Origin of the sequence: Leifsonia sp. NPDC058230 (assembly GCF_042882245.1) — a bacterium.
In the GTDB taxonomy this organism is placed as follows: domain Bacteria; phylum Actinomycetota; class Actinomycetes; order Actinomycetales; family Microbacteriaceae; genus Leifsonia.
The window spans coordinates 482,120-597,462 of record NZ_JBHVWM010000004.1 but is presented as its reverse complement, the minus strand read 5'-3'; the positions used below and the strand labels follow the sequence as shown (position 1 = coordinate 597,462).

General features: G+C 67.5%; 101 protein-coding genes and 1 other RNA gene (1 of these 102 cut by a window edge). 67 read left to right on the top strand and 35 right to left on the bottom strand.

Annotation, left to right across the window (positions count from 1 at the left end):
* Together ACFVV0_RS15885 and ACFVV0_RS15880 are read left to right on the top strand one after the other, a co-directional pair.
* Positions 1–89, top strand: partial view of a lysophospholipid acyltransferase family protein gene (locus tag ACFVV0_RS15885; RefSeq protein ID WP_387065078.1) — the 3' end only. It extends 601 nt beyond the left edge of the window; the window shows 89 of its 690 coding nt (coding positions 602–690); its start codon lies off the left edge, out of view; the stop codon is at positions 87–89.
* Positions 90–220: 131 nt separating this feature from the next.
* Positions 221–1,549, top strand: coding sequence for a class II 3-deoxy-7-phosphoheptulonate synthase (locus ACFVV0_RS15880; RefSeq protein WP_387065215.1), 1,329 nt, complete (start codon positions 221–223; stop codon positions 1,547–1,549).
* Positions 1,550–1,633: 84 nt separating this feature from the next.
* Here the strand turns inward: ACFVV0_RS15880 and pknB are convergent, their stop codons facing one another.
* Both pknB and ACFVV0_RS15870 read right to left on the bottom strand, forming a co-directional pair.
* On the bottom strand, positions 1,634–3,544 hold the full coding sequence (gene pknB / locus ACFVV0_RS15875; protein ID WP_387065075.1) for a Stk1 family PASTA domain-containing Ser/Thr kinase: 1,911 nt from the start codon (positions 3,542–3,544) through the stop codon (positions 1,634–1,636).
* 91 nt (positions 3,545–3,635) lie between these two features.
* Entirely contained in the window at positions 3,636–4,787 is a 1,152-nt protein-coding gene (locus ACFVV0_RS15870) for a LysM peptidoglycan-binding domain-containing protein (RefSeq protein WP_387065073.1), read from the bottom strand.
* A 157-nt stretch (positions 4,788–4,944) separates the two neighbouring features.
* Between ACFVV0_RS15870 and ACFVV0_RS15865 the strand changes: the two genes are divergently transcribed.
* Positions 4,945–5,286: an Rv2175c family DNA-binding protein gene (locus tag ACFVV0_RS15865; RefSeq protein ID WP_387065070.1), complete on the top strand. Its 342-nt coding sequence runs from the start codon at positions 4,945–4,947 to the stop codon at positions 5,284–5,286.
* 15 nt (positions 5,287–5,301) lie between these two features.
* On the opposite strand, the gene ACFVV0_RS15860 is transcribed toward ACFVV0_RS15865, so the two are convergent.
* Positions 5,302–6,420, bottom strand: coding sequence for a polyprenyl synthetase family protein (locus ACFVV0_RS15860; RefSeq protein WP_387065067.1), 1,119 nt, complete (start codon positions 6,418–6,420; stop codon positions 5,302–5,304).
* Between the two features lie 75 nt (positions 6,421–6,495).
* Here ACFVV0_RS15860 and ACFVV0_RS15855 point away from each other — a divergent pair, with 75 nt between their 5' ends.
* The 21 genes from ACFVV0_RS15855 to dnaE all read left to right on the top strand — a co-directional run bounded on the left by ACFVV0_RS15855 (position 6,496) and on the right by dnaE (position 30,584).
* Complete coding sequence (locus ACFVV0_RS15855; RefSeq protein WP_387065064.1) at positions 6,496–6,888, top strand: DUF3040 domain-containing protein; 393 nt, start codon at positions 6,496–6,498, stop codon at positions 6,886–6,888.
* Positions 6,889–7,130: 242 nt separating this feature from the next.
* Complete coding sequence (mraZ, locus tag ACFVV0_RS15850; RefSeq protein WP_387065061.1) at positions 7,131–7,562, top strand: division/cell wall cluster transcriptional repressor MraZ; 432 nt, start codon at positions 7,131–7,133, stop codon at positions 7,560–7,562.
* Between the two features lie 105 nt (positions 7,563–7,667).
* On the top strand, positions 7,668–8,621 hold the full coding sequence (gene rsmH / locus ACFVV0_RS15845) for a 16S rRNA (cytosine(1402)-N(4))-methyltransferase RsmH (protein WP_387065058.1): 954 nt from the start codon (positions 7,668–7,670) through the stop codon (positions 8,619–8,621).
* Positions 8,618–9,277 carry a hypothetical protein gene (locus ACFVV0_RS15840; protein ID WP_387065055.1) on the top strand — a complete coding sequence of 220 codons (660 nt, stop codon included), beginning with the start codon at positions 8,618–8,620 and terminating at the stop codon, positions 9,275–9,277. Before rsmH ends, ACFVV0_RS15840 begins: the two co-directional genes overlap by 4 nt.
* 23 nt (positions 9,278–9,300) lie before the next feature.
* On the top strand, positions 9,301–11,046 hold the full coding sequence (locus tag ACFVV0_RS15835; protein WP_387065052.1) for a peptidoglycan D,D-transpeptidase FtsI family protein: 1,746 nt from the start codon (positions 9,301–9,303) through the stop codon (positions 11,044–11,046).
* An 11-nt stretch (positions 11,047–11,057) separates the two neighbouring features.
* Positions 11,058–12,602 carry a Mur ligase family protein gene (locus tag ACFVV0_RS15830; RefSeq protein ID WP_387065049.1) on the top strand — a complete coding sequence of 515 codons (1,545 nt, stop codon included), beginning with the start codon at positions 11,058–11,060 and terminating at the stop codon, positions 12,600–12,602.
* The gene (gene murF / locus ACFVV0_RS15825; RefSeq protein WP_387065046.1) at positions 12,602–14,029 is read left to right on the top strand and encodes a UDP-N-acetylmuramoyl-tripeptide--D-alanyl-D-alanine ligase; all 1,428 of its coding nucleotides are present in this window, start codon (positions 12,602–12,604) and stop codon (positions 14,027–14,029) included. Before ACFVV0_RS15830 ends, murF begins: the two co-directional genes overlap by 1 nt.
* Entirely contained in the window at positions 14,026–15,138 is a 1,113-nt protein-coding gene (gene mraY, locus ACFVV0_RS15820) for a phospho-N-acetylmuramoyl-pentapeptide-transferase (RefSeq protein ID WP_387065044.1), read from the top strand. The genes murF and mraY overlap by 4 nt, the downstream gene beginning before the upstream one ends.
* Positions 15,135–16,664, top strand: coding sequence for a UDP-N-acetylmuramoyl-L-alanine--D-glutamate ligase (gene murD / locus ACFVV0_RS15815; protein WP_387065042.1), 1,530 nt, complete (start codon positions 15,135–15,137; stop codon positions 16,662–16,664). Before mraY ends, murD begins: the two co-directional genes overlap by 4 nt.
* A complete protein-coding gene (ftsW, locus tag ACFVV0_RS15810; RefSeq protein WP_387065039.1) occupies positions 16,630–17,859 on the top strand; it encodes a putative lipid II flippase FtsW in 1,230 nt (409 codons plus the stop codon). The genes murD and ftsW overlap by 35 nt, the downstream gene beginning before the upstream one ends.
* Positions 17,856–18,932 (top strand): glycosyltransferase, encoded by a 1,077-nt coding sequence (locus ACFVV0_RS15805; protein ID WP_387065036.1) that lies wholly within the window; start codon positions 17,856–17,858, stop codon positions 18,930–18,932. The genes ftsW and ACFVV0_RS15805 overlap by 4 nt, the downstream gene beginning before the upstream one ends.
* Positions 18,933–19,030: 98 nt before the next feature.
* Positions 19,031–20,446: a UDP-N-acetylmuramate--L-alanine ligase gene (gene murC, locus ACFVV0_RS15800; protein WP_387065033.1), complete on the top strand. Its 1,416-nt coding sequence runs from the start codon at positions 19,031–19,033 to the stop codon at positions 20,444–20,446.
* 134 nt (positions 20,447–20,580) lie between these two features.
* Positions 20,581–21,495 (top strand): FtsQ-type POTRA domain-containing protein, encoded by a 915-nt coding sequence (locus ACFVV0_RS15795; RefSeq protein WP_387065030.1) that lies wholly within the window; start codon positions 20,581–20,583, stop codon positions 21,493–21,495.
* A 168-nt stretch (positions 21,496–21,663) separates the two neighbouring features.
* Positions 21,664–22,848 (top strand): cell division protein FtsZ, encoded by a 1,185-nt coding sequence (gene ftsZ, locus ACFVV0_RS15790; RefSeq protein ID WP_387065027.1) that lies wholly within the window; start codon positions 21,664–21,666, stop codon positions 22,846–22,848.
* Positions 22,814–23,515 carry a YggS family pyridoxal phosphate-dependent enzyme gene (locus ACFVV0_RS15785; protein ID WP_387065024.1) on the top strand — a complete coding sequence of 234 codons (702 nt, stop codon included), beginning with the start codon at positions 22,814–22,816 and terminating at the stop codon, positions 23,513–23,515. Before ftsZ ends, ACFVV0_RS15785 begins: the two co-directional genes overlap by 35 nt.
* A gap of 65 nt (positions 23,516–23,580) precedes the next feature.
* Positions 23,581–24,093 (top strand): cell division protein SepF, encoded by a 513-nt coding sequence (locus ACFVV0_RS15780; protein WP_387065021.1) that lies wholly within the window; start codon positions 23,581–23,583, stop codon positions 24,091–24,093.
* Between the two features lie 70 nt (positions 24,094–24,163).
* Positions 24,164–24,469 (top strand): YggT family protein, encoded by a 306-nt coding sequence (locus ACFVV0_RS15775; protein ID WP_387065018.1) that lies wholly within the window; start codon positions 24,164–24,166, stop codon positions 24,467–24,469.
* A 151-nt stretch (positions 24,470–24,620) separates the two neighbouring features.
* A complete protein-coding gene (locus ACFVV0_RS15770; RefSeq protein ID WP_387065015.1) occupies positions 24,621–25,442 on the top strand; it encodes a DivIVA domain-containing protein in 822 nt (273 codons plus the stop codon).
* The gene (lspA, locus tag ACFVV0_RS15765) at positions 25,432–26,067 is read left to right on the top strand and encodes a signal peptidase II (RefSeq protein ID WP_387065012.1); all 636 of its coding nucleotides are present in this window, start codon (positions 25,432–25,434) and stop codon (positions 26,065–26,067) included. The genes ACFVV0_RS15770 and lspA overlap by 11 nt, the downstream gene beginning before the upstream one ends.
* A gap of 2 nt (positions 26,068–26,069) precedes the next feature.
* The gene (locus ACFVV0_RS15760; RefSeq protein WP_387065010.1) at positions 26,070–26,990 is read left to right on the top strand and encodes an RluA family pseudouridine synthase; all 921 of its coding nucleotides are present in this window, start codon (positions 26,070–26,072) and stop codon (positions 26,988–26,990) included.
* A 123-nt stretch (positions 26,991–27,113) separates the two neighbouring features.
* Positions 27,114–30,584: a DNA polymerase III subunit alpha gene (dnaE, locus tag ACFVV0_RS15755; RefSeq protein ID WP_387065212.1), complete on the top strand. Its 3,471-nt coding sequence runs from the start codon at positions 27,114–27,116 to the stop codon at positions 30,582–30,584.
* Positions 30,585–30,605: 21 nt separating this feature from the next.
* Here dnaE and ACFVV0_RS15750 read toward each other — a convergent pair whose 3' ends face one another.
* Positions 30,606–31,181: a flavin reductase family protein gene (locus ACFVV0_RS15750; protein ID WP_387065007.1), complete on the bottom strand. Its 576-nt coding sequence runs from the start codon at positions 31,179–31,181 to the stop codon at positions 30,606–30,608.
* A 61-nt stretch (positions 31,182–31,242) separates the two neighbouring features.
* Between ACFVV0_RS15750 and hisD the strand changes: the two genes are divergently transcribed.
* The 3 genes from hisD to ACFVV0_RS15735 all read left to right on the top strand — a co-directional run bounded on the left by hisD (position 31,243) and on the right by ACFVV0_RS15735 (position 34,172).
* On the top strand, positions 31,243–32,550 hold the full coding sequence (hisD, locus tag ACFVV0_RS15745) for a histidinol dehydrogenase (protein ID WP_387065004.1): 1,308 nt from the start codon (positions 31,243–31,245) through the stop codon (positions 32,548–32,550).
* A 54-nt stretch (positions 32,551–32,604) separates the two neighbouring features.
* Positions 32,605–33,078 carry a transcriptional regulator NrdR gene (nrdR, locus tag ACFVV0_RS15740; protein ID WP_387065001.1) on the top strand — a complete coding sequence of 158 codons (474 nt, stop codon included), beginning with the start codon at positions 32,605–32,607 and terminating at the stop codon, positions 33,076–33,078.
* 68 nt (positions 33,079–33,146) lie between these two features.
* On the top strand, positions 33,147–34,172 hold the full coding sequence (locus ACFVV0_RS15735; RefSeq protein ID WP_387064998.1) for a quinone-dependent dihydroorotate dehydrogenase: 1,026 nt from the start codon (positions 33,147–33,149) through the stop codon (positions 34,170–34,172).
* 18 nt (positions 34,173–34,190) lie between these two features.
* Here the strand turns inward: ACFVV0_RS15735 and ACFVV0_RS15730 are convergent, their stop codons facing one another.
* A complete protein-coding gene (locus ACFVV0_RS15730; protein WP_387064995.1) occupies positions 34,191–35,120 on the bottom strand; it encodes an RNase H family protein in 930 nt (309 codons plus the stop codon).
* Positions 35,121–35,122: 2 nt separating this feature from the next.
* Positions 35,123–35,722 (bottom strand): DUF3043 domain-containing protein, encoded by a 600-nt coding sequence (locus ACFVV0_RS15725; protein WP_387064992.1) that lies wholly within the window; start codon positions 35,720–35,722, stop codon positions 35,123–35,125.
* Positions 35,723–35,763: 41 nt separating this feature from the next.
* Here ACFVV0_RS15725 and ACFVV0_RS15720 point away from each other — a divergent pair, with 41 nt between their 5' ends.
* The 5 genes from ACFVV0_RS15720 (at position 35,764) to ACFVV0_RS15700 (ending at position 40,848) form a co-directional block, all read left to right on the top strand.
* Entirely contained in the window at positions 35,764–37,188 is a 1,425-nt protein-coding gene (locus ACFVV0_RS15720; RefSeq protein ID WP_387064990.1) for a dipeptidase, read from the top strand.
* 82 nt (positions 37,189–37,270) lie between these two features.
* Positions 37,271–37,627 (top strand): iron-sulfur cluster insertion protein ErpA, encoded by a 357-nt coding sequence (gene erpA / locus ACFVV0_RS15715; RefSeq protein WP_387064987.1) that lies wholly within the window; start codon positions 37,271–37,273, stop codon positions 37,625–37,627.
* A gap of 144 nt (positions 37,628–37,771) precedes the next feature.
* On the top strand, positions 37,772–38,659 hold the full coding sequence (coxB, locus tag ACFVV0_RS15710; protein WP_387064984.1) for a cytochrome c oxidase subunit II: 888 nt from the start codon (positions 37,772–37,774) through the stop codon (positions 38,657–38,659).
* An 11-nt stretch (positions 38,660–38,670) separates the two neighbouring features.
* On the top strand, positions 38,671–40,422 hold the full coding sequence (gene ctaD / locus ACFVV0_RS15705; protein ID WP_387064981.1) for a cytochrome c oxidase subunit I: 1,752 nt from the start codon (positions 38,671–38,673) through the stop codon (positions 40,420–40,422).
* A 3-nt stretch (positions 40,423–40,425) separates the two neighbouring features.
* Entirely contained in the window at positions 40,426–40,848 is a 423-nt protein-coding gene (locus ACFVV0_RS15700; protein ID WP_387064978.1) for a cytochrome c oxidase subunit 4, read from the top strand.
* Between the two features lie 58 nt (positions 40,849–40,906).
* On the opposite strand, the gene ACFVV0_RS15695 is transcribed toward ACFVV0_RS15700, so the two are convergent.
* From ACFVV0_RS15695 to ACFVV0_RS15675, 5 genes are all read right to left on the bottom strand, one after another.
* Positions 40,907–41,746, bottom strand: coding sequence for a putative RNA methyltransferase (locus ACFVV0_RS15695; RefSeq protein ID WP_387064976.1), 840 nt, complete (start codon positions 41,744–41,746; stop codon positions 40,907–40,909).
* A gap of 74 nt (positions 41,747–41,820) precedes the next feature.
* Positions 41,821–43,440, bottom strand: coding sequence for a cytochrome bc complex cytochrome b subunit (locus ACFVV0_RS15690; RefSeq protein ID WP_387064973.1), 1,620 nt, complete (start codon positions 43,438–43,440; stop codon positions 41,821–41,823).
* A complete protein-coding gene (locus tag ACFVV0_RS15685) occupies positions 43,437–44,510 on the bottom strand; it encodes a Rieske 2Fe-2S domain-containing protein (protein WP_387064970.1) in 1,074 nt (357 codons plus the stop codon). The genes ACFVV0_RS15690 and ACFVV0_RS15685 overlap by 4 nt, the downstream gene beginning before the upstream one ends.
* Positions 44,511–44,548: 38 nt before the next feature.
* A complete protein-coding gene (locus tag ACFVV0_RS15680; RefSeq protein WP_387064967.1) occupies positions 44,549–45,367 on the bottom strand; it encodes a c-type cytochrome in 819 nt (272 codons plus the stop codon).
* A gap of 24 nt (positions 45,368–45,391) precedes the next feature.
* Entirely contained in the window at positions 45,392–46,060 is a 669-nt protein-coding gene (locus tag ACFVV0_RS15675; protein ID WP_387064965.1) for a heme-copper oxidase subunit III, read from the bottom strand.
* A 102-nt stretch (positions 46,061–46,162) separates the two neighbouring features.
* Here ACFVV0_RS15675 and trpD point away from each other — a divergent pair, with 102 nt between their 5' ends.
* The 6 genes from trpD to ACFVV0_RS15645 all read left to right on the top strand — a co-directional run bounded on the left by trpD (position 46,163) and on the right by ACFVV0_RS15645 (position 53,043).
* On the top strand, positions 46,163–47,212 hold the full coding sequence (gene trpD, locus ACFVV0_RS15670; RefSeq protein WP_387064962.1) for an anthranilate phosphoribosyltransferase: 1,050 nt from the start codon (positions 46,163–46,165) through the stop codon (positions 47,210–47,212).
* Positions 47,213–47,235: 23 nt separating this feature from the next.
* Positions 47,236–48,237: a dihydroxyacetone kinase subunit DhaK gene (gene dhaK, locus ACFVV0_RS15665; RefSeq protein WP_387064960.1), complete on the top strand. Its 1,002-nt coding sequence runs from the start codon at positions 47,236–47,238 to the stop codon at positions 48,235–48,237.
* A gap of 48 nt (positions 48,238–48,285) precedes the next feature.
* Positions 48,286–48,924: a dihydroxyacetone kinase subunit DhaL gene (gene dhaL, locus ACFVV0_RS15660; RefSeq protein ID WP_387064957.1), complete on the top strand. Its 639-nt coding sequence runs from the start codon at positions 48,286–48,288 to the stop codon at positions 48,922–48,924.
* Positions 48,917–49,660: a dihydroxyacetone kinase phosphoryl donor subunit DhaM gene (gene dhaM, locus ACFVV0_RS15655; RefSeq protein ID WP_387064955.1), complete on the top strand. Its 744-nt coding sequence runs from the start codon at positions 48,917–48,919 to the stop codon at positions 49,658–49,660. The genes dhaL and dhaM overlap by 8 nt, the downstream gene beginning before the upstream one ends.
* A gap of 128 nt (positions 49,661–49,788) precedes the next feature.
* The gene (locus tag ACFVV0_RS15650) at positions 49,789–51,522 is read left to right on the top strand and encodes an MFS transporter (protein ID WP_387064953.1); all 1,734 of its coding nucleotides are present in this window, start codon (positions 49,789–49,791) and stop codon (positions 51,520–51,522) included.
* 3 nt (positions 51,523–51,525) lie between these two features.
* Positions 51,526–53,043, top strand: a complete 1,518-nt coding sequence (locus tag ACFVV0_RS15645) for a leucyl aminopeptidase (protein WP_387064950.1) — start codon at positions 51,526–51,528, stop codon at positions 53,041–53,043.
* Positions 53,044–53,062: 19 nt separating this feature from the next.
* Here the strand turns inward: ACFVV0_RS15645 and ACFVV0_RS15640 are convergent, their stop codons facing one another.
* Both ACFVV0_RS15640 and ACFVV0_RS15635 read right to left on the bottom strand, forming a co-directional pair.
* Positions 53,063–53,584, bottom strand: a complete 522-nt coding sequence (locus ACFVV0_RS15640) for a GNAT family N-acetyltransferase (RefSeq protein WP_387064947.1) — start codon at positions 53,582–53,584, stop codon at positions 53,063–53,065.
* A gap of 2 nt (positions 53,585–53,586) precedes the next feature.
* On the bottom strand, positions 53,587–54,888 hold the full coding sequence (locus ACFVV0_RS15635; RefSeq protein WP_387064944.1) for an aminotransferase class I/II-fold pyridoxal phosphate-dependent enzyme: 1,302 nt from the start codon (positions 54,886–54,888) through the stop codon (positions 53,587–53,589).
* Positions 54,889–54,956: 68 nt separating this feature from the next.
* Here ACFVV0_RS15635 and ACFVV0_RS15630 point away from each other — a divergent pair, with 68 nt between their 5' ends.
* The gene (locus tag ACFVV0_RS15630) at positions 54,957–55,604 is read left to right on the top strand and encodes a DUF1345 domain-containing protein (RefSeq protein ID WP_387064942.1); all 648 of its coding nucleotides are present in this window, start codon (positions 54,957–54,959) and stop codon (positions 55,602–55,604) included.
* A 9-nt stretch (positions 55,605–55,613) separates the two neighbouring features.
* Here the strand turns inward: ACFVV0_RS15630 and ACFVV0_RS15625 are convergent, their stop codons facing one another.
* Both ACFVV0_RS15625 and ACFVV0_RS15620 read right to left on the bottom strand, forming a co-directional pair.
* Positions 55,614–56,114, bottom strand: coding sequence for a dihydrofolate reductase (locus tag ACFVV0_RS15625; protein ID WP_387064939.1), 501 nt, complete (start codon positions 56,112–56,114; stop codon positions 55,614–55,616).
* Complete coding sequence (locus ACFVV0_RS15620; RefSeq protein WP_387064937.1) at positions 56,111–56,920, bottom strand: thymidylate synthase; 810 nt, start codon at positions 56,918–56,920, stop codon at positions 56,111–56,113. Before ACFVV0_RS15620 ends, ACFVV0_RS15625 begins: the two co-directional genes overlap by 4 nt.
* A gap of 114 nt (positions 56,921–57,034) precedes the next feature.
* Between ACFVV0_RS15620 and ACFVV0_RS15615 the strand changes: the two genes are divergently transcribed.
* From ACFVV0_RS15615 to rnpB, 4 genes are all read left to right on the top strand, one after another.
* Positions 57,035–59,446 carry a purine-cytosine permease family protein gene (locus tag ACFVV0_RS15615; protein WP_387064934.1) on the top strand — a complete coding sequence of 804 codons (2,412 nt, stop codon included), beginning with the start codon at positions 57,035–57,037 and terminating at the stop codon, positions 59,444–59,446.
* A gap of 50 nt (positions 59,447–59,496) precedes the next feature.
* Entirely contained in the window at positions 59,497–60,315 is an 819-nt protein-coding gene (locus tag ACFVV0_RS15610) for a Nif3-like dinuclear metal center hexameric protein (protein ID WP_387064931.1), read from the top strand.
* 64 nt (positions 60,316–60,379) lie between these two features.
* Positions 60,380–61,114, top strand: coding sequence for a zinc ribbon domain-containing protein (locus tag ACFVV0_RS15605; RefSeq protein WP_387064929.1), 735 nt, complete (start codon positions 60,380–60,382; stop codon positions 61,112–61,114).
* Between the two features lie 53 nt (positions 61,115–61,167).
* Positions 61,168–61,549, top strand: an RNA gene (rnpB, locus tag ACFVV0_RS15600) — RNase P RNA component class A.
* 22 nt (positions 61,550–61,571) lie between these two features.
* Here rnpB and ACFVV0_RS15595 read toward each other — a convergent pair.
* Genes ACFVV0_RS15595 through map form a run of 4 tightly spaced genes read right to left on the bottom strand, consistent with a single transcriptional unit; the run spans position 61,572 to position 66,470 of the window.
* Complete coding sequence (locus ACFVV0_RS15595) at positions 61,572–62,297, bottom strand: response regulator (RefSeq protein WP_387064926.1); 726 nt, start codon at positions 62,295–62,297, stop codon at positions 61,572–61,574.
* On the bottom strand, positions 62,294–64,792 hold the full coding sequence (locus ACFVV0_RS15590) for an ATP-binding protein (protein WP_387064924.1): 2,499 nt from the start codon (positions 64,790–64,792) through the stop codon (positions 62,294–62,296). The genes ACFVV0_RS15595 and ACFVV0_RS15590 overlap by 4 nt, the downstream gene beginning before the upstream one ends.
* 20 nt (positions 64,793–64,812) lie before the next feature.
* Entirely contained in the window at positions 64,813–65,574 is a 762-nt protein-coding gene (gene ppgK / locus ACFVV0_RS15585; RefSeq protein WP_387064921.1) for a polyphosphate--glucose phosphotransferase, read from the bottom strand.
* A gap of 29 nt (positions 65,575–65,603) precedes the next feature.
* Positions 65,604–66,470 (bottom strand): type I methionyl aminopeptidase, encoded by an 867-nt coding sequence (gene map / locus ACFVV0_RS15580; RefSeq protein WP_387064918.1) that lies wholly within the window; start codon positions 66,468–66,470, stop codon positions 65,604–65,606.
* 12 nt (positions 66,471–66,482) lie between these two features.
* Between map and ACFVV0_RS15575 the strand changes: the two genes are divergently transcribed.
* Positions 66,483–66,695, top strand: a complete 213-nt coding sequence (locus ACFVV0_RS15575; RefSeq protein ID WP_387064916.1) for an SPOR domain-containing protein — start codon at positions 66,483–66,485, stop codon at positions 66,693–66,695.
* 39 nt (positions 66,696–66,734) lie between these two features.
* Here the strand turns inward: ACFVV0_RS15575 and panB are convergent, their stop codons facing one another.
* The gene (panB, locus tag ACFVV0_RS15570; protein ID WP_387064913.1) at positions 66,735–67,580 is read right to left on the bottom strand and encodes a 3-methyl-2-oxobutanoate hydroxymethyltransferase; all 846 of its coding nucleotides are present in this window, start codon (positions 67,578–67,580) and stop codon (positions 66,735–66,737) included.
* A 103-nt stretch (positions 67,581–67,683) separates the two neighbouring features.
* Here panB and ACFVV0_RS15565 point away from each other — a divergent pair, with 103 nt between their 5' ends.
* From ACFVV0_RS15565 to ACFVV0_RS15540, 6 genes are all read left to right on the top strand, one after another.
* Positions 67,684–69,021 carry a glutamine synthetase family protein gene (locus ACFVV0_RS15565; RefSeq protein WP_387064911.1) on the top strand — a complete coding sequence of 446 codons (1,338 nt, stop codon included), beginning with the start codon at positions 67,684–67,686 and terminating at the stop codon, positions 69,019–69,021.
* Positions 69,022–69,045: 24 nt separating this feature from the next.
* Positions 69,046–72,072: a bifunctional [glutamine synthetase] adenylyltransferase/[glutamine synthetase]-adenylyl-L-tyrosine phosphorylase gene (locus ACFVV0_RS15560; protein WP_387064908.1), complete on the top strand. Its 3,027-nt coding sequence runs from the start codon at positions 69,046–69,048 to the stop codon at positions 72,070–72,072.
* 219 nt (positions 72,073–72,291) lie between these two features.
* Positions 72,292–73,821 (top strand): glycosyltransferase, encoded by a 1,530-nt coding sequence (locus ACFVV0_RS15555; protein ID WP_387065209.1) that lies wholly within the window; start codon positions 72,292–72,294, stop codon positions 73,819–73,821.
* The gene (locus ACFVV0_RS15550) at positions 73,814–75,268 is read left to right on the top strand and encodes a glycoside hydrolase family 26 protein (protein ID WP_387064906.1); all 1,455 of its coding nucleotides are present in this window, start codon (positions 73,814–73,816) and stop codon (positions 75,266–75,268) included. Before ACFVV0_RS15555 ends, ACFVV0_RS15550 begins: the two co-directional genes overlap by 8 nt.
* Before the next feature lie 38 nt (positions 75,269–75,306).
* Positions 75,307–75,801 (top strand): hypothetical protein, encoded by a 495-nt coding sequence (locus ACFVV0_RS15545; RefSeq protein ID WP_387064903.1) that lies wholly within the window; start codon positions 75,307–75,309, stop codon positions 75,799–75,801.
* Between the two features lie 32 nt (positions 75,802–75,833).
* Positions 75,834–76,019, top strand: a complete 186-nt coding sequence (locus tag ACFVV0_RS15540) for a hypothetical protein (protein WP_387064900.1) — start codon at positions 75,834–75,836, stop codon at positions 76,017–76,019.
* A gap of 140 nt (positions 76,020–76,159) precedes the next feature.
* Here ACFVV0_RS15540 and glnA read toward each other — a convergent pair whose 3' ends face one another.
* On the bottom strand, positions 76,160–77,584 hold the full coding sequence (glnA, locus tag ACFVV0_RS15535; protein WP_387064898.1) for a type I glutamate--ammonia ligase: 1,425 nt from the start codon (positions 77,582–77,584) through the stop codon (positions 76,160–76,162).
* 140 nt (positions 77,585–77,724) lie between these two features.
* Here glnA and ACFVV0_RS15530 point away from each other — a divergent pair, with 140 nt between their 5' ends.
* Positions 77,725–78,150, top strand: a complete 426-nt coding sequence (locus ACFVV0_RS15530) for an RDD family protein (RefSeq protein ID WP_387064896.1) — start codon at positions 77,725–77,727, stop codon at positions 78,148–78,150.
* A 32-nt stretch (positions 78,151–78,182) separates the two neighbouring features.
* Here ACFVV0_RS15530 and ACFVV0_RS15525 read toward each other — a convergent pair whose 3' ends face one another.
* From ACFVV0_RS15525 to lipB, 3 genes are read right to left on the bottom strand one after another with little or no spacing between them, the layout of a single operon-like run.
* Positions 78,183–78,881: a DUF4191 domain-containing protein gene (locus ACFVV0_RS15525; RefSeq protein ID WP_387064893.1), complete on the bottom strand. Its 699-nt coding sequence runs from the start codon at positions 78,879–78,881 to the stop codon at positions 78,183–78,185.
* Between the two features lie 49 nt (positions 78,882–78,930).
* A complete protein-coding gene (lipA, locus tag ACFVV0_RS15520; protein ID WP_387064890.1) occupies positions 78,931–79,920 on the bottom strand; it encodes a lipoyl synthase in 990 nt (329 codons plus the stop codon).
* A complete protein-coding gene (lipB, locus tag ACFVV0_RS15515) occupies positions 79,917–80,552 on the bottom strand; it encodes a lipoyl(octanoyl) transferase LipB (protein ID WP_387064887.1) in 636 nt (211 codons plus the stop codon). The genes lipA and lipB overlap by 4 nt, the downstream gene beginning before the upstream one ends.
* 111 nt (positions 80,553–80,663) lie before the next feature.
* On the opposite strand from lipB, the gene ACFVV0_RS15510 reads away from it, so the two are divergent.
* On the top strand, positions 80,664–82,082 hold the full coding sequence (locus ACFVV0_RS15510) for a protein kinase (protein ID WP_387064885.1): 1,419 nt from the start codon (positions 80,664–80,666) through the stop codon (positions 82,080–82,082).
* On the opposite strand, the gene sucB is transcribed toward ACFVV0_RS15510, so the two are convergent.
* The 3 genes from sucB to ACFVV0_RS15495 all read right to left on the bottom strand — a co-directional run bounded on the left by sucB (position 82,079) and on the right by ACFVV0_RS15495 (position 86,676).
* Positions 82,079–83,641 (bottom strand): 2-oxoglutarate dehydrogenase, E2 component, dihydrolipoamide succinyltransferase, encoded by a 1,563-nt coding sequence (gene sucB, locus ACFVV0_RS15505; RefSeq protein WP_387064882.1) that lies wholly within the window; start codon positions 83,639–83,641, stop codon positions 82,079–82,081. The genes ACFVV0_RS15510 and sucB overlap by 4 nt on opposite strands.
* A 65-nt stretch (positions 83,642–83,706) precedes the next feature.
* The gene (lpdA, locus tag ACFVV0_RS15500; RefSeq protein ID WP_387064880.1) at positions 83,707–85,080 is read right to left on the bottom strand and encodes a dihydrolipoyl dehydrogenase; all 1,374 of its coding nucleotides are present in this window, start codon (positions 85,078–85,080) and stop codon (positions 83,707–83,709) included.
* A gap of 105 nt (positions 85,081–85,185) precedes the next feature.
* Positions 85,186–86,676 (bottom strand): leucyl aminopeptidase, encoded by a 1,491-nt coding sequence (locus ACFVV0_RS15495; protein WP_387064877.1) that lies wholly within the window; start codon positions 86,674–86,676, stop codon positions 85,186–85,188.
* Positions 86,677–86,786: 110 nt separating this feature from the next.
* Between ACFVV0_RS15495 and ACFVV0_RS15490 the strand changes: the two genes are divergently transcribed.
* The 5 genes from ACFVV0_RS15490 to ACFVV0_RS15470 all read left to right on the top strand — a co-directional run bounded on the left by ACFVV0_RS15490 (position 86,787) and on the right by ACFVV0_RS15470 (position 92,633).
* On the top strand, positions 86,787–87,719 hold the full coding sequence (locus ACFVV0_RS15490) for a proteasome assembly chaperone family protein (protein WP_387064874.1): 933 nt from the start codon (positions 86,787–86,789) through the stop codon (positions 87,717–87,719).
* Positions 87,720–87,759: 40 nt separating this feature from the next.
* Positions 87,760–89,088, top strand: coding sequence for a nitrate/nitrite transporter (locus ACFVV0_RS15485; RefSeq protein WP_387064872.1), 1,329 nt, complete (start codon positions 87,760–87,762; stop codon positions 89,086–89,088).
* Between the two features lie 198 nt (positions 89,089–89,286).
* A complete protein-coding gene (locus ACFVV0_RS15480) occupies positions 89,287–90,618 on the top strand; it encodes an RNA polymerase sigma factor (protein ID WP_387064869.1) in 1,332 nt (443 codons plus the stop codon).
* A gap of 9 nt (positions 90,619–90,627) precedes the next feature.
* Entirely contained in the window at positions 90,628–91,899 is a 1,272-nt protein-coding gene (locus ACFVV0_RS15475; RefSeq protein ID WP_387064866.1) for a MurT ligase domain-containing protein, read from the top strand.
* Positions 91,899–92,633 (top strand): type 1 glutamine amidotransferase, encoded by a 735-nt coding sequence (locus ACFVV0_RS15470; protein WP_387064863.1) that lies wholly within the window; start codon positions 91,899–91,901, stop codon positions 92,631–92,633. The genes ACFVV0_RS15475 and ACFVV0_RS15470 overlap by 1 nt, the downstream gene beginning before the upstream one ends.
* A 30-nt stretch (positions 92,634–92,663) precedes the next feature.
* Here ACFVV0_RS15470 and alr read toward each other — a convergent pair whose 3' ends face one another.
* Genes alr through ACFVV0_RS15455 form a run of 3 tightly spaced genes read right to left on the bottom strand, consistent with a single transcriptional unit; the run spans position 92,664 to position 94,736 of the window.
* Positions 92,664–93,740 (bottom strand): alanine racemase, encoded by a 1,077-nt coding sequence (alr, locus tag ACFVV0_RS15465; protein ID WP_387064860.1) that lies wholly within the window; start codon positions 93,738–93,740, stop codon positions 92,664–92,666.
* A complete protein-coding gene (locus ACFVV0_RS15460) occupies positions 93,737–94,444 on the bottom strand; it encodes an alanine racemase C-terminal domain-containing protein (protein WP_387064857.1) in 708 nt (235 codons plus the stop codon). The genes alr and ACFVV0_RS15460 overlap by 4 nt, the downstream gene beginning before the upstream one ends.
* A gap of 55 nt (positions 94,445–94,499) precedes the next feature.
* On the bottom strand, positions 94,500–94,736 hold the full coding sequence (locus ACFVV0_RS15455) for a hypothetical protein (RefSeq protein ID WP_387064854.1): 237 nt from the start codon (positions 94,734–94,736) through the stop codon (positions 94,500–94,502).
* A gap of 224 nt (positions 94,737–94,960) precedes the next feature.
* Here ACFVV0_RS15455 and ACFVV0_RS15450 point away from each other — a divergent pair, with 224 nt between their 5' ends.
* Positions 94,961–97,042: a type IIA DNA topoisomerase subunit B gene (locus ACFVV0_RS15450; RefSeq protein ID WP_387064851.1), complete on the top strand. Its 2,082-nt coding sequence runs from the start codon at positions 94,961–94,963 to the stop codon at positions 97,040–97,042.
* Positions 97,043–97,222: 180 nt separating this feature from the next.
* Here the strand turns inward: ACFVV0_RS15450 and ACFVV0_RS15445 are convergent, their stop codons facing one another.
* A complete protein-coding gene (locus tag ACFVV0_RS15445) occupies positions 97,223–99,709 on the bottom strand; it encodes a DNA topoisomerase (ATP-hydrolyzing) subunit A (RefSeq protein WP_387064849.1) in 2,487 nt (828 codons plus the stop codon).
* Positions 99,710–99,805: 96 nt separating this feature from the next.
* Between ACFVV0_RS15445 and ACFVV0_RS15440 the strand changes: the two genes are divergently transcribed.
* A complete protein-coding gene (locus ACFVV0_RS15440) occupies positions 99,806–100,960 on the top strand; it encodes an alkaline phosphatase family protein (protein WP_387064846.1) in 1,155 nt (384 codons plus the stop codon).
* A 17-nt stretch (positions 100,961–100,977) separates the two neighbouring features.
* Here the strand turns inward: ACFVV0_RS15440 and sepH are convergent, their stop codons facing one another.
* Positions 100,978–102,168: a septation protein SepH gene (sepH, locus tag ACFVV0_RS15435; protein ID WP_387064843.1), complete on the bottom strand. Its 1,191-nt coding sequence runs from the start codon at positions 102,166–102,168 to the stop codon at positions 100,978–100,980.
* Between the two features lie 206 nt (positions 102,169–102,374).
* Between sepH and ACFVV0_RS15430 the strand changes: the two genes are divergently transcribed.
* Positions 102,375–102,668, top strand: coding sequence for a DUF4193 domain-containing protein (locus ACFVV0_RS15430; RefSeq protein ID WP_026307201.1), 294 nt, complete (start codon positions 102,375–102,377; stop codon positions 102,666–102,668).
* Between the two features lie 3 nt (positions 102,669–102,671).
* Here ACFVV0_RS15430 and ACFVV0_RS15425 read toward each other — a convergent pair whose 3' ends face one another.
* The gene (locus ACFVV0_RS15425) at positions 102,672–103,118 is read right to left on the bottom strand and encodes a DUF3093 domain-containing protein (RefSeq protein WP_387064839.1); all 447 of its coding nucleotides are present in this window, start codon (positions 103,116–103,118) and stop codon (positions 102,672–102,674) included.
* A 38-nt stretch (positions 103,119–103,156) separates the two neighbouring features.
* Between ACFVV0_RS15425 and dut the strand changes: the two genes are divergently transcribed.
* From dut to dxs, 6 genes are all read left to right on the top strand, one after another.
* Positions 103,157–103,630 (top strand): dUTP diphosphatase, encoded by a 474-nt coding sequence (dut, locus tag ACFVV0_RS15420; RefSeq protein ID WP_387064836.1) that lies wholly within the window; start codon positions 103,157–103,159, stop codon positions 103,628–103,630.
* A complete protein-coding gene (locus ACFVV0_RS15415; protein ID WP_387064833.1) occupies positions 103,627–104,253 on the top strand; it encodes a DUF3710 domain-containing protein in 627 nt (208 codons plus the stop codon). The genes dut and ACFVV0_RS15415 overlap by 4 nt, the downstream gene beginning before the upstream one ends.
* Before the next feature lie 8 nt (positions 104,254–104,261).
* The gene (locus tag ACFVV0_RS15410; RefSeq protein ID WP_387064831.1) at positions 104,262–105,074 is read left to right on the top strand and encodes a DUF3159 domain-containing protein; all 813 of its coding nucleotides are present in this window, start codon (positions 104,262–104,264) and stop codon (positions 105,072–105,074) included.
* 3 nt (positions 105,075–105,077) lie between these two features.
* Positions 105,078–107,453, top strand: a complete 2,376-nt coding sequence (locus ACFVV0_RS15405; RefSeq protein ID WP_387064828.1) for an HAD-IC family P-type ATPase — start codon at positions 105,078–105,080, stop codon at positions 107,451–107,453.
* Positions 107,454–107,629: 176 nt separating this feature from the next.
* Positions 107,630–110,443 (top strand): aconitate hydratase AcnA, encoded by a 2,814-nt coding sequence (gene acnA / locus ACFVV0_RS15400; protein ID WP_387064825.1) that lies wholly within the window; start codon positions 107,630–107,632, stop codon positions 110,441–110,443.
* A 71-nt stretch (positions 110,444–110,514) separates the two neighbouring features.
* Positions 110,515–112,452 carry a 1-deoxy-D-xylulose-5-phosphate synthase gene (dxs, locus tag ACFVV0_RS15395; RefSeq protein ID WP_387064822.1) on the top strand — a complete coding sequence of 646 codons (1,938 nt, stop codon included), beginning with the start codon at positions 110,515–110,517 and terminating at the stop codon, positions 112,450–112,452.
* 18 nt (positions 112,453–112,470) lie between these two features.
* Here dxs and ACFVV0_RS15390 read toward each other — a convergent pair whose 3' ends face one another.
* Positions 112,471–112,803 (bottom strand): dihydrofolate reductase family protein, encoded by a 333-nt coding sequence (locus ACFVV0_RS15390; RefSeq protein ID WP_387064819.1) that lies wholly within the window; start codon positions 112,801–112,803, stop codon positions 112,471–112,473.
* A gap of 214 nt (positions 112,804–113,017) precedes the next feature.
* Positions 113,018–114,184, bottom strand: a complete 1,167-nt coding sequence (locus ACFVV0_RS15385) for a N(5)-(carboxyethyl)ornithine synthase (RefSeq protein ID WP_387064817.1) — start codon at positions 114,182–114,184, stop codon at positions 113,018–113,020.
* 86 nt (positions 114,185–114,270) lie between these two features.
* Between ACFVV0_RS15385 and ACFVV0_RS15380 the strand changes: the two genes are divergently transcribed.
* Positions 114,271–115,263 (top strand): aldo/keto reductase, encoded by a 993-nt coding sequence (locus ACFVV0_RS15380; protein ID WP_387064814.1) that lies wholly within the window; start codon positions 114,271–114,273, stop codon positions 115,261–115,263.
* The last annotated feature ends 80 nt before the right edge of the window (positions 115,264–115,343 follow it).

Here is a 115,343-nt window from a genome sequence, read left to right as displayed (position 1 = left end):
TGTACCAGCTGCACGCCCTGAGCGAGCAGGAATACGACGATGTGTACGCCAGCAGCGTGAAAGAGAAGCGCGCTTCGCTTTCGCGATAGGCTCAGATACCGGCGCACTCGATCCTTGTGCCGCCGTCACCCACTGGCGCGCGAGCAGATCGACGCGCCCCGAACCGAGCGGAAGTCCTGTGCAAGACACCACTGATCCCGTCGTGAAGGCTGACGAGTCCGTGATTGCAGGGCTGGACTATTGGCGCACGCTCGAGGTGAAGCAGCAGCCGCAGTGGCCCGACCCTGAGGCCGCTGCTGCGGCCGCGGCCGAGATCGCCACGCTGCCACCACTCGTCTTCGCCGGCGAAGTCGATCAGTTGCGTACCCGCCTGGCCGCCGCAGCGGAGGGCAAGGGCTTCCTGTTGCAGGGAGGCGATTGCGCCGAGACCTTCGCCGGGGCCACCGCCGACCAGATCCGCAACCGCGTCAAGACCGTGCTGCAGATGGCCATCGTGCTCACCTACGGTGCGTCGATGCCCGTCATCAAGATGGGGCGCATGGCGGGCCAGTTCGCCAAACCGCGCTCCAGCGACACGGAGACGCGAGGCGGCGTCACGCTTCCGGCCTACCGTGGCGACATCGTCAACGGCTACGACTTCACCCCCGAATCCCGTCAAGCCGACCCGCGCAGGCTCGTGAAGGGGTACCACACGGCCGCGTCGACACTGAACCTCATCCGGGCGTTCACCCAGGGTGGTTTCGCCGACCTGCGCCAGGTGCACAGCTGGAACCGTGGCTTCGCGGCGAACCCGGCGAACCAGCGTTACGAGGGCCTCGCCCGCGAGATCGACCGCGCCATCAAGTTCATGGAGGCGGCGGGGGCCGACTTCGACGAGCTCAAGCGCGTCGAGTTCTACTCGAGCCACGAGGGCCTGCTCATGGACTACGAGCGCCCGATGACGCGCATCGACTCCCGCACGGGTACGCCGTACAACACCTCCGCCCACTTCGTGTGGATCGGGGAGCGCACCCGTGATCTCGACGGCGCTCATGTCGACTTCCTCTCTCGGGTGCGCAACCCGATCGGCGTGAAGCTCGGCCCGACGACCACGCCCGAGACCATGCTGAGGCTCATCGACAAGCTCGACCCCGAGCGCGAACCGGGGCGTCTCACCTTCATCACCCGGATGGGCGCGGGCAAGATCCGGGATGCGCTCCCTCCGCTGCTCGAGGCGATCAAGAGAAGCGACGCGCGCCCGTTGTGGGTCACCGACCCGATGCACGGAAACGGCCTCACCACCCCGACCGGCTACAAGACGCGTCGCTTCGACGACGTCGTCGACGAGGTCAAGGGCTTCTTCGAGGCGCACCGTGCCGCGGGGACGCATCCGGGTGGCATCCACGTCGAGCTCACGGGCGACGATGTGACCGAGTGCCTCGGCGGCTCGGAGCACATCGACGAGGCGACCCTGGCCACGCGCTACGAGTCGCTCTGCGACCCGCGCCTCAACCACATGCAGTCCCTCGAACTGGCGTTCCTCGTGGCCGAGGAGCTCGCCGCCCGCTGACCAGCGCTGAAACGCGACCTCAATCGAAGGAAGGGGCCCGCCGGATCATCCGGTGGGCCCCTTCCTTCGATTCGGCCGTCCTGGTCAGAAACCCGCGAAGTTGATCGTGAGCGTCGAGCCTTTCGGCTGCTGTGTGCCAGCACCGGGTGACACCTTCGACACGACGAAGGCAGCGGGAGCGACGTCGGCGATCGGGCTGTACTGCAACTTGAAGCCTGCGTCCAGCAGTGCCTTCTTCGCGACGTCCCAGGTCTTGTTGACGACGTCGGGCACGGCGACGGGCGCCGGACCCTTCGATGTCTCGAGCAGCAGGGTGTCGTTGGGCTTGACCGGTCCGTCGCCCTGGGGCTGCGCCGAGATGACGAGCCCCTTCTCGACGGTGTCGCTGTAGCTCTCGGGTCCGTCGGCCGTCAGCAGGCCGACGGCGCTGAGCGCAGCCTTCGCGTCCGCGACCGACTTGCCGGCGACATCGGGGACCGGGCCGACGGACACGACCAGGCCGACCTTGGTGCCTTCATGGGATGCGCCGCCTCCCGACAGGTCGGCGCCGGTCGGGTCGGAGGCCGAGATCACCGTGTTCGCAGGGATCTTCGGATCGAACTGCTCGCTGACCGTACCCACGACGGCGCCCTGGTCGGTGATCGCCTTCTTCGCGGTGTCGACGGGCTGACCGGCGAGTGCCGGCAGGGTGATGGGCTTCGGTCCCTGTGAGACCTTGATCGTGACGATGCTTCCCCGATTCGCCGCGGAGCCGAAGGCCGGATCGGTCGCCGAGACCAGACCGGCGGCGATCGTGGTGCTGTATTCGACGCCCTCCTTCGTCTCGAACCCGAGTTGCTTCAGCGTGGCGGCGGCATCGGCGGGCGCTTTGCCGGCGACGTTCGGAATCTGCACGGTCGAGCCCGGCCCGGAACCGAAGTACCAGCCGGTGCCACCGGCGACGGCCGCGAGCACGATGATCAGAGCGAAGAGCCACCAGCCCTTGCCGCGCCGGCGCTTGGCCACGGCGGTCAGCGTCTGCACGCTGTCCGGTGCGCTGGCCGCGACCTGCTGCCGGATGGCGGGGTTGATGATCTGAGTGTCGCCCTCGTCGATTCCGGGACCGAAGGCGGGCGGCATCACCATCGTCTGCTGCAGGGGACCGGCATCGCCGCGGATGGACTTCTCGGCCTCGATCAGACGGTCGAGCATCTCCCGCGCGTCGTGCGGGCGCTTGTCGGGGTCTTTTGCGGCGGCCCAGAGCACCAGGTCGTCCAACTCGGCGGGCACCGCCGGATTCTTGGCACTCGGGGCCGGAATCGCGTCGTTGGCATGCTGGTAGGCGATCTGCATCGGCTGTTCGCCCTGGAACGGCTGCTCGCCGGTGAGCATCTCGTACATCATGATGCCGAGGGCGTAGATGTCGCTGCGCGCATCCGCCACACCGCGGGTGACGAGTTCGGGGGAGAGGTAGGCGATCGTGCCGAGCAGCGCCTGACCGGTGGCCGTGTTCGCGCTGGCCGCGCGTGCGAGTCCGAAGTCACCGATCTTGATGCGGCCGTCGTCGGCCAGCAGCACGTTCTCGGGCTTGAGGTCGCGGTGCACGATGCCGGCCTTGTGGGCGGCGGCGAGCCCGCTCAGCACGGCCTCCATGATGTCGATGGTCTGCTCGGGCGTGAGCTTTCCGTAGTCCTTGAGCAGGTCGCGCAGCGTGATGCCGGGGAGATACTCCATGACCAGGTAGGCCATGTCGGAGTCCTGGCCCTGGTCGAAGACGTTGACGACGTTCGGATGTGCGAGCCGCGCCGCCGAGCGAGCCTCTTGGACGAAGCGGCTCTTGAACGTGCTGTCGTCGGCGAGGTGGCCGTGCATGACCTTGATGGCGACCCGGCGCTCGAGTCGGAGATCGGTGGCCAGATAGACCGTGGCCATGCCGCCTCGGGCGATCCGCGAGCGCACCTGATATCGGCCGTCGATGAGACGTCCGATCAGGGGGTCGGTCTGGCTCGTGGTCACGTTTCGAGTTTAGAGAAGGGGACCCGCTGTAACCCTGCAAAACACCGTGAAGGGCCGTGCTGTGACCGGCTTGTGATCATCGGGGACCGCGTCAGCCGAGCTGAGGGAGCCAGCTGCGCGCTGAGACTTCCCATTTGGCGTAGGCGTCGGGGTACGCCGAGAGCTGCACGGCTTGAGCGGCCTGCGTCACCGGCATGCTCTGCCAGCCCGGGATGTCGAGCAGGCCGCGGGTGAGACCGGGGTTCGGGTTGTTCGCGCCGCCGTAGAACGCTCGCGCGGCGTAGGTCGGATCGAGCACCTCAGCAGGGGTCCCCCAGCCGGTGCTCGGCCGCTGCTGGAAGAGCCCGAGAGAGTCGCGGTCGCCGTACTGCACGTTGCGCATCCCGGATTCCTGGGCGGCGGCGGCCAAGGCGATGACGATCCCGTAGTCGCTGACGCCCTCTTGCCGGCCGACCTTCACGATGACGGCCGCGTTGGCCCGCATCTCCGCGGTCAGGGCGACGGGGGTGGCGCCGACCGGGGTCGGGACGGGAGCAGGGGCGACGGGGGCGGCCGGCGCGACGGTCGCTGTCGGCGTGTCGAGGGATGCGCTCGCCATGCCGGGAATCGTCACCTGCTGGCCCGGGAAGATCAGGCTCGACCTGTCCAGTCCGTTGGCGCTGAGGATGGATTGGGTGGAGACGCCGAACCGCCCGGCGATTCCACTGATCGTGTCTCCGGAGACCACCGAGTACTTGGTCACAGGGGCGGGCGAAGGCGCGCTCGGCGCGGGCGCGGCCGGAGCCGACGTGTTCGCGCCGGCGAGGGCCAGCACCTGGCCCGGAAAGATCAGGCTCTTCCAGCTGAGTCCGTTGAGGGCGAGGATGCTCGCGGTGGAGATACCGAAGCGTGCCGCGATGGCGGAGACGGTGTCGCCCGTCTGAACGCTGTACGAGGCTGGGAGGTCTGACACGACGGTGCGGGCGGGTGAGGTGGCCGAGGCTTTCGTGATCGCGCTGCGGACGGTGCCGCGCGCATCCGGAGCCTTCTCTTTCGACCGATTGGCCCCGCCGGGCGGTGTGGCGGCCTGAGCCGGAGTGACGAGGTTGAGTGTCATCGCCAGCGAACTCGCGATCGCGATCGGGACGGTGACCAGAACGGAGCGTGCGGACCAGCGGTGGGTGCGCTCGGGCAGGTGCCGGGCCGACCCGTTCACGGCGCCGGGCTGCGGTTCGGGTGCGAGTTCGGATTCTCTGTCAAGCACGGACACACGACCCCCCGTTCTCCTGCTGATTGCGAACTTCCACGCTGTCACACAATATATGAAGAGTCAATCAGTGTGACAGTTGTGATTTGAGTTAACACGATCGTAACAATCGACATGGCTTCTGAACGGTCGCACGGCATGGGAGGCTTGTGATGTGACTGAGCAAGCCCCGGCCCGTGATTGGCTGACAATTCCCGACCTCGTCGACATCCTCGGACTGAGCGTGAGCCGCGTCCGCCGGCTGATCGAAGACAAGCACCTCGCCGCCAAACGGATCGACGGTGTCCTCAAGGTCCCCGCCGACTTCCTCCGCGAGGGGGAGCCCCTGAGCGAACTCCGCGGCACGCTGATCGTGCTCGGCGACGCCGGATTCGACGACGACGAGGCCGTCGACTGGCTCATCGATGCGGACGAGACCCTGGGCGTGGCTCCGATCGACGCGCTTCGCGCGGGCCGCAAGGCCGAGGTGCGGAGGGTCGCACAGGCACTCGCCTGATCGACCGATCGCGCGTCAGTAGTTGCGCTCGGTGACCGTCACGGCGAGTTCGCGAAGCTGGGCGCGCGCCTGCGCGCCGAGCGGTGCCGATTCGATCGCGTCGATGGCGCGTTGCACGTTCGCCGCGATGAGCGCCTCCACCTTGTCGACCGCGCCGGTGTCGCGGATCGTGAACTGCAGGGTCTCGATCTGAGCCGGTGTGAGGCCGCGGTCGCCCAGCAGTTCATCGAGGGCCGAGCGGGCACCTCCGGGCATCGCCTCGCGCGCTAGGGCGATCAGCACGGTGCGCTTTCCCTCGCGCAGGTCGTCGCCGCTCGGCTTTCCCGTGACAGCCGCATCCCCGAACACACCGAGGAGGTCGTCTCGCAGCTGGTAGGCGATGCCGAGCGGAAGTCCGAATGCGCGCAAGGCCTCCAGTTGCCCGATCGTGGCGCCGGCGAGGCTCGCCCCGATGAGGAGCGGCGCCTCGACGCTGTACTTGGCGGATTTGTAGACGATGACCCGTTCCGCACGGGAGAGCGGGTCGGAGCCCGGGTTGCTGTCCCAGCCGATCTCCTCGAAGATGTCGAGGTACTGGCCGGCGGTGACATCGAGGCGCATCCGGTTGAACTCGGTGCGGGCCGCGCGGCGAGCCGCCGTGCTCACGACCTCGGTCAGACCCTCGTCGAAGAGCTCGTCGCTCAGGATGAGCAGCAGATCACCCAGCAGGGTCGCGGCTCCCGTGCCGAACCCGTCAGCAGAACCGCGCCAGCCGTTCTCCTCGTGCAGCTCCGCGAAGCGGCGGTGCGCGGCCGGCGCTCCCCGACGGGTGGCGGAGTTGTCGATGATGTCGTCGTGCACCAGGGCCGCAGCATGGAAGACCTCGAGCGCGCTCGCCACCGACACCACGGCGTCGAGCGGCCCGCCGGGCGAAACGGCGGGGCCGTCGTCACCGGGATCCGACGACCTCACGGCCTGCCATCCCCAGAAGCAGAAGAGCGCCCGGAAACGCTTGCCGCCGCTGAGAAAATCCCGGGAGAACGCTTCGATCGGGGAGAGTTCGTCGGCGATGGAGACGAGAATGGAAGCACGCGCATCGAGGAACCCATCGATTCTGGTCTGGATCAGGTCGACGAACCGAATGCTTTCTGACACACGCCTAGCCTAGCTACCAACGCGGGGCTACAATCAGCACACAACGTCACGAACCCGGGAAAGAGGGGGAAACGGATGCCGCTTTCAGAACACGAGCAGCGCCTCCTCGAAGAGATGGAGCGCAGCCTCTATCAGAACGACGCAGATTTCGTGGCGACGGTCGGGGGCAGACGCGGTAGGCCCGCGTACCGCTCCATCGTTCTCGGCATCCTCATCGCCGTCGTCGGCGTCGGTGTCCTGATCGCGGGCGTCGCCTTCCAGATCCCCATTGTGGGCATCCTGGGCTTCGTCGTGATGTTCGTCGGTGTGCTCCTCGCCATCGCCCCGGGCAAGCGCTCCGCCGCTGCTCCGGATGCGTCCACTCCCGGTTCGGCGAGCGGCTCGGCCAAGCAGACCAAGGCTCAGCAGGCCGGCTTCATGAACAAGCTCAACGACCGCTGGGACAAGCGGCAAGACGGGCAGAGCTAGTTTCCTCCCCTCCGCCCCACCCGGGCGGGAACCTCAGGGTCGATCTTCGGATCGGCCCTTTTTTCATGCCCATTTCACGCCAAGTCCATCCATTTTCCTCCACTCCAGAAACCCTTGATTTTCTGCGTCGTAATGCCCCCCAATAGAGTCAGTTCGGCAGAATCTGCTGCAATTGTGGATGGTTGTGGAGTAAAGTGGAGCCACACCGCAACCTTGGCCGGAAGAGTGGGGGGGAGTACCCGATGTTCCTCGGTACCTATGCCCCCAAACTCGACGAAAAAGGGCGCATCATCCTGCCGGCCAAATTCCGGGATGAACTGGCGTCCGGCATCGTCCTCACTCGCGGCCAGGAGCACTGCGTCTACGTCTTCAGTCAGCGCGAGTTCGAATCGCTGCACGAGAAGATCCGGCAGGCGCCGGTGACGAGCAAGCAGGCCCGTGACTATCTGCGTGTCTTCCTCTCGGGGGCGAGCGCCGAAGTGCCGGACAAGCAGAACCGCGTGACGGTGCCGCAGACGCTGCGCTCGTACGCAGGACTCGATCGCGACCTGGTCGTGATCGGCGCGGGCAGCCGCGCAGAGATCTGGGACGCACAGGCGTGGGAGACCTACCTGGCTGAACAGGAAGCAACATTCGCCAACACCACGGAGGAGGTGATCCCGGGGCTCTTCTAGCACCTGACACCTGACTCCCAGCCATTCGCCGCCCTGACACACTTCCCCGGTGCCAGGTCGGAATGGATGGGGATCAGGATTCAGGAGCACGGACCCGTCGAAGCCATGACAGACGACCAGATCCACACCCCGGTCCTCCTCGAGCGCTGCATCGAGCTGCTCGGCCCCGCGCTCCGCGAGCCGGGTGCCGTTTTCGTCGATGCCACTCTCGGCATGGGCGGCCACTCCGCGGGCATCCTGGAGCGCTTTCCCGACGTCACACTCATCGGTCTCGATCGCGATCCGGATGCGCTGGCGATCGCTGGCGAGCGTCTTGCGCGGTTCGGCGACCGCGTCCACCTCGTGCACACGGTGTACGACGGCATCGTCGAGGCCGTGAACGGCCTCGGCTTCGACGAGGTGCAGGGCATCCTCTTCGACCTGGGCGTCTCCTCGCTGCAGCTCGACCGGGTGGAGCGCGGGTTCTCGTACTCGAAGGATGCGCCCCTCGACATGCGCATGGACGGCACGAGCGACCTCACGGCCGCGACCATCCTGGCCGAGTACAGCGAAGCCGACCTGCGTCGGATCTTCCGCGACTACGGCGAGGAGAAGCTCGCCGCCCGCTACGCCCAGAAGATCGTGGAAGCGCGCCAGGAGCGCCCGTTCGTGCGCTCGGCCGAACTCGTCGACGTGATCACGAAGGCGACGCCCGTGGCCGTGCAACGACAGGGTCACCCGGCCAAGCGGGTCTTCCAGGCGCTCCGCATCGAGGTGAATCAGGAATTGGCCGTGCTCGAGCGGGCGATACCGGCCGCCATCGACGCGCTCGCCATCGGGGGACGCATCGTGGTCGAGGCCTACCAGTCGCTCGAAGACCGCATCGTCAAGCGCGAACTGCAGACCCGCTCGAAGTCCAGCGCGCCGGCTGGTCTGCCCGTCGAACTCCCGGAACACCGTCCTGAACTGAAGTTGCTCATCCGGGGCGCTGAGCTGGCGAACGACGACGAGAAGGCGGCCAACCCGAGGGCGACCCCCGTTCGACTGAGAGCCGCCGAACGAGTGAGGAGGTCGTCGTGAGCAGCACACTGGCTGAAAAGCGTCCCGCCATCAGCTGGCTGGGCCGAACGGCGCCCCGCCCCGCCCAGGAGGAGCGGCCGAGTCATCTCGAGGTCGTCTCGACCCGCTCGCAGCGCCGGTCCCGTCCGCGTGCCGTCTACGCCGTCGTGGCGATCGGGATGCTGCTCGCCATCGTGATCTCGCAGCTCCTCATCAGCATCTCCGTCTCGCAGGGTGCCTACCAGCTCAGTTCTCTGGCGACGAAGCAGACGCAACTCCAGCGTTCGTACCAGGCGGCCTCGGAAGACCTCAACCGGCTGACTTCGCCGCAGAACCTCGCCGCCAATGCGAACGCGCTCGGCATGGTGAGCAACAGCAATCCCGCGTATCTGCGCCTCTCCGACGGCGCGGTGCTCGGCGCCGCAGTGCCGGCGAGCGGAGTCGCCGGAACGGTCACCGGCGGGCAGGGCAACCTCGTCCCGAACTCGCTGCTCACCGGTGTTCCGCTCGTGACGGCGCCTCAGACGCCTGCCGATTCGACGACGGGGACTCCGACCACGGGGACTCCCGCCGAGGGCACCTCGAACGGCGGCGCGGGCGACCAGGCCACGCCACCGCCGGCCGCGCCGCCCGCCGCACCGTTGGACGGAGCGTTGCCGACACCGGTGACGCACTGATGACAGGACGTACGGGCATGAACATGAGAAGGACGATCCGCCGGCGCACCACGGTGACCGCCGTCGCCGTGATCGCGACGGTGTGCATCCTCGGAGCCCGGCTCGTCGACATCCAGGTGGTGCGCGCCGACGAGCTGCAGAAGCAGTCCGTCAAGTCCAAAGAGGTCTCGACGACGCTGCTCGGTGCCCGGGGCGACATCATCGGCGCGAACGGTACGGTCCTCGCCACCACGGTGTACCGCTACACCGCTGCACTCTCGCCCTCCGACGCCATCGGTGTCGGAGCCGAGGGCAGGAAGAAGATGATCGCCGCCGCCGGCGAGATCGGGGCGATCACCGGCCAGGGCGGTGACGCGATCGTCGCCATCATCGACAACGCCCTGAAAGCGAATCCGAAGTCGAAATACGCCCTGGTGAAGAGCGGTATGGACGTCGGCATGTTCGACAAGCTCACCAAGCTGCCGTACGGCTGGCTCACCTTCGAGAAGGTGCCCGCGCGCACCTATCCGAACGGTGCAGTGGCGGGAAACCTCCTCGGCTACGTGTCGGCGGCCGGCAAGGGCGGGCTCGAAGAGAGTGAGAATTCCTGCCTGGCCGGCGAGAACGGCTTGGAGACGTATCAGCGCGGCGCCGACAGCGTGCCGATTCCCGGCAGCACCGTCGTTCAGAAGGAGGCGAAGGACGGCGGCACCCTGCAGCTGACCATCGATCCCGATCTGCAGTGGTTCACCGAGCAGACCCTCGCCCAGCAAGTCGCAGCGGTCGGCGCGAAGTTCGGTTTCGTCACGATCGCCGAAGCCAAGACGGGCAAGATCAAGGCGATCGCGCAGTGGCCCGCGCTCGACCCGAACAACATCGACGCGACCGACCCGGCGTACTGGGGACTCCTCCCGTTCAGCACGCCGTACGAGCCGGGCTCGACGTTCAAAGCCCTCACGGCCAGCATGCTCATCGACCAGGGCAAGGCGACACCGACCTCGCAGGTGCTGGCGCCGTACGAGTTCAAGTCGGGAAAGGGTGCCGACCTGCACGACGCGGGCTTCCACGCTCCGATGCGCCTCACGCTGACCGGTGTCCTGATGAACTCGTCGAACACGGGCATGTCGATCCTCGGTCAGCGGCTCAGCAATGACACCCGGTACGACTACCTCCAGAAGTTCGGGATCGGCAAGGACACCGGGCTGCCGTATCCGGGGCAGTCGTCGGGCATCCTGAACCCGGTCGGCCAGTGGGACGACCAGACCAAGTACGCCACGATGTTCGGGCAGGGTGTCGCCGCCACCCAGGTGCAGATGGTCAGCGCATACCAGGCGCTGGCCAACAACGGTGTGCGCATCCCGCTCACCCTCACCGAGGGATGCAAGCAGGAGGACGGCACGGTGACCGACGTTCCGAAGCCCAAGCCGACGCAGGTGGTGTCGGCGGCTGCAGCCAACACCACGCTCGGGATGATGGAGAGCGTGGTCACGAAAGGCGACCTCTCGACGAAGCTGAGCATCCCCGGCTACCGCATCGCTGCGAAGACCGGAACGGCCCAGCAGCCGGACGGCCACGGCGGGTACCTGCCGTCGTACTACGTCTCTGTGATGGGTGTGGCTCCTGTGGATGACCCCGAGTACGTCGTTTCGGTCAACCTCGGATACCCGACTACGCTTACTTCGTCGGCAGCTGCCGCTCCGCTGTTCCACACGATCATGAGTCAGGTGCTGAAGACCTTCCGGGTGAAGCCTTCCACGACTGCTCCGGCTGACTACCCTCCGTACTACTGAAAGTGAGCCCCGTGACAGGACCGGCGCCTTCTTCTCTGCGCCCCGAGCATCCCGTCGCCCGTCCGCTCGCACAGCTGGTGGCGGAGTTCGGGCTGGAATGCCGGGGCGACCTCGACGCCGTCGAGGTGACCGGCGTCGCTCTGGCGACCACGGCCGTCGAGCCCGGTGATCTCTATGTCGGGGTTCCCGGTCGGAACGCTCATGGGGCGGGTTACGCCGACAAGGCCGCCGAGGCGGGAGCTGTCGCGATCCTGACCGACGAGGAGGGCGCCGCGCTCGCCGCCGAGTCCGGCCTGCCGATCGTCGTCACGCAGGACGCCCGCGCCGCCCTCGGCGCGGTGGCGGCGTGGATCTACCGCACCGACGAGAACTCGGCCACGCTGTTCGGCGTCACCGGCACGAACGGCAAGACCAGCGTCGTCTACCTGCTGAACGCGATCCTCGGCCAGCTGGGCGTGGTCTCGGGGCTGAGCTCGACGGCCGAGCGCCGCATCGGCGATACCGCCATCACGAGCAAACTCACCACGCCCGAGGCGAGCGAACTCCATGCCCTGCTCGCCCGGATGCGTGAAGAAGCCGTGCGCGCCGTCGCGATCGAGGTCTCGGCACAGGCCCTCAGCCGGCACCGCGTCGACGGGATCGTCTTCGACGTCGTCGGCTTCACCAATCTGAGTCACGATCACCTCGACGACTACGCGGCGATGGACGACTACTTCGCGGCCAAGCTCGAGCTCTTCCAGCCCGACCGCGCGCGCCGCGGTGTCGTCACGGTCGACTCGGATTGGGGGCGCTCGCTCGTCGAGCAGTCGCGCATCCCGATCGCCACCCTGTCGACCTCGCCCGGTGCCGACGCCGACTGGATCATGACGGTCACCGAGGAGACCGTCGACCACACCGCCTTCGTGCTCGAGGGCCCGGACGGCCGCCGCTTGTCGACCCGCGTACCGCTGCTGGGCTCGTACATGGCCGCGAACGCCGCCCTCGCCATCGTCATGCTGGTGGAGTCCGGCTACGACCTCGATGCGATCGGGGCCGCGCTCGAGCGGGACGGCGGCGTCGACGCCTTCATCCCGGGACGCGCGGAACGCATCTCGGGAGACCGGGGCCCGGTGGTGTTCATCGACTACGGCCACAGCCCCGACGCATTCCTCTCCACCCTGGGCGCGTTGCGCAAGGTCACCGACGGCAGGATCGTCATGGTGTTCGGTGCCGACGGAGACCGCGACACGACCAAGCGCACCGACATGGGCGCCATTGCGGCCCGCGGCTCGGATGCTGTGGTCATCACCGACTTCCACCCGCGCTGGGAAGACCCGGCGGCCATCCGGGCGACGCTGCTCGACGGCGCGCGGCACGCCGTGCCCGACCGGGAGCTCTACGAGATCCCCGACCCCCGGGCCGCCTTCCGCAAGGCGCTGTCACTCGCCGATGAGGGCGACATCGTGCTCTACGCGGGTCCCGGTCACGAGGACTATCAGGAGGTGGCCGGCCAGCGCATCCCGTACTCGGCACGCGAAGACGCGAAGCTGGCCCTGCGAGAGGCCGGGTGGCTCTAATGATCGCCATGACCCTGGCCGAGATCGCTGCGGCGACCCGAGGCGAGCTGCTGCTCGACGGCGTGGACGCAACGGCCGACACCGTCGTCGACGGACTCTCGACGACCGACTCACGTGAGGTCGTGCCCGGCACGATCTTCTTCGCCAAGCCCGGCGAGTTCACCGACGGCCACCTGTTCGTGCCCCAGGCCGTCGAGGCCGGCGCCGCCCTCGTCGTCGTGGACCACCTGCTGGCCACCGATGGCTGGCAGCGGGCCGTCCCCCAGCTGGTCGTCGCGGACACCGTCGCTGCGCTCGGTGACCTCGCCACCGAGGTCGTCGCCCGCGTGCGGTCGCTCGGCACGCTGAAGATCGTCGGTGTGACCGGCTCGAACGGCAAGACGACCACGAAGAACCTCTTGCGCGCGATCCTCGAGCAGGTCGGCCCGACGATCGCGCCGCGCGCGTCGTTCAACAACGAGGTCGGCGCTCCCGTCACGATGGTCCAGGTCACCGAAGCGACCCGGTTCCTCGTCGCCGAGATGGGCGCGAGCGCCATCGGCGAGATCGCCCGGCTCGTGCGCATGGCGCGGCCCGACATCGGGATCGTGCTCAAGGTCGGCCTCGCCCACGCGGGCGAGTTCGGCGGGATCGAATCGACGCTGACGGCGAAAACCGAGATGGTGAGCGATCTCCTCGAATCGGATGTGGCGATCCTGAACCTCGACGACCCTCGCGTCGCGTCGATGGCGGACAAGACCGCGGCACGCGTGCTCTGGTTCGGCCTGGACGAGCGCGCCGACGTGCGCGCCACGGGTGTCGTGTCCTCGTCGCGCGGCACCAGCTTCGAGCTGCACCTGCCCACCGGTGAGTCACGCGCCGTGCAGTTCCGCGTGCTCGGTGAGCACCACGTGATGAATGCGCTCGCTGCCGCGGCGGCGGCGCACACCCTCGACGTCGGCCTCGACGACATCGTCGAGGCGCTGCAGACCGTGCAGCGTGCCGAACGGTGGCGCATGGAGGTCATGGGCGGCGCCCGCGGTGTCACGATCGTCAACGACGCGTACAACGCCAGTCCCGACTCGATGGCGGCGGCCCTCAAGACGCTCGCCCAGATCGCCGAACCCGGCGGGCGTACGGTCGCCGTCCTCGGCGAGATGAGCGAGCTCGGCGAGTTCTCCGGGGAGGAGCACGATCGCATCGGGCTGCTCGCCGTGCGCCTCGGCATCGACCAGCTCATCGTGATCGGCCCGGCTGCCCGGCGGATGCACATCTCCACCATCAACGAGGGATCGTGGGATGGCGAGTCGCTGTATTTCGACACGCCGGACGCCGCGTTCGAGCACCTCGAAACAGCCCTGGAACCGGGGGATACGGTGCTCGTCAAATCTTCGAACTCCGCCGGCCTGCGCTTTCTGGGCGATCGACTGGGAGAATTGTTCTCGTGAGAGCCCTGCTGACATCCGGTGCGCTGTCGATGGCGTTCACACTCTTTCTCACCCCTGTGTTCATCAAGCTCTTCAAGAAGCTGCAGTGGGGGCAGTTCATCCGCGACGACGGGCCGCAGAGCCATCACGCCAAGCGCGGCACCGCCACCATGGGCGGCATCATCATCATCCTGGGCACGCTGGTCGGCTATTTCGTCGCACTGCTGCTGACCGGCGACCCGACCTCGGTCTCCGCCCTGCTCGTGCTGTTCCTGATGGTCGGGCTCGGGCTGGTCGGGTTCGTCGACGACTTCCTGAAGACCCGCAACCAGCGCAGCCTCGGCCTCACGGGTTGGGCCAAGGTGGCCGGCCAGGTGATCGTCGCGACGATCTGGGCATTCCTGGCGATCAACTTCCCGAACAAGAACGGGGTGACTCCGGCCTCGATGAGCGTGTCGTTCATCCGGGATCTGCCCATCGACTTCATGTCGATCACGAAGTTCGGCGCCATCGGGGTCATCGTCGGCTACGGCCTGTACCTGATCTGGATCAACTTTATCGTCGCCGCCACATCGAACGGCGTGAACGTCACGGACGGCCTCGACGGTCTCGCCTCGGGCGCCTCGATCCTCGCCATCGGCGCGTACATCATCATCGGGTTCTGGCAGTCGATCCAGTCGTGCGCCAACCTCAGGCTCGACCCGGCCAACGTCGCCCAGTGCTATGAGGTGCGAGACCCGTTCGACCTCGCGATCGTGGCCACGGCGATCGTCGGGGCCGTCGTCGGGTTCCTCTGGTGGAACACGTCGCCCGCTCAGATCTTCCTCGGCGACACCGGCTCGCTCGCCCTCGGCGGCGCGGTGGCTGCGCTCGCCATCCTGAGCCGCACGGAACTGCTGCTCATCCTGATCGGCGGCCTGTTCGTGATCGAGGCCGGCTCGGTGATCGTGCAGCGGGCGTACTTCAAGCTCACTCACGGCAAACGCATCTTCCTGATGAGTCCCATCCATCATCATTTCGAGCTGAAAGGCTGGGCCGAGGTCACGGTCGTCGTGCGCTTCTGGATCATCGGCGGCCTGCTCGTCGCGGCCGGCGTCGGCAGCTTCTACCTCGAGTGGCTCGCGACATGACCGAGCCCACCGAACGTCTGGCCGGCCTCACAAGCTGGCGGTCGGACTGGAGGGGGCTCCGAGTCGCGGTCTTCGGACTCGGTGTCACCGGATTCTCGGTCGCCGACACGCTCGCGGAGCTGGGCGCGGAGGTGCTCGTCGTCACGGCGAAGGCCGACGAAGAGCGGGCGATGCTGCTCGCCGTCATCGGCGCCGAACTGCTCGAGGAGTCCGACCTCACGAGCCCGCCGCCGCGACTCGAGGAGTTCGACCCCGAGCTCGTCGTGGTCTCGCCCGGATTCCACCACGACCACCCCCTGCTGAACTGGGCCGACCAGCGCGGCACGCCGATCTGGGGGGACATCGAACTCGCCTGGCGCCTCCGCGACAAGGTGGGCGAGCCTGCGGACTGGATCTCGGTGACCGGCACGAACGGCAAGACCACCACGGTGCAGCTCACCGCCAGCATGCTCGTGGCGGGGGGATACCGGGCCGCGCCGTGCGGCAACATCGGGATCCCCGTGCTCGACGCCATCCGGGACCCGCAGGGCTTCGATGTGCTGGTGGTCGAGCTGTCGAGCTATCAGCTGCACTGGGTCAACCGGAACGCCGGAGGCGAGCTATCCCCGTACTCGGCCGCGTGCCTGAACATCGCCGACGACCACCTCGACTGGCACGGCTCGGCGGACGCATACCGCGCCGCCAAGGCCAAGGTCTACGACAACACCCAGGTCGCCTGCGTCTACAACCGGCACGACCCGGCCACCGAACTCATGGTGCAGGAGGCGGAGGTGATCGAGGGCGCGCGCGCGATCGGCTTCGGGCTCGACATCCCGGGCCCCAGCGACTTCGGGATCGTCGACGGCATCCTCTGCGATCGCGCCTTCCTGGACGACAGGTTCACCAGCGCGATCGAATTGACCACCATCGAGGAGCTTCGCGACGCGGGACTGGCAGCCCCGCACATCGTGGCGAACATCCTCGCCGCGAGCGCCCTCGCGCGCTCCTACGGGGTCGAGCCCGGCGTGATCCGGGATGTGCTGGCCGCCTTCCGCCTCGACGAGCACCGCATCGAGCTGGTGCGCATCGAGGGTGGCATCAGCTGGGTCGACGACTCGAAGGCCACGAACCCCCACGCAGCGGATGCGTCCCTCCGGGCGTACGAGTCGGTCGTCTGGATCGCCGGTGGGCTGCTGAAGGGCGTCGAGGTCGACGAACTGGTCCAGAACCATGCGTCGCGGCTGCGGGCCGTCGTGCTCATCGGCACCGACCGGGATTCGCTTCGTTCCGCATTCACACGACACGCGCCCGACTTGCCCCTGTACGAGGTCGACGCGACCGAAACTGAACAGGTCATGCCGAAGGCGGTGCGACTGGCCGGCGAGGTCGCGCAGGCGGGGGACACCGTTCTCCTGGCCCCCGCGGCGGCCTCGATGGACCAGTTCACCGACTACGCAGAGCGTGGCCGCCGTTTCCAGGCAGCCGTCAACGAGTTTTTTGGAGGTGAGGCGGATGAGCAGTCCGCCTCGCACCCTGGCGACGAATAGCGCTGCGTCGAAGCTCGGCGCCATCACCTCCCGCATCTCGCTGGGAAAGGCGATGCAGGCGGAGTCGGCGAACTACTTCCTGCTTCTGGGCCTCACGCTGTTCATGGTCGTCTTCGGCCTCGTGATGGTGCTGTCGTCCTCCGCCGTCGAGTCGCACACCGCCACGGACAACTTCTTCTCGCGATTCTGGTCGCAGGGCTCGTACGCGCTCATCGGGCTGCCCCTGATGTTCCTCGTCTCGCGGCTTCCCAGCCGATTCTGGAAGAAGTCGATCTGGATCTTCCTCGCCCTGGCCTGTTTCTTCCAGGTGCTCGTACTGGTGACGCCTCTCGGCATGGAGATCGGCGGCAACCGCAACTGGCTGAGGATCGGCTCGCTCACCGTGCAGCCGTCGGAGGCGATCAAGGTCGCGCTCGTGGTCTGGCTCGGGGTGGTCCTCGCTCGCAAGAAGGACCTGCTCGGGCACTGGAAGCACGTCGCGGTGCCCGTGGTGCCCATCGCGGGCGGCGCGATCCTGCTCGTCGTGCTCGGCGGCGACCTGGGAACGACCGTGATCATGGCGGCGATCGTGCTGGGGGCGCTCTTCTTCGCAGGGGTCAAACTGCGGCACCTGGCTCTCGGGTCCCTCGCGGTCGGCGTGCTCGCCATCCTCGTCGCCGTCTCCAGCAAGAGCAGACTCGGCCGTATCGCAGCCCTGTTCGGCGGGACGAGCGCGGCCAACCCCGACGTCAACTGGCAGATCGACAACGGCTTCTACGCGCTCGCCTCCGGAGGGGTGTTCGGTGTGGGACTCGGCAACTCCCACTCGAAATGGTCGTGGCTTCCTGCCGCAGACACCGATTTCATCTTCGCGATCATCGGGGAGGAGCTCGGGCTGATCGGCGCGGTCGTCGTCCTCGTGCTCTTCGTGCTGCTCGCGATCGTCTTCCTGCGCATCATCCACGCCTCCAGCGATCCCTTCGCCCGTGTCACGACCGCAGCGATCATGGTGTGGCTGATCGGTCAGGCGTTCGTGAACATCGCCGTCGTGCTGGGTGTGATCCCCGTTCTCGGCGTGCCGCTCCCACTGATCTCTGCGGGAGGAACTGCGATGATCAGTTCCATGATCGCCATCGGTATCGTCCTGTCCTTCGCCCGCGAGACCGGCAGAGCCGCTCGTTCGGAGCACGCTTCCGGGCTGAGCGACCGCGCATGACGCGGTACCTTCTCGCCGGCGGAGGAACCGCCGGCCATGTGAACCCTCTGCTCGCCGTCGCCGATCGGCTGCGCCGCGACGACCCCTCCGCCGAGGTGCTGGTGCTCGGCACGAAGGAGGGACTCGAGGCTCGACTGGTGCCCGAGCGCGGCTACGAGCTGGCGACGATCCCGAAGCTGCCGTTCCCGCGCCGCCCGAACGCGGCCGCACTGCGGTTCCCGGGGGAGTACCGCGCGGCGGCCGCGTCGGTGCGCGATCTCATCCGTGACCGTGGGATCGACGCCGTCGTCGGTTTCGGCGGATACGCTTCCGCACCCGCATACTCGGCAGCGCGCAAGGTCGGTGTTCCGGTCGTCCTGCACGAGGCGAACGCGCGGCCCGGCCTGGCCAATCGGCTGGGAGCGCGCTCCACCCCCTTCGTCGGCGTGGCCTTCGAGGGAACACCGCTCCCGCACGCGAGGTTCGTCGGGATGCCCCTGCGCGTCGAGATCGAACAGCTCGATCGCGCCGCGGCCCGCCCCGAAGCCCTCGAGCTCTTCGGGCTGGCGGATGAACGCCCCACCCTGCTCGTGACCGGTGGCTCCCTCGGCGCCCGCCGTCTCAACCGGACGATCGCCGACCGCGCGGCCGCGCTGACGGCCGCCGGCTTCCAGGTCCTGCACATCCAGGGCGGAAAGGGCGAGCTGACCGATCCGGGGATCGAGCACTACCGGCTCCTGGACTACTGCGACCGGATGGATCTGGCCTTCGCCCTCACCGACTTCGCGGTGGCTCGCGCCGGCGCGGCGACCGTGTGCGAGTTCGCCGCTCTCGGCATCCCTGCCGTCTATGTTCCGTTCCCCATCGGAAACGGGGAGCAGCGATTCAACGCGGCGGGCGTGGTCGAGGCGGGCGGCGGAATCCTCGTGGACGACGCAGCGTTCCTCCCGTCGTGGGTCGACAGCGACCTGCTCCCGCTCCTCGCCGACCGCGAGCGGGTGTCGACGATGGGCGCGCGCGCGGCCGGCGTCGGGATCCGAGACGGTTCCGACCGCATGGTGTCGCTCATCCGAAGCTCCCTCCCGGGGGCGTAGCGTCATACTTGATGGTGCCGTCGAGGCGTGCGGTGACGTTCAGCCGGCGCCCCGTTCGACAGGCGGCCCGTTACAGCCGAAGAAGGAAAGCAATTCTCGTGATCAAACCCGACCTCACCATGACACTTCCCGACGACCTGGGTGCGCTGCACTTCGTGGGCATCGGGGGTTCCGGCATGAGCGGTATCGCGCGCCTCTTCCTCGAGGCCGGCTTCACCGTCACCGGTTCGGATGCGCGTGAATCGTCGAACGTGATCGCCTTGCGCGAGCTCGGGGCGACGATCGCGATCGGTCACGACGCCGCTAATGTCGGAGACGCCGACACGCTCGTCGTCACCGGTGCGCTCTGGCAGGACAACCCGGAGTACCAGCTCGCACTGCAGAAGGGCCTTCCCGTTCTCCACCGCAGCCAGGCGCTCGCGTGGCTGATCAGCGGAGAGCGGCTCGTCTCCGTCGCGGGCGCGCACGGCAAGACCACCTCGACCGGCATGATCATCACCGGCCTCCTCGGCATGGGCGAGGACCCCAGCTTCGTCAACGGGGGCGTCATCGAGTCGCTCGGCAAGAGCTCGCAGACCGGAACCGGCGAGCTGTTCGTCGTCGAGGCCGACGAGTCCGACGGCTCCTTCCTCCTCTACGACACGTCCGTCGCATTGATCACGAATGTCGACCCCGACCACCTCGACCACTACGGCTCCCTGGAAGCGTTCGAGAACGCCTTCGTGACGTTCGCCCGGGAGGCCGGCGAGTTCGTCGTCGTCTCCTCCGACGACGCGGGAGCGGTGCACGTCACCGACAAGCTGCGCACGCAGGCGCCCGACAAGCGCATCATCACGTTCGGCGAGGCGCCGGATGCGGACGTGCGCGTGCACTCGATCGTCACCGACGGTCCCGTCTCGTTCTCCGTCCGCTACGAAGGCGCCGACTACTCGGCCCGCCTGCGCGTCCCCGGACGCCACAACGCGATCAACGCCGGGGGAGCCTTCGCGGTTCTGACCGGCCTCGGGTTCGAACCGGCTGCGGCGCTGGCCGCCATCGCCGAGTTCGGGGGCACCGAGCGCCGCTTCGAACTGCACGGCACGGTCGACGGCGTGAGCGTCTACGACGACTATGCGCACCACCCCACCGAGGTGGCCGCCGCGCTCGCCGCCGCGCGCACGGTGGTCGGCGACGGCCGGATCATCGCGGTGCACCAGCCCCACCTGTACAGCCGGACGCGTCTGTTCGCCCAGGAGTTCGCGGACACCCTCGAGAAGTACGCCGACGAGACCGTCGTGCTCGACGTCTACGGAGCTCGTGAAGATCCCGAGCCCGGTGTGACCGGCGCGCTCGTCGCCGACCGCTTCGAGCATCCGGAACACGTGGCGTTCATCGCCGACTGGCAGGCCGCGGCCGATCACACGGCCGACATCGCGCGCCCCGGCGACTTCGTGATCACCCTCGGCTGCGGGGATGTGTACCGCATCGTGCCGCAGCTGCTCGACTCGCTGCGCCGCGTGCGTAGTCAGGCGTAGTCCCGCAGATGAAGCGTCCCCAGGGGTTCGACCGGCCGCCCGCGCCGGTGGAGCGGCCGGCGGTCCGCCCCGACGCGCCGCAGCGCGAGTCGGCGCCTCGGGATCCCAGGCCGGCGACGGGTTCGACGGAGAGCGTGACGGAGCCCATCCCGATCGTGCGTGCATCCGTCCCCGTGGAGGGGGCGTTCGGCAGCCCGATCGCCGACGGCGCGAAGACACCGGAGCACGAGACCCAGCCGTCGAAGTCGAAAGCGAAGTCGGGCAGGCTGCCGACGAATCGCGAGATCGGCCGGGCCGTGCGCGATGCCCGCAAAGAGCGCTCGCGGGTCGAACGCGGCGAGGTGCGCCGGTTCACGAAGCGGTCCCGGCGGCGCAGGATGATCTGGCTGGCCGGTCTCGGTACTCTCGTCGCACTCGTGGTGGGGGTCGCTCTCACGGCGTTCTCGCCCCTGATGGCGTTGCGGACGATCGAGGTCGCGGGCACGGCCCGCATCGACGCCACCGCCATCAAGAAGGCGCTCGAGAACCAGGTCGGCAGACCGCTTCCGCTGGTCGATCAAGGGGCGATCAGGGAGGATCTCGCCGCCTTTCCGCTGATCCGCAGTTACAGCGTCGAGAGTCATCCTCCGAACACGATCATCGTGCGGATCGTCGAGCGCCAGCCCATCGGGGTGGTCGCAGCCGGGACGAAGTTCGATCTGGTGGACGCGGCGAAGGTCACGATCGCCACCTCGGATGCGCGCCCGGACGGGTTCCCGCTCATCCAGGCGACCGGCGCTGCTCAGGATGCCGACGCGACGTCCGGATTCGCGGCCGCGGCGAGCGTGCTGAGCGCGCTCCCTGCCACCCTGCTCGCCCAGGTCGACACGATCACCGCCGCCACCCGGGACGACGTCGGGTTCACCTTGCGCGGATCCTCGTCGACCGTCGTCTGGGGCAGCGCCGACCAGTCGGACTTGAAGGCCGCGGCGCTCGCGGCGCTTCTCAGGTCGGTTCCGGGTGCGAATCGCTACGACGTCTCGTCACCGCACAGCGTCACCACGGGTTGACACGTCGGCGGAGACCCGCTCGGCACGGGTTCTGCCTGGACTTTTCCGACACGCCTTGCTCGATTCGCGGGCGGGGGCATGCGCCACCTACCCTCGAATCAGGAATTGCATACTGAGCATAACTTTAAGCCTCGACCTGAGGTTGAAGGTTCCCAGCGGAGGCCGGACGTGACATCAAACCAGAACTACCTAGCCGTGATCAAGGTCGTCGGCATTGGCGGTGGCGGCGTCAACGCCGTCAACCGGATGATCGAGCTCGGGCTTCGCGGCGTCGAGTTCATCGCCATCAACACGGATGCGCAAGCGCTGCTGATGAGTGATGCCGACGTCAAGCTCGACGTCGGCCGCGAGATCACCCGCGGTCTCGGCGCTGGAGCCGACCCCGAGGTCGGCCGCCGGGCCGCCGAGGATCACGCGGAGGAGATCGAGGAGGCGCTCGCGGGCGCCGACATGGTCTTCGTCACGGCCGGTGAAGGCGGCGGAACCGGCACGGGCGGTGCCCCCGTCGTCGCGCGCATCGCGAAGTCGATCGGCGCGCTCACCATCGGTGTCGTCACCAAGCCGTTCGGCTTCGAGGGCAAGCGCCGCTCGGAGCAGGCCGAGGCCGGCGTGCAGCGACTCAAAGAAGAGGTCGACACCCTCATCGTCGTGCCGAACGACCGCCTGCTGGAGATCAGCGACCGCGGCATCAGCATGCTCGAGGCGTTCTCCACCGCCGACCAGGTGCTCCTCGCGGGTGTGCAGGGCATCACCGACCTCATCACCACCCCCGGTCTCATCAACCTCGACTTCGCCGATGTGAAGTCGGTCATGCAGGGCGCGGGATCCGCACTCATGGGCATCGGCTCCTCGCGCGGAGCCGACCGCGCGATCAAGGCCGCCGAACTCGCGGTCGCCTCCCCGCTGCTCGAGGCGAGCATCGACGGGGCCCACGGGGTCCTCCTCTCGATCCAGGGCGGTTCCAACCTCGGAATCTTCGAGATCAACGACGCGGCCCGCCTCGTGCAGGAGGCCGTGCATCCGGAAGCCAACATCATCTTCGGTGCCGTCATCGACGACACGCTCGGCGACGAGGTGCGCGTCACCGTCATCGCCGCCGGGTTCGACGGCGGAGAGCCCAACGCCGGCGCCAAGCAGTCGACGGTCGACAGCCGTCGCACGACCTTCGTCGAGACGGGCAGCGAAGAAGGCGCCGCACTCGCGAGCACAGCCGCGCTGGACGCCGAAGACATCCCCTCTCCCTCGACCGACGCCTGGGCCGCGGCCGAGAGCCCGGTGGCCGACGCAGCACCCAAGGACCCGGCGTTCGACGACGAGAATGACGACCTCGACATCCCCGACTTCCTCAAGTAGTCCGCTCGCCGAGCGTCTCCAGGCCGTTCGGGCCGGCATCGCCGATGCCGCCCGGGCTGCAGGGCGGGCGCCGGAGGAGCTGACCACGATCGTCGTGACGAAGTTCCACCCGGCATCGCTCGTGCGCGACCTCGCAGCTCTCGGCGTGCGGGACGTGGGGGAGAACCGTCATCAGGAGGCGCAGGCCAAAGCGGCGGAGCTCGCCGACCTCGACCTACGCTGGCATTTCGTCGGACAGCTGCAGAGCAAGAAGGCGCGGCAGGTGCGTGCATACGCCGACGTCATCCACTCGGTCGACCGCATCTCGCTGGTCGAAGCGCTGCGGTCGGAGGACAGCGACATCGAGTGCTTCGTCCAGCTGAACCTCACGACGGACCCGGCGCGCGGCGGCGTGAGCGACCGTGACCTCGAACCGCTGGTCGAGCGCATCCTGGACACCCCCGGTCTGAGGCTGCTGGGCGTCATGGCCGTCGCGCCGATGGACGAAGACGCCCGGCGCGCCTTCGAGCGGGTACGGGCCGCGAGCAGTCGGGTGCGCTCCCTTGCGCCCGAGGCGACGAAGATCTCGGCGGGGATGTCCCAGGACTACGCCAACGCCATCGCCGAAGGGGCGACACACCTTCGCATTGGCACCGCCATTACCGGGAATCGGCCGGAGCACGGTTAATCTCGAAGAGAAAGTTCTCGAGTGCGTGCGAAAGCGTCGGCGCACAGGTCTACACGGAGGATCGCATGTCCAACCCGCTGAAGAAGACGATGGTCTACCTCGGCCTCGCCGACGAAGAACTCGAGTACGACGAACAGCCCGCCCCGCAGGCGCAGCCACAGCCGCGTCAGCAGCCGCACCAGGCCCCCGTCGCCCCGGTTCCCCACCCCACCCCGGTCGCCCCAGTGGCCGGCCGCGCCCCGGTGACACCGCTGCGCAAGTCGTCCACCGCACGGAATGCTTCGGTACAGGAAATGAACGAGATCCTCACGGTCCACCCCCGCCAGTACCGCGACGCCCAGGCGATCGCCGAGTCGTTCCGAGAGGGGATCCCCGTGATCATCAACCTCTCGCAGATGAGCGAAGGCGACGCGCGTCGCCTCATCGACTTCGCGAGCGGCCTGTCGCAGGGACTGTACGGCAAGATCGAGCGCGTGACGCCGAAGGTCTTCCTGCTCTCCCCGTCGCACGTCGTGGTCTCGGGCGAGCACGGCGGCCAGGACGCCGAGGTCGACGCGTCGTTCTTCGCGCAGGCCTGATCCCGAGAATCAACCGGACAGCGCACCTCCCCGGTCAGGGGACGGTGCGCTTTCCCGCATACTTAACCCCGTGCTTGCCGTCGCCATCATCGCCCGCATCGTCTATTACCTGCTGCTGATCTACTTCTTCGTGATGTGGGCCCGCTTCGTACTGGACCTGGTGCGAACGTTCGCGCGCTCGTGGCGACCGCATGGATTCGGTCTGGTGCTCGCGGAATCGGTGTACGTCATCACCGACCCGCCGATCAAGTTCTTCCGCAAGCTCATCCCGCGGATCTCGCTCGGGCCGATCGCGATCGATTTCGGCTGGAGCCTCACCATGCTCGTGGTGATCATCGGGTTGTACGTGGCGCTGGGGTTCAGCGCCGGGCTTTAGCTGAGAGTCGCACCGCATTCCGGCCGTCGCCGGGATGTAAGGTTGACGAGCCGACGCACGCGAGTGCGGCCTGGTGCGCATTTCCGGCGCACTTTGCTAGCGTTGGCTTCACGCACTTCTGTTCGTATTCCAAGATCTAAGGTGGCTTGCCATGGCGCTGACTCCGGAAGATGTAGTCAACAAGCGATTCCAACCGACGAAGTTCCGTGAGGGCTACGACCAGGACGAGGTCGACGATTTCCTCGACGAGGTCGTCGTCGAACTCCGTCGTCTCAACCAGGAGAACGAGGAGCTCAAGCAGCGCCTTGTCGCGAGCGATTCGCGCATCGCTGAGCTTCAGCGCAGCGGCGCACAGGGTGGGGCCGCTGCGGCCGCCCCGTCCGTCGACGCCGGCGAGCTCGCCCGTCTCAAGCAGGAGAACGAGGAGCTCAAGCAGCGCCTCGCCGCCGCTCCTGCCGCAGCGGCAGCCGCCGCCGCCCCGGCATACGCGGCCTCGGCCGAGAGCGACCCCAACAGCACGAACAACCTCCTGCAGCTGGCTCGCCGCCTGCACGAGGAGCACGTCAAGGAAGGTCTCGAGAAGCGCGACGCCCTGGTCGCCGAAGGCCACGCCACCGCGGCCCGCATCGTCGCCGAGGCCGAGTCGAAGCAGCGCGCGCAGATCAGCTCGCTCGACCAGGAGCGCACGCTTCTGGAGCGCCGCATCGACGAGCTCCGCACCTTCGAGCGCGAGTACCGCCAGAAGCTGAAGAGCCTCATCGAGGGCCAGCTGCGCGACCTCGACAACTCGTCCGTCGCCGGAACCGGCAGCTACGCCGTCGCACCCGCCGCCTCCGAGTCGAACACGCCTGCCCCCGTCGGCGCCGGCCAGGGTGGCTCGTCCATTCCTGCCCCGGTATCCGCCGCGGGCGGCGACAACGGTGCCGGCCAGGACAACTCGACGCCTCCGACGTTCCAGGGCTTTGGAGGTTAGCTCTTCCCGGGCCAAGGTCAGCATCCGGGCCCTGGTGATCCTCGGCGTCGTCGCGCTGTGCGTGTACCTCGTCGACCAGATCGCCAAAGTCCTGGTGGTTCAGAACCTTTACGAGGGTCAGACGATCCAGGTGCTCGGCGAACTCCTGCAATTCCATTTCGTCAAGAACGCCGGCGCTGCATTCTCGATCGGTGAAGGTTCGACCTGGATCTTCTCGATCGTGGGTGTCGCGGTTCTCGGCTTCGTGATCTGGTACGCCCCACGCATCCGCTCGATCGCCTGGGCGATTCTGTTCGGACTGCTGCTCGGCGGGTTGCTCGGCAACCTCACCGACCGGCTGTTCCGGGAGCCCGGGTTCGGTGTCGGGCACGTGGTGGACTTCCTGCAGATCCCGCTCCTGCCGGCCATCTTCAACCTCGCCGACGTGGCGATCGTCTCCAGCATGGCGCTCTTCCTGATCCTGACGATCCGGGGGATCGGACTGGACGGCAAGAAGGCGTCCGAGGTCGAGGAAGAAGAAGCGGAGCTCGAGGCACAGGAGGCTGCCGGACAGACACCCGGCGAGCCCGGCGAGCCGGCCCAGACCGACACCACCCAGGGCTCGGAAGAGCAGCCGAAAAGCTAGGCATGGAGTCGCGCAGCTTCCCCATCCCAGACGGCCTGGACGGCACCCGCGTCGACGCCGGCTTGGCGAAGCTCCTCGGCTTCTCGCGGAGCTTCGCGGCGGAGATCGCCGAAGCCGGCGGCGTGAGCGTCGACGGACGCGCGGTCGACAAGTCCGACCGGCTCTCCGCCGGCGGCTGGCTCGAAGTGAGCTGGCAGCCGAAAGAGGAGGTCCGGATCGTCCCACTGGCCGTTCCGGAGCTCACGATCGTGCACGACGACGACGACATCGTCGTGATCGACAAGCCGGTGGGCGTCGCCGCGCATCCCTCGGTCGGCTGGACTGGGCCGACCGTCCTCGGCGCGCTGGCCGCGGCAGGCTTCCGCATCTCGACCTCGGGCGCCGCCGAACGCGCCGGCATCGTGCACCGGCTGGATGCCGGCACGAGCGGGCTCATGGTGGTCGCCAAGTCCGAGCACGCGTACACCGTGCTCAAGCGGGCCTTCCACGACCGCACGGTCGAGAAGATCTATCACGCGGTCGTCCAGGGACATCCGGATCCGCTGGTCGGCACCATCGACGCCCCCATCGGCCGCCACCCCAAGAGCGACTGGAAGTTCGCCGTGATCGCCGACGGCAAGCCGTCGGTCACGCACTACGAGACGATCGAGGCGTTCCCGGCGGCGAGCCTTCTGGAGATCCATCTCGAGACCGGCCGCACGCACCAGATCCGGGTGCACATGGCGGCGCAGAGGCACCCCTGCGTCGGTGACTCGATGTACGGCGCCGATCCGACGCTGTCGGCCAGACTGGGGCTGACGCGGCAGTGGCTACACGCCGTGCAGCTCGGCTTCGCGCATCCCGCCACGGGCGATCAGGTCACCTTCACGACGGGCTATCCCGACGATCTCCAGCACGCCCTGGATGTGCTTCGAGCGACGTGACCGAGCGCCTGTCCGGGTGTCGGTGGTTGGCGGTTTAGTCTTAACCAGACAGCTCATCCGGACGGAGATCCATTGCCCTCAAGCGACTCGTTCGTTCACCTCCACGTCCACAGCGAGTACTCGATGCTGGACGGCGCGGCGCGCATCAAACCGCTCGTCGACGCCGCCGTGGAGCAGGGGATGCCCGCCGTCGCGGTGACCGACCACGGCAACATGTTCGGCGCGTTCGACTTCTGGCGCACCGCCACCGACGCGGGCATCAAGCCGATCATCGGCACCGAGGCCTATCTGACGCCGGGAACGCACCGCACCGACCGCACCCGCATCCGCTGGGGAGACGGCGGCGGAGACGACGTCTCGGGGTCCGGCGCATACACGCACATGACGATGTTCGCCGCCACCACCGAGGGGATGCACAACCTCTTCCGCATGTCGTCGAAGGCATCGACAGAGGGCTACTACTTCAAGCCGCGTATGGACCGTGAGCTGCTCAACGCGTACTCCTCGGGCATCATCGCGACCACGGGATGCCCGTCGGGCGAGGTGCAGACGAGGTTGCGTCTCGGCCAGTACGACGAGGCCAAGAAGGCGGCCGCCGAATTCCGCGACATCTTCGGCAAGGAGAACTTCTTCGCCGAGATCATGGACCACGGTCTCGGCATCGAGCGGCGCATCATGGCCGACCTCCTCCGCCTGGCCAAAGAGCTCGACCTCCCGCTCGTCGCCACCAACGACCTGCACTACACGCACGCGCACGATGCTTCCAGCCATGCCGCGCTCCTCTGCGTGCAGTCCGGCTCGACCCTGGACGACCCCAACCGCTTCAAATTCGACGCCGACGAGTTCTACCTGAAGTCGGCGCAGCAGATGCGCGAGCTGTTCCGCGACCATCCCGACGCCTGCGACAACACGCTCGCGATCGCCGAGCGGTGCGATGTGAAGTTCGACACCACGGCGAATTACATGCCGCGCTTCCCGGTCCCCGATGATGAGACCGAGCAGAGCTGGTTCATCAAAGAGGTCGAGACCGGTCTCAAGGAGCGTTATCCGAACGGCGTCACCGACGAGGTGCGCAAACAGGCCGACTACGAGATCGGCGTCATCTCGCAGATGGGCTTCCCCGGATACTTCCTCGTCGTCGCCGACTTCATCAACTGGTCGAAGCGCAATGGCATCCGGGTCGGTCCGGGTCGTGGATCCGGTGCGGGCTCGATGGCCGCCTACGCGATGCGGATCACCGACCTCGACCCGCTGCAGCACGGCCTGATCTTCGAGCGCTTCCTCAACCCCGACCGTGTCTCCATGCCCGACTTCGACGTCGACTTCGACGACCGGCGCCGCGGCGAGGTCATCAAATACGTGACCGAGAAGTACGGCGAAGAGCGCGTCGCCCAGATCGTCACCTACGGCACGATCAAGGCGAAGCAGGCGCTCAAAGACTCCTCGCGGGTGCTCGGGTTCCCGTTCGGGATGGGCGACAAGCTGACCAAGGCGATGCCGCCGCCCGTGATGGGCAAGGACATCCCGCTCACCGGGATCTTCGACAAGGAGCACCCGCGGTACAAAGAGGCGGTCGACATCCGTGCGGTCGTCGAGACCGACCCGGATGCGAAGACCGTTTTCGACACGGCGCTCGGGCTCGAGAACCTCAAGCGTCAGTGGGGCGTGCACGCCGCAGGCGTGATCATGTCGTCCGACCCGCTGATCGACATCATCCCGATCATGAAGCGGGAGCAGGACGGCCAGATCGTCACCCAGTTCGACTACCCGGCCTGCGAGTCCCTCGGTCTGATCAAGATGGACTTCCTGGGGTTGCGCAACCTCACGATCATCAACGACGCGCTCGACAACATCGAGGCGAACCGTGGCGAGAAGCTGGTGCTCGAAGATCTGGAGCTCGACGACCGCGCCGCCTACGAACTTCTCTCCCGTGGTGACACCCTCGGCGTGTTCCAGCTCGACGGCGGGCCGATGCGCTCGCTGCTGCGGCTGATGAAGCCCGACAACTTCGAAGACATCTCGGCGCTCATCGCGCTGTATCGTCCGGGGCCGATGGGCGCGAACTCGCACACCAACTACGCGCTCCGCAAGAACGGTCTGCAGGACATCACCCCGATCCACCCCGAGCTCGCCGAACCGCTCGCCGAGATCCTCTCCACCAGCTACGGCCTGATCATCTATCAGGAGCAGGTCATGGCGATCGCGCAGAAGGTTGCCGGCTTCTCGCTCGGTCAGGCAGACATCCTGCGTCGCGCGATGGGCAAGAAGAAGAAGTCAGAGCTCGACAAGCAGTTCGAGGGATTCGCCGGAGGCATGCAGGCCAACGGCTACTCGATGGAGGCGGTCAACAAGCTCTGGGAGATTCTGCTCCCGTTCTCCGACTACGCGTTCAACAAGGCGCACTCGGCCGCATACGGCGTGATCTCGTACTGGACCGCGTACCTCAAGGCGCACTATCCCGCCGAGTACATGGCCGGTCTGCTGACGAGTGTCGGCGACTCCAAGGACAAGATGGCGCTCTACCTCAATGAGTGCCGCCGGATGGGAATCAAGGTGCTCCCGCCGGACGTGAACGAGTCGATCGGATACTTCGCGGCCGTCGGCACCGACATCCGCTTCGGTCTCGGCGCCGTGCGCAATGTCGGCTCGAACGTGGTCGACGGCATCCGTGCTGCGCGCGAAGAGAAGGGCCGATTCGAGTCGTTCCACGACTTCCTGAACAAGGTTCCCATCCACGCCGCCAACAAGCGCACCGTGGAGTCGATGATCAAGGCCGGCGCATTCGACTCGCTGGGCTCGACCCGGCGTTCACTGGTCGAGGTGCACGAAGACGCTGTCGAGTCCGCGGTCAAGATCAAGCGGAACGAGGCCAACGGAGACGTCGGTTTCGACTTCGACAGCCTCTGGGGCGATGACGAGCCGACCGCGTCGCAACACCACATCCCGGAGCGGCCGGAGTGGGCGAAGCGCGACAAGCTCGCGTTCGAACGGGAGATGCTCGGACTGTACGTCTCCGACCATCCCCTCGCCGGCCTCGAACTGCAGCTGGCCAAGCTGGCGAGCACGTCGATCGCCGACCTGGTCGCTTCAGACTCGATCCAAGACGGCGAGACGGTGACGATCGCGGGGCTCGTGACCGGCGTGCAGCATCGCGTGGCCAAGGCATCCGGCAACCAGTACGGCATGATCACCGTCGAAGACTTCGGCGGTGAGATCACCGTCATGTTCATGGGCAAGGCATACCAGGAGTTCGCACCCAGCCTGCAGGGCGACTCCATCGTGGTCGTTCGAGGGCGTGTGAGCATGCGGGACGATGGCATGAACCTGCACGCATTCAGCCTGATGGCTCCGGATCTCGGACAGGCGATCGGAACGGGCCCCCTGTTGATCACGATGCCCGATCAGCGGGCGACCACCGACACGGTGATGTCGCTCAGCGATGTGCTGGCCCGGCATCCCGGCGACAACGAGGTGCGCCTGCGCTTGGTGAAGGGTCAGGTCGCCCGTGTGTTCGAGGTGCCGAAACCCGTGACGATCAGCGCAGATCTCTTCGGCGAGCTGAAAGGACTGCTCGGCCCGAACTGTCTCGTCTGACGCGTCGGCGGTTCGGCCGACTCAGGCGGTCTCGCCGGGGGTGAGGTAGCGGCGTTCGTGGTACAGCAGGGCGGCGTCGTCCTCGCCGACCTGGCCGTCCTCGATCTGCACGACGACGACGGCATTGTTGTGAACCGGGATGCGCTCGACGATGCGCCCGACCATCCAGCTGGTCACATCCTTGATCACCGGCAGATCGTGGGGGCCCGGGTACCAATGGTCGCCGTCGAAGCGGAGCGCGTTGTCACCGGCGAGTTTCTCAGCGACGTCGCGGTTGCGCACGCCGAGCATGTGGATGACCACACGATCCGTTTCGGCCAGTGCTGGCCAGCTGGACGCGGAGCGCGCGATGTTGAAGGTCGCAAGCGGCGGCACGGCCGACAGCGACGCGAGCGAGGTCGCCGTGAACCCCACGGGCGTCCCGTCCGGCGTCAGTGCCGTGATGATGGCGACACCCGCCGCATGGCGCCGGAACGATTGGCGGAACGCCGCGAGGTCGGGTGTGACGTCGGGCTCGACGCGGTCGCTGGGGCGCTGGTCGCTCGGCGCGGATTCCTGTCCCGCGCGCGGTTCCTGGGGGAGGGGCGAGGTGTTCATACGTATGCATCAAGCAAGGTGCGGCTCCCGGATATTCCTGAGCGGATAGGCTGGACGGGCCATGATGCAGACCATCGACCTCCGCGGAATCCAGCCTACTCGCGCCGCCTTCGCCCGCCTTGTGCCACGTCCGGTCGTGGACGTCGAAGCGGCGATGGCCGTCGCCTCGGCGCTCATCGCCGACGTCAGAGAGCGCGGCGCCATCGCTCTCGCCGAGCAGGCGGAGCGATTCGACGGCGGCGCCCCCGCGTCGGTGCGCGTACCGCAGGCCGAGATCGCTGCAGCTGTGGCACGGCTCGCGCCCGAGGTCCGTGAGGCGCTTGAAGAAGCCATCGACCGCGTTCGGCGAGCCACGGCTGCGCAAGTTCCGCCTCCCGCCGAGACCGTGATCGGTCGGGGCGCGACGATCGTGCAGCGGTGGCAGCCTGTCGAGCGCGCCGGTCTCTACGTTCCCGGCGGCAAGGCCGTCTATCCGTCCAGTGTGGTGATGAACGCGGTGCCGGCACAGGTGGCCGGAGTCGCATCCGTCGCACTCGCGAGCCCGCCGCAGCGCGAGTTCGGGGGAGCGGTGCACCCGACCATCCTCGGCGCCGCCGGTCTGCTCGGCATCGACGAGGTCTACGCCATCGGCGGAGCGGGTGCGATCGGCGCCCTGGCCTGGGGCGTCGACGAGATCGGCCTCGAACCCGTCCAGGTGATCACCGGGCCGGGCAACATCTACGTGGCCGCAGCGAAGCGGCTGGTGCGCGGTCAGACGGGCATCGACTCCGAGGCGGGCACGACCGAGATCCTGGTCATCGCGGATGCGTCCGCGAACGCCCGGTACGTCGCCGTCGACCTGGTCAGCCAGGCCGAGCACGACGAAGCGGCTGCATCCCTCCTGGTGACCGACAGTACCGAGTTCGCCGGCCGGGTCGCCGCGGAACTCGACGCGGTCGTCGCCCGTACGAAGCATGCCGAGCGGGTGCGAACGGCGCTCGCGGGCCCGCAGTCGGCGATCGTGCTCGTCGACGACCTCGCCGCTGCCGCAGCCTTCAGCAACGCGTACGGACCCGAGCACCTCGAGATCCAGACCGAGGACCCGGAATCCGTTCTCGCGAACATCGAGAACGCGGGCGCCATCTTCGTCGGAGCGCACTCACCGGTGAGCCTCGGAGACTATCTCGCGGGGTCGAACCACGTGCTTCCGACCGGTGGTCAAGCGCGGTTCTCGCCCGGGCTCGGCGCATACTCCTTCCTGCGTCCACAGCAGGTGATCCGCTACGACCGGGACGCACTCGACGAGGTGGCCTCGCGGATCGTCGCACTGTCGACCGCTGAGGACCTGCCCGGTCACGGAGACGCCGTCACTGCGCGTTTTCCCAGCTAGCGCGGCCCTGGTCTCCCCCGGATGGGGTGCGCGAGCGGATAGTATCGAGTCACCATGTTCTGCCCCTTCTGCCGCCACCCCGACTCCCGCGTCATCGACTCGCGCACGAGCGATGACGGCCTCTCGATCCGCCGTCGCCGGCAGTGTCCCGAGTGCGGCCGCCGTTTCAGCACCACCGAGACGGCCAGCCTCAGCGTGATCAAGCGCAGCGGGGTCGCCGAGCCCTTCAGCCGCGAGAAGATCGTGCTGGGGGTGCGCAAGGCCTGCCAGGGGCGCCCGGTGACCGACTCCGACCTGGCCGTGCTGGCGCAGAAGGTCGAGGAGACCATCCGCTCCACCGGTGCATCGCAGATCGAGGCGAACGACATCGGCCTCGCGATCCTGCCGCCGCTCCGCGAGCTCGATGAGGTCGCGTACCTGCGCTTCGCCAGCGTCTACCAGGGCTTCGACTCGCTCGACGACTTCGAAGAGGCCATCACGCAGCTGCGGGTCGAGCACCACGACGAACCGGTCGAGGCTCAGGCGTAACACACCACGCCCGGCTGTGCTGGTCGTGGCTGTGCCGGTCGTGTCGGTGCCGGTAATCTTGCACAGGCATGTATCGCACACTCTTCTCCCTCGTCCTGTCGAAGCTCGATCCCGAGCGCGCGCACCAGCTGGCCTTTTTTGTGATCAAGGCGCTTCCGACGTTCGGCGTCGGGCGGCTGGTGCGGCGCTTCACCCGGCCTGACCCCTCGCTGGCGGTGGATGCGCTCGGCCTGCGGTTCGATTCCCCGTTCGGGGTCGCCGCGGGGTTCGACAAGGACGGCGAGGGTGTCATCGGTCTCGGCCAGCTCGGTTTCGGGCACGTCGAGGTCGGCACGCTGACGGCTCGGGCGCAGCCCGGCAACGAGAAGCCGCGACTGTTCCGCCTCATCCCGGATCGCGCCGTCATCAACCGGATGGGCTTCAACAATCACGGGGCGGCGACGGCTGCACGGCGTCTCGGCACGATCGCCGCCACACGTAAGCGCCCCGTGCTCGGCGTGAACATCGGCAAGAGCCGTGTCGTCTCCGTCGAGGATGCGACGGCCGACTACCTCGAAAGCGCCCGCGTCCTCGCGCCCGTCGCCGACTACCTGGTCGTCAACGTGAGCTCGCCGAACACCCCGGGCCTCCGCGGCCTGCAGGAGCTCGATCTGCTCGCGCCCCTGCTCAGGGCGGTGCGGGAGGTTGCCGACGAGGTTCCGCTCCTCGTCAAGATCGCGCCCGACCTCACCGACGATCAGGTGCGGAAGATCGCCGACCTGGTCGTCGACCTCCGCCTCGCAGGCATCATCGCCACGAACACGACCATCGCCCGCGAGGGGCTGCGAACCGATCCCGCCGTCGTCGAGAAGGCGGGTGCCGGCGGACTCTCCGGTGCACCGCTCGCCGAGCGCTCGCTCGAGGTGCTCCGGCTCATCCGTGCCCAGGTTCCCGCGGAATTGTGCGTCATCTCGGTCGGGGGTGTCGAGACGGCCGCCGACGTGCAACGACGACTGGATGCGGGAGCCACCCTGGTGCAGGGCTACACGGCATTCCTCTACCTCGGCCCCTTGTGGGCCCGCCAGATCAACCGCGGCCTCGTCCGCCTGCGCTGATCCTCAGGCTCTCCGAGCCTACGAGTCGGCTTCCGGCGTCCCCTGGTGGAACCGCAGACGCCAGCGGCCGTTGACGCGCAGCCAGAGCGAGCTGCGCAGGCTGCTGCCGCGCGCATCCGTCGTGCGCGAGGTGAGCAGGATGCTCTCGGGCGTGAGGCGGTCGGTGCCGAGTACCTCGAGGTCGACGGCGGTCGCCTCTTCCGTGGCGAGAGCCTGAACGATGGCGTCGCGTCCCCACAGGCGGCCGGAGCGGCCGATCTCCTCGAAATCCTGGTGGAGGATGGCCGCGACCCGCGACGAGTCCGACCGAACCGCGGGCTCGAGAAGCTCGCGCTCGAGTCGCTCGACGACCTCGGCGTCGGTCTCCTCGAGCACCACGTCGTCGCCGAACAGGTCGAGCTGGACCGCGGATTCGGCCGGCGCAGCGACGGGCGCGACTGCGGGCGCCTCGATCGCGACCTCGGCGGATGCGTCCGATCGCTGCGTTCCCGGCCACCCGGGGCCGATCGGGATCGCCTCGCCGTTCTGGTAGGCGGTCGCGACGGCGCGAGCACGCACATCCGCCGCCTCATTGAGATCGTGGCCGGCATGGCCTTTGACCCACTCGAACGTGTACGTGCGACCCTGGGTCGCCCGATCGAGCCGCTCGAGCAGTTCGCGGTTGAGCACGGGCGCGCCGTCGGCCTTGCGCCAGCCCTTGCGCTTCCAGCCCGGCATCCACTTGGTCACCGCGTTGATCACGTACTGGCTGTCGCACAGGATGCGCAGATCTTCGTCGAGGTGAGCCGTCGAGTCGAGCAGGTCGATGACCGCCATGAGCTCGCCTTGATTGTTGGTTCCGTGCGGCCAGCCGCCCGCGGACCAGTGGTCGTCATCGACGTACCAGGCCCAGCCCGCCGGACCGGGGTTGCCGAGGGCAGAGCCGTCGGCAGCAGCGACGATCGTCACGGTCAGCTGGGGTACTGGCCGCGCTTGACCTGCGGCTTGGGCAGGCGGATGACCCGCAACTGCAGGGCGCGCATCGCTGCATACCAGCGCACGCCCTTCTCGACCTTCGTGGTGCCGAACTTCTCTCCGAGCTTGCGGCGGATGAGGAAGCCGAGGATGAAGCAGTCGATGACCGCGATCGCGAAGAACGCCCAGAGCGCGAGCAGCCCGTAGACCTGGAAGTAGCCGGGCAGGAACGACAGCACGATCACCAGCAGCATGACCGGGATGAGGAACTCGCCGATGTTGAACCGCGCGTCCACGTAGTCGCGCACGAATCGGCGCTGCGGACCGCGGTCACGCACGGTGAGGTAGCGGTCGTCGCCGGCGGCCATGCCGAGGCGCGCCCGCTCGCGTGCTTCCTGCGTCTTGGTTCGGGCCTGACGGGCGGCCTCCTTGCGGTCCGTCGGCACGAGGGGACGCTTGCGCGCAGCCTCCTGCTCACGGCGTGTCGGGGTCGGGGCGCCTTTGCCCTGCTGTCTCAGCCGCTCCGCGGTCTCTTCTGCGGTCTCGACGACGGGCTCAGCAGCCTCGGTCTCGTGCGGGTTGTCTCGTTTTGCCAACGTTAAGCCTTCGATTGTGGGGTCTGCTTAAGATTACCGTCATGACCAACCCTCAGCAGACTCCGCCCATCGAACCCACAGCCGCCGAGGCCGCCGTGCGACGCAGCGTCGAGGAGGTCCTGCCGTCGACGATCGCCGACCTGGGCGCTCTCGTGCGCATCCCGTCGGTGTCCTGGGCTGCGTTCGACCCCGCGAACGTCGCCGCCAGCGCTTCTGCCGTCGCGGCCCACCTGGAGGCGACGGGCGTGTTCGAGAGCGTGACCGTCAGGCAGGCGCCGGTCGGCGACACCGGCGAACTCGGCCAGCCTGCGGTGCTCGCGACCCGCCGGGCGAAGAACGGCCGTCCGACGGTGTTGCTCTACGCCCACCACGACGTGCAGCCGCACGGCGACGAAGCGAACTGGGAGACCCCGCCGTTCGAGCCGACCGTGCGCGGCGACCGGCTCTACGGGCGCGGCGCGGCTGACGACAAGGCTGGCGTGATGGTCCACGTAGCGAGCATCCGCGCGCTCGTCGAGGCGCTCGGGCCCGACTTCGACCTCGGCCTTGCCGTCTTCATCGAGGGGGAGGAGGAGTTCGGCTCCCGTTCGTTCGCCTCCTTCCTCGAGCAGAACAAGGACGCACTCGAGGCCGATGCGATCATCGTCGCCGACTCCGACAACGTCGACATCGACACTCCGGCCCTCACGGTCTCATTGCGTGGCAACGTGACGTTCCGGCTCACCGTTTCGACGCTGGCGCACGCCTCGCACTCCGGCATGTTCGGCGGGGCGGCACCGGATGCGATGCTCGCCCTCGTCAAGCTCCTCGCCACCCTGCACGACGAGAACGGCTCGGTCGCGGTCGAAGGGCTCACCTCGCTCGCCGACGCGCCGGAGACGCCCGCGTACACCGAGCACGAGCTGCGCGAGGAAGCGGCGCTGCTCGACGGCGTCACCCCGATCGGAACCGGGGCGATCCTCTCCCGGATGTGGTTCCAGCCGACGATCACCGTCACCGGCATCGATGCGCCGAGCGTCGCGAACGCGTCCAACACCCTTCTGCCCAGTGTCGCGGTGCGCGTCAGCGCCAGGATCGCTCCCGGGCAGACCGCGTCCGACGCATACGCGGCCCTCGAGCGCCACCTGAAGGACAATGCACCGTTCGGCGCGCACATCGCGATCGACGACGTGGACACGGGCGACCCCTTCCTCGTCGACACCAGCGGCTGGGCGGCCACCGAGACCAAGCGGGCGATGACGGATGCGTGGGGCAAGGAGGCGGTCGAGACCGGCATCGGCGGTTCCATCCCGTTCATCGCCGACCTCGTCCGCGAGTTCCCGGAGGCGCAGATCCTCGTGACCGGAGTCGAGGATCCCGACACGCGTGCGCACAGCCCGAACGAGTCGCTGCACCTCGGCGTGTTCAAGCGCGCCATCCTGTCCGAAGCGCTGCTGCTCGTCCGTCTGAACGGGCGCTCGGAATGATCTCGACGGTTTTTGAGTTTTGCGACGTAGAATCGACGCAGATTTTCTCGATCGTCCCAACCGCATCCTTGTGAGGAGTGCCATGACCGACACAACACTGACCGCGACGAAGGCCCACGGCGTCGGCCTGACCGAGGCCGCCGCCGGCAAGGTCAAGAGCCTGCTCGAGCAGGAGGGCCGCGACGACCTGCGTCTGCGCGTCGCTGTGCAGCCCGGTGGCTGCTCGGGCCTGATCTACCAGCTGTACTTCGACGAGCGGATGCTCGACGGCGACGCGACGGTGGATTTCGACGGCGTCGAGGTCATCGTCGACAAGATGAGCGTGCCGTACCTCGACGGCGCGAACATCGACTTCGAAGACACCATCCAGAAGCAGGGTTTCACCATCGACAACCCCAACGCTTCGGGCAGCTGCGCCTGCGGGGACTCGTTCCACTAGGCGTTTATATAGCACAAAAATCAGTCAGGGCCGCCCTTCGGGGCGGCCCTTTCTGGTTCGTTCCGGCGCGTGTCACGGAGTAGGGTGGTAACGGTCAAATACAGTTGAATGTGAACTGTCCATGAGTCTCTCGAAAGGTCACCGGTGCGTCACAATCGCCGTCTCCGATGGGCTGCAATCCCGATCGCAGCGACACTCGCAATCGTCCTTGCGGGCTGCACGCAGGCCCAGCTGAACGGGTTCCTGCCCGGGTTCGTCGAGGGTGAACAGCCCGTGACCAACCACACGGAACGCGTGAGCGGCCTCTGGGTGACCAGCTGGATCGTGCTGCTCATCGTCGGCGTGATCGTCTGGGGCCTCATCATCTGGGCGGTCATCGTGTACCGCCGCCGCAAGGGCCAGACCGGCCTCCCGGTGCAGATGCGCTACAACATGCCGATCGAGATCTTCTACACGATCGTGCCGCTCATCCTCGTGCTCGGCTTCTTCGCGTTCACGGCCCGTGACCAGAACGAGATCGAGAGGCCGTACGCGAACCCCGATCTCACCATCCAGGTCTATGCCAAGCAGTGGGCGTGGGACTTCAACTACGTCGATGACAATGTCTACGACCCGGGCATCCAGGTGCAGCCGGACGACAGCAGCGCGACCCCCGGCGCGGTGCAGGAGGGCGAGATCCCGACCCTGTACCTGCCCGAGAACAAGACGATCACCATCGAGCTGAACTCCCGCGACGTGATCCACTCCTTCTGGGTGCCGGCGACGCTGTACAAGAAAGACATCATCCCCGGTCAGACCAACAAGATGTACTTCGAGACGACCGGTCGCACCGGAACGTTCGTAGGCAAATGCGCCGAGCTCTGCGGCGAGTACCACTCGGCGATGCTCTTCAATCTGAAGATCGTGCCGCAGAGCGAGTACGACGCGCACATCCAGAGCCTGCGAGACAAGGGCTTCGAGGGTCAGCTCGGCTCCGAGTACGACCGCAACAGCAACCTGCCCGGCACGGGCGCACCCAAGGGTAACGAGTAGGGCATCGAAGAATGACGACTACAGCACCGGCTCCCGCGTCGACCACCGCTCCCGCACCGAAGGCGAGCCCGCTCCTCGGCGCGAACAAGGTGGAGCGCAAGGGCAACATCCTCGTGAACTACATCACGTCGACCGACCACAAGACGATCGGGTACATGTACCTGGTCACGTCGTTCATCTACTTCCTCATCGGCGGCGTGATGGCTCTGATCATCCGCGCTCAGCTCTTCGAGCCGGGCCTGCAGGTGGTTCAGACCAAAGAGCAGTACAACCAGCTCTTCACCATGCACGGCACGATCATGCTCCTCATGTTCGCGACACCGCTGTTCGCCGGGTTCGTGAATGTGATCATGCCGCTGCAGATCGGTGCTCCTGATGTGGCGTTCCCTCGTCTGAACGCACTGGCGTACTGGTTCTACTCGTTCGGTAGCCTCATCGCCGTCGCCGGCTTCCTCACCCCGCAGGGCGCCGCCTCCTTCGGCTGGTTCGCCTATGCGCCACTATCGAGTACGACGTTCTCGCCAGGGGTCGGAGGCAACTTGTGGGTGGTCGGCCTCGGGCTCTCGGGATTCGGCACCATCCTCGGCGCGGTGAACTTCATCACCACGATCATCACGATGCGTGCGCCCGGAATGACCATGTTCCGCATGCCGATCTTCACCTGGAACGCCCTCGTCACGTCGATCCTCGTGCTGATGGCCTTCCCGGTGCTCGCGGCGGCACTGTTCGCCCTCGCCGCCGACCGCGTCTTCAACGCCCACATCTACGACCCGGCCAATGGCGGTGCGCTGCTCTGGCAGCACCTGTTCTGGTTCTTCGGGCATCCCGAGGTGTACATCATCGCGCTGCCGTTCTTCGGCATCGTGTCCGAGATCTTCCCGGTGTTCAGCCGCAAGCCGATCTTCGGCTACAAGACGCTGATCTACGCGACGATCGCCATCGCCGCCCTCTCCGTCACCGTGTGGGCGCACCACATGTACGTCACCGGGTCGGTGCTGCTGCCGTGGTTCTCGCTGATGACGATGCTGATCGCTGTTCCGACCGGCGTGAAGATCTTCAACTGGATCGGAACGATGTGGCGCGGGTCGCTCACCTTCGAATCACCCATGCTCTGGTCGATCGGCTTCCTGATCACGTTCACCTTCGGTGGTCTCACCGGCGTGATCCTCGCTTCGCCGCCGCTCGACTTCCACGTGTCCGACACATACTTCGTCGTCGCCCACTTCCACTACGTCGTCTTCGGTACCGTCGTCTTCGCGATGTTCGCCGGCTTCTACTTCTGGTGGCCCAAGTGGACGGGCAAGATGCTCAACGACCGTCTGGGCAAGTGGCACTTCTGGTTGCTGTTCATCGGATTCCACACGACGTTCCTGGTGCAGCACTGGCTGGGTGTCATCGGCATGCCGCGACGGTACGCGACCTACCTGCCGACGGACGGGTTCACCTGGATGAACCAGCTCTCGTCGATCGGTGCGGGCATCCTCGCCGTCTCGATGATCCCCTTCCTGGTCAACGTCTACCTGACGGCGCGCAATGCACCGAAGGTCACAGTGAACGATCCGTGGGGCTACGGCCGCTCGCTCGAGTGGGCCACCAGCTGCCCGCCCCCGCGACACAACTTCACCTCGATCCCGCGCATCCGCAGCGAGTCTCCCGCGTTCGACCTGAACCACCCGGAGGCAGGTATCCCCATCGGTATCGGTCCGGCAAAGGATGCGCCAGACGCTCCGACGGTCGACCTCGACGACAACAAGGTGAAGTAACCCATGAGAGCAAACTCCATCCTCTTCTGGATCCTCGGGATCTTCTTCCTCCTGTCGGCGATCGTGTACACAGGGTGGAGCCTGCTCGACCCGATGCACCAGAAGGTCGAGTGGGTCGGTTCGGTCGCACTGCTGCTGAGCGCGATCCTCGCTTTCTTCATCGCGTTCTACGTGGGGCGTTCGCACGCGTCGCAGGGCGGCGAGCTCCCGGAGGACCGCCTCGACGCCAACATCGACGACGGCGACCCCGAGCTCGGACACTTCAGCCCTTGGAGCTGGTGGCCCGTCGCGCTCGCGTTCGGCGCCGGCCTCGTGATGCTCGGCCTGGCCGTGGGCTTCTGGCTCTGCTTCATCGGCGTGGCCTTCACGCTGATCTGCCTCGTCGGCTGGACCTACGAGTACTACCGCGGGTACTTCGCGCGCTGAGCGGAGACGTGATACCTGAGCGCCGCGCCCCTCCCAGGGCGCGGCGCTTTTTTGTTCCCTAGATGCGGACCAGGTGAAGAACGTCGACGGCGAGAGTGGCGGTGGACGGCACGGCCTGCCGCACCGGAGCCGGCGACCCCGGTGCGTCGGCCTCTGGTCCTGGCCCTGGATGGTGCGCTGACGGTCCCATGGCGATCAGGGCCGCGCCTGTGGCGTCAGTGAGGGGGATCGTGGCGCGAATGGCGCGATGCTCGCGGAGTGTGAACTTCGGTGCTGCGGAGGCGACGATGGCGGCTGCTTTGTCGGCCGGGACCTCGAGCATCCGGCCGCCGGCACGAAGCTCCGCCAGGTGGTCGTGGAGTGGCACCACGACGAGCAGGCTGCCAGCGGGCTTCAGGATGCGGTGGAACTCAGGAAGGTTGCGTGGCGCGAAGACGTCGAGGATGACGTCGCAGACGCCGTCCCGGATGGGGAGCGGGCGCCAGGTGTCGGCGACCAGGCCGTCGATCCCGGGTGACGCTCGCACCGCCCGGGCGACAGCGGTGGGGGAGAGATCCATGGCGAGGCCCCGAGCATCCGGATGCGCGGCCAAGACGGCACGGAGGTAGTAGCCGGTGCCCACCCCGGCATCGAGGACTCTCGTGCCCGCCCCGAGCGCAGCCAGCGCGTTCGAGATGGGGGAGTAGAGACCGCTTTCGAGAATCGTCTCGCGCGCGTCGAGCATCTCTGCACTGTCGCCGATCAACCCGGTGCCGCCCGCGACGAGGTTGACGAAGCCGCGCTTGTTCACGTCGAAGCGGTGACCGGATGCGCAGCCGAGGGTGAGCCGCTCCACCCGCTCCAGAGGCTCGGCGCAGACGGGGCAGCGCAGCCAGGGAGCCAGGGTGTCGATCGTCATTGTCAGCCCTTCAGCAACGAGAAAGCGCCGGCGCACGAGACGTGCGACCGGCGCTTTCGCGGAGTGCTACTCGATCAGTGGTGGCCGTGGCCGGATTCGAGCTCGCCCTTGGTCGGGGGCACGATGCGGTCCTCGAAGAACCAGCGCGAGATGCCCGCGCGCATCCGGTTGCCGACCGTGATCTTGCCCTTGCTGTTCGGACGGATCATCAGCGGCTGGTAGCTCTCGAAACTGACCAGGCGCCAGCGCTCGTAGTCGTCGAGCGGCTCATGCACCTCGATGTACTCGCCACCGGGGAGCTTGACGATGCGACCGGACTCGTAGCCATGCAACGCGATGCTGCGGTCTTTCTTCTGCAGAGCGAAGCAGATGCGCTTCGTGATGAAGTACGCGATGATCGGGCCGAGGATGAGCATGGCCTGGATGGCGTGGATCACGCCTTCCATCGTCAGCTTGAAGTGCGTGGCGATGATGTCCGAGCTCGCCGCAGCCCACATGGCCGCGTAGAACGTCACGCCGGCCGCGCCGATCGCAGTGCGGGTGGCCGCGTTGCGCGGACGGTCCAGGATGTGGTGCTCACGCTTGTCGCCGGTCACCCACGCCTCGATGAACGGATAGATCATCACGACGACGATGAACAGACCGAGCACGAGGACCGGCGCGATGATGTTGAACGACCAGGTGCGGTCGAGCCAGACGAACTCCCAGCCCGGCGGAACAAGTCGCAGCGCGCCATCGGCGAAGCCGATGTACCAGTCGGGCTGGGTTCCTGCCGAAACAGGAGAGGGGTCGTATGGACCGTAGTTCCAGATCGGGTTGATGGTGAAGAACGTCGCCATGAGCGCGATGACACCGAACACGATGAAGAAGAAGCCACCGGCCTTCGCCGCGTACACCGGGAGGACCGGGTAGCCGACGACGTTGCCCTGGGTGCGCCCCGCCGCAGCGTACTGCGTGTGCTTGTGGATGACCACGAACGCGAGGTGCAGGGCGATGAAGGCGACCACCAACGCGGGTAGCAACAGGATGTGCAGGGTGTACAAGCGCCCGACGATCGCCGTACCAGGGAACTCGCCGCCGAAGAGGAGGAACGAGGTCCAGGTGCCGATGACCGGGAGACCCTTGATCAGGCCGTCGATGATGCGGAGGCCGTTGCCCGACAGCAGGTCGTCGGGAAGCGAGTATCCGGTGAAGCCTTCTGCCATCGCGAGGATGAACAGCACGAAGCCGATCACCCAGTTGAGCTCGCGCGGCTTGCGGAACGCACCCGTGAAGAAGATGCGCAGCATGTGCAGGCCGATGGCGGCGACGAAGAGCAGAGCGGCCCAGTGGTGGATCTGCCGCATGAGCAGGCCACCGCGGATCTCGAACGAGATGTTCAGGGTGCTCGACATGGCCGCCGACATCTCGACGCCCTTCAGCGGGACGTAGGAGCCGTGGTACACGACCGAGGCCATCGACGCCTGGAAGAAGAACGTCAGGAACGTTCCGGAGAGCAGGATGACGATGAAGCTGTAGAGCGCGACCTCGCCGAGCAGGAACGACCAGTGGTCGGGGAAGATCTTGCGACCGAACTCCTTGACGGCGCCCGAGATGCTGGTTCGGTCTTCGAGGTAGTTCGAGGCCGCAGCCGTGAACCCGCCCTTCTTGACCTCAGTGGATGCCGCGGGAGGCGCGGCCGTTGTGGTACTCAATGACGCTCCCAGAAGCTCGGGCCGACGGGCTGGGTGAAGTCGCTGCGCGCGACCAGGTAGCCGTCGGCGTCCACGGTGATCGGCAGCTGCGGCAGAGGACGCTTGGCCGGTCCGAAGATGACCTCGGCCTCGTGCGTGATGTCGAACTGCGACTGGTGGCACGGGCACAGAAGGTGGTGGGTCTGCTGCTCGTAGAGTGCCACCGGGCATCCCACGTGCGTGCAGATCTTGGAGTACGCGACGATGCCGTCGTAGTTCCAGTTCTCACGGCCCTTGGAGACATGCAGGTCTTCAGGCTTGAGGCGCATGAGGAGCACGGCCGCCTTGGCCTTCTCCTCGAGACGGTTCTCCTTCTCGTTGAGGCCCTCGGGGATGACGTGGAACGCCGAGCCGAGGGTGACATCCGAGGCCTTGATGGGTGTGCCGGAGGGGTCGCGCGTGAGGCGGATCCCCTTGGCCCACATCGTGTTGGCGAGGAGCTCGACCGGGTCCTCGTTCATGGGGGCGAGCCCGCGGAACAGCACGACGGCCGGAAGCGGGAACGCGATGAGTGCGCCGATCAGGCTGTTGCGCACGAGGCTGCGGCGGCTGAAGCCGGACTCCTCGTCTGCCTGGCGGAAGATCTCGGCCGCGCGCTCGGTGGTCTGCTCGCTTCCGCGCACGGGGTGACGGAGGTCGACGCCCTCCTTCTCGTGCATGAGCGCCTTGCCCCAGTGCACGGCGCCGATGCCGATGGCGAGCAGCGCGAGGGAGATGCCGATACCGATGAACAGGTTGTTCAGGCGCACAGAGCCCGGATCGCTGTCGTCGATCGGGAATGCGAGGTAGGCGGCGACCGCCCAGACGCTGCCGAGGATCGACAGGTAGAAGAGGGTGTAGACGGTCCGCTCGGCCCGGCGCTCCTTCTTCGGGTCGAGGTCGGTGACGCGGGGGCGGTGCGGCGGGAACCCGGGGTTCTCCACCTGATCGCGGATGATCACCGCCGTTCCCGGGTCGCCTGTCCGGTGGACGTCGACGGCTGACGAGCTGGCAGAGGTCAGCTCGTGACCGCTGTTATCGTCCTGTGCCATTGTTCTCCTTCGTGCGCTGTGTCATGTCTCGAGTGCCCCTAGTTCGACTTCGCCGTGATCCACACGGTCAGCGCGACGATGGCACCGAGACCGAAGATCCACAGGAACAGGCCCTCGGCCACCGGGCCGAGCGAGCCGAGCTCGAATCCGCCCGGGGAGGGGTTGTTCTGGATGTACTTGAGGTACGTGATGATGTCGGCCTTGCCCTGCTGGCTGATGTTCAGGTCGTTGAAGACCGGCATGTTCTGCGGACCCGTGACCATGGCCTCGTAGATGTGGGCGGCGCTGACACCGGTGAGCGGCGGAGCGAACTTGCCCTCGGTGAGCGCACCACCGGCACCTGCGACGTTGTGGCACATCGCGCAGTTGACACGGAAGAGTTCGGCGCCGGCGGCGGCGTCTCCGTCACCGTTGAGCCACTTCTGCTCGGGGATGGACGGGCCGGGAGCAAGCGAGGCGACATAGTCTGCGAGCGCCTTGACCTGGTCGTCGGTGAACTGGACCGGCTTCTCTTCTGCCTGCGGACCCTGCATGGCCATCGGCATGCGGCCCGTGCCGACCTGGAAGTCGACCGATGCGGCGCCGACGCCGATGAGGCTCGGCGCATTGACCGTTCCCTGTGCGTCGAGCCCGTGGCAGGTGGCGCAGTTCGACTGGAAGAGCTTCTTGCCCTGGTCGATCGACTCCTGCGAGGCGGCTGCCGGCTGCTGCTCGGCGGATGCGGTGGACGTATTGAACGCCGCATACGCTCCGCCGGTGAGGCCGAGGCCGATTGCGATCAGCGCGACGGTGGCGAGGGGGTGACGCCGCCCGCCCTTGCGGGCGGCCTTTGTCTTGGTGCGGGTATTCGGGCGCATGGTTTAGAGGTCTGCTCCTGATTCCTATTTGAGAACGTAGATGACCAGGAAGAGCCCGATCCAGACGACGTCGACGAAGTGCCAGTAGTAGGACACGACGATCGCGCTCGTCGCCTCCTTGTGGCCGAAGGTCTTGACCGCGAAGGCGCGGCCGATGACGAGGAGGAAGGCGATGAGGCCGGCGGTGACGTGCAGACCGTGGAAGCCGGTGGTCAGGTAGAACGCCGAACCGTAGGAGTTCGAGTCGAACGCGATCCCCTCGGAGACGAGCGTCGCGTACTCGAGGATCTGGCCGGCGACGAAGACGGCCCCTAGTGCATACGTCAGCGTGAACCACTGGACCATGCCCCACTTGGCGGGGCTCCAGCCCGTCGCCCGCGGCTGCAGGCGCTCGGCCGCGAACACGCCGAACTGGCAGGTGAACGAGCTCGACACCAGGATGATGGTGTTCGTCAGCGAGAAAGGCACGTTCAGGTGCGAGGTCTCTGCCGCCCACAGGTCGGGCGAGGTGGAACGGAGGGTGAAGTAGATCGCGAAGAGACCCGCGAAGAACATGACCTCACTGCCCAGCCAGACAATGGTGCCGACAGCCACGACATTGGGCCGGTTGATGGAGGGCGCACTCGCCGTAGGAGATATTGAGGTGCTCGTCACTCCTCCATTATGGCTGAAAAGAAGCCGTGGTTTTCTCATCTGACAGCCCGGAATGGGCATCTTTTCGTATAAGGCTGACCTAAGTCGGGTGCTTTCCCGGGGACAGGTCACAGCAAGGCCGCCGCTCAGTAGGATCGCAGTATGTCGGAAATGCGGTCCTGGTCGTCGATTCTCACCTCCCTGCTCGAGCAGGAGGACCTCAGCGTCGCCGAGGCGGCCTGGGCGATGGACCAGATCATGAGCGGTGACGCGACCGACGCGCAGCTCGCCGCCTTCCTGATCGCGCTGCGCGCCAAGGGCGAGACGGTCGATGAGATCGTCGGTTTCCGCGATGCCATCCTCGATCACGCCGTGCCGTTGCCGGTCGACCCGATGGCGCTCGACATCGTCGGCACTGGAGGAGACCGGTTCGGCACCGTGAACATCTCGACCACTGCGTCCATCGTGGCTGCGGCGACCGGGGTGCCCGTGATCAAGCACGGCAACCGTGCGGCCAGCTCGTCGTCCGGATCGTCGGATGTGCTCGCCGCGCTCGGCATCGACCTCACGCTTCCGCCCGAGAAGGTCGCCGACGTGCTGAAGAAGGCGGGGATCACCTTCGCTTTCGCATCGGCGTTCCACCCGGGCTTCGGCAACGCCGGGCCCGTGCGCGCCCAACTGGGCGTGCCGACCGTCTTCAACTACCTCGGCCCGCTGTGCAATCCGGCCCGGCCCGAAGCCTCGGCCGTCGGCGTCGCGACGCTCGACCGGGTTCCGCTCTTCGTCGGCGTGTTCCAGACACGCGGGGCGACGGCACTGGTCTTCCGTGGTGACGACGGGCTCGACGAGCTCTCGACGACGGGACACAGCCATGTCTGGGAGGTCTCCCGTGGCCTCGTCACCGAGCACGACATCGACCCGCGTGATCTGGGCATCCCGCGCGCGTCGATGGACGACCTGCTCGGAAAGGACGCCGCGTACAACGCGAGCGTCGTACGTGCCGTGCTGGCGGGCCAAGAAGGCCCCGTGCGCGACATCGTGTTGCTCAACGCGGCGGCCGGACTCGTGTCATACGAGCTCGCGTCCGACCCGTCGAGGGTTCAGGAAGCCATCCTGGACCGGTTCCGTTCGACAATGGCGGTCGCCGCCGAGGCAATCGACTCCGGGGCTGCGGCCGCGAAGCTCGACGAATGGGTGGCGGCAACGCACTGACAGCAGTGAAAGGAAGGGTTTCGATGAAGAAGCTCATCAACGGCGTACCCGACGTCGTGAGCGAGTCCCTCGACGGGTTCGCCAGAGCTCATGCCGACATCGTCAAGGTGTCGCACGATCCTGATTTCGTGTACAGGGCCGACGGCCCGGTTCAGGGCAAAGTCGGTCTGGTCAGCGGAGGCGGCAGTGGTCACGAGCCATTGCACGCCGGCTTCGTCGGCAAAGGGATGCTGGACGCGGCCGTGCCCGGTCCGGTGTTCACCTCGCCGACACCGATGCCGATCGTCGAAGCCACGAAAGCGGCCGACGGCGGGGCAGGCGTTCTGCATATCGTGAAGAACTACACGGGCGACGTGCTGAACTTCGAGACGGCGGCCGATCTGGTCGCGGCCGAGGGGATCTCCGTGCGCTCGGTCGTCGTCGACGACGATGTGGCCGTGCAGGATTCCCTGTACACGGCGGGCCGTCGCGGGGTCGCCGGCACCGTCCTCGTGGAGAAGATCGCCGGAGCGGCGGCCGATCGGGGCGACGACCTCGACGGGGTCACCGCGATCGCGGAGAAGGTCAACGCGAACGTGCGCTCGATCGGGCTCGCGCTGGCGGCCGGCACGGTTCCCCATGCTGGTGAGCCCGGTTTCGATCTCGCCGAAGACGAGGTGGAGTTCGGTGTCGGCATCCACGGTGAGCCCGGCCGCGAACGGATCAAGCTGCAAGAGGCCGACAAGCTGGTGGACCTCATGATGACGGCGGTCCTCGAGGATGTGCCGTTCACCTCCGGCGACAAGGTGCTGCTCTTCGTCAACGGGATGGGCGGAACGCCGCTCTCGGAGCTGTACATCGTGTTCCGGCGCGCCGCGGAGATCCTGGATGAGCACGGTATCACGCTCAGCAGGTCGCTGGTCGGCAGCCTGGTCACCTCGCTCGAGATGCAGGGCGCATCCGTCACGGTGCTCAAACTCGACGACGAACTGACCGCCCTGTGGGATGCGCCGGTGCACACCGCCGCGCTCCGCTGGGGCGTCTGACACCCACCCGAACGAAAACGAACCCGAACGAGAGAGGGAGGACGGCGGATGACGCTGGACACGGACTGGGTCAAGGCCTGGATGACGGCGGCGGCGGCGGTGATCGACGAGCACAAGCACGAGCTCAACACGCTCGATCGCGAAATCGGCGACGGCGACCACGGCGAGAACATGGATCGCGGCCTGCGTGCCGTCGTCGTCGCCCTCGACAAGCTGCCGGAGGACACGGCACCGGGAGCGGCGCTGCGCTCGATCGCGATGACGTTGATCTCGACCGTGGGTGGCGCATCCGGTCCGCTGTACGGCACGGCCTTTCTCAAGGCGGCCGAGCCCGTCGGCGACGCGGAGTCGATCGACGACCCGGCGATCGTTGCGATGCTCGCTGCCGCACGCGACGGCATCGTCTCGCGCGGCAAGGCAGAAGCGGGCGACAAGACGATGATCGACGCCTGGACGCCTGCGGTGTCGGCCGCGGCCTCAGCGCAGGAGGACGGCGCTTCGGCGGCCGACATCCTGCGCGAGGCCGCGGACGCGGCCGAGGCGGGCGCGGTTGCCACGGAGCCGCTGATCGCTCGCAAGGGCAGGGCGAGCTACCTCGGCGAACGCTCGATCGGGCACCGGGACCCCGGCGCCCAGTCGACGGCACTGATCCTCCGTGCCGCTGCCGAGACGGCCGCCGATGAGTGAGCGGGTCGGAATCGTCTTCGTCTCCCACAGCCGTCAGATCGCCGAGGGTCTCGTCGCCCTCGCAGGGCAGATGGCCGGATCGGTGCCACTGGTCGCGGCCGGAGGCACCGACGACGACGGGATCGGGACCAGCTTCGTGAAGGTGAGCGAAGGCATCCAGCAGGCGCAGAAAGGGGCCGGGGTCGTCGTCATCAGCGACCTCGGCTCCGCCCTGCTCATCGCTGAGACCGTGTACGACACCCTCTCCGATGAGGAGCGCGAGCGCGTGATCGTCGTCGATGTCCCGTTCGTCGAGGGTGGCGTTGCGGCGGGGGTGGCCGCGGAGAGCGGCGCCGGTCTCCGGGACGTGGTCGAGGCTGCGGAGAGCGCCCGTTCGGCGTGGGTGGATGCGCCGAGCGCGCTGCCCGGGGAACCGCTTGAGGACGCGGAACAGGCGAGCGCATCCGGCACCGGTGCATCAGGCGGCACGGATGCGTCCGGCCGGTACGTGCGTGAGGTCACGCTCAAGAATCGAGACGGACTGCACGCTCGTCCGGCGGCCGAGTTCGTGAAGCTGGCGAACACCTTCCCGGTCAAAGTGACGGTCAATGGCAAGGATGCGAAGAGTCTGCTCGGCATCATGTCGCTCGGCCTGAACGCGGGCAAGACGGCGGAGATCGCGTCCGACGACCCCGCCGGTGCAGGCGCTGTCGACGCCTTGGCCGACCTGGTGGAGACCGGGTTCGGGGAGGCCTGACTCGACGATATTTCAACAGGTGACAGAACGGTCGGCCCACGCCAGAATGAGAGCAACCCCACCATCGGGGCACAACCGAATAGGGCGAGGCTCGACGTGATCCGGGTCGCGCAGAGGAGGGCAGGGCTATGAGCTCACCGTCAACAGCTGTCCCGCACCTGGTCGCCAAGAGTTCGTGGCTGCCCCTGATCGTCGTCGTACTCACCCAGATCCAGGTTTCGTTCACCGTCAACGCCTTGACCGTGTCGATGGCGGGAATCACGACGGACCTCGACACTCCCGCCACATCGGTCGGCACCGCCATCACGGCAGGGACCTTCGCGATGGCGGCGTTCATCCTGCTGGGCGCGAAGGTCGGGGCCCGCTTCGGCACCCGGCGCGTCTTCCAGATCGCCGTCGTCGTACACGGTGTGGCGATGGCGTGCGTCGCGCTGAGCGTGTCGCCGGCAATGCTCTTCATCGCTCAGGCGGCATCCGGTGCGGTCATCGCCCTCATCGCGCCGGCACTCACGGTCTTCATCGCCACGAACTATCACGGGCAGCAGCAGGCCAAGGCGATCGGCTATCTGGCGGCGGCGATTCCGGCGGCGGGTGTGCTCGCGCTCCTCATCGCCGGAGCGTTTGCGTCGACCATCGGCTGGCGGTGGTCGTTCTGGCTCATCGTCGCGCTGGCCGTCGTCAATCTGCTGCTCAGCTTCCGGTTCAAGGTGATCACCCCGCAGCGTGACCTGGCCATCGACTGGACGGGAGCGACACTCGCGGCCGTCGCGATCATCCTCCTCAGCTTCGGGTTCAGCGGACTGGAGCCGTGGGGGCTGGTGATCGCCCGTGACGGCGCACCGTTCGACATCCTCGGATTGTCGCCCGCGCCGGTGCTCGTGGTCTTGGGGCTGATCGTCGGCCAGATCTTCTTCATGTGGCTCCGCCGGCGCCAGGCGGAGAAACGACCGCGCATCTTCGACCTGAGGGTGCTCGCCACCGGGTCCGAACGCGCGGTCACGATCTGCATGGGAATCATGCTCTTCGTCGGAACCGCGGCGAACTTCCTCATCCCGCTCTACATCCAAGTGGTGCAGGGCCGCACGAGCCTCGAGACGTCGGTCGCGGTCATCCCGTACACGCTCTCGATCTTCCTGGCGAGCACGTTCGTCGCGAGCCTCTACAAGCGGCTCTCGCCGCGGGTGCTCGCACGGCTCGGCTTCATCGTGGTGGCGGTCGGACTCATCATTCTCGCGTTCAGCGTGCGCAACGAGTGGGAACAGTTCGTCGTCGTCATCGGCCTGATCGTCCTCGGTCTCGGCCAGGGAGCGATCGTGGCGCTGGTGTTCAACACGCTCCTGTCCGCCGCGCCGAAGAAGCTGGCCGGTGACGTCGGGGCCTGGCGCGGGCTGGTGCACAACCTCTCGGGCAGCGTCGGGATCGCCGTGGCCAGCGTGTTCGCGGTCGGGATCCTGGGCGGTCTGATCGCCTCGAGCATCGCCGACCATCCGGAGATCCCGCCATCGCTGATCTCCCAGGTGAACCTCGACAACCCCAACTTCGTCACGAACGACCACCTCAAAGAAGTTCTCGGCTCGAGCACCGACGCGACGCCGCAGCAGGTCGATGCGGCCGTCGCGGTGAACGAGGATGCGCGGCTCCAGGCGCTCAACATCTCCCTGCTCGGGCTCGCGGGGATCGCACTGCTGGCGATCGTTCCCGCCGGCCGCATGCCGGGCATGCGCAAGGACGACCTGCCGGAGCAGCTCGAGCCGTCCGATCCCGAAGACGTGGACGAGTCGGTGGTCACCGAGGGCGACACCATCACCGTCGTCGTCTCCGCTCCCGCGACCGCCACCGCCACCGCCACCACGAAGGACTGAACCATGGCCAGCACCTATCTGTTGATCCCCGACGACTTCACCCCGGCGCCGTCCCTCCTGCCGGAGCGGATCGTCGGCTTCGAGGCGGTCACGGGCTTCTCGTCCGACCTCGGCGCCGTGGCGTACGCCGTGACGACGGATGGTGGGGTCGCCGCCGCGCTCGGACTCGACCGCGACGCACTCGCCCGGGCGGGCTTCGAGGGCAAGCCGGGCCAGACCCTCGCCGTGCCGACCGCAGAGGGTCCGGCGGTGTACGTCGTCGGTGCCGGAGCGGAGGCGGACGTGACGACGGATTCGCTGCGCGACGTCGCAGCGAATGTCGCTCGGGCGGCCGCGACGCACGCGCGCATCGGAATGTCGCTCGGGCCGCTCGGCGACGTCGATCGCGAGACGGTCGGCCAGCTCGTCGCTGAGGGCATGCTCCTGGCGCGCTACCGCTTCAGCGAGCTCAAGACAGACCCGAAGGTCACGCCTCTCGACGCGGTCGAGGTTCTTGTGGGAGCCGCTGATGTCTCCGCTGTGACGGACGGGTTCGCGCGCGGCGTGATCACGGCGCGATCGGCGAACCTGGCTCGAGATCTGGCGAACACCCCGCCCGGGCACCTGACGGCGACCGTCTTCGCCGACCTGGCACTCTCCCTGGCCGAGGACTTCGGGCTCGAGGTCGAGGCGTTCGACAAGCAGCAGCTGTTCGAACTCGGCTGCGGCGGTCTGCTCGGAGTCAACGCCGGCAGCGCCGAGGAGCCGCGCATGATCAAGCTGCGGTACACCCCCGCGGGGGAGTCGACGGGCCACCTGGCCATGGTCGGCAAGGGGATCATGTACGACTCGGGCGGCATCAGCCTCAAGCCGTCCGACCCGATGCACCTCGCCATGAAGATGGACATGGGCGGGGCGGCGGCGGTGTTCGCCGCGTTGACGGCGCTGCGCGACCTCGGCTGCACGACCACCGTCACCGCATTCCTGATGTGCACGGACAACATGCCGTCGGGTTCGGCATACAAGCTCGGGGATGTGCTCACGATCCGCAACGGCATGACCGTCGAGGTGAAGAACACGGATGCCGAGGGCAGACTCGTCATGTCCGACGGGCTGGTGCTCGCCACGGAGGAGGAGCCCGACGCCGTCGTCGACATCGCAACCCTCACCGGCGCCGCACTGGTGTCGCTCGGTGCCGCGACCGCGGCGCTCTTCGGCAACGATCAGGCGATCATCGATCAGGCGAAGGCAGCGTCGGCTGCCACGGACGAGCAGGTCTGGCAGCTCCCGCTCGAGAAGAAGTACCGCAAGCAACTCGATTCCGATGTCGCCGACATCTCGAATCTGGGCGGCCCGTACGCGGGTGCCACCACGGCGGCGCTCTTCCTCAACGAGTTCGTCGGCGGTCTGCCGTGGGCGCATCTCGACATCGCGGGCACGATGCAGTCGGAGACCGACGACTCCTGGCGGTCCAAGGGCGCCACGGGGTTCGGCGCCCGCCTGCTCATCGAGTTGGCGCTCGCGTTCGAGAAGATCCGCTGAGAGGAGACGGGCCCGGCGCTCACGACGATGGACGCCGGGCCGCCAGACTCAGCGCCATCTCGAGGTCGACGGCGGAGCGGTCCAGCACGTAGGGGACCGTCACACCGGTCGGCACGAACCCACGTCGACGGTAGAAGCGGATGGCCGGCTCGTTGTGCTCGTGGACCTCGAGCAGGAGGCGCTCGCTGCGATCGCGAGACCAATCGATCACGGCGTCGAGGAGTGCATCCGCCACACCCTCGCGAACCCCACGGAACGCAGGAGTGACGTAGACGCCGACGAGCACCGGATCGCGGTTGCCGGGCGGGTGGAAGCCGCCCATCGTGCCGAGCCAGCTCCCGTCATCGGCGACGGCGGCGAACAGCCGGCTGGTAGGGCTGCGGTTCGCGGCACGGTTGCGCCAGTGCTCATCCGGGTGCAGCCGGGCGCGGTCGATCGTCTCGGTGAAGGCGATCGGAGTGTCGACCAGCATCTCCAGACGAAGATCGCGGTAGGCCGCCCAGTCCGTCTCGATGCTCGGGCGAACCCGCCAGACGGTCACGGCTAGCCCTTCGCGGCCAGCAGCGTCTCCGCCTCGGCGAGCAGGATGGCCGTGCACAGACCGTCGAGCGCCGTGCGCAGCTCGTCCAGTGGCGGGAAGGTCGGCGCGATCCGGATGTTCGCATCGCGGGGGTCGTCCCCGTACGGGAAGGTCGCACCGGCAGGCGTGACCGCGATGCCGGCCTCGGCGGCGAGCTGCACGGCGCGCTTCGCGCAACCGTCGACCACGTCGAGACTGACGAAGTAGCCGCCCCCCGGAGAGGTCCAGGTGCCCGCGCCGTACGGCGCGAGTCGTGCCTCGAAGGCGCCCTGGACCGCGGCGAACTTGGGCTCGAGGATCGCGCGGTGCTTCTCCATGTGCGCCGCGAGGCCCTGTTCGTCTCTCAGGAGTCGAACGTGCCGGAGCTGATTGATCTTGTCGGGACCGATGCTCTGCACGGACATGTTGCGCACGATCCAGTCGACGTTCGTGGGAGAGCCGCCGACGAACGCGACTCCCGCGCCGGGGAAGGTGACCTTGGAGGTCGACGCGAAGACGAGCGGACGATCGGGGTTGCCCGCTTCGGCGGCGAGACCGAGCACGTCGATCGGCTCGGGACGCTCGTCGCCCAGATGATGCACGGCGTAGGCGTTGTCCCAGAACAGCCGGAAGTCGGCGGCGGCGGGAAGCGACACGAGCGCCCGCACGACGTCTTCGCTGTACACGGCACCGGTCGGGTTGGAGTAGACCGGGACGCACCACATGCCTTTGATGCTGTCGTCGGTCTCGAGCAGGGCCGCGACCGCAGCGACATCGGGTCCGTCGTCGTTCAGGGGCACCGGGATGAGCCGGATGCCGTACCGCTCGCAGATCGAGAAGTGCCTGTCATATCCCGGGACCGGCGCGATGAAGCTGATCTGCTGGCGTCCCCACGGGAGCTCGCCGCCCGGCACTCCCTGGATCAACGCCTGTGCGATCGTGTCGTGCATCACCGTGAGGCTCGCATTGCCGAGCGCGAGCAGCTGCGGAACCGGAACGCGCAGGGCATCGGCGAAGATGGCGCGCAGTTCGGGGAGACCGACGGCCCCTCCGTAGTTGCGCAGGTCTGTCCCGGCGGCGTCGCGGTACTCGCCGTCCGGCAGGTGCAGCAGGTCGTTCGAGAGGTCCAGCTGGTCGGCGCCCGGCTTGCCGCGCGTGAGGTCGAGCTTCAGGCCGGCCGCTTTCAACTCCTCGTAGGCGGCGGCGAACTCCGCGTGGACGGAGCGCAGTGCATCCGGGTCGAGGTCTGCGAGCGAAACGGCGGGGGAGACGGGAGCAGAAGTCACGCTCCGATCGTAGCCGCGACCGCTGCGCCTCGCAGGCGGGTGACCGCCGGCTGTGCGAACATCAGCGTGTGAGCACTCCACTGAAACGTCGCTTCGACCGGTCGCGGTTGAGAATGATCATCGCCTTCGCCGTGGGAGCGGTCGCGGCTGTCGCCACCGGGATCCTCGGGGGCTGGGTGTTCGCGGCGACCGTCGGCTGGGGTGTCGCGTGCGTCGTCTACATCGTCTGGGTCTGGGCAGTGGTGTGGGGGTTCAGCGCCTCCCAGACCAAGCGGCACGCCACCAGGGAGGACCCGGGCCGAGCGTTGTCCGATGTCCTCCTCCTCACGGCGAGTGTCGCCAGCGTGGTGGCGATCGTGGTCATCCTCGTCGCGGCCAAGCAGGTGATGGGCGTCGAGAAAGCCGGCCTCGCCGTACTCGCCGTCGCCAGTGTCGCCCTCTCCTGGACGCTGGTGCACACGCTCTACACGCTGCGGTACGCGCAGCTCTACTACCGGGGCAAGGAAGGCGGCGTGAGCTTCAACCAGGAGGAGCCGCCGCGGTACAGCGACTTCGCCTACCTGTCGTTTACGCTCGGAATGACGTTCCAGGTCTCCGACACCAATGTCAGCGACTCGTACATCCGTCAGACGATCCTTCGGCACACGTTGCTGTCGTACCTGTTCGGTTCGGTCATCCTGGCGACGACCGTGAACCTCATCGCCGGCCTCACGTGAGGCCGGCGCTCACCTGAGGTAGGTGAGGAACCGGTAGCGGAGCCCGGTCGCCGAGGTCAGCCAGTCCGGGTCGGCGACGGATGCGGTCCAGCCGTCCCCGATGGACGGCGCGAAGGCGTCTCCGTCGACCTCGAGGTCGATCTCGGTGACCTCCAGGCGGTCGGCGTCACTGAGCGCCAGCCGGTAGAGCTCGGCTCCGCCGATGACCCAGGTCGTCTCGCTCGGGGATGCGGTCAGCGCCTTCTCGAGGGAGTGCGTCGGCGTCGCGCCCGGCTGCGCCCATCCGGTCTGCCGGGTGACGACGACGTTGGTGCGTTCGGGCAGCGGCCGGAATCGCTCCGGCAGCGAGTCCCAGGTCTTGCGGCCCATGATGACCGTGTCTTTCGCGGTCAGCGTGCGGAAATGCGCCAGATCTTCTGGGAGGTGCCACGGCATGGTTCCGCCACGGCCGATGACGCCGCCTTTCGCCTGCGCCCAGATGAGTGCGACGCTGCCGACGGCCGTGCTCACACGGCCACCGCGGCGCGGATCGCAGGATGGTGCTGGTAGTTCTCCACGACGAAGTCCTCGAACGTGTAGTCGAGGATGCTCTCCGGCCGGCGCGCGAACCGCAACGTCGGCGCGGGGAACGGCTCCCGGCTGAGCTGCTCGGCGACCTGTTCGACGTGGTTGTCGTAGATGTGCACGTCGCCACCCGTCCAGATGAATTCGCCCGGCTCAAGGCCGACCTGCTGCGCGACCATCATCGTGAGCAGCGCGTAGCTGGCGATGTTGAACGGGACGCCGAGGAACATGTCGGCGCTGCGCTGGTAGAGCTGGCAGGAGAGTTTTCCGTCGGCCACGTAGAACTGGAAGAAGGCGTGGCAGGGGGCGAGGGCCATGCTCGGGATGTCGGCGACGTTCCAGGCGGACACGATCATGCGCCGCGAATCCGGGTCGCTCCGAAGTGTGTCGACGACCTGGGCGATCTGGTCGATGTGCGAGCCGTCGGGCGCGGGCCAGGAACGCCACTGCACACCGTAGACAGGGCCGAGCTCGCCGTTCTCGTCGGCCCATTCGTCCCAGATCGTCACACCGTTCTCGCGGAGCCATCCGACGTTGCTGTCGCCGCGGAGGAACCAGAGCAGTTCGTAGGCGATCGACTTGAAGTGAACGCGTTTGGTGGTGATGAGGGGGAATCCGTCCGCGAGATCGAACCGCAGCTGGCGGCCGAATACGCTTCGCGTCCCGGTGCCGGTTCGGTCGGACTTCTGAGTGCCCGTCGCGAGCACATCACGCAGCAGGTCTTCGTACGGTGTCTTCGTCGTGTCGCTCATCGAGAACGATGCTACGACTCTTCGGGCCGCGCCGGCCGCCACATTCCGGTCAGGCGCCGAAATCGCAGGCAGACAGACCGGTCCAGCGACCGGATGCCTCGGTAGGATTTCGTCATGGACAGCGATGGAGTCGCGCACGACCCGTCTGTCGCCTCCGTCCCGGGGAGAAGGCGGGCTCAGTACAGCCCACCGGTGCGCCGCGGACCCGCCGCGCCCAAGCCGGAGCCGTCGGCCGAGTCAGAGCCGGAGCTCGAGCCGGAGCCGGAGCTCGAGCCGGAACCGGAGCTCGAGCCCGAAGAGCACCACGACGACGATGAGCTCGCCAGGGCACTCGAGGAGCAGGTCACCCGCATGACGTCTGCGCTGCCGATCATCGCCGGCCCGACCGTCATCGGCTCGGACGGGGTGACGGATGCGGCCTCCCTGAGCGACGACCAGGTCGCCGACCTCGTGAGCCGGGATCTGAACTCGCACGACACACTCGCGGCCATCGAGCATCTCGAGAGCGTGCTCGTGGCGAGGGCGGCGACAACGGCCATCCCCGTGCAGACGCCGGAGAGCGCGGAGCCGCCCGGAGAACCGGAGCTCGCGCCCGAGGACACCCCGACGCAGCTGATCAGCTTCGACGACCTCGATCTCCGGCCGCGTCAGCAGGGTCCCGAACCGACATTCAGCGCCTGGATCGCGCCGGCAGCGGCAGCGGCATCGTCGCAGGTGGCCGATGCCGCCACTCCCTCGACGCCGCGGCGCATCGAGCCGCTCGGGTACGTCGAGCCCGCAGAGGCCCCGTCGGAATCGCAGCCGGTGCCGATCGTCCCGAGCGAACCGCCCCTCGTCGAAGCCAGGGCGGACGAGCAGGCGCGAGAAGAGACTGCACCCACGGGGCCTGGATCCATCGAGGTCCTGCCGATCGTTGCACCGATCGTCTCGCCGCCGACGGAGTCCGTGCCGGTCGAGCGGGCGGCGTCCGTCGACGCCGACGTGGAGGACGACGCCGACGACGTGCTGCTGACGACCGCTTCGCTCGCTCCGCTGGCGAGCCCGCGCGTCTCGACCGAGGAGAGCATCCTGTTCGATGCCGAGCCCGTCGCCGCACCGCTCTTCGAGGTGGAGGACGCCGACCTCGAATCGACACCGCTCGATCGACGGGTGGGCCGAGCATCCCGGATGTTCTGGCTCTGGTTCGCAGCGACGTCCTCCCTGATCAGTGTCGGGGTCGGCGCGACCCTCTTCTCGCTCGGACTGAGCCTTCGGCAGATGCTGGTGGCGACTCTCGTCGGAGTGGCGCTGTCCTTCCTGCCGCTCGGCATCGGGACCCTCGCAGGCAAGTGGAGCGGACAGCCGACGATGGTGGTCTCCCGGGCGACCTTCGGGATGCGCGGCAACGTCGTGCCTGCCGCGCTCGCCCTCCTCACCCGCCTCTTCTGGGGCGCCGTGCTGCTCTGGCTGGCGGGCGCTGCGGTCGGATCGCTGTTCACCTCGCAGGGATGGGCGACGGATGCGGCCCTCCCGACGACCGCGGGACTGGTCGTCGCCATCGGGGTCGCCCTGGCCGTGGCCTACTTCGGCTATTCGCTGGTCGCCCGAGTGCAGCTCGTGCTGACGATCGCCTCCGCCGTGCTCATCCTCGTGATGGTCGTTGCGACCTGGGGTGCGGTCGACGTCGGGCGGGCGCTCGCGGTTCCGGATGCGGTCTGGCTCCGAACCGTCACCGGCGCGGTGCTGGTGTTCAGCTATCTCGGTCTGGTGTGGGCGAACAGCAGCGCGGAGGTCGCGCGGTACCAGCGTCCGGACTCCTCGGGTGCGGCTGCGATGCTCTGGGCGACCTTCGGCGCCGCCCTTCCGCCTTTCCTCCTGATCTCCTACGGCGGTCTCCTCGCTGCGTCGAACCCCGCGCTCGCCGAAGACCTGGCGTCGAACCCGGTGAGCGCTTTCTCCCGGCTCGGTCTGCCGGCCTGGTACCCCATCCCGTTGCTCCTCGCGGTGACGTTGAGCCTCATCTCCGGGCTGGTGCTGATCATCTACTCGGGAGGGTTCACCCTCGAGGCGCTCGGCGTGCGTCTGCGGCGCCGGTGGAGCACGGTCGCCGTCGGAGGGACGATCGCGTTGGCCGCGGTTCTGCTCGCCACGACGACATCCGACCTGGGGGAGGTCGTGAGCGGTGCGCCGATCACGCTCGCGGTGCCCGTCGCAGCCTGGGCGGGACTGTTCTCGGCTGAGATGATGCTTCGTTCGCGGCGATTCCATCAGCCCTCCCTGGTGAAGCGCGGCGGGGTCTACCCCGATTGGCGCTGGATCAATCTGGCGATGCTCGTCGTCGCGAGCGTGATCGGGCTGGGGCTGATCAGCTCGGACCTGCCCTGGCTGAGCTGGGAGGGCTACCTCTTCCCGGTGCTCGGCGTCAGCGCCGACGGTGATCTGGGGATGAGCAACATCGGCGTGGTGGTGGCGCTCGGGGTCGGCATCCTCACTCCGATCGTGTCGGGCATCCCCGCGGTTCGGCGGCAGGAGCGGGCGATCGTCTGAGGTCGTCGCGCCCGCCGCCGAAGCCGGGCGCATCCCGTAGGCTCGTCACCGTGCAGCACACTCTCGAATCCGTCAACCGAACCGTCGAGCAGCTCTGGCCGCTCGCGGGCGCCGAGGGGTGGGACGCGGCCGGGCTGCTCTCCGGCGATCCGGCGGCGACGGTCGAGAGCATCGTGCTCGCGGTCGACGCTGTCGCGGCCACCGTCGACGAGGCGATCGACCGCGACGCCGACCTGCTGCTGGTGCACCACCCGCTGCTGCTCCGTGGTATCACCACCGTCGCCGAGGACCGCTACAAGGGTGCGTTGCTCGCGCGACTCATCCGTGCCGACTGCGCGCTCATCGCCGCGCACACCAACGCCGACGTCGTTGCCGACGGTACGTCCGCGGTGCTCGCCGCACGGCTCGGACTCGTCGAGACAGTGCCGATCGTTCCTTCCGCCGACGGCGTCACGGGGATCGGCCGGGTGGGAGACCTCGCAGAACCGACCACGCTCGGCGCCCTCGCACGGAAGCTGGCCGACATCCTTCCGCCGACCGCCGGCGGCATCCTCGCCTCCGGCGACTACCAGCAGCCGGTCTCGCGCGTCGCCGTGTGCGGCGGCGCGGGCGACTCCCTCCTGTCGACGGATGCGGTGCGCGGCGCCGACGTGTACATCACCGCCGACCTTCGGCACCATCCCGCCTCCGAGTCCCGGGAGCAGTCGCTCCACAGCGGCGGCCCCGCCTTGCTCGACGTGTCTCACTGGGCGAGCGAATGGCTCTGGCTCGACACCGCCGCCGAGCAGCTGCGCGCGGCCCTCCCCGGGATCTCGATCGAGGTCAGTGAGCTGCGCACGGACCCCTGGGATTTCGCAATCCTGCAATGATCTTTCGGCACCGTCGTGTGCGGCGCCGCCCGACCGACCCGAACCACGAAAAGAGCTCATCACTGTGAAAGCCAGTCCTGCCGACCAGAACGAACTCCTCCGCCTGCAGACCGCGGACACGCGGCTGACGCAGCTCCAGCACTCCGCCAAGAACCTTCCCCAGCTCGCCGAGCTCGCGGCGCTGCAGCCCGAGGTCGATGCCGTGCGCACGCGCTGGATCACACGCACCGGTGAGCTGGAGGACGCCCGCGCAGAGCTCAAGCGGATCGAGTCCGATGTCGAGCTGGTGGAGGCGCGGATGGCGCGGGACTCCGGCCGCCTGCAGCAGACGTCGTCGACGAAGGACGTTCAGGCGCTCGAGAGCGAGCTGGCGTCGCTGTCCAAGCGCCGCGACGACCTGGAGGAGATCGAGCTGGCCGTGATGGAACGGGTCGAAGGCTACGAGGAGGCACTCGCCGCCGTCGAAGCCGAGCGCGCAGCACTCGACAGCCGAGTCGATGCCCTCGAGTCCGCCCGTGCCGACGAGCTGGCCAAGCTGGATGCGCAGCGCAAGGCCCTCGCGACCGACCGGGCGACCATCGTCGCCACGATTCCCGCCGACCTGATCGAGTTGTACGAGAAGCAGCGTGCTCGCTACGGCATCGGCGCGGCACTGCTCGTGCGCGGTGTGTCGATGGGCAGCAACGTGAAGCTGACCGAATCCGACCTGTCGGTCATCCGCCGAGCCGCGCAAGACGACGTCGTGCTCTGCCCCGACAGCGGGGCCATCCTCATCCGCAACGAGGAGTCCGGACTCTAGGCGGCCTCCGTGGCCCTCGAAGCCCAGGGTCGCGCGCTAGGCTTGACGACGAATGGGCCGGCAAGACGGTCGCGTCGGTCCGCTTCGGCGGACCGCCGAGGAACGTCCGGGCTCCACAGAGCAGGACGGTGGGTAACACCCACCCGGGGCAACCCGCGAGACAGTGCCACAGAGAACAGACCGCCGTCGGATCGATCCTCGGATCGTCCGGCGGTAAGGGTGAAACGGTGGGGTAAGAGCCCACCAGCGACCGGGGTGACCCGGCCGGCTCGGTAAACCTCGTCCGGAGCAAGGTCAGACAGGAAACGTTGAGGCTGCTCGCTGAGTTTCCGGGTAGACCGCTAGAGGGCGGCGGCAACGTCGTCCCGAGAGAGATGGCCGTCCACGGTGCCTCGTGCACCCGGACAGAACCCGGCGTAGCAGCCGGCCCATTCCCTGAACTCGCCCCGGCTGCCGATCAGCCCTCGACGGCTGCGGCAGTCGCATCGGCTGCCGGATCGTCGGGGGAGAAGCGGTACCCCATCCCTGGTTCGGTCAGCAGGTACCGCGGGCTCGACGGCTCAGGCTCGAGCTTCTTGCGGAGCTGGGCGAGGTACAGGCGCAGGTAGCCCGTATCGCTGGTGTACTGCGGTCCCCACACGTGGGTGAGGAGCGCCTGGCGCGTGACGAGCTTGCGCGGGTTGCGCACGAGCACCTCGAGAATGGCCCACTCGGTCGGTGTGAGCCGCACCGGCTCCGTGCCGTTCGGGACCTTCCGGGTCACCTGGTGCGCGGCGAGGTCGACCGAGATGTTACCGAACGTCACGACGGGCTCGTCCGCGGTAGCAGGCTGGCGTCTGGTGAGGGCGCGGATGCGAGCGAGCAGCTCGTCGGCCGCGAACGGTTTGGTCACGTAGTCGTCGGCCCCCGCGTCGAGCGCGTCGACCTTGTCGCTTGAATCGATCCGGCCGGAGACGACGAGGATCGGCACCGCGCTCCAACCGCGGAGCCCCTCGATCACCTCGATGCCGTTCAGCTCGGGCATCCCGAGATCGAGCATCACCAGATCGGGATGCACTTCGACCGCCCGGCTCAACGCTTCGGCGCCGGTGCTGGCGACAGTGACCTGGTAACCGCGAGCGGTCAGCAGGATGCGCAGAGCGCGCAGGATCTGCTGGTCGTCGTCTGCGATCAGGATCTTCATGTGCGGCCCTCCTCGATACTCGTGTCGGCGACGGGAAGCGACACCACCATGGTCAGACCGCCACCGGGGGTGTCCTCGGCGTCGAGTGTTCCGCCCATCCCTTCGACGAATCCCTTCGAAAGCGCGAGGCCGAGGCCGATGCCCGTGTCGTTGTCGGTGTCGCCGAGTCGTTGGAACGGCACGAAGACCGCTTCTCGGCGTTCGCCGGGGATCCCTGGTCCATGATCCACCACCCGCACCTCCACGTGACCGCCGAACGCGCTGGCGGCGATGGTCGGTCGAACACCGGGTGGGCTGAACCGGAGGGCGTTGCTGAGCAGGTTGACCAGCACTCGTTGCAGGAGGACCGCATCGGTTTCGACCGCCGGGAGGGTGGTCGGCAGGTCGAGGTCGACCTCGGCCGGGCCGATCGACAGCTCGTCGAGAGCCGACGGCACGATGTCGTCGAGGTCGGTCGGCGCCAGCGAGACGGCCAGCACGCCTGCCTGGACGCGGCTGACATCGAGCAGGTTGGTGACCAGCGACGCGAGGCTGCTCAGGCTCTCCTCCGCCGTCTCGAGCAGGGCCTCGCGGTCGTCGTCGCTCAGCCGGATGTCCTTCTGGTGCAGGGTGGTGACGGCAGCCGTCGCCGCGGCGAGCGGGCGCCGCAGATCGTGTCCGACCGCGGCGAGCAGTGCGCTGCGCACCCGATCGGTTTCGGCGAGCGGGCCGAGCGCGCTCGCCGTCTCGGAGAGCTCGCTGTGCTCGAGTGCTGCGTCGAGCTGACTGAGGATGACAGCGAGCAGCCGGCGGTCGGCGGCCTCGAGGTCGTGACCGGACAGCTCGAGCGTCGCGTGTTCCCCGACCGGAAAGATCTGCGTGTGCTCCGCATCGGCGGGCTCGCCATCCGTCGTGAGCACGTCGTCGCCGTGGAGCAGCCGCACGCCGCTGAGCCCGAACGCCTCACGGGTGCGGCTGACCAGGGCTTGGAGGGAGTCCTCGCCCCGGATGACCCCGCCGGCCACCGTGGCGAGCAGTTCGGCCTCGGCGCCGGCCCGCGTCGCTGCACGGCTGCGGCGAGCCGCCAGGTCGACCACGAGGCTGACGAGCGTGGCGATGACGAGGAAGAGCACGATCGCGAGCAGGTGCAGCGGTTCGCTGATCCGGATCGTGTAGAGCGGCTCCACGAAGAAGAAGTCGAGAGTGATGCCCGCCAGCAGTGCGGCGCAGAGGGCCGGCCAGATCCCGCCGACCAGGGCGACCAGAACGATGAGGAGCTGATAGCTGAGCACGTTGCTGGTCATCGAGTCCGCCGTGCGCAGAGTCGACAGCAGCCAGGTCAGCAACGGGATGCCGACCACGGCGATCACGAATCCGTAGACGCGTCGCCGGGTGGTGAGGCCGCCGCCGATGCGCGGAAGCGAGAAGCGACCGCCGGCCTGCGAGTGCGTCACGATGTGCACGTCGATGTCGCCGGATTCGCGGGTGACGGTCGCCCCGATCCCCGGACCGGTGAGGAGCGCCGCGAGCCTGCTGCGTCGGCTGACCCCGATCACCAGCTGGGTCGCGTTCGAGCCGCGTGCGAAATCGACGAGTGCCTGTGGGATGTCGTTGCCGATCACCTGGTGATAGCTGCCGCCGAGCTGCTCGACCAGTGAGCGCTGGGCGGCCAGGGTGCCGGGACTGCCTTCTCTCAGTCCGTCCTGGCTCGTCACGTGCACAGCGAGCAGTTCGCCCCCGGTCGAGCGGGCGGCGATGCGGGCGCCGCGCCGCACGAGGGTGTCGCCCTCCGGGCCGCCCGTGAGCGCCACCACGACACGTTCGCGAGCCTCCCACTTGCCGGCGATCCCGTGTTCGGCCCGGTATCGCTGAAGCGAGCTGTCGACCTCGTCGGCGAGCCAGAGCAGGGCGAGCTCGCGCAGAGCAGTGAGGTTGCCCAGGCGGAAGTAGTTGGACAGGGCGGCATCGACGCGCGCGGCAGGATAGACGACGCCGTCGGCGAGCCGGGCTCGGAGCGCCTGCGGAGCGAGGTCGACGACCTCGATCTGATCGGCGCGGCGCAGAACCGAATCGGGGATCGTCTCACGCTGCTGGGCGCCGGTGATCTGCTCGACCACGTCGTTCAGCGATTCGATGTGCTGGATGTTCACCGTCGACATCACGTCGATGCCCGCGGCGAGCATCGACTCCACGTCCTCCCAGCGCTTCTGGTGCTGCGACCCCGGAGCGTTGGTGTGCGCGAGTTCGTCGACGAGTGCGAGCTCGGGGGCCCGGGCGAGCACCGCATCCAGGTCCAGCTCGGTCAGCTCGATTCCGCGGTGCTCGACCACCCGTCGGGGAACGACCTCCAAGCCTTCGAGGAGGCTGGCGGTGGCGGCGCGACCGTGCGTCTCCACGACGCCGACCACCACATCTGTGCCGAGAGCCCGCAGGCGCCTGCCCTCTTCGAGCATCGCGTACGTCTTGCCGACACCAGGCGCGGCGCCGAGCATGACCCGCAGGTGACCTCGTGCCATTCGACTACTCGTCCGCCTTCCTAACGGTCTGTGCGCACCGCCAGCGCCGCAGCCCCGAGAATTCCCGCATTGTTGCGGTGCACCGCCGGGACGATCTCGGTCTTGAGGTCGAGCAAGGGCAGGAAGTCCTGGTAGTTCTTCGACACACCGCCGCCGACGATGAACAGGTCGGGGGTGAAGAGGAATTCGAGGGTCGAATAGTACTTCTGGAGACGCTTCGCCCACTTCTCCCAGCTCAGGGTCTCGCGTTCCTTGGCGGAGTACGCGGCTCGCGACTCGGCGTCGTGCCCGTCGATCTCGAGGTGACCGAGCTCGGCGTTCGGGATGAGGACGCCGTCGTAGATCAGCGCGGAGCCGATTCCCGTGCCGAGCGTCGTCATGAGCACGAGGCCCTTGCGATCGCGTGCCGCGCCGAACCGGCTCTCGGCGTAGCCCGCGGCATCGGCGTCGTTGACGAAGTGGATGTCGCGCTCGAGCGCTTTCTCGAAAAGCTTCTCCGCGGGCAGATCGATCCACTTCTTGGACACGTTCGCCGCGGACATGGTCACCCCGTGGCTGACGATCGCGGGAAAGCAGACGCCCACCGCCGCATCCGGCTGCTCGGCGGCCAGTTTGTCGACGATCTCCTTCGTAGTCTGCACGATGTCGTCGGGCTCTCCGCCCTCCGGCGTCGGCAGTTTGATCCTGTCGCTGACGAGCTCTCCGGAGTCGAGGTCGACGAGGCCTCCCTTGATTCCGGTTCCTCCGATGTCGATTCCGATGGCGATGTTCTGAGCGCTCATGCGTCGAATCTACCTTCCTGTGGCGTCGATCACGGAAGTGTCAGCACCTCCGCGCCGCGTTCCGTGACGACGAGGGTGTGCTCGAACTGCGCTGTGATGCTCTTGTCGCGAGTCACGACCGTCCAGTCATCCGGCCAGATGTCCCACTCGTGGGTGCCGAGGGTGAGCATGGGCTCGATGGTGAACACCATGCCCACCTTCATCTCGGTGTCGTAGAGGGGCGCCGAATCGTAGTGCGGGATGATCAGGCCCGAGTGGAAGGAGGCCCCCACCCCGTGTCCCGTGTAGTCGCGCACCACTCCGTAGCCGAAGCGTCTGGCGTACGACTCGATCGCGCGGCCGACGACGTTGACCTGACGGCCGGGTGCGACCGCCTTGATGCCGCGGTTCAGCGCCTCACGCGTGCGCTCGACGAGCAGTGCGACGTCTTCGGATGCGGTGCCGGCGATGAAGGTCTGGTTGCTGTCGCCGTGATAGCCGTTCTTGAACGCCGTGATGTCGATGTTGACGATGTCGCCGTCCTCCAGCACGGTGTCGTCCGGGATGCCGTGGCAGATCACCTCGTTGACCGAGGTGCAGATCGACTTCGGATAGCCGCGGTAGCCCAGCGTCGACGGATACGCGTCGTTCGCCAGCAGGAATTCGTGCCCGATGATGTCGAGCTCCTCGGTCGTGATCCCGGGCCGCACCGCCTGGCCGACCAGCTCGATCGCCTGCGCGGCGATGCGGCCGGATTGACGGATGAGCTCGATCTCCTCCGCCGTGTAGACGTCGTCGCCCGCATACGGGGTCGGCGCCTTCTTGCCGACGTATTCCGGCCGCGGAATGCTCGCGGGTACGGGCCGCATCGGCGAGATGCGTCCGGGGATCAGGTGACCGGCGGAATCCTTGGGCATAGGATCAAGCTTATGACCGGCGAAGACGACCACGGCATCAAACAGGACGCGGAGCACCGCTACTGGTACAACATGAAGACCGGCGAGGTCGAGCAGGGTTTCGTCTCGCCTGCGCCTGACCGGGTCGGACCCTTCGACACGCGCGCGGAGGCCGAGCACGCGCTCGAGAAGCTTCGCGAGAACAGCGCCAAGTGGGCAGAGGAAGACGCTCGCGACGACCGCTGAGCGCTGCAGAGCTGAGCTCAGCTGAGCTGAGCGCTGCTGCTAGAAGCTGTGCTCCTCGGTGGGGAACGACCCGCCCTGCACATCGGCCTTGAACGCGGTGGCCGCATCCGACAGCACGCCCTTCAGGTCGGCGTACTGCTTCACGAACTTCGGGATGCGTCCCGTGCTGAGGCCCGCCCAGTCGGTCCAGACGAGGAGCTGACCGTCCACATCCGGTCCCGCACCGACGCCGATGGTGGGGATGCGCAGTTCGGCGGTCACGCGTGCTGCCACCGCCGCGGGCACCATCTCCATGACCACGGCGAAGGCTCCGGCGTCTTCGACGGCGTGCGCGTCGGCGAGCAATTGCTCGGCCCCCGCACCGCGACCCTGGATGAGGTGGCCGCCGAGGCCGTGCTCGCTCTGCGGCGTGAAACCGATGTGCGCCATGACCGGGATGCCTGCATCCACGATGCGGCGGATCTGGTCGGCACTGCGCACGCCACCCTCCAGCTTCACAGCGTGGGCGCCCGTCTCCTTCATGAACCGGATCGCGGTGTGCAGAGCCTCGAGGGCGCCGGTCTCGTACGAGCCGAACGGCATGTCGGCGACGACGAACGCCCGCTTGACCGCACCGGCGACCGCCCGGGTGAGGGGGATGAGGTCGTCGATCGTCACCGGAAGGGTGGTCTCATAGCCGAGCACGTTGTTGCCCGCCGAGTCGCCGACCAGGAGGAAGTCGATTCCGGCCGCGTCGAAGATCTCGGCGGTGAGCTGGTCGTAGCTCGTGAGGCCGGTGAACTTGGTGCCCTCTTCCTTGGCCGTCTGGAAGTGTCTCGTGCGAACCCGCTTGAGCGATTGCATCGAGGGCGGAGTGACGGAGGGCATCGGCGACTGCTCAGACATGCGCTCAGTCTAGTGAGAACGGCTCGGCCCGAATCGGAGCGCACGATTGCCGAAGCGGAGGCGGCCGAGCCAGTAGTCTGGGAAGGCTGACGAAAGGGGCACGATGGACAAGCAGCGCGACTTCGTTCTTCGCACGATCGAGGAACGTGGCATCAAGTTCGTGAGGCTGTGGTTCACCGACGTCGTCGGCACGCTCAAGTCGGTCGCGATCGCCCCGGCCGAGGTCGAAGGCGCCTTCAGCGAGGGTCTCGGCTTCGACGGCTCGGCCATCGAGGGACTGACCCGTGCCTACGAGTCCGACCTGCTCGCGCATCCCGACCCCACCACGTTCCAGATCCTGCCGTGGCGCGGCGAGATCGACCCGACCGCGCGCATGTTCTGCGACATCACCACGCCCGACGGGCTGCCATCGGTCTCCGACCCTCGCAACGTGCTCAAGCGCACGCTCGAGAAGGCGGCCGATCGCGGGTTCACCTTTTACACGCATCCCGAGATCGAGTTCTACCTGCTCAAGTCGTCGGCGTACGGTCCGGACGGCCCCGAACCCGTGGACTCGGCCGGCTACTTCGACAATGTTCCAGGCGGCACCGCCCACGACTTCCGCCGCCGCTCCGTGCGGATGCTCGAAGACCTCGGCATCTCGGTCGAATTCAGCCACCACGAGGCGGGGCCGGGCCAGAACGAGATCGACCTGCGCTACGCGGATGCGCTCACCACGGCCGACAACATCATGACGTTCCGCACGGTCGTCAAAGAGGTCGCCATCGAGCAGGGCGTCTACGCCACGTTCATGCCGAAGCCCCTCTCTGGCCACCCGGGTTCCGGGATGCACACCCATATGTCCCTCTTCGAAGGCGACACAAACGCGTTCTACGAAGCCGGCGCCGAATACCAGCTCTCCAAGGTCGGCCGTCACTTCATCGCGGGCCTGCTGAGGCACGCGCCGGAGATCACCGCGGTCACCAATCAGTTCGTCAACTCGTACAAGCGCCTCTGGGGCGGTGACGAGGCTCCCAGCTTCGTCTGCTGGGGCCACAACAACCGCTCGGCTCTCGTGCGGGTTCCGCTGTACAAGCCGAACAAGGGCCAGAGCTCGCGCGTCGAGTATCGCGCCATCGACTCGGCCGCCAACCCGTACCTGGCGTTCTCGCTCATGCTCGCGGCCGGGCTCAAGGGCATCGAGGAGCAGTACGAGCTCCCGCCCGAGGCCGAGAACAACGTCTGGGCCTTGAGCGACGCCGAGCGTCGCGCCCTCGGCTACAACCAGTTGCCCGCGAGCCTCGATCACGCCATCCAGTTGATGGAGGAGTCGGAGCTCGTCGCCGAGACGCTCGGCGAGCAGGTCTTCAACTACGTGCTCCTCAACAAGCGCCAGGAGTGGGCCGCCTACCGCGCCCAGGTCACCCCGTACGAATTGCGCACCAACCTCGAGATCCTCTAGGCGATAGCGACAGCTGCCCGACCGATGACCCGCGACCAGCTCTCCCTGACCATTCTGGCGCGGTCGGGCTTCGTCGGCCTGAGCTCCGTGCGCGCACAGCTCGACGAGCTCGCCGAACTGTCGGGGCGGCCGATCGAGGGGATGCTCCCGGCGTTCGCTGCGGCAGCCGATCCCGATTCAGCGCTCGCCTGCCTGCTGACGCTGGTGCGGCGCGCTCCCGAGACCGTCTCCCGGCTCCTGTCCCGGGAACAGGATGCGCAGCGCCTTCTCCGGGTGATCGGCGCATCCGAGGGCCTCGCCGAGTTCTTCCTGCGGCAGCCCGCCGAGCTGGCCGCCCTGGCGAAACCGGTGGAGAGCGTGCCGGCGGCCGAGGAGCTCCGCCGCGACCTGCTCGAGTCGGTCGGTGCTCGCGACGGCTTCGCGGAGATCTCGGAGGAGGCGGCGTGGACCGCCCTGCGCATCCGGTACCGTCGGCGCCTGGCGCAGCTGGTGGTCTTCGACCTGGAGCAGGACGACCCGGTCGACGGCCTCGACGCCGTAGCGGCGGCGCTGGCCGACCTCTCGGCCGCGGCTTTGGAGGCATCGCTCGCAGTGGCCCGTCGGCAGGCGACCGGCTCCGGTCCCGGACGCTTTCCCGAAGCAGAGGTGCGCGCGACCAAGCTGGCGGTCATCGGGATGGGCAAGGCCGGCGCGCGCGAACTCAACTACGTGAGCGATGTCGATGTGATCTTCGTCGCCGAGGGCGATGAGGAGGACGGCGTCTCGAACGGTCGCGCGGTCGACATCGCCACCCGCTTGGCCGTGCTGATGATGCGGGGGATCGACGCTCCTGCGATCGAGCCGGGACTCTGGGAGGTCGACCCGAACCTTCGGCCGGAGGGCAAGGACGGCGCCCTCGTGCGCACGCTCGACTCCCACCTGGCCTACTACGACCGCTGGGCGAAGGGGTGGGAGTTCCAGGCACTCCTCAAGGCGCGTCCGCTCGCCGGCGACCTGGGACTCGGCCAGCGCTACGTCGACGCCCTCTCGCCGAAGGTCTGGCACAGCGCGTCCCGCGAGAACTTCGTCGAGTCGGTGCAGCGGATGCGCGAGCGCGTGACCGACCACATCCCCGACGACGAAGTGGAGTACCAGCTCAAGCTCGGGCCGGGTGGCCTGCGCGACGTGGAGTTCACCGTTCAGCTGCTGCAGCTCGTGCACGGTCAGACCGACGACCGGGTGCACCAGCGGGCGACCCTGCCCGCCCTGGCCGCGCTGGCCTCCCAGGGATACATCGGGCGCGAGGAGTCCGCAGCGTTCTCCCGCGACTACCGCACACTCCGCCTCCTCGAGCATCGCCTGCAGCTGCGCCACCTGCGACGCACCCATCTCATGCCGCGGGATGAGGGCGATGTCCGCGTGCTCGCTCGCGCATCCGGGCTGGCCACCGGCGCGACGCAACTGCTCGAGATGTGGACGGCCATCAAGCACCGCGTGCGCGGACTGCACGAGCGGCTCTTCTATCGCCCACTGCTCAGTGCCGTCGCAGCCACACCCAGCGAGGACACCAAGCTCACCGGAGAGGCCGGCCTGACGAGCGCCCAGGCTGAAGCGCGCCTGGCGGCGATCGGCTTCCGCGACCCGAAGGGCGCACTCGCGCACATTGCGGCACTCACCGGGGGAGTGTCGCGCCGGGCGACCATCCAGCGCCATCTCCTGCCGGTGATGCTGCAGTGGTTCGCCGACGGCGCCGACCCCGATTACGGACTCCTCACGTTCCGGCGGCTGAGTGAAGACCTCGGCTCGACGCACTGGTACCTGCGGATGCTGCGCGACTCCACCGGCGCGGCCGAGCGTCTGACGCGGGTGCTCTCGGGCTCGCGGTTCGCGGGCGAGCTGCTGGGACGCATCCCCGAGTCCGTCGCCTGGCTGGAGTCGGAGGAGGAGCTCCGCCCCCGGTCGGCCGAGCTGCTGCGGGAGGAGACCAGGGCGATCCTCGCCCGGCACCAGGCTCCCGAGACCGCGGCCGCGGCTATGCTCGCCGCCCGTCGGCGTGAGGTGCTTCGGCTCGCGTTCTCGGGCATCCTCGGCATCTCCACGATCGAGGAGCTTGCAGACGGACTGAGCGCCGTCACGGAGAACGTGATCGCCGGCGTGCTGGAGGCCGTGCGCGGTTCCCGGCAGGATCGGGACAGTATCGAGTTCGCTGTGATCGGCATGGGCCGGTTCGGTGGCCGCGAGCTCGGCTTCGGTTCGGACGCCGACGTCATGTACGTGTTCCGCGACCGCTCGGACGATCCGGACGCGGCGCACAAGACCGCCCTCGCGATCGTCTCCGACCTGAACCGGCTCACCGAGGACAACCGGCTTCCGCTCGACCTCGACATCGGGCTGCGTCCGGAGGGCAAGAACGGCCAGCCGGTGCGCTCGCTCGAGTCGTACCGGGCCTACTATCGTCGCTGGTCGCTCACCTGGGAGGCTCAGGCGCTGCTGCGCGCCCGTGGAGTCGCCGGGGATGCGTCCCTGCTCGCCGACTTCGAACAGCTCGCCGACGAGGTGCGCTACCCCCAGAGCATCGGCGAGCAGGCCGTGCGCGAGGTGCGCCGCATCAAGGCCCGCGTGGAGAACGAGCGCCTTCCGCAGGGTGCCGATCCGACTCGGCACCTCAAGCTGGGACGCGGATCGCTGAGCGACGTCGAATGGTTCGTGCAGCTCATCCAGTTGCAGCATGCCGCCGCGGAGCCGTCACTGCGCACGACGTCGACCCTCGATGCCCTGGCGGAGGCGGCGGCGCACGGCTTCGTGAGCGAAGAGGATGCGGTGAAACTCCGCGACGCGTGGGTGTTCGCATCCCGAGCCCGCTCTGCGATGACCCTCTGGACCAACAAGACGGCGGATGTGCTCCCGTCCGACCGCGTGCAGCTCGACGGCGTCGCTCGACTGCTGGAATACCCGCCCGGTTCGGCGAGCCAGCTGGAGCAGGACTACCTCGCCGTCACCCGGCGGGCGCGGGCCGTCTTCGAGCGTTCCTTCTACGGCGCGCCCGAGCGGGCCACTCCCACGACCGCATAAAGCGGCCTGACGGAACCTGACGACGCGCGCGGCCGACTGCGCAGTTTCGAGCAGGTGGCCATAGCCGGGCAATATGTCACGCGTGTTAAGACTGCGCGACCAACGCGTGGCAACCCTTGTCTGATTTCTGTGAGGGCCCCCACAATTGGGGCCACTACCCCCTCGGTTCCGCAACGGCGTGGATGCCACATCCCTACGACTGCGAGAGCAGGTACGGCCGTGTTCATCTTCATACTTCAACTTCGCCACATGCTCGGGGGTCATCCTGAGCTGTATTTGTTCGCTGTGTATTCGGCGATCATCTGGGTCATTTGGATTATCAAGGTGGTGGTTTCGAAGCGGTATCGGGCGTACACCGAGGATTTCGCGGTGTCGACGAGTGTGGTGGTTCCGGTGGTGGATGAGCCGTTGGATCTGTTCCGGGATGTGCTGGGCCGGATGGTGGAGCAGCGGCCGGGGGAGATCATCGTGGTGATCAATGGGGCGCCGAACCCGGGGTTGGTGGAGGTGTGCGAGGAGTTCGCGCCGTTGGTGCGGTGGGTGCACACGCCGATTCCGGGGAAGCGGAACGCGGTGATGATCGGGACGCGGATGTCGTCGGGGGATGTGACGGTGTTGGTGGACTCGGACACGGTGTGGACGCCGAATGTGTTGAGCGAGTTGGTGAAGCCGTTCAAGGATGAGCGGGTCGGTGGGGTGACGACGAAGCAGCGGATTCTGGAGCCGGAGCGGTCGTGGATCACCCGGTGGGCGGACTGGTTGGAGAATTCGCGGGCGTTGTATTCGATGCCGGCGCAGTCGGTGGTGGGTCAGATCGGGTGTTTGCCGGGGCGGACGATCGCGTTCCGCCGGTCGATTCTGATGCGGGTGATGGACAAGTTCATGACCGAACGGTTCCTGGGGGTGTTCCTGGAGGTGTCCGATGACCGCACGTTGACGAATCTGACGTTGAAGGAGGGGTATCGGACGGTGTACCAGCACACGTCGCTGGTGTACACGGATGCGCCGTTGAAGGTGAAGAAGCTGTTCAAGCAGCAGTTGCGGTGGGCGCGCGGGTCGCAGTACAACACGTTGCGGATGCTGCCGTGGATGCTGGGCCACGCACCCCTGTTGGCGTTCTTCTTCCTCACCGACATCCTGCTCCCCTTCATCCTCGCCGGCGTCCTCGGCGGCTGGATCTACCGCTCCCTCACCGGCCAGGGCTACAACTTCTATCAAAAGTTCCTCGATCTGTACGGCATTCAGGGCGGCATCCTGGCGGTGGTCGGACTCATGGTGGCGTCATCCGTGATCAGCATGTCGATCCGGCAGATCCGCCACTTGGCCGAGAAGCCCAGTGACTTCTTCCGGTTGCCGGTGTTCATCATCGTGTCCACGTTCTTCCTGATGCCGATCCGCCTGATCGGGTTCTTCCGGATGGCCCACGCCTCCGGCTGGGGCACCCGCTCCGGCGCGTACGCCGGCGGATCCGACGAACAGACCCAGGACGAGTCCGGATCGATCCCGTCCGTCCCCGTGGGAGCCGACCGATCCGCGAACGAGCCGGATCCCTTCGAACAGCTGGGCATCTCCGGCACGGCGACGATGGTTGCCGTGCGGCCTCGGACCGCCCATGCCACGCGGCCGACGGTCGCTCACGCCTCGCCCGTGCGAACCCGGCGGCGCGTCCGCCGGTTCAATCCGCTGGCGGCCCTCCCGTACCTGATCGGACTCACGATTCTTGCTTTGGAGGCGATGATTCTTGTCTAGCTCGACTTTCTCCTGGTGGGCACGCAACCGCTCCCACGCGCGTATCACGGCCGCATCCCTCACCGTCCTGGCACTCGTGCTCGGCGGTCTCACCTACTTCGTGTGGACCACCCCTGACACCGGGGTCCGTCAGGCCCGCGACACGGCGATCGCCGCCGTCAATCCCATCGCAGCCCAGAACGAGGCGCTGCAGACCCGGTTGAGTTCGGCGAAGAAGACCATCACGGTGCAACAGCTGAAACTCCGGAGGGCCGCCGCCGCAGCAGCGGTCGCAGCCGCCGCCCACGCCAAACAGCTCGCAACCGCGCAACAGCAGGTGACGGCTGCGCAGCAGCAGGCAGCGCAACTGAAAGCCCAGCTGTCAGAGGCGAACGCCGACTCGGGTGGTACGGGTGGCGTCTCGCCGCGAAGCGGAACGGGTTCGGGCAAGCGGAACACCACCGCGTCGGCACCGATCACCGCGCCGAGTCGCGCTGAGCTGCTCGCGCCCGCCAAGCGATACTTCGGGATGTACACCGAGCAGGCACCGTTCAACTGGGCGACTCTCGATGCCACGTCGAAGAAGATCGGCGTGCAGCCCAACCTGGTCGGCTACTTCACGGGCTGGGATGAGAACTTCCGAACGAGCGCCGTCACCCGGGCCTGGCAGGCGGGCCGGCTGCCCCTCATGACGTGGGAATCGCGACCGATCGCGGCCGGCAACGACTCCAATGTCGCCCCCGACTACTCCCTGCCCAAGATCATCGGCGGATCGTTCGACGCCTACCTGCACCAGTACGCGAAGGACATCGTCTCCACCGGCCTGCCGCTCGCGATCCGTCTCGACCACGAGATGAACGGCACGTGGTACCCGTGGTCGGAGAGGAACGGCTCCAACCGGTCGATCAACGGCAACAACGTCGGAGACTACGTGAAGATGTGGCGGCACGTGCACGACATCTTCCAGGCCGAGGGGGCGAACGACCTGGTGATCTGGGTCTGGGCGCCCAACATCACCAACAACATGCAACCGGCCTCCCACACGACCCAGGAGTTTCTTGCCGGCTACTACCCGGGCGACGACTACGTCGATTGGGTCGGCCTCTCCGGCTACCTCCGTCCGCCGTGGCGCGCCGGCAACAACTTCACGTTCGACTACACGTACACCTCGACGCTCAACCAGCTTCGCGCGCTCACGTCGAAACGGATCCTGCTGGCCGAGGTGGGCGCATCCGAAACCGACGGGCACAAACCGGGCTGGGTGAAGACCTTCTTCGAGGGATTCGCGAACCCGGCCAACGCCGACATCATCGGCTTCTCCTGGTTCAGCCTCGCGATCACGAGCTATGTCGGAGGCGAACGCTCGACCAACGACTGGCGCATCGACTCGCGATCCGACTCGCTCAAGGCCTTCAGCACCGGCATCTCCCGGCCCGAAGGCAACTTCACCCTGATTCCCGCAGACTGACCGGTGCTAGCGTCAGCGTACGAACAAGGGAGTCAACGATGACACTCGACGGACTGCAAGCGATGATCACAGATGCCAATGGCTCGTGGGCCAAGATGGAGATCTGGGAAGACTACAGAGGAGAGCCGCCGATAGCGCACAAGGCACTCTCGATGGCTCTTGAGCTCTTGCACGACGACGAGCCCCGGTTCGTCCATCTCCGCGCCACCTCCGACGCGCCCGACTTCGAGCTGCTGATCTTCACTGACGACCGCATTGTCAGCGTCGAGTATGACGGTGAAGCCAACAACCCGGTCGGCAGAACGATCTCGAGGCGATCGATCAGCCGACTGGACCTTCGATCCGTGAACGTCACCACGATGCCGCAGCACGGATCGAGTCAACAGCCTTTGACCTACCTCGTTGAATATGCGGACCTCAGCCTCACCCTGACAACCGCCGATGTCCCCGTTCGCGAACGACGGGAAGCCATCTCTGCTCTCTTTCCGACCGTTCTGAACGACTGGGAGACCAGAAGATTCGAGCGTGGCTAGCTGCACGACGGGTTCGGACGTACGGTGTGGACATGTTGATCCTCGCAATAGTCCTGGTCGTGCTGTGGGTAATCCTTGCCATCGTCGGGTTTGCCATCAAGGGCCTGCTGTGGCTTGGCATCATCGGAGTCGTCTTAGCACTTGCCACGCTGTTGATCAGTGGCCTGCGGCGCTCGGCCCAGTCGAAACGAAATCACCCGACACCACCGACGCCCTGATCGCGTCGGCCGCGCTTGCGGCCGTGCACGGATCCCCGGACAGAAGAAGAGTCCGCCCGGGCCGCGGTATCGGTCGCTTTCGCGGACCGTCCTACGACTCGGGCGGACTCTCTACGGACTGAGGCGTCCGGGCGTTCTGCCTAGACGCCGAAGTACAGCTCGTACTCGAACGGGTGCGGACGCTGCGCGAGGGGCTTGATCTCCTTCTCGCGCTTGTAGTCGATCCAAGTCTCGATGAGCTCCGGAGTGAACACGCCGCCGGCGAGCAGGAAGTCGTGGTCGGCCTCGAGCGCGTCGAGAACCTCCGCGAGCGTTCCCGGAACCTGCGGGATGTTCTTTGCCTCCTCGGGCGGGAGCTCGTAGAGGTCCTTGTCCACCGGTTCGTGCGGCTCGATGCGGTTCTTGATGCCGTCGAGCCCGGCCATGAGCTGGGCGGCGAACGCGAGGTACGGGTTGCCCGACGCATCCGGAGCGCGGAACTCGATGCGCTTGGCCTTCGGGTTCGTGCCCGTGATCGGGATGCGGATCGACGCCGACCGGTTACCGGCCGAGTAGACCAGGTTGACCGGGGCCTCGAAGCCGGGAACCAGGCGGTGGTAGGAGTTCACCGTCGGGTTCGTGAACGCGAGCACCGCGGGGGCGTGCTTGAGCAGGCCGCCGATGTACCAGCGAGCGATGTCGGAGAGACCGCCGTAACCAGCCTCGTCGTAGAACAGCGGCTTGCCGTCGTTCCACAGCGACTGGTGGGTGTGCATCCCAGAGCCGTTGTCACCGAAGAGGGGCTTCGGCATGAAGGTCGCGACCTTGCCCCAGTTCTCCGCCGTGTTCTTGACGATGTACTTGAACTTGAGGATGTCGTCGGCCGCGTGGACCATGGTGTCGAAGCGGTAGTTGATCTCCGCCTGACCGCCGGTGCCCACCTCGTGGTGCGCGCGCTCCAGGATCAGGCCGGCATCGATCAGCTTGAGCGAGATGTCGTCGCGCAGGTCGGCCTGCTTGTCGACCGGGCTCACGGGGAAGTATCCGCCCTTGTACGGGGTCTTGTTGGCGAGGTTTCCGCCCTCTTCGGCACGGCCGGTGTTCCAGGCGCCCTCTTCGGAGTCGACCGAGTAGAAGCTCGAGTGCTGGTTCACCTCGTAACGCACGTCGTCGAAGATGTAGAACTCCGCCTCGGGAGCGAAGAACGCGGTGTCGGCGATGCCGGTGGAGGCGAGGTACTTCTCCGCCTTCTTGGCGACCTGGCGCGGGTCCTTCGCGTAGATCTCGCCGTTGCGCGGGTTGTAGATGTCGAAGACCATGATCAGGGTGCGCTCGACGCGGAAGGGGTCGACGTATGCGGTGGAGACGTCGGGGATGAGCTGCATGTCCGACTCGTGGATCGACGCGAAGCCGCGGATGGACGAGCCGTCGAACAGCTGACCGACGGAGAAGAACTCCTCGTCGACGGTCGCGGCGGGAATGTTGAAGTGCTGCTGCACACCGGGCAGATCGGTGAAGCGGATATCAAGGAACTTGACGTCGGTGTCCTTGATGAACTTGAGCACCTCGGAAGAATCACGGAACATGCGGAGGACTCCCAAATGGCTTGAAGCGGTGCGGACTACACCTGCAGCCCACGAGCCCACCGTACGGGCAAGGAGTTTCCCCGCCGTGACGCAAATGTTTCAGGCATGTTACGTGTACCCCGGGCCGGTAAACTTGCCCGGTGCCCCAGAACCAGCAGAACCCCCGTTCCGGTCCGATCGCGCCGAGTCGCTTCCCGGGCGAGCGCCTCGGCCTTCCCGAGACCGGGCGCGGCTCGGTCGGGCGCGTGGGCCGGCGCATCGGTGCGATCGTCGTCGACTGGGGCATTGCGGCCCTCATCTCGTGGGCGTTCTTCCACTACGACCCGCTGGCGAACATCCTGATCTTCGCGGTGATGCAGATCGTGTTCATCCCGACCATCGGCGGCAGCATCGGGCACAGGCTGTTCGGGATGCGCGTGGTGGCGATCCGCGGCGGCTGGGTCGGCCTCTGGCGCCCGGTCGTGCGCACCCTGCTGCTGTCGATCGCTGTTCCCGCACTGGTGTGGGACTCGGACCAACGCGGCTTCCACGACAAGATCGCGGGAACGGTGCTCATCCGCGCCTGACCTGTGGCGGAGCTAGCCGGCGCGTGCCGGAGCTAGCGTGAGCGCTGGGCGCGGACCTTCATCGGGTCGATGCCCTTGGGGATGGGCATCGGGTTCTCGAGCGACTGGAGGCGGTTGCTGATCGCGAGCACCTCGGGCTTGGTGAGACTCGGCTTGATCTTCGCGAGGGTGCGCGGGATTCGGTGCAGGGGCACGGAGTCCGGGTCGGGGCCGACAGTGATGACGGTCACCGGCACGTTCGGCAGCACGCGGCCGACCTTGCGACGCTCCTCGTCGCTCATGCGGGACGTGCGGGACTTGGGTCCCTCGCTGATCAGCACGACGCCGCCGCGCCCGACGGCACGATAGACCGCATCCTGCGTCTTGCCGTTGACCGCGATCGGCATCTCGGAACCGCGCCAACTGCGCTTGAGCGAGCTGCGCAGCACCGCACCGACCGCGCCGGGCTGGCCTTCGATCTGCGAGTACGCGGCACGTTCGGCACGACGGCCGAGGATGATCAGCGCGATGAGGACACCGGCGAGCACGCCCGCCAGAATCCAGAGCACCATCGTGAACACGTTGCCGTCGGAGAAGAAGATCGACACGAGGACACCGATGACGACCGGCAGCGCGAAGCCGCCGATGATGTAAGCGAGGGCCCGGTTATCGTAGCGGCGGGTCATCTGGAAGACCTGCCACATCTGCTTCAGACGGCCGGGCTCCTTGGTGGACTTGTCCTTGCGTGCCATGGTCACAAGGATACCGGCTCAGCAGGGCGCACGGTGACGCTGTTCGCGCTCAGGAGACGGCCTGCGCGAAGCCGAGCGAAGCATCGGCGAGGTGCTGCAGCTCCGGGGCGACTTCGCGCCCTTTCGCCTTCATCGACTGCGCCCAGAGCCGGCCCGCCCGGTACGACGAACGCACGAGCGGTCCCGCGAGAACGCCCAGGAAACCGATCGCCTCAGCCTCCTCCTTGAGTTCCCCGAATTCGTCGGGATGCACCCACCGCGCGACCGGGAGATGCCTCGGACTCGGCCGGAGGTACTGCGTGATCGTGATGATGTCGGTACCCGCATCGTGCAGGTCGTGCAGGGCCTGGGTGACCTCGCCGCGTTCTTCGCCCATCCCGAGGATGAGGTTCGACTTGGTGATCAGACCGGCGGCGCGACCCTGCGTGATCACATCGAGCGAGCGCTCGTAGCGGAACGCCGGGCGGATGCGCTTGAAGATCCGGGGGACCGTCTCCACGTTGTGTGCGAACACCTCGGGCCGAGCCGAGAAGACCTCTCCGAGGTACTCCGGGTTGCCGGAGAAATCCGGAACGAGGATCTCGACGCCCGTTCCCGGACTCTGCCGGTGGATCTCGCGGATGGTCTCGGCGTACAGCCAGGAGCCCTCGTCGGCCAGGTCGTCGCGGGCGACACCCGTCACCGTGGCGTAGCGGAGGTTCATCCGCTGCACCGACTCCGCGACGCGTCGCGGCTCGTCCGTGTCGTAGTCGGCCGGCTTGCCCGTGTCGATCTGGCAGAAGTCGCAGCGGCGGGTGCATTGGGCGCCTCCGATGAGGAAGGTCGCCTCCCTGTCCTCCCAGCACTCGAAGATGTTCGGGCACCCGGCCTCCTGGCAGACGGTGTGGAGCTCTTCGCTCTTCACCAGGTTCTGCAGTTGGCGGTACTCCGGCCCCATTTTCGCTCTGGTCTTGATCCATTCGGGCTTGCGCTCGATCGGCGTCTGGGCGTTTCGGACCTCCAGGCGCAGCATCCGGCGCCCCTCGGGAACAGCGTTCATGCGACGGGCTCCAATTCGTGGGCGAAGCGGGCCCGGATGAGCGGTGCGACGTCCTGCGGCGTCACACTGCGACCCAGCACCCTGCTGATCGAGGTGATTCCGGCATCCCGGATGCCGCAGGCGACGATCGCGTCGTACGCCTCGAAGCCGTTCGAGCAGTTCAGGGCGAAGCCGTGCATCGTCACCCCCTCGGCGACGCGGATGCCGATCGCGGCGATCTTCTCGTCGCGCTGCATTCCGCGGATCCAGACGCCGGAACGGCCGCGTACGCGTTCACCGGTGACGCCCAGTTCCGCGAGCACGTCGATGAGGATGCCCTCCAGCCACCGCACGTAGCCCACCACGTCGATCGGTTCGGAGAGGCGGAGGATCGGGTACCCCACGAGCTGCCCTGGCCCGTGCCAGGTGATCTTCCCGCCGCGGTCGACATCGATGACGGGGGTGCCGTCGGTCGGCCTTTCGTCGGGCTCGGTGCGTTTGCCGGCGGTGTACACCGACGGGTGCTCGAGGAGGATGACGGTATCGGGCGCCCGGCCGGCAACAACGTCAGCGTGCAGGGCACGCTGCTGTTGAAGGGCCTCGAGATACGGCACGGAATTGGCGCTTAGTCCCGTGTCGATGAAGTCGACCACGGCTCCAGTCTATGTCGTCGGATTTCCTCCACAATTCCGCTCGGCGACGAGTTCTCCACTGCGTCGCCCGATCGACCCGGCGCGGCCAACGCCTCCGGTGGACTGGAACCCATGACCACATCGATCGAGAGCCTCGCTCGCCGTGCATCCGCCCTCGCCCTGCGCAACGGCTGGGAGGTGCTCCGCACGCTGTCGCACGGTGACCGTGAGCTGCGGCAGCTCGTCTCCCTCAGCGGCTCGCCGCAGCCGGCGCAGCTGTGCGTCCGTGCGGCGGGCGCACCCGAGCGGGAGGCGACGATCGCCGAGATCGAGGCACTCCGGGCGACCAGATCGGAGCACGTGCTGAAACTGATCGAAGTGCTTCCCCCGGCAGGTCGCCGGGGGCGCGCGAGCGGCGGGCCGCCACCGGCCCTCGTGCTGGAACACGCTCCGGGCGGCGACCTGGAGGTGCTGCTAGAACGGCGTGACAGCATTCGCGCTGGTGAGGCTTCGACCATTCTGCTGTCCGTGGCACGGGGGCTGGAGGCACTCCATCGGAGCGGGTGGGCGCACGGCGCGTTGACGACTCAGTGCGTGGTCTTCCGACGCGACGGATGCCCGGCGATCGCCTCGCTCGAAAATGCGCGGCCTGTATCGCTGCGGTCCGTCTACGACGATCGGACCGCCTTCCTGGAGCTGGCGGAGAAGGTGTCGGGGTCGGTCGCGCGAGGGGAGGGCGCCCGGATGCTGGCCGCGGTGCGCGGAGCCCTCGGCGTGTCCGGGTGGGAGGGTGTGGCTCACGCCCTGATCGGTGCGGCGGAGCCGGAGGCTGTGCTCCTGCCCTATCGGGCAGCCGAGCCGGATGCTGCGGAGCCCGTCGACGGCCGTCTCGGGATGCTCGTCGACGGGCATCCGGTCGCCGCCCTCGTGGGCGCCATGAGGGCGTGGGCGCGCACACGCAAGAAGGTCATCGCATTCGCGCTGGCGCCGGTCGCGGCCGTTGCGGTCGTGCTCGCCCTCCTGCCGGCGCCCGATGATCCTGGCCGCCAGGGCGGGGCCGATCATTCCCCGACAGCCGTCTCGCCCACGGGCCCGCGCACTCCCGAAGCCGACGAACTGGCGCGGGCCGAGAAGGAGACGGAGACGGAGTCCCGCGCCCTACCGAGCACAGCGCCGGAATCGGCAGACGACGCGGGCGACACCTCGGACGATCCGATTCGAACGGCCGAAGGTCTGCTCCGCACACGACACGCCTGTTTCGTGGCTGAGCGCCCGGTGACCCGGTGCTTGGAAGCGAGTGTGCAGGTCGGCTCGCCGTTGTTCCTGTCCGACTCGGCAGCCCTGGAGACGGCGGGTGCGGCCGACGAGCGTGATCTTCGGGGATTCGCGCTCGGGCTCGAACAGCAGTGGGGAGACGCGGTTCTCCTCTCGGTGACACCGCCGACCGCACGGGAGACCTCTGAGGAGGGGCACGCTGAAACCGGACCGGCCTCGCTCCTGATGGTCAGGAGCGAGGCCGGTTGGCGCTTGCGGGAGGTCTACCGCTACTAGACGCCGAGGTTGCCCTCGAAGTCGCCACCCTCGAGACGGTTCTTGACCGCGACGAGGAAGCGAGCGGCGTCGGCACCGTCGACGATGCGGTGATCGTACGACAGGGCGAGGTACACCGTGGAACGGATTGCGATCGATTCGGTTCCGTCGGCGGTGATCACCAGCGGCTTCTTCGACACGATGCCGGTGCCGAGGATAGCGACCTGCGGCAGGAACACGACGGGCGTGTCGAACAGGGCACCGCGCGAACCGGTGTTGGTCAGCGTGAACGTGCCACCGGCGAGCTCGTCCGGCTTCAGACGGTTGTCGCGCGTGCGCGCGGCGAGGTCCGCGATCTCCGTGGCCAGACCGGCGAGGTCGAGCTCGGAGGCGTTGCGGACCACCGGGGTCAGCAGGCCGCGCTCGGTGTCGACGGCGATCGACATGTTCTCGTGGTCCGGGTAGACGATCGTGTCGCCGTCGATCGTCGCATTGATCACGGGGTAGGTCTTCAACGCCTCGGCGGCGGCCAGAGCGAAGAACGGCAGGAAGGAGAGCTTCACGCCCGTCTTCGCCAGGAAGTCGCCCTTCACCTTGTCGCGGAAGGCAGCGACCTTGGTGACATCGACCTCTACCACGGACGTGAGCTGAGCGGACGACTGCATCGAGACGACCGCACGCTCCGCTACGACCTTGCGCAGCCGCGACATCGGCTGAACGGTGCCGCGCAGCGGGGAGACCTCTGCGACAGGAGCCGCGGCCGGGGCCGCCGCAGCAGGAGCGGCTGCCGGCGTTGCGGCCGACAGGATGTCCTCCTTGCGGATGCGTCCGCCGACACCGGTGCCGGTGACGGTCGACAGGTCGATGCCCTGCTCATTGGCGAACTTGCGAACGATCGGGGTCACGTAGCCGGCGTTGCCGGCGTGTGCGCCACCCGTCGAAGCGGGTGCGGCAGCGGCAGCCGGAGCAGCCTCGGCAACCGGTGCGGGAGCCGCGGCGTGCGAGGGAGCAGCAACCGGTGCGGCCTCCGCGACGGCGGGCTCCGCAGCCTGTGCGGGCGCTGCGGGGGCAGCTGCCGGCGCCTCGGGGGCAGCAGGGGCCTCCGCTGCGGGAGCCGGAGCTGCAACGGGCTGAGCCGGAGCCTCGGTCTGGACCGGGGCGGCCTCGGGGTGAGCGGGCGCTGCCGCCACAGCGGGTGCCGCTTCGACCGGCGCCGCCTGACCGGGTGCAGTCTCGACGGGCGCCGCCTGAGCGGGCGCAGCCTCGGCAGGTGCGGCTTCGGCCGGCGCCGCAACGGGCGCGGCCTCCTCCTGCGGAGCAGCCGGAGCCTCGCCGCCACCGGATCCGTCGCCGATGGTCACGAGCGCGGTGCCCACCTCGACCGTCTCGTCCTCCTGCACCAAGATCGCCTCGATGACGCCCGCGACGGGCGAGGGGATCTCGGTGTCGACCTTGTCGGTCGAGACTTCGAGCAGGGGCTCGTCCACCTCGACACGGTCGCCAACGTTCTTCAGCCAGCGGGTGACCGTGCCTTCCGTGACACTCTCGCCGAGTGCCGGGAGGCTGACGGATTCGCTCATGAGCTTGTCTCCTTCAAACCAATTCGTTCAGTAGCTTATTGCAGTCGCGTCGACGGCCGACGGACTTAGAGGGTGTGGAGCGGCTTGCCTGCCAGGTACAGGAACGCCTCGCCGAGCGACTCGTTCTGGGTGGGGTGCGCGTGGACGAACGGTGCGATGTCCTCGGGGTACGCCTCCCAGTTGACGACGAGCTGGGCTTCTCCGATGAGCTCGCCGACGCGTGCGCCGATCATGTGCACGCCGACGACGGGACCGTCGTTGACACGCACGACCTTGACCGTGCCGCTCGTGCCGATGATCTCGCTCTTGCCGTTGCCGGCCAGGCTGTAGTCGTAGCTCGAGATCTTGTCGGCGCCGTACTGCTCGGCGGCCTTCGCCTCGGTGAGACCGACAGATGCGACCTCGGGGTCGCAGTAGGTGACCTTGGGGATGTTGACGTCGGGAACGATGATCGGGTTCAGGCCCGCGATCTCCTCCGCGACGAAGATGCCCTGCTGGAAGCCGCGGTGTGCCAGCTGCAGGCCCGGGACGATGTCGCCGACGGCGTAGACGCCGGGGATGTTCGTGTGAAGACGCTCGTCGGTGATGACGAAGCCGCGGTCGAGCGTGATGCCGACCTCGTCATAGCCCAGGTTCGCGGTGACCGGCCCACGGCCGACGGCGACGAGCAGCAGCTCGGCGTCGACGGTGTCTCCGTTCTCGAGCGAGACGACCACACCGTTCTCGTGCTGGGTGACGCCCGCGAACCGCACGCCGAGACGGTAGTCGATGCCGCGGCGGCGGAAGGCGCGCTCGAGCGACTTGCTGATCGACTCGTCCTCATTGGGGACCAGGTGCGGGAGAGCCTCGATGATGGTCACCTCGGCGCCGAACGACTTCCAAACGCTCGCGAACTCGACGCCGATGACACCGCCGCCGAGCACGGCGACCTTCTTCGGGACGAAGTCGAGTTCGAGGGCCTGCTCGCTGGTGATCACGCGGCCGCCGATCTCGAGGCCGGGAAGCGACCGCGAGTACGAGCCCGTGGCCAGAACGATGCTCTTGCCGGTGATGGTGTCGTCGCCGACCTGCACGGTGGTCGGGGAGGTCAGACGACCCTCACCCTCGATGACCGTGATGTTGCGCGCCTTGACGAGGCCCTGCAGGCCCTTGTACTTCTTGGCGACGATTCCCTGGCGGTATTCGGTGACGCCGTTGATGTCGATGCCCTGGAACTCGGTGAGAATTCCGTACTTGGACGACTCGCGGGAGTAGTCGGCCACCTCGGCCGCGTGCAGCAGCGCTTTGGTGGGGATACAACCGCGGTGCAGGCAGGTGCCTCCGACCTTGTCTTTCTCGATCATGCCGACAGTGAAACCAAGCTCGGCCGCACGCAGCGCAGCTGCGTAGCCTCCACTTCCACCACCGAGCACCACAATGTCAAAGTTCTGCTCAGACACCCAGCTACTCCCTCGCGCATCAGGATTCGTGACACGACCCTGCCCCGAATCTGTCAGACGTGGGCAGGCGTTGAACGGCAAGATTTTCTTGCCTCTACGACCTTACTACTGTCGGGAAAAGTCCTCGGCCAACCGGATGAGGGCGCGCACGGTCACCGCGGTCGGTCCTTTGCCCGTGAATCCGAACGGTGACGCCGGACCCTTGGCGGGACCGGCGATGTCCAGGTGCGCCCACGGGATGCGTGGTGAATCCTCCGTGTCTGCTGTGCGTCCGACGAACTCCTGCAGAAAGACGCCTGCAAGGAGCATCCCGCCTGCAGTGTTGCCCGGATTCGCGTTCGCGATGTCGGCGACGTCCGAGTTGATCGTCGCGCGCAGCTCGCCGGGGAGAGGCATCGGCCAGAGCAGCTCTCCGCTCGCCTTGGCTGCGCCGACCACCCGGTCGACGAGGTCGTCGTCGCCCATCACTGCGCCGTAGCGCGTACCGAGAGCGACGAGTGCGGCCCCGGTGAGCGTGGCGACGTCCACGATGGCGTCGGGGTGCTCTTCGCTCGCTGCGACCAGCCCGTCGGCCATCACCAGACGGCCCTCCGCATCCGTGTTCAGCACCTCGACCGTGCGGCCGCCCCGGATGCGCAGCACGTCGTTCGGGCGGATCGCCGAGCCCGAGGGCATGTTCTCGGCCACGCAGAGCCACGCGGTCACGCGAACGGGCAGCGCCAGCGTCGCGGCGGCGAGCGTGACGGCGAGAACGGTCGCAGCGCCGGTCATGTCGTACTTCATCCCGACCATGCCCGTCGGCGGCTTGAGGGAGAGGCCGCCGGTGTCGAAGGTGATGCCCTTGCCCACGAGCGCGAGATGCTTTGCGGCGCCTGCGGGGGAGTAGCTCACTTTGACCAGTCGCGGGGGGCGGACGGAGCCCTGGCCGACCCCGAGGATGCCGCCGAAGCCCTGCTCGGCGAGCTCCTTCTCGTCCCACACCGTGATCTCGACAGGCAGTCCACCCGCCGCGTCACGCGCCGCCTGGGCGAAGGTCTCGGGATAGAGGTCGAGCGGCGGGGTGTTCACGAGGTCCTTCACCAGGGAGGCGGCACCCGCGACGGCCGCGGCGCGGGCGATCAGCGCGTCGCCGTCAGACGTGGCCTCGCCGAGCACCTCGATCGTCTCGACCGGCTCTTTCACTGCCGCCCGGGAGGCCTCGCGGTACGACGTGAAGGCGTACGAGCCGAGCGCCGCGCCCTCGAGCACCGCGGCGAGCTGGTCGTCCCGCTCGGTCGGAAAGGCCACGGTGACAGCGGGCGTTCCGGCAAGCTGCCGGATGCCGGATCCCGCCGCGTAGCGAAGCGCGTCGGTGTCGGGTGCGTCGGCGATGCCGATGACCGCGATCGAAGGCATGCCGGGCGCGCCGGGCAGACGCACCAGCTCATCCCTGCCTCCGCCGAACCCGACGGCGTCGAGCTGAGAGGGCACGGACTCGAATCCGTCAGGAGGGAAGACGACCGCGGAGCCGTCGACGACGCGCGCACCGATCAGCACGACGCCGGAAGAAGAGGAGGGGAGGGATGCGGTGGTCAGCGAGAGGGAAGGAACCGTCATGCTCTCGAATCTAGTCGTCCGATCGGCTGTGGCTGGCTGTTCGCTGTGGGCGTGTGCCTTCGCAGGGCGTTCGCAAGATTCTCGCGCGGGCGTCGGCCTAGAGTTAAAAGATGCACGATCCTGCCGAACTGTACGACCTGAATCCGGCCCTCGCCGAGGTGCCGGAAGGTCTCAACCTGGTCGCTGGCCTCACCGGCTTCGCCGACGCGGGTTCGGGCGTGAGCCAGCTCGGCAGCTACCTGCTCGGAACCCTCGACAACGAGGTCGTCGCCACCTTCGACGCCGACATCCTGCTCGACTATCGTGCGCGTCGGCCGATCATCTACTTCGATCAGGACCATCTGACCGACTACCAGCCCGCGACGCTCAAGCTCTACCTCGCGTACGACGAGCTGCGCCAGCCGTTCCTCATGCTCTCCGGATTCGAACCCGACTTCCAGTGGGAACGGTTCACCCAGGCGGTGCTCGGGCTGATCGACACCCTGAAGGTGAAGAGCGTCACGTGGGTGCACGCCATCCCGATGCCGGTTCCGCACACCCGACCGATCGGTGTGACGGTGAGCGGCAACCGCGCCGACCTCATCGAGACGATGTCGATCTGGCGTCCGCACACGCAGGTGCCCGCCAACGCGCTGCACCTGCTCGAATTCCGCCTGCAGCAGCTGTCGTATCCGATCGCGGGCTTCATCCTGCTCATTCCGCACTACCTGTCCGACACGGAGTACCCGGCCGCGGCGATCACCGCCCTCGACAGCATCAGCGCGGCCACGGGCCTTATCTTCCCGACCGACAGACTGCGCCAGGAAGACCGCGAGTTCATTGCGAACATCGACGAGCAGGTAGCCGGCAACGCCGAGCTCGGCCGGCTGGTCGGAACGCTCGAGGAGCGACACGACAGCTACATGGAAGACAATCAGCTGCGCTCGCCGCTGACGGACGAAGACGGTGAGCTCCCCTCGGCTGACGAGATCGCGGCGGAACTCGAGAACTTCCTGGCCTTCCGCCGCCACGGCGACGAAGAGAACGGCCCCACCTCGAGCTGATGCGGCAGGGCGCCTCCGCCCGCAGTAATACGCTTGTGGAGTGAATTCGCGTCGCGCCTGGTTCGTTTACGGAGTCGGCGTCTTCGCCTACCTGGTCGCGGTCACACAGCGCACGACCATTGGCGTCGCGGGTGTGGCGGCCACCGAACGGTTCCACAGCACGGCCTCTGTGCTCTCGACGCTCGCCGTCGTCCAGTTGATCGTCTACGCGGCCATGCAGATCCCGGTCGGCGTTCTGATCGACCGTGTCGGATCGCGCTGGCTCATGGCCGTCGGAACAGCCCTCATGATCGTCGGGCAGGTGACCGTGGCGATTGCGCCTTCGATCGGGGTCGCGATCGTGGGGCGGATTCTGGTCGGGGCAGGGGATGCGACGGTCTTCACCTCGCTCATGCGTCTGACGAACTCGTGGTTCCGCGGCAAGATCGTGCCTCAGCTCTCACAGTGGATCGGCAACATCGGGCAGCTGGGGCAGGTGCTCTCCGCCGTGCCGTTCGCGATCATCCTGCACCAGTCGGGCTGGACGACCGCGTTCCTGAGCGCAGCATCCCTCTCGGTGGTCGCCTTCATCGGGATCGTCGCCGTCATCACAGACCGGCCGGTCGGTTCGGATGAGGGCCCACGGCCGGCGACCTGGGGGGAGTCGCTCCGTCAGCTCCGGGTCAGCCTCGCCCGGCCGGGTACGCAGCTCGGCTTCTGGTCGCATTTCGTCACGCAGTCGTCGGGAACGGTGTTCAGCCTGATGTGGGGTGTCCCGTTCATGGTCTACGCGCTCGGGATCGACCCGGCCGAGGCATCCGGGCTGCTCATCGTCTCCGTCGTCGCGGGCCTCATCTCCGGACCGATCCTCGGGCTGCTGACCGCGCGATACCCGCTGCGGCGCAGCAACCTCGTTCTCGGGATCGTCGCACTGATGGGCGTGGTCTGGGCGTTGATGCTGCTCTGGCCGGGGACTCCACCGTTCTGGCTGCTCATCCTGCTGCTCATCGCGATCGGTATCGGCGGTCCCGGCTCGTTGATCGGCTTCGACTTCGCCCGCACCTTCAACCCGCTGCGCAGCCTGGGATCGGCGAACGGCATCGTGAACGTCGGTGGATTCCTCGCCAGCTTCGTCATGATGTTCCTGATCGGCGTCCTCCTCGACTGGGAGAACTCGATCCGGATCGCGTCCGGGGGAGCGTCCGACCTGTATGCGCTCGATTCCTTCCAGTGGGCGTTCGTGGTGCAATACGTCATCGTCGGCATCGGGGTCGGGTTCCTGATCCACGCGCGGCGCCGGACGCGCCGCCGTCTCTCCGAAGAAGAGGGAATAGAAGTGGCCCCCCTCTGGGTTGCATTAAGCGCAGCGTGGAGGAGACGCGGCCACTGAAGAGTGGTAAGGGGGCACTGCCGTTTCGTGCAATAATTGACTTTCGGACCCGTTCATATCCAGGGGCACGGAGCATCTATGATGCCCGGCGCGCAGACCCAGGACTTGACATGGGTCTTAGTAATGTCCGCACGCAACCTGAGCCAGGCCCAGGCGCACGAATCTCGGCCCCTACTGCTTGGTATGAAAGGTGTTCACATGGCAACCCGTGCAGCAACAGGTTCCGTCAAGTCGGGAACGGCCGTAGCCGAACCCGAGCTCGACGAGACCGCCGCCGCCCCGAAGGCGGCTAAGACCGCGGCCAAGCCGGCCGCGAGCAAGGCTCCGGCCAAGAAGGCTCCGGTGAAGAAGGCGGCCGCTAAACCCAAGGGTCGCGCCGCGAAGGGCGACGACGACGAGGTCGGCGACGACGAGGCCGTCGAGATCGACGAGGACGAGGTGGCAGAGGTCGAGGAGACCGAGACCGACGAGGTCGAGGCGAAGACCGATGACGACAGCGATTCCGACACCGAGGCCGAGAAGCCGGCCGCGGCCGACGAGCCTCTGCCGACCGGAGCGCTCGTACTGCGCGCGGTCGACGAAGACGACGACATCCCGGTCTACTCGACCGCGATCACCGGCGCCACCGCCGACCCGGTCAAGGACTACCTGAAGCAGATCGGCAAGGTCGCCCTGCTGAACGCGGCCGAAGAGGTCGAGCTCGCAATGCGCATCGAGGCCGGTCTGTTCGCCGAGGACAAACTCGCGAACACGCCGAACATGCCCAAGGAGCTCGAGCGCGAACTGCGCTGGGTCGCCCGCGACGGTCAGCGTGCCAAGAGCCACCTGCTCGGCGCGAACCTCCGTCTGGTCGTCTCGCTCGCGAAGCGTTACACCGGTCGCGGGATGCAGTTCCTCGACCTGATCCAGGAAGGCAACCTGGGCCTCATCCGTGCCGTCGAGAAGTTCGACTACACCAAGGGGTTCAAGTTCTCGACCTACGCCACCTGGTGGATCCGTCAGGCGATCACCCGCGCAATGGCCGACCAGGCCCGCACCATCCGCATCCCCGTGCACATGGTCGAGGTCATCAACAAGCTGGCGCGCGTCCAGCGTCAGATGCTGCAGGACCTGGGCCGCGAGCCCACGCCCGAGGAGCTGAGCCGCGAGCTCGACATGACCCCGGAAAAGGTCATCGAGGTGCAGAAGTACGGCCGCGAGCCGATCTCGCTGCACACTCCTCTCGGTGAAGACGGCGACAGCGAGTTCGGCGACCTGATCGAGGACACCGAGGCGGTCGTTCCGGCCGACGCGGTGGGCTTCACGATGCTGCAGAAGCAGCTCGAGAGCCTGCTCGACTCGCTCTCCGAGCGCGAGGCCGGCGTGATCCGCATGCGCTTCGGTCTCGGCGACGGGATGCCGAAGACGCTCGACCAGATCGGTGACACGTTCGGCGTGACGCGTGAGCGCATCCGCCAGATCGAGTCGAAAACGATGGCGAAGCTGCGCCACCCGTCCCGCTCGCAGTCGCTCCGCGACTACCTCGAGTAGGCCGAAGGAGTGCGCTACAGGCTGGCGGTCGTTGCAGGTCGCTTCGCCCGCTGGCTGCTGCGCTTGCGCGGCGGCGGCTCGGCCGTTCCCGGCCGGGTCGCCCTCGCGATCGCGCCGAAATTCTTGGAGCGTTCGGTCAGCAGGCTGCCGCTCGGCCTCGTGTTCGTGTCGGGCTCGAACGGCAAGTCGACCACGACGAACATGCTCGCGGGCATCCTTCGAGAGCATGGCCTGACCGTCTTCACGAATCCTTCCGGCGGCAATCTGCCGCAGGGCATCGCCTCGGCGCTACTCGCCACCGTTCCGCTCGACGGCTACGTGCGCGGGGACGTCGGCGTGATCGAGGTCGATGAGGCGTACGGTGTCGACCTCGCCACCCTGCTGAAGCCTCGCGGTTCCCTCCTGCTCAACGTGCAGATCGACCAGCTCAACCGCTTCTTCGAACCCACCCGGGTGGTGGGGATGCTCCGCTCCATCGGTGCGTCGTCCTCTGATTTCGTCGTGGTCAACGCCGATGACGACAGCCTCGCGCGGGTCGGGGCGGAACTGGCAGCGGAGGGAAGGGACGTCGCGACGTTCGCCGTCGCGCCCGACCTCATCGCCGCCTCCCCGAACGGTCTGGCCAACGTGGAGGATTTCTCTGGCGCCGCCGTTTCCGACGCGCCGGCTCCGCTCGTGCGCGTCAGCGAGCTGAACGCGCTCACCGCCCGGCTCGAGGTCGCCGGCGAGGGTTTCGAGATCGCACTGCCCGCGCGCGGCCTGCACTACGCCGTCGACGCTGCCGGTGCGACGGCGACGGCGCGCCGCGTGCTCGGCGACCGCTTCAGCGCGGACGCCGTTGTGCGAGCCATGTCATCTCTTCGCACGGTCTACGGTCGCGGTGAGACCCTCAGGGTCGGCGACGAGGACATCGAGATCATCATGATGAAGAACCCGCCGAGCCTCCAGCTCAACCTCGACTACCTGGACGAGGCGCCCGAGCAGGTATTCGTCGCTGTCGACGAGGGCACGCCCGATCCATCGTGGGTGTACGACATCGACCTTTCCAAGCTCGATCGCGTCGACATGGTCTCGGGCACGAAGGCCTGGCAGTTCGCCACGCGCTTCGCCTATGCAGGGATCCCGGTCGGCTCCGTCGAGCCGGAGCTGCTGCCCGCTCTGACCGCCTTCCTCGAGCTTCCCAAGCCGACCCGCGGCACCAAGACCATGATCGTGAACTACGAGCAGATGATGCTCATCCGCAAGCACCTCGGTTTCCTCGACCTGGAGGGCGGCGAGTGATGACCGGTTTGCGCATCCTGCACCTGTACCCCCGCGAGCTCGGGATCAACGGTGACGTCGGCAACGTCGTCGCTCTGGTCGAGCGCGCCCGGTGGCGCGGAATCGACGCCGAAGTGCTGCACCACGAGGTCGGCGACGGACTTCCCGACGACGTGGACATCGTCCACATCGGCAGCGGCCCGCTCTCCTCGCAGCGCGTGGTCCTGGAAGACGTTCAGCGCATCGCTCCGACACTTCGAGCATGGCGGGATGCGGGCGTGCCGATCCTGGCGATCGCCGGCGGCTGGCAGCTCCTCGGCTCCGAGATCGTGACGGCCGATGGCGAGCGGCTCCCCGGCGCGGGGGTCTTCCCGTCCCGCGCGCAGCTGACCGCTGCACGCCAGGTCGGCGAGATGATCGTCCGCACGGCGGACGGTGTGCTGGCCGGCTTCGAGAACCACTCCGGGCGGACGATTCTCGAGGGCGACGAGCCGTTGGGGACCGTTCTGAGCGGCGCCGGGAACGGCGATTCCGAGCGGAGTGAGGGAGTGCAGGTCGCCGCTGCGATCGGAACCCACCTGCACGGTCCCGTGCTGCCGATGAACCCGGCGCTGGCCGACCGCATCCTCGCGACAGCGCTCGAACGTTCGGGGGACTCGAGGTCGTTGACCGCCGTCGCCGAGGTCCGCGCCGTCGACGGCTACGCGGCGAACGCCCGGCGTGCCATCGCCGACCGCCTCGGCGTACGACTCTGACCACGCATCCGGGTGCGGGTCGGCGCCGGGTCAGCCGATGTAGACGCGGGGAACGCGGGACGACACACCGGTGACCATCTCGTCTCCGATCGTCTCCGCCCAGTCGGCCCAGGTCTCGGCGATCGGTTCGCCATTGACACCGGGACCGAAGACGATGGCCGTGTCACCGACCCGGATGCGGTCCGTGCCGACATCGACGAGCATCGAATCGGCCTCGACCGACACCACCTGACGGCGGATCCCGCCGATGGCGACGTGCGCCTTGGCGATTCCCAGCGTCGGAAGGCCGTCCGCGAAGCCGATGCCGAGCCTGGCATGACCGGTTCCCCCGACATGCACCTCGGTGACCGGGGCCTCCAAGCGCATGACCGGAACCAGCCCGAGCTCGGCGCCGGTGCTGTCGTCGAACGGCGAGATGCCGTACGCGGCGATGCCGAAACGAACCAGATCGAGGCGGGCTTCTGGCATCCGGATGCCAGCAGAGCTCGCCGCGAGGTGCAGCACCTCGAAGGTGGCGCCGAGCTCCTCGGCGACCAGCACCGCGCGGCGGAACTCCGCCAGTGCAGCTTCGTCGTCGCGCATCGAGGCGTCGGCGAGGTGCGACCAGGCGGCCCGGATGTGCACGACACCGCGTCTCTGAAGCTCGAGGGCCGCTTCGACCAGTCCTGGCCATTCCTCGACGGTGGCGCCGTTTCGGCTGAGGCCGGTGTCGACTTTCAGGTGTATGACAGCGGGCCGGTCGGCGCCTGCAGCGGCGATGGCGTCGAGCTGCCAGCGGGCCGAGATGCCGAGTTCGATATCGGCCTCGATCCCGGCGCGGAAGTCGGTCTGCGTTCCATGCAGCCAGGCGAGCAACGGCACGGTCACCCCGGCGTGGCGCAGCACCAGCCCGGCCGGGATCTCGAGTACGGCGAGCGAGGTGGCACCGGCTTCGAGGCCCGCCTGGGCGACCGGAAGCAACCCGTGGCCGTACGCATCGGCCTTGACGGCGAGCATCACCTCGGAGGGAGCGATCAGCGTGGCGAGGGCGGAGACGTTGTGGCGCAGCGCCGCCAGGTCGATGACGGCCTGTGGAAGCGGCTCTGCGATGGCATCGGTGATCGTCACGCGTGGTACACCCTCTCGATGCGGCGGCCGAGACGGCTGGTGATCACCGGGGCGGCGATCCCGATGACGTCCGCCCAGTCGAGGATACTGGGCTCGCCGTTCTCAGGATCGCCGAAGAGCACAGCACGGTCGCCGGGCGCGGCGTCCGTTCCGTCGAGGTCGACCACGAACTGGTCCATCGCGATGCGGCCCGTCACCCGGCCGGTGAAGTCGCCGATCCGCACGGGTGCCTTGTTGGTGGCCACGCGGGGGATGCCGTCGGCGAACCCCAGCGCAATGAGCGCGAGAGTGGTCGGCTTGGCTGTGCGGTACGTGTAGCCGTAGGACACGCCACGATCGGCGCCGACCCGCTTCACGGCGATGACCTCGCCGACCAGGGTGAGCGCGGGGGCAGCCGGATGCGCGGGGTCGAGGCCGAAGATCTCCGGACCGATCAGCGGCCCGGGCGCGTGCCCGGCCGAGATCGTCCCGACGGAGACAGCGTGGATCCCCGCATCGGCCAGAGCCGCAGCATCCTCGTACCGGGAGACGAGAAAACCGCCGACCCCCGCATCCTTCAGCGCATGTGCCACGGGCAGTAGCCCGTGACCATACGCGTCGGCGCGGAGATCGGCGGTCGAGTCGGTGAGGGTGGAACCAGCGGCGGCGGAGGCAACGACATTGCCGACGATTGCTCCGAGGTCGACGTGAGCGTGCCTGCGCACACCCGTCGCCTGCGGCGTCATCGTCTGCTGGACTTCGTTGAGCGAGTGCTGGCGGTTACGCGCGCTGGTCTTCGAAGAGACGTGCAGTCTCGTCGTGCCAGCTGTGCGCGATCTGCGACAGCTTCTCCTCGTGCTTCTTGCCGTGGTGAGCGCAGAAGAGGAGCTCTCCGTTGTTCACGACAACGCGAATGTACGCCTGGGCGCCGCAGCTGTCGCAACGGTCGGCCGCCGTCAGTTGCGGCCCCGATGCGAGCTCGTCAACCGCACCGTTCTCCGTGGTGATCGTCGACATGTGATGCTCCTTTCAGATCGCAACCGGTGAACTCGGTATCTATATAGAACCACGTTCTGCAGGGAACCCTGCGTGATTTGCCTGCTATTTCGCTCAACGCGTAGCTGTTACCCAGGCGGGTGTCGGTGACAGGAGCGGCGTTGCGAAGTGCTTAGGCTGGAAGGTGGCATGGCGCCGGCATTCACAGCAACCCGCGGCGCCTCGACTTCTTGCAAGGAGCGCTCGTGGCGAGCTCGGACTATTCGGCCAGACATCTCTCCGTTCTGGAGGGGCTGGAGGCGGTGCGAAAGCGCCCCGGCATGTACATCGGGTCGACGGACTCGCGCGGACTCATGCACTGTCTGTGGGAGATCATAGACAACTCGGTCGACGAGGCTCTCGCCGGGCACGGTGACAGCATCGAGCTCATCCTGCACTCCGACAGCAGTGTCGAGGTGCGCGACAGCGCCCGCGGCATCCCCGTCGACATCGAACCCAAGACGGGTCTGAGCGGCGTCGAGGTCGTCTTCACCAAGCTGCACGCCGGGGGCAAGTTCGGGTCGGGCTCGTACGCGGCCTCGGGCGGTCTGCACGGGGTCGGCGCGTCCGTGGTCAACGCCCTGTCCGAGCGCCTCGACGTCGAAGTCGACCGTGACGGCAAGACCTACGCGATGTCGTTCCACCGCGGCGAGCCGGGAACCTTCGCCGACACGGGCGAACCCGCCCCGGATGCGCCGTTCACGCCGTTCGAGAAGGGCAGCGAACTGCGCATCGTCGGCAAGGTGAAGCGCGGAGTGACCGGCACGCGCATCCGGTACTGGGCCGATCGGCAGATCTTCACCAAGGGCGCCGAGTTCCAGACCGACGATCTGATCGGCCGCGCTCGTCAGACGGCCTTCCTCGTTCCGGGCATCCGTCTCTCGATCGACGACCGTCGCAGCCCCGACGGGGAGACGACGACGTTCTCGTACCAGGGCGGTATCTCGGAGTTCGTCGACTTCCTCGCACCGGACAGCCCGATCACCGACACGTGGCGTCTGACGGGCGAGGGGCACTTCACCGAGACGGTTCCCGTGCTCTCCGACTCGGGCGCGATGATGCCCACCGAGCTGCGGAGGGACTGTCACGTCGATATCGCGCTGCGGTGGGGCACCGGCTACGAGACGGTGATGCGCAGCTTCGTGAACATCATCGCCACGCCGAAGGGCGGGAGTCACCAGGCCGGGTTCGACCAGGGCATGCTCAAGTTCCTCCGGCAGCAGATCGAGCAGAACGCGCGCCGCCTGAAGGTCGGCAACGACAAGCTGGAGAAGGACGACGTGATGGCAGGGCTCACCGCTGTGCTCACGGTGCGCCTTCCCGAGCCGCAGTTCGAGGGCCAGACCAAGGAGGTCCTCGGCACCCCGGCCGTGCGCGCCATCGTGGCCCAGGTCGTGCAGAAGACGATGAACGAGCGATTCACCTCGCCGAAACGCGACGACAAGGCGCAGTCCTCGCTGCTGCTCGACAAGGTCGTGGCCGAGATGAAGTCGCGCATCTCGGCGCGCGCCCACAAGGAGACGCAGCGCCGCAAGAATGCGCTGGAGACCTCATCCCTGCCCGCCAAACTCGTCGACTGCCGGTCGAGCGACGTCAGCAACAGCGAGCTCTTCATCGTGGAGGGAGACTCGGCGCTCGGAACCGCGCGGCGAGCCCGCGACAGCGAGCACCAGGCGCTGCTGCCGATCCGCGGCAAGATCCTGAACGTGCAGAAGGCGTCGGTCTCCGACATGCTCTCGAACCAGGAGTGCGCGGCGATCATCCAGGTGATCGGGGCCGGGTCCGGGCGCAGCTTCGATCTGTCGACGGCGCGCTACGGCAAGATCATCATCATGAGCGACGCGGATGTGGATGGCGCGCACATCCGCACCCTGCTGCTCACGCTGTTCTTCCGTTACATGCGCCCGATGATCGAGGACGGCCGGGTGTTCGCCGCCGTGCCGCCGCTGCACCGCGTCATCGTGATGAACCCCGGCTCGAAACCGAACGAGACCATCTACACCTACTCGGAGGCGGAGTTGCAGGCCGTGCTCGCGGACCTGAAGAAGCGTGGCAAGCGCTACCAGGAGCCGATCCAGCGCTACAAGGGTCTCGGCGAGATGGATGCGGACCAGCTGGCGACCACGACGATGGATCGCAAGCATCGCACACTGCGCCGCGTGCGCGTTCCCGACGCGGAGCAGGCCTCCAAGGTCTTCGAGCTCCTCATGGGCAACGATGTCGCGCCCCGCAAGGAGTTCATCATCGCCGGAGCCGACGACCTCTCCCGCGCCCGCATCGACGCCTGACCGCGCCGCGCCGCGCGCCGCTGCTCGCGCTCGCGCTCAGCGCGGCCGGCGCGAAGCCGCCGAGTACATCCAAAATCCCCTTTCCAACGCTGGAAAAGGGGATTTTGGGTGTACTCGGCGGCTTTCAGCGCGGGCGCGGGCGCGGGGCGAGCGCGAGGGGCGGCGGCGCGGCGCGGGCCGTCAGGGCAGGCGGCGGCCGATGGTGGTGACGACCATGTCAAGCGGGGTGCCGGAGGCGTCGCGGCGGGCGCCGGACTCCGGGAGGGACCGCGCAGCGCCGTCGGAGCCGACGGCCAACGCCGGACCGCGACCGACCCAGGCGAGCACCACCTCGTTCTCGCCCTTCAGGAAGCGGTGCGAGCGCACCCCACCGGTGGCACGGCCCTTCGCCGGGAACTCGGCGAACTCGCTCACCTTTCCGCTGCCGGGGTCTGCGCCGAGCAGCGTCTCGCCGCCGGCCGCGATGGTGACGACGACCGCCTCGTCCGTCTCGGTGGCGGGAACGCTCGTGAAGAAGACGACCCGCGCATCCGGTGCCAGATTGATGCCGGCCATGCCGCCGGCGGCGCGGCCCTGCGGGCGCACCGCTGAGGCGGGAAAACGCAGGAGGTGCGAGTCGGAGGCGACGAACACGAGCTCGTCGGTGTCGTCGCCCTGCACGGCACCGACGACCGCGTCGCCGGGTTTGAGGGTGATCAGCTCGAACTCCGGCTTGTTGGCCCAGTCGCCGGCGGTGACGCGCTTGACGACGCCCTGGCGGGTTCCGAGGGCTATCGAGCGGGGCGACTCGAGCGAGACGATGGCCAGGATCTTCTCCGAGCGGTCGGTCTGCGCCAGGTAGTCGGCGATCTTCACACCGGCGCCGAGCTGGATGGAGTTGGCCGGGGCTGCGGGAAGGTCGACGGGGGAGAAGCGGATGAGCCGCCCTGTGGTGGTGACGGCGCCGATCTCGGTGCGCGTCGTCGTCTCCAGCTGGGACAAGATCGCATCGTGCTTGCTTCGGCGGGAGGGCGGGGCGATCCGCTCGATCGCCGCCTCGCCGTCGCCGGTCGCCGGTTGCTGGTCGACACGCAGGATGCGCCCGGTGGTCGACAGGATCACGCGCGTCGGCGCATCCGCCACTTCGAGCACGACCGGCAGCTTGCCGCGCGCCGAGGCCGTGGCGATGGACGGGCGAGCCTCGGTGAGGAGGGTGCGACGCGGGGTGCCGAACTTGACCGCCACCTGCTCCAGTTCGTCGGAGACGAGCGCGTTGATCCGCTCCCGGCTTCCGAGCAGGGCCTCGAGCTCCTCGATCTCGGTCTGGAGCTGCGACTTCTCGTTCTCGAGCTCGATGCGCGAGAACTTGGTGAGCCGGCGCAAGCGCAGTTCGAGGATGTAGTCGGCCTGAAGGGTGCTGAGGTCGAAGACGTCCATCAGGCGGGTGCGCGCCTGGTCGGTGTCGTCGCTGGTGCGGATCACCTGGATGACCTCGTCGATGTCGAGGATCGCGACGAGCAGACCTTCGACGAGGTGCAGTCGCTCCTTGCGGCGAGCGAGCCGGAACTCCGAGCGACGGGTGACCACCTGGATGCGGTGCTCGATGTACACGCTGAGCAGTTCGCGGAGACCGAGGGTCTGCGGGCCGCCGGCCACCAGGGCGACGTTGTTGATGGAGAAACCGTCTTCGAGGGGGGTGTGCCGGTAGAGCTGTTCCAGCACCGCATCCGGGCTGAACCCCGTCTTGATGCCGATGACGAGCCGCAACCCGTGCTGGCGGTCGCTCAGGTCGGTGACGTCGGAGATGCCGGAGAGCTTCTTGGAGTTGACGCCGTCCTTGATCTTCTCGATGACCTTCTCGGGGCCGACGAGGTAGGGAAGCTCGGTGACGATGAGCCCGCTCTTACGTGCCGTGATCGACTCGACCGAGACCTTGGCCCGGGTCTTGAAGCTGCCGCGGCCGGTCGCGTACGCGTCTCGCACGCCGGCGAGGCCGACGATGGTTCCGCCGGTGGGCAGGTCGGGCCCGGGAACGTACTCCATCAGGTCGTCGAGGGTGGCCTCCGGATGCGCGAGCAGGTGCCGTGCGGCGCCCACCACCTCGATCAGGTTGTGCGGCGCCATGTTGGTGGCCATGCCGACTGCGATGCCGCTCGCGCCGTTCACCAGGAGGTTCGGGAACGCGGCAGGAAGCACATCCGGCTGCATGAGCTGGTTGTCGTAGTTGGGGACGAAGTCGACCACGTCTTCGTCGAGGTCCTCGGTCATCGCGAGGGCGGCGGCGGCCAGACGCGCTTCGGTGTATCGCGGTGCGGCGGGACCGTCGTCGAGCGAGCCGAAGTTGCCGTGCCCGTCGATGAGCGGCACACGAAGGGTGAAGTCCTGCGCCATGCGCACGAGGGCGTCGTAGATGGCCGTGTCGCCGTGGGGGTGCAGCTTTCCCATCACCTCGCCGGTGACACGAGCCGACTTCACGTGTCCGCGATCGGGCCGCAGCCCCATCTCGGTCATCTGGTACAGGATGCGGCGCTGCACGGGCTTGAGGCCGTCGCGGGCGTCGGGCAGCGCGCGGGAGTAGATCACCGAGTAGGCGTATTCGAGGAACGAGCCCTGCATCTCGGTCGTGACGTCGACGTCTTCGATGCGTTCGGTGGTGCCGGCGGGTGCCTGGTCGTCTGTCGGTGTCATTCGGGCAATCTGCTGCAAAAGGTGGGGTCACGGCGCTGGCCCGGTTCGTCGGTTGGGTCGTCGTGTGCGTGATCGCCGTATGACAAACTGGGCCAGATGCCCCCCATGCTACCGGCCGCTTTCACGACGCGTTCGAGCCTTGCCGCTGTTCTCCCAAGTTGCCTCGCCGCGCTGACGGGCGGCACAGGCGGCCCGGACGACGAGCTGGGCCTTCCCGCAGTACGGCAGGCGGTCGTAATCGTCGTCGACGGTCTCGGCGCGACTGCGCTCCGCTCGCGGGCCGGTCACGCCCGCACGCTCGCTCCGCTCCTCGGCAAGCAGACCGTCATCGACGCCGGATTCCCGACGACGACGGCCGCGGCCCTGGCCACGCTCGCGACGGGCACGTTGCCGGGCGTGCACGGCCTCGTCGGGTACCGCGTGCGCGACGGGGCGAACGGGCGGATCGTCAATCAGCTGAGCGGGTGGGATCAGCGTCTCGATCCCGCGACCTGGCAGCGGTCCCGCACCGTGTTCGAACGGGCCGGCGATCGGGATGTGCGCAGCTGGGCCGTCGGCCTGCCCAAGTATTCGGACTCGGGCTTCACGAAGGCGATCCTGCGCGGCGCCGACTACGTGTCCGCCCCGACGATGTTCGATCGGTTCGCGGCCGCCGAGCGCATCCTGGCGGATCCGGCCCCGAGCCTGACGTATCTCTACGTCGCCGAACTCGACCAGATCGCGCACGCGCACGGCTGGGAGTCCCCGGAGTGGACAGAGGCGCTGGAGCAGCTGGATGCGCTGGTCGCCGCCTTCGCGCGCCGGCTCACTCCCGCACAGGGGGTCCTGCTCACCGCCGACCATGGCGTGATCGACGTGCCGCTGAGCGGTCACGTGCTCTTCGACACCGCCCCCGAACTCGTGGCCGGTGTCGCGGAGATCGCGGGGGAGCCTCGATGCCTCCAGCTCCACCTGGCGGAACCCGGCGAGCGGGCGGCCGACGACCTGGCGGAGCGCTGGCGCGCGGTCGAGGGCGACAGGGCCTGGATCGCGACCCGGTCGGAAGCCGTCGAGGCCGGCTGGTTCGGGCCGGACGTGCATCCGGATGTCCTGCCGCGCATCGGGGATGTGCTCGTCGCCGCCCGCAAACGCGTCGCGTACTACGACTCACGCGATCCGCAGCGCAGCGGTCAGAACATGGTCGGACAGCACGGCTCGCTCACTCCGGAGGAGACGCGCGTGCCGCTCCTGCGTTTCGGCGCTTTCGCCTGAGTCGTCAGGCCAGGTCGTCAGGCCAGGTCGTCGTCGGTTCGGGCGCCGAAGACGATCTCGTCCCAGCTCGGCATCGACGCCCGGCCCTTACGGCCTGCTCGTCCCTGCGGCCCGGTCGAGTTCGACGGTGCGACGGACGGCGCTGACGCCGGCGGCGCCGAGGGGGATTGCGCCGACGACGGTGGGATCGGAGCGGAGTGGCTGGACGCATCCGTCTGCTGAGGGGCCGGAGTCGGAGTCGTGGACGGTGCGACGTCGCGGAGCGAGTCGAAGATGTCGAGCGGCTCGGGAGCGTCGGCCGGGGTTTCAACGGTCGGCGCCACGTGGTCGTCGACGGCGCTGAGCTCGTAGCTGGCGGCCTCGCGTTCGCCGCGGCGGCGGCGCAGGGCCTCGAGCAGGTCGGCGGTCTGGTGCAGATCGCGCGGGGCCTCGTCTGCGCGGTTGATGGCGCTGACCGTGATCGAGTTGTTCGCCGACGTCAGGGGACGGCCGTGCGTGAGCGGCTCCGGGAACGGGGAGGTCGCATCCGGACCGAGCAGATCGGCGGGAGACTCGATGAACGTGAAGGCGCCGCTGTCGAAGCGGGATTCGTCGGGCTCGCTGTCATGGGGGAGGACCGCGCGCAGACGGGGGATGAGCGACCCCCTGAGCTCCCCGGCCTGCGAGAGGGTCGTCGCCTCGGAATTGAGCGGCGAGAGGCCGTGCTTGCGTGCGTCGTAGCCCCAGCGGGCGTCGTGGTCGATCTGGTCGGCCGTGAACTCGAGCTTGATGATCCAGCCGGCCTCGCTGTCCTTCCAGCTCGCCCAGCGTTCCCCGGTGACGCCGAGGGAGGCCAGGCGCTCTCGGATGACCGTGCCGAACGTGTTTCCCTCGCCGAGCGGATCGACGTCGACTGTGGTGTGCACGGGCACGCTGAGCGCGCTGGCGACGATGTGCTCGCGCTCGGCCACGATCGGACCCTCGAAGCGCTGGATGTACTCGAGCGGGGCGCCGGTGACGGCGGAGACATCCTCAGCCGACATGCCGGCGCGGATGTGCGACTGTACTTCGCGGGGGGACAGTTTCGGTCCGACGGTGGAGGATTCCTGCCTGAATTGGCGGATCTTGGAGTGCAGACCCTCGTCGATGGCGATGCGGAACCGCTCACCGTCGTCGCCGACGGCGACGAGTGCGCCGTCTTCGACCCCGATGACCTTCAAATCCTGCATGGTGAGTGCCTTCCCAACTCTTGACGTACGGCCCAAGAATGTCACGCGAAAGGGTGGAATCCGGGGAATAACCGTGGCGTGCCGGAAGTTGAAAACCGAGCAATCGCCGAGAGCCCGCCGAGTGGTTTGCTATTCCCCGGTGATTGATGCAAACTATGGCCGCCGATTGCGAAGAATCGGCCGTTAAGTACGAGAAGTGGATGGGCATGGCAACGGATTACGACGCACCACGGAAGACCGAAGACGACTCGGAGTCGATCGAGGCCCTCAAGGAGCGAGTTCCGGACAAGATGTCTGGAGTCGTCGACGTCGAAGACGCCGACAACCCCGGCGGTTACGAGCTCCCTGGTGCAGACCTGTCGGACCTCGACCTCGACGTCGTCGTCCTGCCGCCCCAGGCGGATGAGTTCACCTGTGTGAACTGCTTCCTGGTGAAGCACCGCTCGCAGATCGATCACGAGACAAAGCTCGGACCGATCTGCGTGGAGTGCGCGGCCTGACGGTTACGACGAGAGTCGAGCATCATTGAGAACCCGGACCAAACGGTCCGGGTTTCTTGTTGATACGAGCCAATACGGAGCCGGGTCGCTCGCGTCCAGCACCGGCACCTTCACGACCGGCTTGACCCAGCCGCGGATGAGCAGCCAGGCGCGGGCGTCGAGCCGGCGACCGCGTTCGAGCGTCGCCTCGTCGCCCTCGAACGCCTGAGCCTCGCCCGTGAACTCCAGCGGAATGCTCGCCCGCCCGGCCGTCAGCTCCGTCTTCGTGACCCGGATCGTCGGAGAGCCGAGGATCAGCATCCCCACGATCCCGAGATACAGCACGATCGCGACGACGATGCCGGCGGTCATCGAGATGGGCGCGAAGACGAGGATGCTCGCCGGGATGACGAGCGCGGTCGAGATGAAGAGCCAGGGGGCGGCCCAGAGGCGCTCACGGTACAGGTCCATGTCCCTATTCGATCAGACTTCTGCACTACCCTCGACACGTGACCGATACCGTTGACGTTCCGATCATCGCCGGCCTCGTCCCCGCGTACGCGCATCCTGGTGACGCCGGTGCGGATCTCTGTGCCGCAGAAGCAGTGACGCTCGCCCCCGGGCAGCGCCACACTGTGCCGACCGGAGTGTCGATCGCGCTGCCGGACGGATTCGCCGCTTTCGTGGTTCCGCGCAGCGGGCTGGCGGCGAAGCACGGCATCACGATCGTGAATTCCCCGGGAACGGTGGATGCGGGATACCGCGGCGAGATCCGGGTGACGGTTCTGAACACCGACAGTTCGATGCCGTACGATATCGCCGTCGGAGACCGGATCGCCCAGATGGTCGTCATTCCGGTCACCCGGGCGAACTTCATCCCCGTCGACGATCTGCCGGAGAGCCACCGCGGAACAGCGGGATTCGGCTCGACCGGATACAACACTGGGCTCAGCACCACAGCGCAGTCAGGAGAACACGCGTGACCGATACGAGCAGCACCGACCCCGTGAACTGGGAGAAGTCGGCGCCTGAGGACCGTGAGACCGAGGGTCCGCTCGACGAGAGCGAGGCGAACCCCGTTCGCCCCTACGTCGACCTCGGCGGCGTCAAGATCCTGCCCCGCGAGGGCCTGCACCTGCGCCTGGAGGTCGAGGAGGAGACGCAGCGCGTCGTCGCCGTCGGGCTGGACTATGCCAACTCGACCCTGCAGGTCCAGCCGTTCGCGGCACCGCGCTCGAGTGGGCTCTGGCATGAGATCCGGGAGCAGATCACCGAGCAGGTCAACCGGCAGGGTGGCCGCACGCAGGAGCGCGACGGTGTCTTCGGGCCGGAGCTGGTGGCGGAGATCCCCGTCGCGGCTCCTCAGGGCGCGCCCGGCGAGACCCGCGTCGCCCGCTTCGTGGGTGTCGACGGGCCGCGCTGGTTCCTCCGCGGCGTAATCGCCGGCGACGCCGCGGTCAAGCCGGATGCCGCCGCCCTCGTCGAAGACCTCTTCCGCAGCATCGTCGTCGTGCGCGGCTCCTCGCCGATGCCGCCCCGCGACCTCATCCCGCTCCGGATGCCCACCGCGCCCGCCGCGGGCCCGGACACCTTCACGTCGCTGTAGGCACTGGCATGATCGACCGCTCCCCGGAAGAACCGGGCGAATCCGAGCCGCCTATCGACCGTCCGGTCGATCACTCGGGCGACCGACCCGTCGACCCGGACACGGACGAGTCCGGCGCCGTGCCCGCGACGATCGGCGAGTCGCTCGCACGAGCCGCGCAGAAGTCCGGCCTCGGCAAGCTGGCGGATCAGGACACCCCGACCGGCACGGCGCTGTTGGCAGCGCTCGGCGGTTTCCGCGGGCTCGCCGAGACGATCCTGCCGGGACTCGTCTTCCTCATCCTCTTCACGTTCACTCAGAACGTGCCCCTCTCGATCGGCTGCTCCGTGCTGGTCGCCGTCGTCTTCACCCTCATCCGGTTCATCGGCAAGACGCCGGTCACCCAGGCCATCGCCGGACTGCTCGGCGTCGGGATCTCGGCGATCCTCGCCCTGATCACCGGGCGCGGCGAGGACAACTTCATCCTCGGCATCTGGACGAACGCCGCCTACGCTGCTGCCCTTCTCATCTCCATCCTCGTGCGGTGGCCCGTGATCGGTTTGATCGCCGGCTACCTGATGGGGGATGGGATCGCGTGGCGCTCGGTGCGGAGCAAATTCCGGGTCATGCAGGCTTTGACATTCCTCTGGTTCCTTTTGTTCGCCGCCCGCCTCCTCGTGCAGGTGCCGCTCTATCTCGCGCACACGCCGGAGGCGACCAGCGCGCTCGCCCTCACCAAACTGCTGATGGGTGTTCCGCTCTACGCCCCGTTGCTGCTCATCACATGGTTCGTGGTGCGCGGGCAATTCGGGGTCGAGAAGAAGACCGCGGCCAAGGAGTAGTCCGTGCTCGACGCGCGTATCAGGGAGGGGCTGACCAGCGCAGAGGTCGCCGAACGTCACGCAGACGGACGCGGCAACACCCAGCACCAGCCAAGTTCGCGCTCCATCGGCGACATTCTCCGTGAGAACATCTTCACGCTGTTCAACGGCATCCTGACGGCCTGCTTCGTGGCAGTGATCGTGCTCGGCGACCTGCGCGACGGCTTCTTCTACGGCGTCGTCGTCGTGAACGCGTTGATCGGGATCGTGCAGGAGGTGCGGGCGAAGCTGGTGCTCGATCGTGCTGCGTTGCTCGCCGCTCCCGAGAGCCGCGTTCGACGCGACGGCCGGGTCGTCGAGATCCCGATCGAGGGCGTCGTCCTCGACGACCTGCTCGTGCTGCGGCCCGGCGACCAGATCCCTGCGGACGCGAGGGTGGCCGACAGCACCGCGCTCTCCCTCGACGAATCCCTGCTGACGGGCGAATCCGAGCCGCTGTTCAAAGACGAGGGCGCGACCCTGCTCTCCGGGTCGCACGTCGTCTCCGGCACGGGATACGCGATCGTCACCGCCGTCGGCGCCGATTCGTATGCGAGCAAGCTGACGAGCGAGATCCGCAAGCACTCGCTCGTGCACTCGGAGCTGCGGGATGCGACCAACCGCATCCTCGTGTACCTCTCCTGGATACTCGGGCCGATCATCCTGATCACTCTGATCGGCCGCGTCCTCACCTACGGCGGCTGGAACGAGCTGTTCGTGGACGCGCGCTGGCGGCGGGCGCTTCTCGACGCCGTCGCGGCCGTCGTCGGCATGATCCCCGAGGGTCTCGTGCTGCTGACCAGCCTCGCGTTCGGGGTCGCGGCGATCCAACTGGCCGGACGCAAGGTGCTCGTGCAGGAGCTGGCCGCGGTCGAGGTGCTCGCACGCGTCGACGTGCTCTGCCTCGACAAGACGGGAACGCTCACGACGGGCGAGCTCGTGCTCGACCGCACCGAACGACTCGGGGATGCGGTCGGCGAGGACGAGGCGGCCATCGCGCTCGCCGCGTTCGGTGCTGACGATGCGGGGAACGCGACCGCGGGCATCCTGTCGAGCCGCTTCAGGTCCGAGGCCTACCGGGTGGTGCGCCGCATCCCCTTCAGCTCGGCGACCAAGTACAGCGGAGTCGTGGTCACGGTCGACGGCGTCGAGTCGTCGTGGGTGCTCGGCGCGCCGGAACGGGTGCTCGCCGAACACGCGGATGCGCTCACGAGGGCGAACGGCATCGCAGCGACCGGTCAGCGCACGCTCGCCCTGGTGCGAGCCATCGACCCGCTGCCGCACGGAAGCCATGTGCCGCTAGCCGGTCTGACTGTCGAACCGGCCGCACTGATCGTGCTGAGCGAGACGGTGCGGCCCGAGGCGGAGGCGACGCTCGGCTATTTCGCGGAGCAGTCGGTCCGGGTGGTCGTCATGTCGGGAGACAACCCGATCACGGTCGCAGCGATCGCGCGCACCCTCAACCTGCAGGGGGAGGCGATCGACGCATCCTCACTCCGCGACGACGCGGCGCTCGCCGAAGCCCTCGCGACCTCCGACATCTTCGGCAGGGTCAGCCCCGAGCAGAAGCGCGCCGCCGTCGGTCTGCTGCGCGAGCAGGGCCGCACCGTCGCGATGACCGGCGACGGTGTCAACGATGCGATGGCGATCAAGGATGCGAACCTCGGCATCGCGATGGGAACGGCCACCGCCGCGACCAAGGCCGTGTCGCGTCTGGTGCTGCTCGACAACCGGTTCGACCGCTTGCCCGATGTGCTCGCGTTCGGGCGGCGTGTGATCGCGAATGTGGAGCGGGTGTCGAACATCTTCCTGGCGAAGACCGTGTACGGGATCCTCCTGGCACTCGTCAGCGCCGTTCTCTTGTGGCCTTTCCCCTTCCTCCCGCGGCAGCTGACTTTGGTGTCGACCCTCGCCATCGGGATCCCGTCGTTCTTCCTCGCGCTGGCTCCCAACCGGCGCATCTACCGCCCGGGAGTGCTGAAGCGCATCCTGCGGTACTCGATCCCGACGGGCGTGATCGCGGGACTCACCTGCGTGGTGGCGTACCTGCCGCTGTACCGGAGCATCCCGCTGCACGAGGCCCGGAGCATCACGACGATCTCGCTGTTCTGCGTCTCGCTCTGGATCCTCTGCGTGCTGACCAGACCATTGAACGGGCCGAGGCTGGCCTTGCTCGGCGCCGTCGCTGCGGCGATGGTGCTCGTGTGCGTCATCCCGTTCACCGCGAACTTCTTCGAGATGCATGTGCCGCTCACGATCGAGCTGCTCTGGGGGATCGTCGTCGGCGCCGTCGGGGCCGTCTGCATCGAACTCTTCTACCGATTCGCGCGTCGCCGCGAGCTCGTCTTCGACCGCGAGTGAATCCGCCGTCCGGATGGTGGGAGACGGGTGGCACGCGTGCTAGATTTATCTTGACGTCAAGATAAATTGTCGGGCGGGCGACTTAGGCTTGCCTTGCTGGAAACGTTCTTCGACACACAACCAAGATTGACGAGAAGGCTTGCGTTACCAGGCCTGCCGATGAAGGAGAGGGCACAGTGTCTGCGGTGAACAGCTTTGGAGCGAAAGACACCCTGAAGGTCGGGTCGACCGAGTACGAGATCTTCAGAATCGACAAGGTCGAGGGCTACGAGAAGCTCCCGTTCAGCCTGAAGGTGCTGCTGGAGAACCTGCTCCGCACCGAGGACGGCGCGAACATCACCGCCGACCACGTCAGGTCCCTGGGCAACTGGGTGCCGACGGCCGAGCCCGACACCGAGATCCAGTTCACGCCGGCCCGCGTGATCATGCAGGACTTCACGGGCGTTCCGTGCATCGTCGACCTCGCCACCATGCGTGAGGCCGTGTCCGCGCTCGGCGGCAATCCCGAGAAGATCAACCCGCTGGCGCCCGCAGAGATGGTCATCGACCACTCGGTCATCGCCGACCTGTTCGGCACCGAGAACGCGCTCGAGCGCAACACCGACATCGAATACGAGCGCAACGGCGAGCGCTACCAGTTCCTCCGCTGGGGCCAGACCGCGTTCGACGACTTCAAGGTCGTCCCGCCGGGAACCGGCATCGTGCACCAGGTCAACATCGAGTACCTGGCGCGCGTCACGATGACTCGCGAGGTCGGCGGAGCGCTCCAGGCGTACCCCGACACCTGCGTCGGCACCGACTCGCACACGACGATGGTCAACGGCCTGGGTGTTCTCGGCTGGGGCGTCGGCGGCATCGAGGCCGAGGCGGCGATGCTCGGCCAGCCCGTTTCGATGCTCATCCCGAAGGTCGTCGGCTTCAAGCTGACCGGCGCCATCCCCACCGGAGTGACGGCGACGGATGTCGTGCTCACCATCACGCAGATGCTGCGCAAGCACGGCGTGGTCGGCAAGTTCGTGGAGTTCTACGGAGCGGGCGTCGCCGAGGTGCCGCTGGCGAACCGCGCCACCATCGGCAACATGAGCCCCGAGTTCGGCTCCACGGCCGCGATGTTCCCGATCGACGATGTGACGCTCGACTACCTGAGGCTCACCGGCCGCAGCGAGGAGCAGATCGCGCTCGTCGAGCAGTACTCGAAGCTGCAGACCCTCTGGCACGACCCGTCGAAGGAGCCGGTGTTCAGCGAATACCTCGAGCTCGACCTCGGCACCGTCGTGCCGTCGATCGCCGGCCCGAAGCGTCCGCAGGACCGCATCGAGCTCTCCGGGGCCAAGGAGCAGTTCGAGAAGGACCTCGTCGACTATGCGGAGATCGACCACGACATCGTCGACCTGACGATCTCCGAGTCGTTCCCGGCGTCCGATCCGGGTGAGCTGAGTCCTCAGGACTCCAACAGCACCCACATGCACCACCACCACAGCCACGCCCCGAGGACCGCATCGAGCCCGACGCCCGTCACGATCAGCGAGACCGGCACGTCGTTCACGCTGGATCACGGCGCCGTCGCGATCGCCGCGATCACCTCGTGCACCAACACGTCGAACCCGTCGGTCATGCTCGCTGCCGGCCTGCTCGCCCGCAACGCCGCGCAGAAGGGCCTCACGTCGAAGCCGTGGGTCAAGACCACGCTCGCCCCGGGATCCAAGGTCGTCACCGACTACTACGAGAAGGCCGGCCTCACGGGCTATCTCGAAGACCTCGGCTTCTACACGGTGGGCTACGGCTGCACGACCTGCATCGGCAACTCCGGTCCGCTGATCGACGAGATCTCGCAGGCCGTCAACCAGAACGACCTCGCCGTCACCGCCGTGCTCTCGGGCAACCGCAACTTCGAGGGGCGCATCAACCCCGACGTGAAGATGAACTACCTCGCGAGCCCGCCCCTGGTGATCGCGTACGCCCTCGCCGGCTCGATGAACTTCGACTTCGAGGTGGATGCGCTCGGCAAGGATCAGGACGGCAACGACGTCTTCCTCAAGGACATCTGGCCCGACGCCGCGGAGGTGCAGGAGACGATCGACTCGTCGATCAACGAGGGCATGTTCACCCACGAGTACTCAAGTGTGTTCGAGGGCGACGAGCGCTGGAAGTCGCTTCCGACCCCGACGGGCTCGGTGTTCGAGTGGGACGAGAAATCGACCTACGTGCGCAAGCCCCCGTACTTCGACGGCATGACGCTCGAGACCACACCGGTCACCGACATTCGTGGTGCCCGCGTTCTGGCCAAGCTCGGCGACTCGGTCACCACCGACCACATCAGCCCGGCCGGCAACATCAAGGCCGACAGCCCGGCGGGCCACTACCTCGACGAGCACGGCATCGATCGCAAGGACTACAACTCCTACGGCTCGCGCCGCGGCAACCACGAGGTCATGATCCGTGGCACGTTCGCGAACATCCGTCTCAAGAACCAGCTTCTCGACGGCGTCGAGGGTGGGTACACCCGTGACTTCACGCAGGAGGGCGGCCCCCAGTCGTTCATCTACGACGCGTCGCAGAACTACCAGGCGCAGGGCACTCCGCTGGTCATCCTCGGCGGCAAGGAGTACGGCTCCGGCTCGTCACGCGACTGGGCGGCGAAGGGCACCAGCCTTCTGGGCGTCCGGGCGGTCATCACCGAGAGCTTCGAGCGCATCCACCGCTCGAACCTCATCGGCATGGGTGTCGTGCCGCTCCAGTTCCCGGCGGGCGAGACGTGGGCGTCGCTGGGTCTCGACGGAACCGAGTCCATCTCGATCTCGGGTCTCGAGCAGTTGAACGACGGCGTCACTCCGAAGACGGTGCACGTGACTGCAGAGCCGACGTCGGACTCGGATGCGGGCAAGCAGACGATCGAGTTCGACGCTGTCGTCCGCATCGACACACCCGGTGAAGCCGACTACTACCGCAACGGCGGCATCCTGCAGTACGTGCTGCGGAGCCTCGTCTAGGCAGAACTCGAGAGGTGGCTCGGAATCGAATTCCGAGCCACCTTCGATTTTGACGCGCCTACACTCGAACCATGAGCATCCTCGAAGCCATCCGCGGTCCTCGTGACCTCGACGCGCTCTCCGAAGACGAACTCGTTCAGCTGGCGGCAGAGATCCGTACGTTCCTGATTGCGAACGTTGCGAAGACGGGCGGGCACCTCGGTCCGAATCTGGGCGTCGTCGAGTCGACCATCGCGATCCACCGGGTGTTCCACTCGCCGCACGATGCGATCGTCTTCGACACCGGACACCAGTCTTACGTGCACAAGCTGCTCACCGGGCGCCAGGACTTCAGCATGCTTCGCCAGAAGGGCGGCATGGCGGGCTACCCCCAGCGCTCGGAGTCGGAGCACGACATCGTCGAGAGCTCGCACGCCTCGAGCTCGCTGTCCTGGGCCGACGGGATCTCGCGCGCCTTCGCCATGACCGGGCAGGACGACCGTCATGTCGTGGCGATGGTCGGCGACGGTGCACTCACGGGCGGCATGACCTGGGAAGCCCTCAACAACATCAGCGACGACAACACCCGCCGCCTGATCATCGTCGTCAACGACAACGGCCGATCGTACGCGCCCACCATCGGCGGCATGGCGCGCTTCCTGAACACGGTCCGCACCCGTAAGAGCTACCGCAGCCTCTACCTCTCGAGCCGCCGCGCGTTCGAGAAGATGGGGGAGCCGGGGCAGTCGCTCTACCGCGGTGTCCGCGGCGGACTGCACGGCTTCCTGAGCCGGTTCTCGGACAACGAAGCGCTCTACTCGAACCTCGACATCAAGTACATCGGGCCCGTGCACGGCCACGACATCGAGGCGATGGAGGAGGCGCTGGTCCAGGCCAAGAACTACGGTGCCCCGGTCATCGTGCACGCCATCACCCAGAAGGGCCGTGGCTACGAACCGGCGCTCCGGGATGCGGCCGACCAGTTCCACGCCGTCGGCCAGATCGACCCGGAGACCGGCGAGCCCATCGAGAGCTCGAGCAAGCCGTCGTGGACCTCCGTGTTCGCCGACGAGATCGTGACGCTTGCGGAGAAGAACCCGAAGCTCGTCGGCATCACCGCTGCGATGCTGCGCCCGACGGGCCTGCACAAGTTCGCGGAGCGGTTCCCCGATCGCGTGCACGATGTCGGCATCGCCGAGCAGCACGCGGTCACCAGCGCCGCCGGTCTCGCGTTCGGGGGTCTGCATCCGGTCGTCGCCATCTACGCCACATTCATCAACCGTGCCTTCGATCAGGTGCTGATGGATGTCGCGCTGCACAAGGCGGGTGTGACCTTCGTGCTCGACCGTGCCGGTGTGACCGGACCCGACGGACCGAGCCATCACGGCATCTGGGACCTCGCGATCCTGCAGGTCGTGCCGAACATCCGTCTTGCCGCGCCTCGTGACGGCACGCGCTTCCGCGAGGAGTTGGCGGAGGCCGTGCGCGTCGACGACGCACCCACGGTGCTGCGGTTCCCGAAGGGGGCCGTCGGCGACGACATCGACGCCGTACGCCGCACGGACGACGGCGTCGACGTGCTGCGCGAATCCGACCGCAAGGATGTGCTCCTCGTGACGGTCGGACCGATGGCCGCTCTCGGGCTGAAGGTCGCGGAGCGCCTGGCGGCCCAGGGAATCGGGGCCACGGTCGTCGACCCGCGCTGGGTCGTTCCCGTGCCGAAGAGCGTGATCGCGCTCGCGGCGGAGCATCGCATCGTGGTGACCATCGAAGACGGCATCCGCGTCGGCGGCATCGGCACCCGGGTGCGTCAGGATCTCCGCGAGGCGGGCATCGACACCGCGGTGGACGAGCTCGGACTTCCCGACGAGTTCATCGACCACGCGACGCGAGACCAGATCCTGGAGGAGGCCGGCCTGACTCCGCAGAAGATCGCCCGCGACCTCGTCGCGCAGGTGCTCGGCAGCCGCATCCCGATCGCCCGTCCGCTGCCCGTGGAGGAACTCAGCGAGCGTCACCTCGACGCGTAGCGCGGGCGCCGCGGGCGGCTACCGAAGCCTGTAAACGTGCTCCACCGCTCCACCGGGGAACGGCGTGGTGCTCACGAGCTCGAGCGGCCGGCCGGCATGCGCCACCGGCAGCAGGGGTTTTCCCGAACCGACGAGGATCGGCATGATCGTCACCTGCAGTTCGTCGAGGAGGCCCGCGTCGGCGAACTGGGCGGCGATGGACCCTCCGCCCACGACCCACACGTCGCGATCCCCGGCCGCGTCGCGGAGCTCGGCGTCGAGCTGAGTGATGTCCCCGGCGAAGAACGCGATGTCGGCTCCCGGAATGGCGGCGAGATCCCGGTGCGTGATCACCCAGGTGGGGATCCGCATACGGCCAGGGCTGGTTCTCATCGGCGAGCAGGAATTCGTACGTCGAAGCACCCATCACGATCGCGCCGACGCCGGCGAGAAAGCGCTGGTAGTGCTCGTCGAAGGTCTCGAAACCGAACTGCAGAAGCCAGTCGATGCGGTCATCGGCGTCGGCGATGAAGCCGTCGATGGAGGATGCGACGTAGTAGAGGGTGCGTGCCATGCGGCGACCGTATCAGCGGCGGAGGACATCCCGATACGGCGGGAGCGGCTCACGGTTCTGGAAGGTGAGGATCGCGGGATTCACGATCAGCCCGTCCCGGATCTCGATGGCGCGACGGATGGTCGTGTCGGCTTCCCACGCATCCGGTCCCGCCATCACGGTCGCCAGGAAGGGCGTGAGCGCCTCGCCGATCTCCCAGGTGGCCGAGTCCCAGAGGTACGAAGGGCTGTGGTCGACAGCGTAGTAGCGCACGTGGTCCCCGACGTCGAAGATCGGGTCGGCGAAGGTCGTCGAGCGGGCCCAGCTGAATCCCATGCCCTCGTCGCAGGAGACGTCGACGATGAGACTTCCCGGTTTGAACGCGCCCAGGTCGTCCTCGGTGAGGTACGTGAGTGGGGCGTTCGGGTCTTGCAGGGTGCAATTGACGACGATGTCGGCCTCCGCCAGGAAGGGCGCCACCGGCACTCGCCCGTGGTCGGTGATCACATGGCTCAGGTATGGCGCCGACTCGTCGTGGTCGAACTGCGCGATCTTCACGGAGTGGATGGGGGAGCCGACCGCAGAGACCTCCCGGTTGGTCAGCACCTGCACGTCGTGCACGCCGTGGGCGTTCAGAGCGGTCACCGCTCCGCGGGCGGTCGCTCCGAATCCGATCACGATGGCGCTCAGCCGGCGGCCGTAGTCGCCGGTGAGCCCGACGAGCTGGAGGGCGTGCAGCACCGAGCAGTAGCCTGCGAGCTCGTTGTTCGCGTGGAAGACGTGCAGGCCGAAGTGTCCTTTGCTCGTCCAATGGTTCATAGCCTCGAACGCGATCAGAGTCAGGTGCTTGTCGATGGCTCGCTGGGTGATCTCCCTGTCCTGTACACAGTGCGGCCATCCCCAGAGGATCTGCCCCTCGCGCAGGTCGTCGAGGTCGCTCGGCTGCGGTTTCGGCAGCAGCACGATGTCGTTGGAGGCGATGATGTCGTCGCGTGAGGCGATCCCGCCGACGAGCGGCCGCAGCTGTGCGTCGGAGAGGCCGAAGCGCTCACCGTAGCCGGTCTCCAGCGTGATCCGCTCCCGGAGTTCGGGCTCGATGCGGTCGAGACGGGCGGGGTGCAGCGGCAGGCGGCGTTCATCCGGTTTTCGCGAAGTGGCCAGCACTCCGAGTGACAGGATGGGAAGTGTGGTGTCGGACATGTCGGCTCCCTCGTGGGCGCCACGCTGGCTCCGTCTCCTCAGACTAAACCGTGCGGGTTCGGTCGCTATCAGGAAGAGGTAATCGTATGAAGAGAATCACCCTCGGAACCGAAAGGCTGGAGGTCTCGCGCCTCGGACTCGGCTGCATGGGCATGTCCGCTTTCTACACGGGTGCGGGCACCGATGATGCTGGATCGATCCGCACCATCCACCGCGCCGTGGATCTCGGCGTCACGTTCTTCGACACGGCCGAGGTCTACGGCCCGTACGCGAATGAGGAGCTGCTCGCCAAGGCATTCGCCGGCAAGCGCGATCAGGTCGTCATCGCCACCAAGTTCGGTACTCTCCTGCACCGCTCGCCGGAGGTGAACGGCATGCCGGCACGCGGACTCGACGGCTCGCCGGAGAACCTGCGCATCTCGGTCGAAGGGTCGCTGCGCCGTCTCGGCACCGACCACATCGATCTCTACTACCAGCACCGGATGGACCCCGCGACGCCCATCGAGGAGACGGTCGGTGCGCTCGCGGAGCTCATCCAGGAGGGGAAGATCCTGCACTACGGGCTGTCGGAGGCGGCGCCGGAGACGATCCGTCGCGCGAACGCCGTGCATCCGGTGACCGCGCTGCAGACGGAGTACTCGCTGTGGTCGCGCGATCCCGAGGCGGAGATCCTCCCGACCGTCCGCGAGCTCGGCATCGGCTTCGTGCCGTATTCGCCGCTCGGTCGCGGCTTCCTCACCGGTTCGATCCGCTCGCTCGACCAGCTCGACGAGAGCGACTTCCGCCGGTTCAGCCCGCGCTTCGAGGGCGACAACCTGAAGGCGAACATCCGTATCGTCGAGCAGGTGGATGCGGTCGCGAAAGAGATCGATGCCGCACCCGGTCAGGTGGCGCTCGCCTGGCTGCTCGCGCAGGGAGACGACATCGCCCCGATCCCCGGCACCCGCCGCGTGGAGAACCTGGAGCAGAACGTGGCCTCCGACGCGATCGAGCTCACGAAGGAACAGCTTGCCCGTCTCGACGAGGTCGCGACTCCGGTCGGCGACCGCTACGCCGACATGACCCCGCTCAACCGCTAGGGCGACCGACGAGGGGTGGGCGCCCCCCCCCCCCGGCGGGCCCCCGGGCGGGGGGGGGGGCCCCCCCGCGCGGGGCGGGG

What these genes read in the sequence shown, in the direction of transcription:
- ACFVV0_RS15855 (WP_387065064.1), top strand. Translation starts at nt 6,496, where the DNA reads ATGCCGCTTTCAGAACACGAGCAGCGCCTCCTCGAAGAGATGGAGCGC.
- mraZ (WP_387065061.1), top strand. Translation starts at nt 7,131, where the DNA reads ATGTTCCTCGGTACCTATGCCCCCAAACTCGACGAAAAAGGGCGCATC.
- rsmH (WP_387065058.1), top strand. Translation starts at nt 7,668, where the DNA reads ATGACAGACGACCAGATCCACACCCCGGTCCTCCTCGAGCGCTGCATC.
- ACFVV0_RS15835 (WP_387065052.1), top strand. Translation starts at nt 9,301, where the DNA reads ATGAGAAGGACGATCCGCCGGCGCACCACGGTGACCGCCGTCGCCGTG.
- murF (WP_387065046.1), top strand. Translation starts at nt 12,602, where the DNA reads ATGATCGCCATGACCCTGGCCGAGATCGCTGCGGCGACCCGAGGCGAG.
- murD (WP_387065042.1), top strand. Translation starts at nt 15,135, where the DNA reads ATGACCGAGCCCACCGAACGTCTGGCCGGCCTCACAAGCTGGCGGTCG.
- ftsW (WP_387065039.1), top strand. Translation starts at nt 16,630, where the DNA reads ATGAGCAGTCCGCCTCGCACCCTGGCGACGAATAGCGCTGCGTCGAAG.
- ACFVV0_RS15805 (WP_387065036.1), top strand. Translation starts at nt 17,856, where the DNA reads ATGACGCGGTACCTTCTCGCCGGCGGAGGAACCGCCGGCCATGTGAAC.
- ACFVV0_RS15785 (WP_387065024.1), top strand. Translation starts at nt 22,814, where the DNA reads ATGACGACCTCGACATCCCCGACTTCCTCAAGTAGTCCGCTCGCCGAG.
- ACFVV0_RS15780 (WP_387065021.1), top strand. Translation starts at nt 23,581, where the DNA reads ATGTCCAACCCGCTGAAGAAGACGATGGTCTACCTCGGCCTCGCCGAC.
- ACFVV0_RS15770 (WP_387065015.1), top strand. Translation starts at nt 24,621, where the DNA reads ATGGCGCTGACTCCGGAAGATGTAGTCAACAAGCGATTCCAACCGACG.
- ACFVV0_RS15760 (WP_387065010.1), top strand. Translation starts at nt 26,070, where the DNA reads ATGGAGTCGCGCAGCTTCCCCATCCCAGACGGCCTGGACGGCACCCGC.
- dnaE (WP_387065212.1), top strand. Translation starts at nt 27,114, where the DNA reads ATGCTGGACGGCGCGGCGCGCATCAAACCGCTCGTCGACGCCGCCGTG.
- ACFVV0_RS15750 (WP_387065007.1), bottom strand. Translation starts at nt 31,181, where the DNA reads ATGAACACCTCGCCCCTCCCCCAGGAACCGCGCGCGGGACAGGAATCC.
- hisD (WP_387065004.1), top strand. Translation starts at nt 31,243, where the DNA reads ATGATGCAGACCATCGACCTCCGCGGAATCCAGCCTACTCGCGCCGCC.
- nrdR (WP_387065001.1), top strand. Translation starts at nt 32,605, where the DNA reads ATGTTCTGCCCCTTCTGCCGCCACCCCGACTCCCGCGTCATCGACTCG.
- ACFVV0_RS15735 (WP_387064998.1), top strand. Translation starts at nt 33,147, where the DNA reads ATGTATCGCACACTCTTCTCCCTCGTCCTGTCGAAGCTCGATCCCGAG.
- ACFVV0_RS15720 (WP_387064990.1), top strand. Translation starts at nt 35,764, where the DNA reads ATGACCAACCCTCAGCAGACTCCGCCCATCGAACCCACAGCCGCCGAG.
- erpA (WP_387064987.1), top strand. Translation starts at nt 37,271, where the DNA reads ATGACCGACACAACACTGACCGCGACGAAGGCCCACGGCGTCGGCCTG.
- ctaD (WP_387064981.1), top strand. Translation starts at nt 38,671, where the DNA reads ATGACGACTACAGCACCGGCTCCCGCGTCGACCACCGCTCCCGCACCG.
- ACFVV0_RS15700 (WP_387064978.1), top strand. Translation starts at nt 40,426, where the DNA reads ATGAGAGCAAACTCCATCCTCTTCTGGATCCTCGGGATCTTCTTCCTC.
- ACFVV0_RS15695 (WP_387064976.1), bottom strand. Translation starts at nt 41,746, where the DNA reads ATGACGATCGACACCCTGGCTCCCTGGCTGCGCTGCCCCGTCTGCGCC.
- ACFVV0_RS15685 (WP_387064970.1), bottom strand. Translation starts at nt 44,510, where the DNA reads ATGGCACAGGACGATAACAGCGGTCACGAGCTGACCTCTGCCAGCTCG.
- ACFVV0_RS15680 (WP_387064967.1), bottom strand. Translation starts at nt 45,367, where the DNA reads ATGCGCCCGAATACCCGCACCAAGACAAAGGCCGCCCGCAAGGGCGGG.
- ACFVV0_RS15675 (WP_387064965.1), bottom strand. Translation starts at nt 46,060, where the DNA reads ATGAGAAAACCACGGCTTCTTTTCAGCCATAATGGAGGAGTGACGAGC.
- trpD (WP_387064962.1), top strand. Translation starts at nt 46,163, where the DNA reads ATGTCGGAAATGCGGTCCTGGTCGTCGATTCTCACCTCCCTGCTCGAG.
- dhaK (WP_387064960.1), top strand. Translation starts at nt 47,236, where the DNA reads ATGAAGAAGCTCATCAACGGCGTACCCGACGTCGTGAGCGAGTCCCTC.
- dhaL (WP_387064957.1), top strand. Translation starts at nt 48,286, where the DNA reads ATGACGCTGGACACGGACTGGGTCAAGGCCTGGATGACGGCGGCGGCG.
- dhaM (WP_387064955.1), top strand. Translation starts at nt 48,917, where the DNA reads ATGAGTGAGCGGGTCGGAATCGTCTTCGTCTCCCACAGCCGTCAGATC.
- ACFVV0_RS15650 (WP_387064953.1), top strand. Translation starts at nt 49,789, where the DNA reads ATGAGCTCACCGTCAACAGCTGTCCCGCACCTGGTCGCCAAGAGTTCG.
- ACFVV0_RS15645 (WP_387064950.1), top strand. Translation starts at nt 51,526, where the DNA reads ATGGCCAGCACCTATCTGTTGATCCCCGACGACTTCACCCCGGCGCCG.
- ACFVV0_RS15620 (WP_387064937.1), bottom strand. Translation starts at nt 56,920, where the DNA reads ATGAGCGACACGACGAAGACACCGTACGAAGACCTGCTGCGTGATGTG.
- ACFVV0_RS15615 (WP_387064934.1), top strand. Translation starts at nt 57,035, where the DNA reads ATGGACAGCGATGGAGTCGCGCACGACCCGTCTGTCGCCTCCGTCCCG.
- ACFVV0_RS15595 (WP_387064926.1), bottom strand. Translation starts at nt 62,297, where the DNA reads ATGAAGATCCTGATCGCAGACGACGACCAGCAGATCCTGCGCGCTCTG.
- ACFVV0_RS15590 (WP_387064924.1), bottom strand. Translation starts at nt 64,792, where the DNA reads ATGGCACGAGGTCACCTGCGGGTCATGCTCGGCGCCGCGCCTGGTGTC.
- ppgK (WP_387064921.1), bottom strand. Translation starts at nt 65,574, where the DNA reads ATGAGCGCTCAGAACATCGCCATCGGAATCGACATCGGAGGAACCGGA.
- map (WP_387064918.1), bottom strand. Translation starts at nt 66,470, where the DNA reads ATGCCCAAGGATTCCGCCGGTCACCTGATCCCCGGACGCATCTCGCCG.
- ACFVV0_RS15575 (WP_387064916.1), top strand. Translation starts at nt 66,483, where the DNA reads ATGACCGGCGAAGACGACCACGGCATCAAACAGGACGCGGAGCACCGC.
- panB (WP_387064913.1), bottom strand. Translation starts at nt 67,580, where the DNA reads ATGTCTGAGCAGTCGCCGATGCCCTCCGTCACTCCGCCCTCGATGCAA.
- ACFVV0_RS15565 (WP_387064911.1), top strand. Translation starts at nt 67,684, where the DNA reads ATGGACAAGCAGCGCGACTTCGTTCTTCGCACGATCGAGGAACGTGGC.
- ACFVV0_RS15560 (WP_387064908.1), top strand. Translation starts at nt 69,046, where the DNA reads ATGACCCGCGACCAGCTCTCCCTGACCATTCTGGCGCGGTCGGGCTTC.
- ACFVV0_RS15545 (WP_387064903.1), top strand. Translation starts at nt 75,307, where the DNA reads ATGACACTCGACGGACTGCAAGCGATGATCACAGATGCCAATGGCTCG.
- ACFVV0_RS15540 (WP_387064900.1), top strand. Translation starts at nt 75,834, where the DNA reads ATGTTGATCCTCGCAATAGTCCTGGTCGTGCTGTGGGTAATCCTTGCC.
- glnA (WP_387064898.1), bottom strand. Translation starts at nt 77,584, where the DNA reads ATGTTCCGTGATTCTTCCGAGGTGCTCAAGTTCATCAAGGACACCGAC.
- ACFVV0_RS15525 (WP_387064893.1), bottom strand. Translation starts at nt 78,881, where the DNA reads ATGGCACGCAAGGACAAGTCCACCAAGGAGCCCGGCCGTCTGAAGCAG.
- lipA (WP_387064890.1), bottom strand. Translation starts at nt 79,920, where the DNA reads ATGAACGCTGTTCCCGAGGGGCGCCGGATGCTGCGCCTGGAGGTCCGA.
- ACFVV0_RS15510 (WP_387064885.1), top strand. Translation starts at nt 80,664, where the DNA reads ATGACCACATCGATCGAGAGCCTCGCTCGCCGTGCATCCGCCCTCGCC.
- sucB (WP_387064882.1), bottom strand. Translation starts at nt 83,641, where the DNA reads ATGAGCGAATCCGTCAGCCTCCCGGCACTCGGCGAGAGTGTCACGGAA.
- ACFVV0_RS15495 (WP_387064877.1), bottom strand. Translation starts at nt 86,676, where the DNA reads ATGACGGTTCCTTCCCTCTCGCTGACCACCGCATCCCTCCCCTCCTCT.
- ACFVV0_RS15490 (WP_387064874.1), top strand. Translation starts at nt 86,787, where the DNA reads ATGCACGATCCTGCCGAACTGTACGACCTGAATCCGGCCCTCGCCGAG.
- ACFVV0_RS15480 (WP_387064869.1), top strand. Translation starts at nt 89,287, where the DNA reads ATGGCAACCCGTGCAGCAACAGGTTCCGTCAAGTCGGGAACGGCCGTA.
- ACFVV0_RS15470 (WP_387064863.1), top strand. Translation starts at nt 91,899, where the DNA reads ATGACCGGTTTGCGCATCCTGCACCTGTACCCCCGCGAGCTCGGGATC.
- ACFVV0_RS15455 (WP_387064854.1), bottom strand. Translation starts at nt 94,736, where the DNA reads ATGTCGACGATCACCACGGAGAACGGTGCGGTTGACGAGCTCGCATCG.
- ACFVV0_RS15445 (WP_387064849.1), bottom strand. Translation starts at nt 99,709, where the DNA reads ATGACACCGACAGACGACCAGGCACCCGCCGGCACCACCGAACGCATC.
- ACFVV0_RS15440 (WP_387064846.1), top strand. Translation starts at nt 99,806, where the DNA reads ATGCCCCCCATGCTACCGGCCGCTTTCACGACGCGTTCGAGCCTTGCC.
- sepH (WP_387064843.1), bottom strand. Translation starts at nt 102,168, where the DNA reads ATGCAGGATTTGAAGGTCATCGGGGTCGAAGACGGCGCACTCGTCGCC.
- ACFVV0_RS15430 (WP_026307201.1), top strand. Translation starts at nt 102,375, where the DNA reads ATGGCAACGGATTACGACGCACCACGGAAGACCGAAGACGACTCGGAG.
- ACFVV0_RS15425 (WP_387064839.1), bottom strand. Translation starts at nt 103,118, where the DNA reads ATGGACCTGTACCGTGAGCGCCTCTGGGCCGCCCCCTGGCTCTTCATC.
- ACFVV0_RS15410 (WP_387064831.1), top strand. Translation starts at nt 104,262, where the DNA reads ATGATCGACCGCTCCCCGGAAGAACCGGGCGAATCCGAGCCGCCTATC.
- dxs (WP_387064822.1), top strand. Translation starts at nt 110,515, where the DNA reads ATGAGCATCCTCGAAGCCATCCGCGGTCCTCGTGACCTCGACGCGCTC.
- ACFVV0_RS15390 (WP_387064819.1), bottom strand. Translation starts at nt 112,803, where the DNA reads ATGCGGATCCCCACCTGGGTGATCACGCACCGGGATCTCGCCGCCATT.
- ACFVV0_RS15385 (WP_387064817.1), bottom strand. Translation starts at nt 114,184, where the DNA reads ATGTCCGACACCACACTTCCCATCCTGTCACTCGGAGTGCTGGCCACT.
- ACFVV0_RS15380 (WP_387064814.1), top strand. Translation starts at nt 114,271, where the DNA reads ATGAAGAGAATCACCCTCGGAACCGAAAGGCTGGAGGTCTCGCGCCTC.